Raw genomic sequence first — 114,188 nt, forward strand, 5'->3', positions numbered from 1 at the left:
AGTTGTGTTCGGCTACCAGGACCTGGCCATTGTCCAGGCCGAGCACGATCCGGCGATTGCCGGGGGTATCCTGGCCGACCGAGACGATCCGGCTACCGGTCGGCAGCGGCAATTCGACCGTGCGCAGCGATTGGCCGGTCGAGAGGCTGAAGAAACGGACCTGGCCGTCAGCATCCAGCCGCATCGCGACCTGGTTCTGCTCTTCCATCGCCAGCAGCAAAGGCTCGCCCGCTTCGGCCAGCCAGGCCGGCTGCTGTGCCTCACGCGCCTCCAGTTCGGCGCCCTGGAACATGGGCGCAACGACCTGGCCGAGATAGAAGAAGATCAAGGTGATCGCGCCCAGCACGGCGAGGCCACCGATGGAGACGTACCAGCGCGCCAGGTTGTCTTTCAGCGCGCGGATGCGGCGCTTGCGTTGCAGGGCCGGGGTATTGAAGTCCAGCCGTTGCACATCGGAATTCGCGCTCATGGTCTCTATATCGTTCATGCGAAGGTTCCTGGCCACTCAGGCCGTCAAAACTGCTGCGCCCTTCTGGCGCGAGTCGTTCCCTGGCTGCCGAGGGCCGGTCGGGCGCCTAATCTAATCGAGCTGTATGACAGAAAAATTACAGTCAGGTGACGCGACGACGCCCACCAGCGCGATGAGGCGTGGCGGGCGTCCTGCTGGGCTCGCGGCAGGCGCCGCGAGACCGGCATCGGGTCTTACAGACCGAGGTCCTTCAGCGTCTTGTCGACGACTTTCTTCGGCAGCGGGATGTAGCCGTCCTTGACCACGACTTCCTGACCCTGCTTGGAGAGCACCAGCTTGAGGAACTCGGCGTCGATCGGGCTCAGCGGCTTGTTCGGCGCCTTGTTGACGTACACGTAGAAGAAGCGAGCCAGCGGGAACTTGCCAGCCAGGGCGTTTTCTTCGTTGGCCTCGAAGGCTTCGCCACCCTTGGACAGCGGCACCGCGCGCACGCTGGAGGTCTTGTAGCCGATACCCGAGTAGCCAATGGCGTTCAGGGTGCTGGAAATCGACTGCACCACCGAAGCGGAGCCCGGCTGCTCGTTCACGTTAGGCTTGAAGTCGCCCTTGCACAGCGCTTCTTCCTTGAAGTAGCCGTAGGTGCCGGACACCGAGTTACGACCGAACAACTGAATCGGCTTGCTCGCCCACTCGCCGGTCAGGCCCAGGTCACCCCAGGTCTTGATGTCCTGCGCGCCGCCGCAAAGACGGGTGCTGGAGAAGATCGCGTCGACCTGTTCGATATCCAGGCTCTCGATCGGGTTGTCCTTGTGTACGAACACGGCCAGGGCATCGATGGCGACCGGGACTTCGGTCGGCTTGTAGCCATACTTCTCTTCGAAGGCCTGGATTTCGTTGTCCTTCATCGGACGGCTCATCGGGCCGAGGTTGGCGGTACCTTCGGTCAGCGCCGGCGGCGCGGTGGAGGAACCGGCGGCCTGAATCTGAATATTGACGTTAGGGTAGCTACGCTTGAAGTCTTCAGCCCACAGGGTCATCAGGTTGGCCAGTGAGTCGGAACCAACGCTGGACAGGTTGCCGGATACGCCGGACGTTTTCTCATAGGCCGGCAGCGCCGGGTCAACGGCCGCAACTGCGTTGGCAGCGCCAACGCCAGCGGCTACGAAAGTCAGGGCCGCCATCAAACGATTCAGTGTCATACCTTGCTCCTAGCAGGGGTGTGCTCGTGTGTGTTGGAACGGGGGCCATTGTCTGCAGGCCGTGTGAACACTCTATGAAGACAATGTGACAATCTGGTGACGACCCGGAACTTTGTTCGGTGGCGGTCGCTGCCGCTGGATACAGCCGCTATACTCGGCTCCGGCCCGCACTACCGCGGGTTTTCGCGCAAGAACTTCAATCGCGCCGCGAGTCCGACCCGATGAACGAATACGAACAGGAAGACCCAATCCCGCAGGGCGATCTGGCCCTGCAGCTGACAGCCCTGCCGCGCGAAACCAACGGCTTCGGCGACATCTTCGGTGGTTGGCTGGTCTCCCAGATGGACCTGGCCGGAACCGCCATGGCCAGCCGCGTCGCTGCCGGCCGGGTGGCAACGGTGTCGATCGACCGCATGGCCTTCATGGTGCCGGTGGCGGTGGGCGCTCAGTTGTCCTTCTATACCCAGACGCTGGAAGTCGGACGCAGCTCGATTCGCATGCTGGTCGAAGTCTGGAGCGACGACCCGCTGTCCAGCGAATGGCGCAAGGTCACCGAGGCGGTATTCGTCTTTGTCGCCATCGACGGCAGCGGCCGCACCCGTCCGGTCACGCCTCGACGCTGAGCGGCGCGGGGTTCACGCGGCTGGCGCGGGACTCAGCGCATAGCGGTTCTTGCCGGCCTGCTTGGCGCGATAGAGCGCCGCATCGGCGGCGTGATAGAGCTGGTCGGCGGTCTGGCCCGGCTGCCACATGACGATTCCGATGCTGGTCGTGACGTAACGGCCCTGGACCGGTGCCGGATGCGGCACGGCGCGCTCGGCGAGCGCCGAGAGGATTTGCCGGGCAATGGTTTGCGCGGCCTGTGCATCGCAGTCGAACAGCAGTAACGCAAACTCCTCGCCGCCCACCCGCGCCGCCAGGTCCATCGGCCGCCGCGAAAAACGCCCCAGCACCTCGCCGAAGACTCGGATCAGCGCATCGCCGGCCGGGTGCCCGAGGCTGTCGTTGTAAGCCTTGAAGTTGTCCAGATCGAGCAGCAGCAGCGTCAGCGGTTGACCGTCACGACGCGCCTGCAAAAGCGTCTGCTTCAACGCGGTGTCGAAACTGCGACGGTTGGCCAGGCCGGTCAGCGAATCATGCTGCGCGACCCAGCCAAGCAACTGGCGCACCAGGAACTGCTCACGCTGCGAATACTCATGAACGTACCGGCTGATCGCACCGATGATCAGCAGCAACAGGTAATAGCTGACCGAAATCCAGTGCACCTGCATTTCGCTGGGCGAGAGGATGATCGCGGCGATCAGGATATCGAACAGCACGATCGAGGCCGCACTGAGCAAGGCGCGCCAGAAGGTGATACCGAGAAAAAAGAACGAGCAGACGATCAACAGCCCGGCGCCATACCGGAACGCCAGGTCCGGTTGCGTCATTTCGTACTGGATGTCGATACGCGCGGCAACGGTGCCGACCATCACCAGCAGCAGCGGGAACAGTCGGTTGGAAATCATCCGCACCCGCTTGTGAAACACCGTCATGGCCAGAATGGCGATACCCGGCACCATCTGCAGCAGGCGCAACAACGTCAGTTCGTGCAGCCACTGGGGATCGGAATGGACGAACAGCCGTTGCTCTACATAGAAATAGCCACCCACCACCATCAACAGCAGACAGGCGCCCAGCGCTTGCGACAGACGTGCCTGGTATCCCAGATAGCGACGGAATTCACGCTCCAGCTCGGGCACGAACACCAGACCGCGGAAACCGCCGAGCAGTTGCTTGCCACAGGGCGTGTCCCGGAAATCCTCGGCGGACTGTAGTTCTAGGGTGTGCATTGGCATCGCTCATGTGCAGGCGCTCCAATGATATCACTTAGACATCACTCCACCCGTTTTCCCGATGAACGCGTGCCAGCACCGTTTCGTGGCGCTCGGATGCGCCGTCCGGGTTGCGAGGACCGGCGCAACGCTCCACTATCTGGGCACCTGGACTGTTGGATGTTCTCGCGTGACCACCCTCCTGCTCGCCCTCTGGCCATTGTTCGCCCTGATCGTTGCCGGCTATTTTTTGCGCTTGCGTGAGTTTCCCAGCGAGGCCTTCTGGCCGGGCGCGGAGCGGATCAACTATTTCGTGCTGTTTCCGGCGCTGCTGTTCAGCAGCCTGGCCACCGCGCCGTTGGGCAATCCCGCGCTGCCACGCCTGGCCGCTGCGGTCATGCTCGGGCTTGGCCTGGCGTGGGCAGGATTGCTGCTGGTCAAGCGTGTACGCGGCTGGCCGGCCGCTCGCTTCGGGGCGTTCGCCCAGGGCGCGCTGCGCTTCAATACCTACCTGGGACTCGCCGCGGTCGGCAGTCTGTTCGGCAAGGAAGGCCTGGCGCTGGCGGCGCTGATGCTGGCGCTTATGGTACCTGCGGTAAACGTGATGTCGGTCTGGGCGCTGACTGCCGAGCGCGGTGTCAGCGTACGTTCGCTGCTATTGCCGATCGTGAAGAACCCGCTGATTCTCGCCTGCCTGGCCGGCGCCCTGGTGAACCTCTCAGGCCTCGGTTTACCCGGCGGCACTGACCGCCTGCTGGGCCTGCTCGCCGCCGCGAGCCTGCCGCTGGGTTTGCTCTGTGTCGGGGCCGCGCTCAAGCCGCGGGAACTCGGCGGTGAGATTCCCGCGCTCGGCTGGAACAGCGCAATTCGCCTTCTGGTGGTGCCGTTGCTCGCCTTCGCAGTGGCTCGGGTCGTCGATCTGCCCGCCATGGAATCGACCATCCTGGTGCTGTTTTTCGCCCTGCCCACGGCGCCAACCGCCTACGTCCTGACCCGCCAGCTCGGTGGCGACAGCCATCTGATGGCCGGCATCATCACCCTGCAAACGCTGCTCGCCGCGGCCAGCCTGCCACTGGTACTGACCCTGATGAATGGCCAGGCCTAGCGAGCCACCTGGCTGCGCAGCAGGCGCAGCAGCACCAGTGCCACGCCGAGCCCGATCGCCAGCAGTGCCATCAGCGGACCGATGTAGCCGAGCAGCTCCTGCAGCCAGACCAGCAGCTTGAGGATGAACGAGTCGCCCAGGCCAACGGACGCATCGGGCCCGATCACATACGCGCCCCGCTCCCACACCTGGTAGGCGGATTTCAACGGAACAAGGGCCAACGGCAGCAGGATCAGGCATACCCAGTATCCGCAGCGCCGACGCGGTCCGAGCAAGCCCCATGGCTGAAAGGCGGCGCGAATCAATTCAAAGAAGCAGAATGCGTAATAGCCCACCAACAGCAGGAAGACACCGCTGGCAAGCGAAGGCGTCAGCCAGACGCTGTGGATTGCAGCGCCCGCCAGCAGCAAGCTGAACACACCCCAGGTAACGAAGAAGAGTTTTTTCATCGGTTGTCCCGATTGTCTTGTTTTTGGCAGAGGCGCATCGGAACAGATTTCAACCGCTCATACGCACAACCGCTTCACGGAAATGCGCAGTGCGTGTGGCTGACAACCGCAATCGAGCCATCAGAACAGGCTTAACTGATCACCTGGCGGCTCGGGGGATTTCGCAGGGCCCGGGGCTCGCTCGACCATCGCCGACACCCGATCCGTTACGGCCAGGCGCTCGGCCAGCCCCGCCGCCCGCTCGGCCCGGGTCGTCACCGCGTCGGCCAGACGCGCCGGCAGCGCCCAGATCTCGACCTTTCGCTTGGCACGGGTGATACCGGTATAGAACATCGCACGGGTCAACAACGGGCTCGGCTGCTCGGGCAATGCCAGCAACACTTCGGCGAACTCCGAGCCCTGGCTCTTGTGCACGGTCATGGCGAAGGCGCTGTCATGGCTCGGCAGACGCGCCGGAGCGAAGCCGCGATAGCCTTCGTCACCCTCGAAGAACACCCGCAGGCCCTGCGCGGTTTTCAGGCACAGTCCGATATCGCCATTGAACAGGCCCAATGCGTAGTCGTTCTGCCGCACCATCACCGCGCGACCGGGATACCAGCGCTCGCGGGCAGGCACGGCGAGGCGGCGCTTGAGACGTGCCTCCAGTGCTTCGTTGATGCCGGTGACGCCAAAGGCGCCTTCACGCTGAGCCGTCAGCGCACGGAACCCATTGAAGGCGCCAAACGCCGCTGCCGGGTCGGCCTGCCGCGCCGCCTGCAGATAGGCTGCATAACCGTGCTCCAGCCGTTCGATGAGCGCGGTCGGAGCGGGAGCCGCATTCCACGCCAGGTCGGCGCGACCTTCCTGAAGCAAGGTCACCGAACCCCGGGCGTCACCGCCATTGATCCGTCGCGCCAGCTCACCGATGCCACTGTCCCCCGCGAAGCGATGACTGTGAGTGAGCAGCACCACCGCATCGCCTAGTCGGGAACGCGGCGTTTGCGTCGCTACGCGCTGGCCGGTGATGCGCTGCAGATCGCTCGCGGCCTGCTCATCGAAACCCCGTCCCTCGCACAGCTCGGCAAAGACCGCGCCGGCTTCCACCGCCGCAAGCTGGTCCTTGTCGCCCAGCAGAATCAATCGCGCCTTGGGGGGCAATGCGGCGACCAGCTTGGCCATCAACGCCAGATCGACCATGGATGCCTCGTCCACGACCAGGACATCCAGAGGCAACGGATTGGCCGCATCGTGACGCACCCTCGGGCTGTCGCCGCGGCTGCCGAGCAGACGGTGCAACGTTCGCGCCTCGTCCGGCAGCGCATCCTTCACCGCCTCGCTGACCGGCAGGTCGGCCTTGGCGTTGCGGATCGCTTCAGCCATGCGCGCCGCGGCCTTGCCCGTAGGCGCGGCGAGGCCGATGGCGAGCCGCGCGCCCTCAGGCTGCTCAAGCAAGGCGGCGAGCAAGCGCACCACGGTGGTCGTCTTACCGGTACCGGGGCCGCCGGAAATCACTGCCAGGCGCCGTCGTACCGCCTGCGCCGCCGCCAGCCGCTGCCAGTCAGGACTCTGCTGATTGAAGGCGAACAGGCGCGTCAGGCTTTCGCTCAGCTGCGCCTCGTCGATTACCGGCACATCGGCGGCGCGCGCCAGCAGCTGTTCGGCCAATTGCTGCTCATACGCGTGATAGCGCGCCAGATAGAGGCGGTCGCCGTCGAGGATCAGCGGCGCATAGTCGCCCGGAACGCCGATCAGTGACGATGCCGCCAGTTGTGCGCGCCAGGTGTCGAGCGGCGGCAGGCTGAACGCGAGGTCCGGCCATGGACGCTTGCCAGCCAGGCGTGCCAGCGACAGGCAGACGTCGCCGCTGGCCAGCGCTTCGCAGCACAGGGCGCCGGCCAGCAGCACCGCCTCGGGCGCCTGCGGCTCGAGGCGGTGCAGGCTGGCGATAAAGGCGCGTTCGAGCGGACCGAGGGGCAGTTCCAGCAGGCTCATGAGCGGGTCCTTGTGCACGTCAGGGGCAGCTTGCCGGCAGTGCGTGGCGGCATGACGTAACGGCGCATCAGCGGCCCTCCTCGAACAGTCGGTCCAGCGCGTCGAGCAGGCTATCGTCGGGCCGGGCGAAATAGACGCCAGCCTCGGGCATGCCTCGCAGGAACAGGTAGAAGGCGCCGCCCAGCCGCTCATCGGTGAAATCGGCCAGGCGCTGGCGCAGGAAGCGTCGCAGGGCGACCAGATAGATCAGGTATTGCAGGTAGTAGTGTTCGCCGGCGAGCGCCTGCAACAGCCGTTCGCCGCCGTAGTAACTGGCGTCCGGGCCGAGCCAGTTGGACTTGTAATCGGCGATGTACCAGCGCCCCTCGTGCTCGAAGGTCAGGTCGATGAAGCCTTTGAGAAACCCCTTCAGGCTGTCGAATTCCAACCGCCCGGCAGCCTCGCGCAAGGGTGCGGCAAGGCCATTGGCCGGATCGCTCAGCAGCTTGCGCAGGGGCACGACATCGAGATCCTGTATCGGGAAAGTGAAGCCCAGTTCGGGCAAGCGCCTGCTCGATTGCAGGGCCGCAAGGGTCAGGCCGCCGCCATTCAGATCGGTGTCCAGCACCCGCTGCAAATGCTGGCCGGCGATTTCTGTCCACTCCAACGGCAGTCCATGCGCCTGCAACGCCGGCTCGACCAGCGCCGCCAGCGCGCCCTTGCCACGCGCCCAGTCTTCGAGGATGGCGTGCAGGCACGTACCGGCGCGCGCGCCACGCGGGAAGGCGAAGAATCCACTTCCCGGCTCGCCGGCGTCCGGCATCGCCAGGGCGTCGCGGTCCGGCGCTTCCATGTGCATACCCGCTGCCAGGCCGGAGAAACTGCCGATACGCCAGGCGCTGTGCAGGCTGCGGTTGAGCGACGACAACTGCTGCGGGGGCAACGCACGTCCCTGACCTTGCGCGCAGGCTTCACGCGGTTCGAGCGGCAGGCAGGCCATGCTGCCCGCGCTGTGTTCGACCAGACGCTCGATGGCCGTGCGCAGGCTGGCGCCATTCAGGTCGGCCAGATGATGGCCGAGTTCGGCAAGTGGCTCATCGCCGGGCAGCTCGCGTCCGTGCAGCAGCCAGGCGAGGGCACTGCTGTGCAGTCCCTCCTCCGGCAGACTGCCGTCTTTCTTGGCCTTGGGCAGATTGACCGGCCCCCAATGCAGCCAGATTCGATCACGTGCGCGAGTCAGCGCGACATAGGCCAGACGCAACTGTTCGGCGAACACTTCCTGCCGAGCACGTTCGAGGTTTTCCGCCAGTTCGGCACTGCCCAGGTCCAGCAGCGGTTGTCCGTTTTCATCGTGGCAGCGCGCGCTGTCGCGGTTCTTGCCCAGCAGCTTGCCGTCCCACAGAAAGGGACAGAACACTAGCGGGTATTCGAGTCCCTTGCTGGTGTGGATGGTAACGATCTGTACCCGCTCGGCGTCGCTTTCCAGGCGCAGCAACGCTTCCTCGCCCGCGCCTTCGCTGCCGCGCTGGGCGTTGAACCATGCGAGCAACGGCTCGAGCCCCGGACGCAGCAGGCTTTCCGCCTGCAACAGTTCGCCCAGGTGCAGCAGGTTGGTCAGCCGGCGCTCTCCATCGACCCGCGCCAGCAGCCGCTCGGCGATGCCCTGCTCATCGAGCCAGGCGCGAAATACCCGCATGAACCCCTGCTGTTGCCAGAGCTGGTGATAACGCTCGGCCGCCTCACGCTCGGCATCCCACTGCTGTTGATCGTCCTGGCAGCGGGCCAGATCGGCGGCGCTGCGGCCCAGCAACCGCGTGGCCAGGGCGTAACGCAACAACCCTTCGCGGCCAGGCTCGGCATAAGCGGCAAGTACCGCCGCCAGTTCGGTGGCCTCTTCGCTGCGCCAGACACTGTCGCGCCCCCGACGCACGCTGGGCACACCTCGGGCGGACAGCTCCTCGGCGATCATTCCTGCCTGTCGATGGTTAGCCACCAGCACGGCGATATCGCCGCCCTTGAGAGGCGTGAACTGGCCATTCATGTCGAATCCGGCACGGCCTTCGGCGGCAGCCGCCAGTTGCAGGGCAATACGCCGTGCAGTGTCGCTGGCGGCCACCTGTGCAGCTTCGCCCTTGCCCAGCGCCTCATCGTCGAGCCAGACCAGCGACAACGGCGCGGCCACCGTCTCCTCGACCAGGCGCAGGTTGGCCCGTGGTTTATCAGCCGCTCCCACGGGCGGGTATTGAAGGTCGTGCTGAGCGAATGGCTGCGGATGCGTGAACAGGCGATTCAGCGCGTCGATCAGCGCGGGCGTCGAGCGGTAGTTGGTCGGCAGATTGTAAGGCCGGTCGGCCTGCTGACGGGCCGTGATGTAGGTCGCCAGATCCGCGCCCCGGAAGGCATAGATCGCCTGTTTCGGATCGCCGACAAAGCACAGCGAGGCATCGCCGCCCTTGGTATAGATGCGGTCGAAAATGGCGTACTGGATCGGGTCGGTGTCCTGGAACTCGTCGATCAGCGCCAACGGGTAAGTGGTACGCAACGAGGCCGCCAGGTCGTCGCCAACCGGCCCCTGAAGCGCCTGAACGAGCTGATTGAGCAGGTCGTCGAAAGCCAGCAGTCGCTGCGCCGCCTTGCGCGCCGGTAGCTCGCGGTTGAGCCGTTCGAGCAGCGCGACCTGCAACGCAATCAACCGCTGCTTGCCCGCCGGCAGCGCCTCGGACACCCGCTCAGCCAGCGCATCGAGCGCGTGGGCCAACTCGCAGACCGGCGCGTCGAAGCCCTTCTTGCAAGCCTTGTGCAAGGCTCGCACGCCGAATTTCGTCACACCCTCCGGTAGATCGAACATGACCGCAGGATCGGCGAAGTAGGCATCGAGTTCGTTGTGCCAAACCTCGAACTTGATGCGCTTGTGCGTGCTCTGGTTGAGGCCTTCATGGGCAAACAACTCGGCGGTCCAGGCCGGGCCGGTCGCCTGCCACAGCGACGCGGCGTGCCGCCAGGCGGCCTCGGTCGCGGACAGATCCGTTGGCGCCGGCAACGCCTGCGGTTCTATGCGCAGATAGGGTTTGCCCAGATGGCTGCGCAACCGTTGGCGCAGCCACACCGGCGTGATGCGGCTCTTGGCGAGCAGGCGTGCCCAGGCCGGATCGGCGCTGGCCAGTTCGTTACGCCAGGCGTCGGCGAGCAGCGCGTCGATGATTTCGCGGTCATCGGCGGTCAGCTCGCTGTCGAAATCGCCACCGGCCTCGAACGCCGCATCCTGCAGCGCACGCTGGCAAAAGCCGTGGATCGTGAAGATCGCCGCCTCGTCGAAGCCATGCACGGCGAGCAGCAGGCGCCGCCGAGACGCCTCGTCCGGGAAGCGGGCATGAAGGCGGTTGAGAAACGCGTCATCACTCGGCGCGCCGTCGTAGACCGCCAGGAGATCCGCCAGCCGTGCGCGGATGCGTTCGCGCAGTTCCGCCGTGGCGGCGGTGGTGTAGGTAACCACGAGGATCTGCCCCACCGACAGTTGCCGCTCCAGCAATAGCCGGGCGTAGAGCGCCGTGAGTGTCCAGGTCTTGCCGGTGCCGGCACTGGCCTCGATCAGTGAACGACCGTCGAAGGGTGAATCGAGCAGGTCGAGCTTCATGCGTCTTGCTCCTCGTCATCCAGCGCATCCAGAGCCGGCCCCATGAGTTGTTCGGCCAGGGCTTCGAAACGTTCGTCCAGGGGATCGCGGTCGCGAAAGGCCAAGGCATTCCAGGGGTCTTCAGCCTCGGCGGCGATGGGGCTGAATTCAGCGCCGAGCCAGGCTTCGCGGGCGCGCTTGCGGGCGCAGTCGAGCGGCTCGCTGCCGCGCGCCGGTCGGCGGTAGCCCTTGGCGAAGGCATGACTGCTGCGAGGCAGCAACGGCAGCGGCTCACGGATCGCGCAACGATAGGCGGCGAGCCAGGGTTCGAGCAGTTGCGCAGCGTTCGCCAGCGGTCCCAACTGCCAGTCGCCCGCTGGCGAGAGCATCAGGCTGTTGCGCTCGATGCCCGCCGTGGCAGACAGGTTGAGCAGCAGGTGACGCAACCAGAACGGCGGCAGATCCCATTCGCCCAGGCGTCCCAGTTTCCAGCCGAACAGACCGCCCGACGTCACACCGTCGAGCCAGCCATGCACGCGCACACCCGCCAGGGTGATATCGACGGGCAAGGGCTGCGGCACCTCTTCCGGACGGTTCTCGAACAGTCGCGGCGCGAAGGCCCGCACCGGCCCGCGCAGCTTGCCCCATAACGCCTGGCCCAGCTCACCCGCTGGCAACCAGCCCGCCGCACAGGCCATGCGGCGTTCTTCATCGTCGCTCCAGCCGTGCTCCAGCGCTTGCAGCGAGAGCCGCCGCAGGCCGTTCCAGGCCGGCATTTCCAACTCGAAAGGCTCGTCGCCGGCGAGTGCCTCCTGAGCGTCGGCCAGGCGCAGGCCGAGGCGCTGCTCCAGCAGGAAACGCGCCGGATGACGGAAGCACTGCAACAGTTGCGACGGCTCCAGGGTCAGCCAGGCCTCATCGGGGTCGTCCAGCCGGCTGGCAAAGGGTCTCGGCGCCGGCTCCGGGGGCTGCGCCAGGCGCTGCGCGGCGCGAAACCAGGGCAGCGAGAAGCCGGCACAGGTCGCGCGGGCAAAATTACCCGGCGCGAACGGTTGCAGCGGATGAGCGATGAGAATGCGCTCGCTGGGCTTGCCGCTCGCATCCGTCAGCACAGCGGTCATGTCGACCGCTTCCAGCACCTCGCTGAGCAGCACCGAGGGTGGCAATACGGCGTTGTCGCGCGGGTCGCGCCCGACATAGGACAGGTACAGCGCGCCACGGGCGGACAGCAGCGTTTCAAGCAACAGGTAGCGATCGTCCAGCCGTCGCGCCCGGTCGCCGCGCCGTGGGTGGCGGCCAATCAGGTCGAAGCCGGACGGCGGCGTTCGACGTGGAAACGCACCGTCATCCAGGCCCAGCAGACAGACCACGCGAAAGGGCAGGCTGCGCATCGGCACCATGGTGCAGAAGGTCACCGCGCCGGTGAGAAACCCGGACGCACCGCTGCCCTGCTGCAACGTCGCACTGAGTTGCTGATGCACCAGCTCCAGCTCGATGGGGCGCGTCAGGCCAGACGCTTGCGCCTGCTCACGCAACGCGGCGCACGCCTGGGAGAGCAGCAGCAGCGTTTCGCCGGCCTCGCGCTCATCGAACAGGGTATCGATCAGCAGTTGCAGATCGTTTGCCCACTCGGTCAACGGACGAGGCCGCGCCAGCTGGTCGGCCAGATTACCGAGGCGTTCGACGAACTCCGCCAGCCGCCCCAGCAGCTGGCCGCGTGCGCCTTCCAGCGCATCCAACGGCCAATGCTCGCCCAGCAGGGGTGCGGCGTCGCCGGCCAGTTGCGGTGGCGCCGCAAAGCCCAGCAACAGGCGATCCAGCCCCTGTCGCCAGGTAAACGCCGATTCGTCAGGCAAGCCGAGGCGAGCGCGCTGGCTGCCATCGCGACCCCAGCGCACACCGGCTTCGCGCAGCCAGTCGCGCAGCAACGGCAGGTCTTCGTTCTCGATGCCGGCGCGACGGGCAATGGCGGGTTGTTCCAGCCAGGCGAGAATTTCTTCGGCAGCGAAGCGGCTCTGCGCCAGCATCAGCAGTTCGAGAAAGGCTTCGATCAGCGGCAGTTCGGCGCGCAGGCTGCGGTCGGCCAGGCTGTAGGGAATTCGCGGCACGCCTTCGCGGCTGGCAAATACGGCTTCGATGAAGGGTGCATAGCGCTCGATATCGGGCGTCAGGACCACGACCTGATCCGGCGTCAGCGTCGCGTCTGCGGCAAAGCGGGCAAGCAGTTGATCGTGAAGGATTTCTACCTCGCGCAGCGGCGAGTGAGCGATGTGCACTTCCAGCGAGCGGTCGTCTTCGGCCAGTTCCATGCGCTCCTCTGGCCGACGGGTGCGCAGCCGCAGGATGTCGTTCTGCAGCGCGTGCAGCAGGCTGTCGTCGCGCAGGTCGTCATCCTCGGAATACAGGCCGATTTCCTGGCTGCCTTCGTTCGAGGTGAGGCTGAACAGCGAATCGAAGAAGTCGCGGCCTTGTTTGCCCAGGCTCGCCAGCAGTGGATGACCGACGTCCAGATACCAATCGTCCGGGCCGGAAGACTGTCGCGCCAGCTCCCGGACGTCACGAATTTCACCCCAGGCTTCGCGGCTCGGGTTGAGCGCGCAGATCACCACCTCGGTGTGCCGCGCCAATCCCTCCAATACGCGCAGATGGTGTGGCGGCAGGCTGCTGATGCCGAACACCAGCAAGCGTTCGGGCAGCCCGGACAACGGCGCGTCGCCATAGAGCCGCTGCAGCAGATCGCCCAGCAGGCGTGCCCGGTGCGGATGGCCGTCTTTGGTCAATTCGCGCCAGAGCAGCGCCTGCCAGGGCTCGTCCGGCCCGAGGTCGAGCGTCTCGCCGCGCTCCCAGGCAGCCAGCCAGTCGTCGCGATACAGCAGATATTGGTCGAAGGTATCGGCGATCTTCGCGGCCAGCGAAAGCCTGCGGCGCTCGTCACCGCCGTCCAGGTATTGCGCCAGGCGCGGCGCTTGCGTCAGGTTGGCCGGCTCGCACAGCCAGCCGTAGAGGCGCCAGGTCAGGGTCGACGGCGAAAACGCCGACTGCTCCGGCAAGCTGCCCAGCACCGTACGACTCAGGTCCCAGACGAATTTCGCCGGCAACTGCATATCCAGTTGCATCGCGATGCCCTGCTTGCGCGCCAGTTCGAGCGTCAACCAGCGGCCCATGCCCTGACTCGGCACCACCACCTGCGCGGGCGCGAAAGGATCGCCGAGCGGCTGGGCGAGCAAGGTGGTCGCCAGTTCGCCAAGGGTTTCCAGGTCAGGTGCGTGGTAAAGGCTCAGCATGGGCAACCCGCGTTGAGTGAAGTGAAGCGACTAGGTTACAGGCCACCTGCACGACGGGCGAGCGGCACCGGCGAGTTTGCTACGACGGTGCGACCGCTTGTGTCGCGGCCTCAGATGACGTTTTCGTGAACGGGCCAACTGCCGCAGGGTCAACCGGATATCCGGCGCTGTCCACGCGCCGCTGCGCGTACTTTCTGTCTTTTCGTTCGCCGGAGAAACCGCCCGATGCTGACGTTGTTGCACCTGCTTTCTTCGATCGCCCTGCTGGTCTGGGGTACGCATATCGTGCGGACCGGGATCATGCGGGTCTACGGCTCGCATCTGCGACGGCTGCTCGGCCACAGCATGGCCAACGCGCCCATGGCCTTCGGCGCCGGGATCGGCGTCACCGCCCTGGTGCAGAGCAGCAATGCCACGGCTTTGCTGGCCATCTCCTTCGTCGCCCAAGGCCTGATGGCGCTGCCGACCGCGCTGGCAATCATGCTCGGCGCGGATGTCGGCACCGCGCTGATGGCGCGCGTACTGACCCTCGATCTGTCCTGGCTGTCGCCGCTGTTCACCCTGGTCGGGGTCTGCCTGTTCCTTTCACGCAAACAGACCCGTGCCGGTCAGTTCGGCCGCGTGCTGATCGGCCTCGGCCTGATCATCCTGGCGTTGCAGTTGATCGTTACCGCTGCCGCGCCGATCACCGAAGCACGCGGCATGCACGTGCTGTTTTCCTCGCTCGCCGGCGACACGCTGCTGGCCGTGGTGGTGGGCGCGCTGTTCGCCGTGCTGTCGTACTCCAGCCTGGCCGCAGTGCTGCTCACCGCGACGCTGGCCAGCGCCGGATTGATCAGCCTGCCGGTCGCGCTTGGAGTGATCATCGGCGCCAATGTCGGCAGCGGCGTGCTGGCCTGGCTGAATGCGACGCCGCAGCCGGTGCCGGCCCGAAGAGTGGCGCTGGGTAATCTGCTCTACAAGCTGGCCGGGCTTCCGGTGCTGCCGTTTCTGCCAGTGCTGGTGGAATGGATGTCGAGCTTCGGCTACAGCGCTCAGACCCAGGTCATTGCCTTCCATCTGGCCTATAACTCGTTGCGGTGCCTGCTCTTGCTCCCCACCGTGGGGCTGATGGCCAGGCTCTGCGAACGCCTGTTGCCCGAACGCGCCCTGGACAACGGCATTGCGCAGCCGCGCCACCTCGATCCCGCCGCTCTGGACACCCCAACGCTGGCGCTGGCCAACGCCACGCGCGAGACCTTGCGCATCGGCGATCTGGTGGAAACGATGCTGGCACGGTTGCTGGAAGTGCTGCTTGAGGACCGCCCGGAGCCGGGTGACGAGATTCGCCGTCTGGATGACGACGTCGATGCGCTCTACAGCGGCGTGAAACTCTATCTGGCGCGCATGCCGCGTGAAGACCTGGCCGAACAGGAAAGTCGTCGCTGGGCCGAGATCATCGAGCTGGCGATCAATCTGGAACAGGCCGGCGACATCATCGAGCACATGCTCGGCAAGGTGCAGAATCTCAAGATCTCCAAGCGGCGGTCGTTCTCCGACAGCGGCCTGGACGAACTCAGCCAGTTGCACGGCCTGCTCAGCGCCAACCTCGCCCTGGGCCTGTCCGTGTTTCTTTCCGGCGACGCGCACAGCGCTCGCCAGTTGTTGCAGCACAAGCGCCAGTTCCGCAAGCGCGAGCGCGAATTGGCTCACGCCCACGTGCACCGGCTGCATCAACAGGTGGTGGAAAGCATCGAAACCAGCGCCGCGCATCTGGAACTGATCGCCGACATGAAGCGCCTGAACTCGCTGTTCTGCAGCGCGGCCTATGCGGCCTTGGAAGGCCCTGGCGCTGGCAGGCATCGCATCGCCGGCGACGTCACGGCCCGCGAGGCCCCAATGCCCGAGCATCCACTGCCACACGGCAAGCCGGCCTGATGGCTGACGGACGCAGTCGTTGTCGGCGTGCGCTGAACCAAGCCAATAAAAACCCCGGCGATGCGTGGCACGGCCGGGGTCGGATCAGCTAGGGCAGCGGTCAGGCCCGCTGCCGCCGTCGTTGCAGCCACACCACCAGCCCGAACAGCATAAGCGCCGGTAGCCACATCCATTCCTTGGCCCAACGCTCGGTCGGCGCGCGCACCGCCAGGATCTCCTGGTCGAACTGCAACCCAAGCTCCGCGGCCGGACTGCCGAAGGTCACGCTGTCGATCAGCACCTTGCCGTCCTCTTCATAGGTCATCAAACCGAGCTTATCGAGCTTCTCTTCGCCCGTCTCGCCATCGGGAATGGCCACCAGCAGGCTGAACTCGCGCATATCGCCAACCGCATCTTCACCGCGTATACGCAAGCGCAACTGGCTGTCCTCCTCGACCGCACCCAGCGCCTGGACCAATTGGGTCGGCGGGATGTCACGGTAGGGATCGTGAAGGATGTCCATCCAGAACCCCGGACGGAACAAGGTGAAGGCGATCAGCAGCAGCAGGATACTTTCGTACCAGCGGCTGCGGACCAGGAAGTACCCCTGGGTGCCCGCCGCGAAGATCAGCATGGCCAGTGTCGCGATGATGAAGATCACCACCCCGTGCCAGAAATCCACACCGATCAGCAGCAGATCGGTGTTGAAGATGAACAGGAATGGCAGCGCGGCGGTTCGCAGGCTGTAGTAGAAGGCCACCACGCCGGTCTTGATCGGGTCGCCCTTGGACACGGCCGCGGCAGCGAAAGAAGCCAGTCCCACGGGGGGCGTGACATCGGCCATGATGCCGAAATAGAAGACGAACAGATGCACCGCGATCAGCGGCACGATCAACCCGCTCTGCTGTCCGAGCGCCACGACCACCGGTGCCAGCAGACTGGACACGACGATGTAGTTGGCCGTGGTCGGTAACCCCATGCCCAGTATCAAGCTGAGAAAGGCGGTGAGCAGCAGCATCAGCATCAGGTTGCCCATCGACAGCAGCTCGACCAGATCGGCCAGCACCAGCCCGACACCGGTCTGCGAAACCGCCCCGACGATGATGCCCGCCGCGGCGGTGGCAATGCCGATGCCGATCATGTTGCGCGCACCGGCGATCAGCCCTTCGCGCAGGTCCACCATGCCATCCATGAACGTGCCATCCCGGTGGGCGGCGTCGCGACGCATCCAACTGAGCAGCGGGCGCTGTGTCAGCAGGATGATGATCAGGATCACCGAACCCCAGAATGCCGACAGACCGGGCGACAGCCGCTCGACCATCAGGCACCACACCAGCACCACCACCGGCAACAGAAAGTGCAGCCCGGACAGCAACACCGGCCGCGTCTCCGGCAGTTTTTCAAGCGGCGCGTCCGGATCTTCCGGCGGCAGCGGCGGATTGCTGGCGGCGACTTTCAACAGCCCCAGGTAGACCACCACCAGCAATGCCCCGATAACCCAGATAGCAGCGTCGCCAAGGGCCGGTTTCAACCAGCCAAGGCCGTAATAGACAGCCAGCGAGAGGCCGGATATCAACGCAACGCCAAAGGCGAAACCGATCAGCCGCTGCATCCATGGTTTGGCCACGTTCGCCCGCGGCAGCGCGGTAAGGCCGAGCTTGAGCGACTCGAGGTGGACGATGTAGACCAGTGCGATGTAGGAAATCAGGGCCGGCAGAAAGGCATGCTTGATGACCTCCACGTAGGGGATGCCGACGTACTCGACCATCAGGAAGGCTGCGGCGCCCATGACCGGCGGCATGATCTGGCCGTTGACCGAAGAGGCGACTTCCACCGCACCCGCCTTTTCCGACGAGAACCCGGTGCGCTTCATCATCGGGATGGTGAAGGTGCCCGTGGTGACCACGTTGGCAATCGAGGAGCCCGAAATCAGGCCGGTCATGCCCGAGGCAACGACCGCCGCCTTTGCCGGGCCGCCGCGAAAGTGGCCGAGCATGCTGAAGGCAAGCTGGATGAAATAATGGCCGGCGCCGGCGCGCTCGAGCAGCGCACCGAACAGCACGAACAGGAAGACGAAACTGGTGGACACGCCGAGCGCGATACCGAACACGCCTTCGGTGGTGATCCACTGATGATTGGCCAGGGCGGTGAAACTGACGCCACGGTGCGCCAGCATCCCCGGCATGTACGGGCCTGCCAGGCTGTAAGCGAGGAAAACCAGCGCGATCACTGCCAGTGCCGGCCCCAGCGCGCGGCGCGTGGCCTCGAGCAGCAGCGGGATGCCGATACAGGCGGTGAGCAGGTCCATCGTGGTCAGGTTGCCGGGCCGCTGCGCCAGCTGTTCGTAGGCGACGAACAGGTATCCAGCGCTCGCGGCGGCAATCAGCCCGAGCGCGATATCGAGCAGCGGCACGCGATCTCTCGGCGACTTCTTGAACGCGGGGTACGCCAGAAAGGCCAGCAGCAGCGCGAACGCCAGGTGAATCGCCCGGGCTTCGGTGTTGTTGAATACACCGACGCGCAACATGAACGGCAGCGGCGAGGCGATCCACAGCTGGAACAGCGACCAGAGCAGGGCCAGGCCCGCGATCAGTTTCGCCATGGAGCCCTCGGGCATCCGCGCGCCGACTTCCTGGGCAATCAGCTCTTCTGTGGAAAGTTCTTTGTCTTGCATGAAGTGAGGCCTGTTTTCAGGTAACGGAAACCGCGAAAACCCGTGGCGTAGGCTCACGGGTTTTCAGGCGAAAGCCGCGGACGGCAGACTTGCCGCATCGATGCAGCAAGTCCATGGGCCGTTACATCCAGCCACGTTCCTTGTAGTAGCGCTCGGCACCTTCGTGCAGCGGCGCCGACAGGCCGACCTTGATCATGTCTTCCGGCTTGAGGTCCTTGAATGCCGGGTGCAGGCGCTGGAAGCGCTCGATGTTCTCGAACACCGACTTGACCAGCTTGTAGACCACGTCCGCATCGACCTTGGAGGTGGTCGACAGAACCGCCTTGCCGCCGATCGACTGGGTGGCGGTGTCGTTGCCCTTGTACATGCCACCGGGGATTTCAGCCTTGGTGTAGTAGCTCTTCTCGGACAGTAGCTTGTCGATTTCCGGACCGGTGATCGGCACCAGAACGGCATCGACGGTAGTAGTGGCTTCCTGGATCGCACCGTTGGGATGACCGACGAAGTAGGTCATGGCGTCGATGTTGTTGTCGCCCAGGGCACTGGCCTGCTCGGCCGGCTTGAGTTCTGCGGCCAGGCTGAAGACCGACTTGTCCCAGCCCTTCTCGGCCATGATCTCTTCGAGGGTGTCACGCTGACCGGAACCGGGGTTGCCGATGTTGACGCGCTTGCCCTTGAGATCGTCCAGCCCCTTGATGTTGGCATCACGGCGGGCCAGCACGGTGAAGACTTCGCTCTGCAGCGAGAAGACGGCGCGGATGTCGTCCATGGCGCCTTCGTTCTTGAACGGTTCCAGCCCTTCCATCGCCTTGTACTGATGGTCCGACTGCATGATGCCGAAGTTGAACTCGCCGCTGCGCAGGCCATTGACGTTGGCGACGCCGCCGCCACTGGCAGGCGCGTTGCACTTGAGGTCTTCGGCGTTACGGTTGACGAAGCGGCAGATCGACTGACCCGCCACGTAGTAGACGCCCGTCTGGCCACCGGTACCGATGGTCACGAATTGTTCTTGCGCTTGAGCCACTCCGCTCAGACCAGTGCCCGCCAAAGCGGCGGAAAATATCCATGCCAAGGATTTGCCTTTCATGGATTCACTCCTTTATTGGTTGTATTGGATTGTCTCGCACTGCCTCGTGAGCACAGCGAGAAGATGGAAGTCTAGCAGGCCAACGATTTCGCGAGTAACGCTACGCGGACAGTCACGAAAAGAACATAGGCCCGCACCGGACATTCTGACTCACCCGCCTCGCGTGCGTTCCGCCACCGAGCGCGCGTTGCGCGCGGCGATTCGTCCGATACCGAGGCGCAAGGCTGGCGTCGCGGCTGCATTGGCCGTATCTTTTTTGACGTCACAACCTCGACACCCAAAACAACAAGAAGCGCGGCGTCTCGGAGCGCGGACAACACCTTCGAAGGGAGCGCGAATGCGGCGTCATATACGGCTGGTAGTGGCCCTCTTCGTACTGTTGTACGGCGCCTGTGGCCCAGCTGCGGCAACGATCATCCCGGCAATGGACGCCCAGAGCGCCAGCGAGCTGAGGCTCGGTGGTATCGAGTACGCGACCGGACACAAAAGCGCCGATTTCGAAACCGCGCGCGTCGCTGCCTGGCAATGGCATGCGCTGCAACGGCCCAGCCTGCACAAGCAGAAGCAGGGCGTGTGGCTGCGCTTCACCCTGCACAACACCACCGCCAGGGCCGGCGTCTGGCATCTCAGCCTGAAATGGCCGGTGCTCGACGACGTGCGCGTGCAGCTGTTCTACCCCGCGCGCAACCAATGGGGCCCCTCGATGCGCGCCGGTGATACCGTGCCCATGCACGAGCGGCCCCGGGCCGACCACAATTTCGTCTACCCCCTGCAATTGCGTGCTGACGAAACGGCCGTGGCCTACCTCCACCTGCAATCGAACGAACTGATCGCGCTGCCGCTGTCGATCGCCAACGAGACGGGCTTCATCGCGGCAAAGATCGCCGACGTGGCGATGATCAGTCTGTTTTTTGGCGGGATGCTGGTGATTTTGCTCTACAACTGCAGCCTGTTCCTCTTCACCCGCGATGTCAGTTACCTGCTCTACGTCACCTATCTGCTCAGCGCACTGTTCTACGTATTGACCATCACCGGCTTCGGTCAGCTGTTTCTCTGGCCGGATGCACCCGCCATTTCCCACCGGTTCTACGGGCTTTCAGCGGCACTGAGTTTTTTCACCCCACTGCTTTTCGCCAGCCGCTTCCTTGGCATCAGGCGCCATGGCGGTTGGGTCTGGCTGGTCACGTTGCTGCTCATCGGCTACTGGGCCATGGTGCTGCTGGCGATACTCTTCGCCCCGGCGCTGACAGGCTACATGGCGATCGAAGCGATGGCGCTGATCCATTGCGGGCTGACCATGGCCGTGACCGTTACGCTGTGGATTCGTGGCAATGCCTCGGCCCGCCTGTTCACCATCGCCTGGTCGACGCTGCTGTTGTTCACTGTTGCGCATCTGCTGGCCCTCGAAGGATTGTTGCCGCTCAATGCACTGACCCTTCACGGTCAGCTGATCGGCATGTTCACCGAGTTCGTATTGCTGTCGATGGCGTTGGCCGAACGCATCAACCATGAACGTGAAAGCCGGATCGAAGCTCAGCGCATCGCGTTGCGAACGTCCGAGGCGCTCGCTCAGGAACGCGAATCACGCTTGCGTGCGCAGCAGCAGGCACTGGACGTGCAGATGCGCGCCAACGAGGCGCTGGAGGCCCGGGTGTCCGAACGAACCCGCGCCTTGGAAGAGGCCAAGCGCGGACTGGAACAGGTCAACGAGCAGTTGACCCGCATGAGTATCACCGACGCGCTGACGCAGTTGTCCAACCGTGGTCACTTCGACCTGATGATCGAGGAAGAAAGCCGCCGCGCGCAGCGAATCGAAAAACCGCTTTCGGTGATCCTGCTGGACATCGATCATTTCAAGCAGGTCAATGACACCTACGGTCACCCGTTTGGCGACGAATGCCTGCGCCTGGTCGCCGCAACGCTCAAACGACACGGCCAGCGCGCAGGGGATGTAGTGGCGCGCTACGGTGGCGAGGAGTTCGTCATGGCGCTGCCCGGCGTCGACAGCCTCCAGGCTGGCGAGCAGGCCGAGCGAATCCGTATGGCGGTCGCAGCGCTGCGACCGAGTTGCGGCGACACCCGCCTCGACCTGACGGTGAGCATCGGCGTGGCGACACTATGGCCGGCCATGGCCGGCTCCCCGGCGAAACTGCTCGCCGCCGCCGACGCCGCCCTCTATCGAGCCAAGCGCAACGGCCGCAACCGGGTGGTGATTGCGGAGCGGTACGAAATGGCACTCGATCGCGACTCGACGAAGCGTGCAACCTGATCCAGAGCACCAGCCACTGGCGCATTGGCATTGAGCACAGCGAGCGGTATCTGCGGGCCGCTTGAACGGTTACCGATCCTCGGTAGCAAGCCAAACACGCGAACTGTCCCATCGCCCTATTCTTTGCAGCACGCCCAGGAGAACTTACCGACCGGGCCATTTCTGGCTCGATCGGGCCAAAAATGGCTCGACGCGTATCCTTTGTTTTCAATTACTTACGAAGCACCGAGTCAAAAATGGCCCGACTTGCTTGAATTTCCCTGTGTTTTTTAGGGCTTTAGGCCCGACGGCTTGTCGTAAACGACATTCTACACTCACCTAACACATTGATTATAAAAGGCTTTTATCCATCTTTATGGATGTTGGCACGTCCTATGCTCTGTCGCTCTCGTCCCCATCACCGGGACGGACCCAAGGCCATCGTGGCCCCCGACGACATAAGGAATCTGTCATGTCCACACCCGCATACATTGCCATCACTGGCAGGACCCAGGGCAATATCACCCAAGGTGCTTTCACTTCCGATTCGGTCGGTAACGTTTATCAGGAAGGTCACGAAGATCAGATCCTGGTGCAGGAAATCAAGCACCGCGTGACCACGCCCACCGACCCGCAAAGCGGCCAGCCTTCCGGCCAGCGCGTGCACAAGCCGTTCGTGTTCACCTGTGCGCTGAACAAGGCCATCCCGCTGCTGTATCAAGCCCTGGCCACCGGCGAGACCCTGAACAAGGTCGAAACGCAGTGGTTCCGCACCTCGGTCGAGGGCAAGCAGGAGCATTTCTTCACCACCTTGCTTGAAGACGCCACCATCGTCGACATCAATACCGTGCTGCCGCACGCCCAGGACAGCAGTAAGTCCGGTTATACCCAGCTGATCGAGATCAGCCTGGCTTACCGCAAGATCACCTGGACCCATGCCGTGGCCGGCACCGAGGCCTCCGACGACTGGCGCAAGCCGATCGTCTGATGCGCCTACCGCCGCTGCCGCCCTGGGCGGTGGCGGCTTCTCTTGTCATGGACGCCGGTATCGCTTGCCGGCCGCAAGGAGCACGTCATGCCGCGCCAAGCCGATCTGCGTTTTACCGTCACCGCTGCGGCGGGCGATTTCGAGGTGGTGAGTTTTACCCTGGATGAGGCGCTTTCCGAGCCTTTTCGTCTGGAGCTGGAACTGGCCAGTTTCGATCCGGCCATCGATTTCGCTCAGGTGCTCGATCAGCCGCTGACCTTGAGCATCGAGCAGTACGGCGTTGCCGTGCGTCATGTGCACGGCCGCGTCAGTGCCTTCGAGCAGGCCGACAGCGGTTTTCGTCGCACCCGTTACCGGGCGCTGGTCGAACCTGCCCTGGCCCGCTTGGGCCTGTGTTCGGACTGGCGCATCTTTCAGGCTCTGTCCGTGCCACAGATTATCGAGCAGGTGCTTGCCCAGCACGGCCTCAGCGATTGCGAAGTGGTCTGCACCCGTGAACACCTGCCCCGTGAGTATTGTGTGCAGGCCGGCGAGACCGATCTGGCCTTCATTGAGCGGCTGGCCGCCGAGGAAGGTTTTTATTACGCCTTCGCGCACAGTGCCAACAGTCATCGCCTGCTGTTCAGCGATCATCTTCACAGCCACGGCGCCCTTGAGGGCGAGCCGTTGCTCTACAACCCCAGCGCCGGGGGCGATGCGCCCGTGCCCGCGCTGCACCGCTTCACCTATGCCGAGCAGGTGCGCACCGCGCGCCAGACCCAGCGCGACTACACCTTCAAGCACCCGCGCTACAACCAGCAGCACAGTGTCGAAAGCGCCGAACTCGACCACCAGCGCAGCGATTATCAGCGCTATGACTATCCCGGACGCTACAAGCAGGACGAAGCGGGTCAGCCATTCACCCGCACCCGCTTGCAAGCCCTGCGCGGCGATGCCCGGGTGGCGCGGGTCGAGGGGGATGATGCGCGGCTGCTGCCCGGCCCGGCCTTTACCCTGATCGGCCACCCGCGTGCGGACATGAATCGCGGCTGGCGCGCCCTGCGCCTGCATCACGCCGGCACCCAGAGCACCAGCCAGCAGGAGGAAGCCGCCGAGGCCGAACAGGGCACGCATTATCATCTTCGCGCCGAGCTGCTGCCCGACCACAGCGACTGGTGCGCGCCGCTGCCGCCGAAGCCGCGTATCGACGGCCCGCATATCGCCACGGTGGTCGGGCCTGCGCGCGAGGAAATCTATTGCGACGCCTTCGCCCGGATCAAGGTCGAGTTTCCCTGGGACCGCCGGGCGCAGGGCGACGAGCACAGCTCCTGCTGGATTCGGGTGGCGCAGAACTGGGCCGGTCCGGCGTGGGGGCATATCGCCCTGCCACGGGTCGGGCACGAGGTCATCGTCGATTTCCTCGACGGTGACTGCGATCAGCCGATCGTCACCGGACGGACCTACCCGGCGACTCACCCGACGCCCTACAAGCTGCCCGACTACAAGACCCTCAGCGCCATTCGCAGCAAGGAACATCAGGCCAACCGGGCCAACGAGCTGCGCATCGACGACACCCACGGGGAAATCAGCATCGCGCTGATGAGCGATCACGCGCACACCGCGCTGAACGAAGGCTTTCTGACCCATCCCAGGCCACAAGGCGGCGCGCCACGCGGCGAGGGTTTCGAGTTGCGCAGCGATGCCAGCGGCGCGTTGCGTGCGGCCAAGGGCCTGCTGCTGTCCACCGAGGCCCAGGCGCAAGCCAACGGCGGTCAGCTCGACCGCGCCGGGGCCGTCGCGCTGCTGGAAAGCGCGCTGGAACTGGCGCGCACCCTCGGCCAGATCGCCGCCGACAACCAGGGCATCGGCCACGATCCCGAGCCGCAGCAGACCCTGACCACCGCCGTGCGCGAACTCGACCACGGCGCCAACGACCACCCCGAAGGCAGCGGCGGCGGCCAGCCGCTGATCGCCGTCAGCGCCCCGGCGGGCGTGGCCATCGCCACCCCGCGCAGCATCGTCCTGAGCGCCAGCGAACACATCGACAGCGTGGCCCAACAGCACCAACACCTGAGCGCCGGGCAGAACATCGTGCTCAACGCCGGGCACGACGTGGGGCTGTTTGCACAAAGCGGCGACCTGCGCCACATCGCCCACCAGGGCGAAGTGCAAATCCAGGCGCAGCACAACGGCATCAAGGTGCAGGCCGAGCAAAGCGTGGAACTCAGTTCCTCTCAGCAACACATCACCATGGCCGCCAAGGAACACATCACCCTGCTCTGCGGCGGGGCCTATCTGCGCATGGCCGACGGCAACATCGAACTGGGCATGCCCGGTAGCTTCACCGTCAAGGCGGCAAGCCATGAGTTTCTTGGGCCGGTGTATGCATCAACCGAGTTCAATACTTGGCCGCAGAGCGAATTCGACGAACGTGTCCGACTGGTGCAGCGGGGAAAACCACTTCCCCATCATCTCTACGAAATCATACGTACCGATGGCGCTCGCCTAACGGGTGTCACCGATGCCGATGGCTGGGCCGAAGTCCAGCAGGGGGTGAGCATCGAGGCCTGTGAATTTCGCATAATCGGCCCTATGGAGAACAATCAATGAGCGAGCCCACACGTCCCGTTCCATGGGAGATTGGCCCCGATGGCCGTACTCAGGCCCGAATAACCTTGTCGAGAAAGGAAAATAAAGTCAGGGCCGAAATTGAAGTGCCGCCGCATCAAGCCATTCCAGTAGTTTTCGTGCCCGGCATCATGGGTAGCCCACTGCTGGCAACCGGTGAAAACGCTCAAGTGCTGGGAGATGACAATCGGTGGTCTTGGTTTCCTGACAGAACCATGTGGCTAATAGCACCCAAAAATGGTTACAGAAAGCTCTCTCCGGCTGAGCGCAAGACACTTCTCAACCCATTGGAAACCCGGCCCTTGACCAACCCCGCAGATGCTGACCGTGAAATCGTCACGGAACACAGCCGGGCACTGCATGCAGAGGAAGCACTGAATCGAGGCTGGGGGTCAGTGATGCTCAGCGCCTATGGCGATCTGCTCAACTTTCTGGAGATGCAGTTGCGCTACATCTGCACACCTCAGGGTGGCCCCTATCCGGGCATTCAGGGTGCCATGCCTGCCGATATAACCCGGTGGGGTGAAATGCAGGGCTATGAAGCACTGAGGCCAGAGACTCTGCGAGCCGCCGCTGAATTTCGCTACCCCGTGTATGCCGTTGGCTATAACTGGCTGCGATCCAACAGAGATGCGGCCGACTATCTGGCGGAGCGGATTCGCACCATCATCCAACGTTGCGAATCGCTTGGCATGCCCTGTCGGCATGGGGTGATTCTCGTCACTCATTCCATGGGGGGGCTGGTCGCACGTCTGTGCGCCAAGCGCTACCCAGCCCTGGTTCAAGGCATCGTGCATGGTGTGCAACCAGCCATTGGCGCGGCCACCGCCTATCGCCGAGTGCGAGCAGGCTGGGAAGATATGATCGGTGCCATTGGCCTGGGAGGCACTGGGCGCAAAATCATGCCGGTTTTCGCCAATGCCCCTGGCGCGTTAGAGCTTTTGCCCAATCAGCGCTACGGGGCCGGCTGGCTGCGCGTCGTCAGTGATGGCAAAGAGGTGCTCAGCCTGCCGACCGAGGCCTCTGGAGCAGACCCCTACTCGCAGATATACCTGCAAAAGGACGCCTGGTGGCGTCTGATGGACCCTGAATGGATTGATCCTGAGCCCTCTGACAATCCACGACCAAGCATTACCGATGCTTGGGGCAGCTACACAAATAACATCATGCTTGCCAAAAAATTCCACTTGGAACTTGGCGATTATTACCACCCCAACAGTTACGTGCACTACGGAGCTGATGAGTCCCAGCAAGCCTTCCATCGCATTACATGGAAGCTACAGATGGGTTCGATTCCCTCTCACCTGTCCGGTTGGCCGGGCACCCCGGCCCCGCCCTTGCCCCACGATCATATACAGACGCTGCGCCTGACTGATGATAATCACCAAGGTCGCGTGTGGATGCTCAACGAGCAGATCGACCAGCATGGTTCTGTCGTGACTTACGACATCATGAACGGACGTTGCTTTGCCGTCCTGGCCGGGCAGGATCAGGCAGGAGACGGCACGGTGCCCGCACATGCCGCCGAGGATGCCGCGCGCAACGCTGTCTTCAGCGCCCGCATGAGCGGCTACGACCATCAGGGTTCCTACGCTGATCGCAACGTCCAGAACCTGACGCTGTATTCCATCCTGCGCATCGGCGCCACGGCACAGCCGCCTGGGATCAAGCCAAGGGAGCAAACCTCATGAATCGTCGTCGCCTGCTGATCGGGCTGGTTGGCCTCGTTGTACTTATTGCCTGTTTTCAGGGCTGGCGTCGCTGGCAGCTAGCCCATCCTGACCGGAGTCATACCATGACCATCCTGACCCAAGACATGCGCACCCACTGCGTCGGACGACTGCTTATCGATCTGCCCCAACACACCACATGGAAATCTCGATCCAGCGGTGCTCGTATCGGTAACCTCAACCTGTCCGTGACCACGGGAGTCAGCCGTGAGCAGTTCGATCAAATGGTGAAAAAACGCTGGTTGGAGGTACAGGCCATAAAGGCGGACAGTTCTGGAACGCCTTACATGAAACAGTCCGAACGTATCGATCACTCGGAACATGGATTGATACTCGCCTATGCCTTTGAGCAAATACATGTTCCTGATATTAATGGGGTATGGAAAGATCAGGTTTTCCATAACGCCGAAGGCTACTTCTGGGACAGAGGCACACTGTTCGAGATAAAGCAAAAACTCAATGGCAAAGATGACATCGCAAAGCTTTTTCCCCGCCTGCGTGCCCGAGCCCCTGACGAGATTCCCAGCCAGCCGGGCCTTTGTCTCAATGGCGCATTCATCTCTGGCTTTTATGACATGCAAGAGCGCGAAAACCTCATATGGCCATTCCAGTTGCCACGCAACATGGGGCTGGTCGTCAAGCACAACAGGGTGGGTCGTCCACAACCCTCATTGCTGGAACGCGAACTTGAATCCCGAGGTGCAGCCACAGCCTGGCTGAACGCCATGCTGAAACCGGGTGACGTTTATGAAGAACATCTCTTTCGTCGAGCACAGCACCAAATTGGCGAACTTATAGGTGACGAACTCGTATCCGGAGAACTTGAGGGCAGGCAAGAGTACGGCTATGACACCAGTATCGGAGGTGTCTGGGAGTTTTCTGGACAAGGTGCTCCCTCACCTGTACCGCAGATTGAACTCAACTTGAATGCCCGAAACTTCGATACATCCTACATACCCTCACCAGCGGGTGGGTTCCCTAAGCCCGAGGATGCACCCAATGGCCCTACCGAAGCGGAGTTCTTCGAGGTATGGGATGCCGTGATCAATAGCGTGCGAATTCGTCCAAACGCCCTGACGCCTCCACCTAAATAGGCCAACTCCACCACAGCAACAAGAGCCAGGGGCAGTAAACAGCGCCCCTCGGCCATTATCGACTCCATCCGCCTGCGCCCCGCTGCCATTGGGCCGTGATGCCGTCTATTGAACAGGAAATTTAAAGCATGAACCGTCGTCGCCTGCTGATAGGGCTGCTTGGCCTCGTTGTACTTATTGCCTGTTCTCAGGGCTGGCGTCGCTGGCAGCTAGCCCATCCTGACCGGAGTCATACCATGACCGCCCTGACCCAAGACATGCGCACCTATTGCGTCGGACGCTTGCTTATCGATCTGCCTCAACACACCACCTCGAAATCTCGATCCAGCGGCGCTCGTATCGGTGACCTCAACCTGTCCGTGACTACGGGAGTCAGCCGTGAGCAGTTTGATCAAATGGTGGAAAAACGCTGGCTAGAGGTTCAAGGGCTCAAAGGAAGAGGAGTTCGATACCTGTCCATTCCAGCAGAGCACTTTGAGCCTATTCCCGGAAGCGCAATATTTGCTTATGGGTTCCGCAAAGCGGATGGCCCTGATGTTAATGGTGTGTGGGGAAGCAATATTTTTCATGACGCCGAAGGCTACTTCTGGGAACACGGCACACTGTTCGAGATAAAGCAAAACCTCAATGGCAAAGATGAAATAGCGAAGCTTCTTCCCCGCCTGCGTGCCCGAGCCCTTGACGAGATCCCCAGCCAGCCGGGGCTTTGCCTCAATGGCGCATTCATCTCTGGCTTTTATGACATGCAAGAGCGCGAAAACCTCTTATGGGCGTTCAAGCTGCCACGCAACATGGGCCTGGTCGTCAAGCACAACAGGGTGGGGCGCCCACAACCCTCATTGCTGGAGCGTAACAGCGAGGCAGAGCAGGAAATGGCGGCTTTTATCGCTCGCGTCTTAAGCCAGCCAGGAGTAGAAGCTGGTCGCGAGGTATACCGTGCAGCCGCTCGCTCTGTGCAAGGCCTGGATGGAGAGGAATACTCAATGGGCGGAGCAGAGAAAAAAAGTGCCAACTCATTCACTACGAATATAGCTGCTGAATGGGAATTTCCAGGCCAAGGACTTCCAATAGCCGTTCCCAACATATCCCTTAGTCTCGGAAGTACTTACCGAACATCCCAAAGACCAGCCTCTTTAGGAGCATTCCCTAACCACGAGGATGCACCCAACGGGCCTACCGAAGCGGAATTCTTCGAGGTATGGGATGCCGTGATCAATAGCGTGCGAATTCGTCCAAACGCACTGACGCCTCCGCCTAAATAGGCCAGCTCCACCACGGCAACAAGGGCCAGGGGGCAGTAAACAGCGCCCCTCGGCCATCATCGACTCCATCCGCCTGCGCCCCGGTGCCGTTGGGCCGTAACGCCTCTATGAACAGGACGTTCAAACACATGAAGCGCTTCGCGAGCTTATTGCTGATCGGCCTGCTGGGGCTGACCGGCTGCCATTCATCTTATTCACGGAGCGACAACCCCATGGACACCACCGGATGGATCACCCACTGTTATGGCCGTTTTCTCATCGACCTACCGCCTCAAGCCATCATCATCGGTGCGGGCTATGACGTGTGGGGTAAACAAATCGAACGCCTGGATGAAACCAACTCCATCCGCCTGCGCCCCGGTGCCCACGTACCGGTTACTGGTACACCCTAGCCCAGCGCGATGCACGCCGCCGCTTCGAGCAGGAGGCGTTTGCGCCCCTCACTCCAGGCTCGACGGGAAGCGCACCCTGACCAGCAGCCCGCCCAGCGCACCCTGGCCCAGTTCGATGGTGGCGCGATGGGCGCGACTGATCTCGCCGACGATGGCCAGCCCGAGGCCGGCGCCCTGCCCTTGCTGCTGCACGCGATAAAAGCGTGCGAACACCTTCTCGCGCTGTTCGGGCGCGATCCCCGGACCGTCGTCCTCGACCTCCAGCACGCCCTCATCGCGTACCCGCAGCACTACATTGCCACCGCCTGGCGTATGCGCAAGGGCGTTGTCCAGCAGGTTGCTCAGCAGCTCGCTGAGCAATGTCGGCTCGCCATGAATCCATACCGGCCGATCTGCTTCGAGGGCGATGGCAACGCCTCGCTTGTGCGCCAGCGCAGCCATCGCCAGCCCCAGCTCACGGGCCAACTGGCTCAGATCGAGCCGCTGGGCGCCGCCCTCGGCAATCGCCTGCGCGCCACTTTCGATACGCGCCAGCGAGAGCAACTGGTTGGCCAGATGGATGACGCGGTCGGTATGCGCTCCGGCTTCTTCCAGGGTCTGTTGCCAGCGCTGCGGCTGTTGCTCGCGCAGGCCCAGCTCGATCCTCGCCTTCAGTGCGGCCAGTGGCGTGCGCAGTTCGTGGGCCGCGTCGGCGATGAACTGGGCCTGGCGCTCGAACTGGCCGCGCAGCCGTTCGGTGAAATGGTTGAGCGCAGCCACCAGCGGCTTGAGTTCGCGCTGTACCGCCACCATCGGCAGCGGTCGCAGGTCATCGGGCTGACGCAGCTCCACCGCCTCGCTCAGCTTGCCCAGTGGCCGCAATGCCGCGCTGACCGCGAGCCACACCAGCAGCAACGCGGTGAGCACCAGCAATCCGACCCGCCACAGGGTATCGGTGAGCAGGCTGCGCGCCATCCGTTCGCGGGCGCCCAAGGTCTCCGCCACGCGGATTTCGGCGATGCCATTGAGCTCCGGCTCGCTGACGGGCTGTAGCAGACTGACCAGCCGTACGCCCTCTCCCTTGAACGCCCCGTCATAGAAGCGTGCCAGCGCGGGGTAGTCGTCGGTGCGCCGGATATCGGGGCCTGGGGCGGGAAGGTCTTCGTAGCCGCTGACCAGGCGGCCCTCGGTATCGAGCACCTGATAGTAAATGCGCCCGGCACTGTCGTAGGCAAAGGTGTCGAGCGCCACATAGGGAACATTAGCGCGCAGCTTGCCATCGTTGGCGACCAGCCCCTCGGCGATGGCACGGGCCGAGGCCAGCAGTGTCCGATCGTAGGCGGAGTCGGCAGCCGCACGGCCATTCCAGTACGCGCTCCAGCCGCTGAACAGCAGCAGCAGCGCCAGCAGCACCGCCAGCCGCCGCAGCAGGCCAGCACGCAAACTGCCGGCGCGCTGCGGTAGCGCTTCAGGGGGCATCCATGGCCTCCAGCAGGTAGCCCAGGCCCCGGAAGGTCACGATACGTACCGCGCGGCCCTCGAGCTTTTTGCGTAGACGATGGATGTAGATTTCGATGGCCTCGGCGCTGGCGTCCTCGTCGAGGCCGAAGACCTGTGCCGCCAACTGATCCTTGCTCATGACGCGCCCGGGGCGCGCGATCAGCGCCTCGAGCACCGCCTGCTCACGCGATGTCAGGCTCAGGGGCTGCCGATCGAGGCTGAAGCGCCGTGCATCCAGATCGTAAACCAGCGCGCCACAGCTCTGCTGACGCTCGCCACCGGCGACGCTGCGCCGCAGCAGGGCCTTGACGCGGGCTTCTAGCTCAGACAGTTCGAACGGTTTCGCCAGGTAGTCATCGGCGCCGAGATTGAGCCCATGTACGCGATCGGTGACCTCTCCGCGCGCGGTGAGCATGATCACCGGTAGCGTCTTGCCGCGCTCACGCAACCTCGCCAGCACCTGGAACCCGTCGAGTCGAGGCAACCCGACGTCGAGAATCGCCAGTGCGTAGTCCTCGGTAGCCAGCGCCAGGTCGGCGGCCACCCCGTCATCCAGCAGATCGAGCGTCCAGCCGGCCGCGCGCAGCGCCTGAGCGACACTTTCACCGAGTTGGGGATGGTCCTCGACCAGGAGAATCCGCATTTGCCTGTCCTCTGCCACACGCGCAATGGAGCGCAAGTGTAGCGACAAGGCGCACCGTACGCTGCTTTCGCCCTTGAAAGCCTGGCGAAAGTTTCGCCACCTAGGATCGCATCCAGGTGGCTCGAACCGCCTGCAACGGCACCACGCCGTCACAACAAAAACAACAGTGGAGAGACAGATGCTGACTGCCGTCAGAACGAAACCCGCATATGCCCGCTCCGGCCTTGCCGTCGCGGTCGCCTCGTTGTCGCCTCTGACCCTCGCCGCTTCAATCGATGACAGCAGCGCGTTTGGACAAGGTCATCGAACGCGCCTCGACCAATTCCCACAATCTGAAACTGAACACCAAGAACGGTCGTTTCGCGAGTGCCGCCGAGACCGAACGCCTGACGTTCGCAGAGGGGCGAGTATTACTTCAACGACCGATTCACCGGCACTTGCCATGCCGCGGAACTCGATGACATTTACCGCCAGCGTTTCTTTCAACCTGCAGCCGGTCCAGCCGCAGACGGCCGATCTGCGCCTGATGATGAAAACCACCTGATCGTCAGCTCCAGCCTGCCGATCGGGTAAAGCCGTCCACAATAAGAATCAAAGGAGACACCCATGAAAACTGCTATCCGCCGTATCGCCCTGCTCTCGTCCTGCCTGGTCCTGTCCAGCCAGTTGTTCGCCGAGCCCAAGCGCCCCGAATGCATCGCCCCGGCCAAACCCGGCGGCGGCTTCGACCTGACCTGCAAGCTGGCGCAGAGTGGCCTGAAGGACGGAGGCTTGCTCGAAGCGCCGATGCGCGTCACCTACATGCCGGGCGGTGTCGGCGCGGTGGCCTACAACGCAGTGATTGCCCAGCGCGCCGCCGACCCGGCGACCATTACCGCATTTTCCAGCGGCTCGCTGCTGAACCTGGCGCAAGGCAAATTCGGCCGCTATGACGAAACCAATGTGCGCTGGCTGGCCGGTATCGGCACCGATTACGGCGCCATTTCGGTACGCGCTGACGCGCCCTACCAGAACCTCGACGACCTGATCGCCGCCGTCAAGAAGGACCCCAGCAGCGTCGTCTTCGGTGCCGGCGCGACCATCGGCGGCCAGGACTGGATGCAGACCGCGCTGATCGCTCGCGCCGCCGGCGTCGATCCGAAGAAGCTGCGCTACGTCGCCTTCGAAGGCGGCGGCGAAACCCTGACGGCCATGCTCGGTGGCCATGTCCAGGTCACCAGCAGCGGTCTTGGCGAAGTCGCACCGCAGCTCGAAGCCGGCAAGATCCGCATCCTCGCGGTGCTGTCCGATGACCGTCTGCCGGGCAAGATGTCCGAGATTCCGACCGCCAAGGAACAGGGCTATGACATCAGCTGGCCGGTGATCCGCGGCTTCTACATGGGGCCGGAAGTCAGCGACGAGGATTTCGCCTGGTGGAAAACACAGTTCGACACCCTGCTCGCCGATGACGATTTCGCCAAGCTGCGCGAACAGCGTGACCTGTTCCCACTGTCGATGACAGGTGATGAACTCACTGCCTTCGTCAACAAGCAGGTCGCGGACTACAAGGCACTCGCCGCCGAGTTCGGCCTGGTCAAGTAACACCTGCGGACGGCGGCTCCGGACAGGCGCCGCCGCCTGCTTCTCTCGAGGTAACCCACCATGTACGTTCGTGTCTTCGCCGCGGCGTGGCTGCTCGCCTGCGCCGGCCTTGCGCTGCTCGCCTGGGGTTTCGAGGCGCCCTTCGCCTACGACCCGGTCGGCCCGCGCGCCTACCCCCTGTTGCTGCTGTTTCTGATGGGCTGCGGCGCGCTCTGGCTGCTATGCAAGCCGCACGGGGAACCGACGCCCCCGTTCGACTGGACGATCGCCCGACGCGCGCTGTTCTGCGTGCTGGTCCTGCTGGGCTATGCGCTGCTGTTCGAAAAGCTCGGCTTCGTCATCACCACCGCATTGGCCACCTTCGCCCTGGGCCTGCTGTTCAACGGCCGCCTGTTGCCCTGCCTGATCAGTGGCGTGCTGATGGGTGTGCTGCTCTACGGCCTGTTCGATCTGTTGCTTGATGTGCCGCTGCCGCTCGGTGTGCTGCGCCTGCTGGAGAGCTGAAAATGGAAACCTTGAATTTCTTGATGCAGGGCTTCGATGTCGCCACACGGCCGACGAACCTGCTGGTGGCGCTGTTCGGCGCCTTCGTCGGGACCATCGTCGGGCTCTTGCCGGGGCTTGGCCCGATCAACGGTGTGGCCCTGCTGCTGCCCCTGGCCTTTGCCCTGGGCCTGCCGCCGGAAACGGCATTGATCCTGCTCGCCGCGGTGTATCTGGGCTGCGAGTACGGCGGCCGTATTTCCGCCATTCTGCTCAACGTGCCGGGCGACGCTGCCGCAGTGATGACCACCCTCGACGGCTATCCGCTGGCGCGCCAGGGCAAGGCCGGCATCGCGCTGTCGCTCTCGGCGGTCAGCTCGTTCATGGGCAGTATCATCGCCACCTGCGGCGTGGTGCTGTTCGCCCCGCTACTGGCCAAGTGGGCGGTGGCCTTCGGTCCGGCGGAATACTTCGTGCTGATGATCTTCGCCATCGCCTGCCTGGGCGGCATGGTCGGTGACAAGCCGGTCAAGACCCTGATGGCCGCGCTGATCGGCCTGGGCCTGGCCACGGTTGGCGTGGACTCGACCACAGGGGTCTACCGATTCACCTTTGGCAGCGTCAGCCTGTCGGACGGCATCCAGTTCGTCATCGTGGTGATCGGTTTCTTCAGTGTCAGTGAAGTGCTGCTGATGCTGGAGAAGACTCACAGCGGGCAAAAGGCGGTCAAGGCCAGCGGGCGCCTGCTGTTCAACTTCAAGGAGTTCTGCCTGACGTTCTGGACGATGGTGCGCAGCGCCCTGGCGGGCTTCGTCATCGGCACGCTGCCAGGTGCCGGCGCCACCATTGCTAGCGCCATGACTTACATGAGCGAAAAGCGCATGGCCGGCGACAGCGGCAGGTTCGGCGAAGGCGACCTGCGAGGCCTGGCCGCCCCGGAAGCGGCCAACAACGCCTCGGCGTGCGGCTCGCTGATTCCGATGCTGACCCTGGGCGTGCCCGGTTCGGGCACCACGGCGGTGATGATCGGGGCGTTGACCCTGTATAACATCACTCCCGGCCCGCTGTTGTTCGAACAGCAGCCCGATGTGGTCTGGGGCCTGATCGCCTCGCTGTTCATCGGCAACGTCATCCTCCTGGTCATGAATATCCCGCTGGTCGGGCTGTTTTCCAAGATGCTCAGCGTGCCCAACTGGGTCTTGGTGCCGGCGATTACCGCCATCAGCGTGGTCGGCGTCTACTCGGTGCACAGCACCACCTTCGACCTGGTGCTGATGGTCGGTCTTGGCGTGTTCGGCTACCTGCTGCGCAAGCTGGAGTTCCCCTTGTCGGCGCTGATTCTCGGGTTCGTGCTTGGTGAAATGATGGAAGACAACCTGCGCCGTGCGCTGTCGATCTCGGCAGGCGATCTGGGCATCCTCTGGGGCAGTCCGATCACCCTGGTGCTGTGGGCGATGGCCGCGCTGATGCTGGCGATGCCCGGTCTGCGCTGGTGGCGCCAGCGCCGTCGCGCCAAGCTGAACGAGGCGCATGCCTGACATGCCGCAGCGCAGGCTTCCTGCCTGGTGGGCGACGCCTCTTGTCGGCGCCCTTGGCGGCTGGCTGGCAAGCCTGGCGAACTGGCCGCTGCCCTGGATGGTTGGATCGCTGCTGGCGGTGATCGCGGTGCGCTGCAGCGGCTGGCTGGTAACTGAAGTCCCACGTGGACGCCAGACGGGACAATGGCTGATCGCCAGCGCGATCGGCCTGCATTTCACCAGCGAGGTCATGCAACAGGTGCTCCAGCATTTCAGCGTGATTCTCGCTGGCGCGCTGGGCACTCTGCTGCTTAGCCTGATCGGCATCGCCATTCTGTTGCGCAGCGGCACGGACCGCGCGACCGCCTTTTTCGCCAGTATGCCGGGCGGTGCCAGCGAGATGGTCAACCTGGCCGGCCGGCACGCGGCGCATCCTGCAATGGTGGCCGCCGCCCATAGCCTGCGCTTGCTGCTGGTGGTGCTGATCATTCCCGCGCTGTTCACCTGGAGCCTGCCGCCAGTCGATGCCCCACCGCCGGCTCCGGTCAGCTGGCCGTGGCTGGCAGTGCTGCTGCCAGGCGGCGCGCTGCTGGCGGTGTTATGGAAGCGGTTAGGTCAACCCAATCCCTGGATGCTCGGCCCGCTGACGGTTTGTGCCGCAGCCAGCGTTATCTTCGATCTGCATCTGGGCCTGCCGGATGGCGTCGGCCAGTTCGGCCAATGGCTCATCGGCTGCTCATTGGGCTGCCACTTCGATCGACCGTTCTTTCGCAGCGCCCCTCGATTCCTCCTGCGCATCGTGCTGTTCACGCTGCTGGCGATGCTTGCCGCAGCAGGTCTGGCCGAGGCACTGGGCTGGGCGGCGACGCTGAACCGGACCTCGCTGATGCTGGGAATGATGCCCGGCGGCATTACCGAGCTGTGCCTGACCGCCGAGGCGCTGCAACTGTCGGTGGCGCTGGTGACCGCCTTGCAAGTGTTGCGACTGTTTCTGGTGATGTTCCTGGCCGAGCCGCTTTTCCGGCTGTGGCAGCGGAGCATGCCATAGCCGCTGCGGGCCTTCGGTCATCCGAAAAACCAGTAGCACACCAGGATCGCCGCAACGATGCCGGCGAAATCCGCGGCCAGCGCGCAGCCCACCGCATGCCGGGCGCGCTGGATGCCAACCGCGCCGAAATACACGGCCAGCACATAGAAAGTGGTTTCGGTGCTGCCTTGTACCGTTGCCGCGACCAAGGCTGGAAAGCTGTCGACGCCCTGGCTCTGCATGGTTTCGATCAGCATCGCGCGGGCGGCGCTGCCCGAGAAAGGTTTGACCAGCGCGGTGGGCAGCGCGTCGACGAAGCGGGTGTCCCAGCCCAGCACCTCGACCAGCCAGCGAATGCCATCGAGTCCGAAATCCAGCGCGCCGGAGGCCCGCAGCACGCCGATGGCGCACAGCATCGCGATCAGGTAGGGCAAAAGGCTCTTGGCCACATCGAAGCCCTCCTGCGCACCTTCGACGAAGCTTTCGTAGACCGGCACCTTGCGCAGGGCGCCAACGAGGATGAAGGTGACGATCAGGCCGAACAGGGTGAGATTGCCCAGCAGCGATGACAGCGAGGCCAGCGCGGTCGCCGAAAGCCCGGCGAGCAAGGCCATGAAGCCACCGAGCAAAAGGGCGCCCGGAATGAAATAAGCCAGCACCACCGGGTCCCAGAGGCGCAACCGCTGCACCAGCGCCACCGCCAGAAGACCCGCCAGGGAAGACGCGGTGGTGGCCAGCAGGATCGGCAGGAACACCAGCGTCGGGTCTTCCGCGCCCTGTTGCACGCGGTACATGAAGATGGAAACCGGGAGCAGCGTCAGCGACGAGGTGTTGAGCACCAGGAACAGGATCTGTGCGTTGCTCGCCACCGCCTTGCTGGGGTTGAGTTCCTGTAACGCACGCATGGCGCGCAGGCCGATGGGCGTCGCGGCGTTGTCCAGACCCAGGCCATTGGCGGCGAAATTGAGGGTGATCAGCCCTAGCGCGGGATGGCCAGGCGGCACTTCAGGCATCAGACGACGGAACAGCGGGCCCAGCAACCGCGCCAGAAGCTCGATCAGGCCGGCCTTCTCGGCAATGCGCAGAAAGCCGAGCCAGAGCGTCAGGGTGCCGAACAGCACGATCATGATTTCCACGGCCAGCTTGGCCATGGCGAACAGGCTCTCGACCAGTGCGGCAAACACCGTCGGATCGCCGCCGAGCAGCCAGCGTCCGAGCGCGGCCACCGCGGCAATCAGAAAAAAGCCCAGCCAGAGCCCGTTGAGCATGTGATTCTCCAGAAAATGACTGCCCGCGATGATAGCGGTGCGGCTGGAGAACAGCCATGTCACGCTTCGACGGCTGGTAAGCGGAAGGTCAGGGAAGGAGAGATGCGCTGCGCTGCCAGACCACAATCCGAATGGAAGGTCACGCGCTGCCGGTGCAGTGGACGCTGTAGAGATCGCAAGCCGAAGGTGGGGTCATCCACCTTCGGTTGCCTTTCGCTGAGCCTGGTCCTGGAAGGGAGTACTCCATGTACCCCTAGGTCGCTCCGTCCAACAGAGCGTCCCGACCCCTTGGCCTCCCCGCTTCGCGGGCTGACGGGTGTTCACAACGCGGATCACCCCAGTCTGGTGACGACCCTCGCAATCGCATGCGAAGGCGCTGAATTCTGGCATCCCGCCTGTACAGCCTCCGTAGGTGTTGCAGCCGCCCTTGCGGGCGGCGTCACTGCATCAGACACGGGGGCCGCGGCCTCGACCGAAAATCAGCGAAGCGACGAACAGCACCAGGAACACCACGAACAGGATCTTGGCGATACCCGTTGCGGTACCCGCGATACCACCGAAGCCCAGTACCGCAGCGATGATGGCGATGATCAGGAAAGTAATAGCCCAACTCAGCATGGTGTAACTCCTCTTCGGTTCAAGACATCTTCAGCGGGACCGATTCAGCAACAATCAGCTCGCGGATCTACGACTAGAAAACCCAGCGCTGCTCCGACCGCACCTGCAAGTAATCAACCGTCTTCGGGGCAGGGCCGGTTTGCACGATCCCTACTGGTTGAGCGTCGTACATACGAATTCGTTCCGCTGAGTCATGCTGTCCCTGGCTGAGCGGTTGTGACATCGGACGCTCGGCGCCAACGATCAGCGTGACTACGGCTGCGGTAAGGAAACCTTTGCCAACCAGTGAGAAGCGTGCTTGACGATTCATCCTCAACTCCTTCTAAGCATGCGGGGCATGTCTGTCTTAGTCGTTATGTTGCAGGGCTCATGCCAGTCTTCAATAAAGCGAATTTGTCTTATTTTTCAGTAACTTAGATATCGTAAACATTAGCTCGTCAATTTATATTGCACGATGCCAGCGGTCGGCACCGGGCGATTTGCACGACGACCTAATCCCACCGTCACTGGTCAATGTGCGGCACCATGATTGAGCGCGTGAATACGCTCATGGCAGGCGCGGATTTTCGGCAATTCGATCGCCAGCAACGCCCTTACGTCAGGCGTTGCCGTTTTCAGCGCGTCCTCGAACGCCGCGAGGATGCGCTCCTCCGTCTGGTCCAGTTGATCGATGTACACCGCGTCGCGATGCCCGAGTCGAGCCTTGGTGTCGGCATACACTTCCCGCAATTTGCCGGCCGTGGTGCCGCCTTGGGCCGGTTGCTCCTGGTTGGCTGCAACCTTTACCGACAGGGCCTGGATGATGTGGGTCTTGGCTTGAGCCATGTCCCGGAAAAGATGCTGTAGCTCGACATCCTCCACCACCTCGAGGGCATGCTGATAAAAATGCTGGCCGTCTCGGGTGATCTCGATCAGTTCGTTGAGCTGGGTCATGTTCTGGTTCATGGGTCCTCCGGATACCTGATGCGATGCGCCTGGCGGGCGCGCCCGTTCAGATGTCCGCAAGCCTCATGCCAGCGCAAAAGATTGTCTTGCCGCTTTATAATCAGGCACTTGCACAGCCGTTACGCTTGGCGATTAATTGCAGGGTGCAGGAAATGGCGCTCCGCACCGTGCAACTTGCAAGACTTTTCGTAGACTAAAAGCAGGCGCCAACCCATGCTCGGCGTCGCGAGAGCCGCGCACCGAACATTCCACCCGATTCGCCAGCACATACAGCCTTACCTGACTGGAGCATTCATGGACCAAACGACCGACGCCGGTGGCCGCATTCTCCTGGTAGATGACGAGGCCGCGATCCTGCGCACCTTCCGTTATTGCCTGGAGGATCGCGGCTATACGGTGGTAACGGCTGCCAGCGCCTCACAGGCCGAAGCGATCCTGCAACGCCAGGTGTTCGATCTGTGCTTTCTGGATCTGCGTCTCGGCGAAGACAACGGCCTCGACGTGCTGCAACAGATGCGCGTCCTCGCACCCTGGATGCGGGTGGTCATCGTCACCGCCCATTCGGCTGTCGACACCGCCGTGGATGCGATGCAGGCAGGCGCGGCGGACTACCTGGTCAAGCCATGCAGCCCTGAACAGCTGCGCCTGTCGGCCGCCAAGCAGCTGGAAGTTCGGCAGATGGCCGCGCGTCTGGAAGCACTTGAAGGCGAGGTACAGAAGCGCAGCGATGCGCTGGGCTCGCACAGCCCGGCCATGATGAGCGTGCTGGAAACGGCACGGCAGGTCGCCGATACCGACGCCAACATCCTGATCCTCGGGGAATCCGGCACGGGCAAAGGCGAACTGGCGCGGGCGATCCATAACTGGAGCCGACGCGCGAAAAAAGCCTTCATTACGATCAATTGCCCGTCGCTGTCGGCAGACCTGATGGAAAGCGAGCTGTTCGGACACAACCGCGGCGCCTTCACCGGGGCCACTGAAAGTACGCTGGGGCGCGTCAACCAGGCCGATGGCGGCACCCTGTTTCTCGATGAAATCGGCGATTTCCCCCTTGCGCTGCAGCCCAAACTGCTTCGATTCATCCAGGACAAGGAATACGAGCGCGTCGGCGATCCAGTGACGCGACGCGCAGACGTACGGATTCTCGCCGCGACCAACCTGAACCTCGAAGAAATGGTGCGTGAAGGTCGATTCCGCGAGGATCTGCTCTATCGCCTGAATGTCATCACATTGAACCTGCCGCCCATGCGTGAGCGGCCAGAAGATGTACTCACGCTCGCCGAGCGCTTCCTGGCCTATTTCGTCAAAAGCTATGGCCGACCGGCACGGGGCTTCAGCGACGGTGCCATTGCGGCATTGAAAGCCTACCGATGGCCCGGCAACGTGCGGGAGCTGCGCAACGTGGTCGAGCGCGCCAGCATCATCTGCCCCCAGGCAATGATCGAGGTCAGCCACCTCGGCCTGGCCGACCAAAGCGTCAACAATGCACCGCGCATTGGCGAACCACTCAGCCTGGAAGAACTGGAGAAAGCGCACATCTCGGGGGTGCTCAGCACCAGCGACACCCTTGAGCAAGCCGCCCGCGTACTGGGCATCGACGCCTCGACACTCTATCGAAAACGCAAGCAATACGGCCTATGAAGCTCCAGATGAAGCTGAGAACCCGGCTGTTCCTGGGCTCTCGGCCCTGATGACCGTCGCGCTGCTGGGCCTGCTGCTGGCGCTGGTCAGCGTGGTACAGATGGCCCAGAGCCAGGAAAAGCTCATCCGCGACAACTTCGGCGTCATCGAGATCAACCAGCAGTTGCGTCAGGCATTGAGCAACCACCTCCTGCTCCTGGTACGCGAGGAACGCGACAGCACTGCCTTCGCCGAATCGCGCGGCGTGTTCCAGACGGCGCTGTCACGAGGCCTGTCCCAGGCCGCGCGCCCCGCCGACCGGCAGGCTTATGAGGCGATCGGCAATGCGTATGCCCGCTTCCTCCATGAACTGGAGATGCCCTCGGAGCTGAACTGGTCGTTGCTCGAAGACAACGCGCTCAGCCAGTCCTTCAATCACGTCCGCGAACTGATGGTCGACATGCAGCAGGCCGCTTACGACCAGATCCGCGACACCGAGATCCGCAGTCGCGAACGGGCGCAATTGCTCGCCGGGTTGCTCGGCCTGACGGGCATTGCCGTGCTGCTGATCGGGTTCGTCACGGCGCACAGCTTCGCCCGCCGCTTCGGTGATCCGATCGAGCAACTGTCCAGCGTGGCCGATCAGATCGGCCGCGGTGATTTCAACATCAGCCTGCCCGCCTCTCCCATCGCCGAGCTGTCGTCGCTGATCCGCCGTTTTGGCTTGATGGCGCAGGCGCTGCACGACTTCAAACAGACCAATGTCGAAGCGCTGGTCGACGGCCAGCAGCGCTTGCAGGCTTTGCTGGACAGCATCGACGACGGCCTGTTGATCATCGACCGCCAGGGCCGGCTGGAACACGCCAACCCTGTCGCGCAACGGCAGTTGGCGTGGGAAAGCGAACACCTCGGATCGACCCTCGGACAGGCCCTCGGCTACCCGGAGCTGGACGAGGCCGCGCAGCAGGTTCTGGACGACAAGCCGTTGTCCGGCCCACCGGAAGATCTGGTCATCGAGGCCGATGGCGAGCGCAGGTTGCTGTCGTGGCGCATGAGCCCGGTCAACCATCACGACGGGCGCATCAGCGGCGCGGTAATGGTGCTCCATGATGTGACGGACCAGCGCACCTTCGAGCGCGTGCGCAACGAATTCGTCCTGCGCGCCTCGCACGAACTGCGCACCCCGGTGACTGGCATGCAGATGGCGTTCAGCCTGTTGCGCGAACGGACGCATTACCCTGACCACAGCCGAGAGGCCGACCTGTTCAGCACCGTGCACGAAGAGATGCAGCGCCTGGTCACGCTGATCAACGATCTGTTGAACTTCTCGCGCTACCAGAGCGGCCAACAGAAACTCGAACGGGTGCCCTGTGAGCCAGCCGAACTGCTGGAACAGGCTCGGCAGCGCTTCCAGGCACCCGCTGCGCAGAACGACATCACGATCAAGCTGGAACTGCAGTCGCCGCTGCCAAGCCTGCTGCTCGACCGGCAGCAGATGGAACGGATGCTCGACAACCTGCTGAGCAACGCACTGCGGCATACACCGGACGGCGGCGAGATCCGCCTGCTGGCGCGCCATCACGGCGAACGGGTGATTCTCAGCGTCGAAGACAACGGCGAGGGCATTCCGTACAGCCAACAGGCGAGAATCTTCGAACCGTTCGTGCAGATCGGTCGCCGCCGGGGAGGCGCCGGACTGGGCCTGGCCTTATGCAAGGAAATCGCCCAGCTGCATGGTGGTCGTATCGGCGTGCATTCACGGATCGGACACGGCACCATCTTCTACATCGCCCTGCCGATCTGAGCCAGCGGGGCCGGAACAATAACAAGGAAAGCCGATGCCCAGCCTCAACCCCAGCGCCGACCAACTGAAACGCTTCGCCGAGCAGATGCCGGTCGGCGAACCGATCCTCATGCTCAACCTGCTGCGCTTCAATCACGAGGCGGCCTACCCGGCCGATAGCGGGCAAACCGCATGCAGCGGCAAGGAAGCCTACGCGCGCTATAGCCGCACGGCGTTGCAAAAGGTGCGGGCAGCCGGCGGCGATGTGCAGGTGGCCGCCCTTGCGCACGTCGCGCTGATCGCGCCGGAGCAGGAGCACTGGGACGAGATGCTGCTGGTGCGATATCCCTCGCCGGAAGCCTTCCTTGCAATGCTGGCCGATGATCAATACAAAGCGGCAACTGTCCACCGCACCGCTGCGCTGGCCGACTCGCGGCTGATCGCCTGCTCCCCTCGTCGCTGACGCCCCTCAGGACGCCGTTGCAAGCGCGGCAAGAATTGCCGCGGTTTCGGCATCCGGCTCGCCGTCGAAACGTGTCGGCCGGTACTTCATCTGAAAGGCAGCGATCACGTTGCGGGTCTCCAAATCCAGGTGGCCGTGTTCTGGCACCTTATAGCCCTGCCTGACCAGTTGCGCCTGGAACCAGGCCACGTCCGGCAGTTGCAGCGCGAAAGCGCTGCGCTGGCGCGCCACCACGGCAGCGTCGGGCCAGGGCACCAGTCCGGCATCGGCCAGACGCTTCCATGGGAACAGCGGGCCGGGGTCGACCTTGCGCTGCGGCGCGATGTCGCTGTGTCCGACGATGGCGCCGGGCTTGAGCCCGTGGCGCTGCATGATGTCCTTGAGCAGTACGATCAGCGCGTCGATCTGCTGCTCGGAATACGGGTACCAGAGCCGCCCCCGCTCGCCTTCGATATAGCCGCGGTTCACCAGTTCGATACCGATGGAGCTGGAGTTGAGCCAGGTCCGGCCGTTCCACTGGCTCTCGCCGGCATGCCAGGCACGGCGATTCTCGTCCACCAGCCGGTAAATGGTCGCGGGCGCCTCGCCAATCAGGTAATGGCTGCTGACGCCGTCGCCCTTGAGGATCTCCAGCGAGCGCGACAGATCACTGGAGGTGTAGTGCAGGACGATGAACTGGGCCCGGCTGTCCTGCCCCAACGACGTATGGCGGGTATCGATACGCGGACCGCTGGCGCAGCCCACCAGCAACAGGGCACATACGGCGAGGATTACGGCTTTCATGGAGTACCTCTGGTCGACAGCGAAATGACGCAGATTGGGCAGTGGATCGGGCCTTCAGCGGCCCGCGGCACAGCACCACGAAGTGGGCGCCGAAACAGGAAAATGGGATTATACCGGAGCTGACCAAACGGCTCCCAGCGCGACTGGTCAGTCCGCTTCGATACGGTTGCGCCCCGCACCCTTGGCGCGATAAAGCGCCCGGTCGGCACGCTCGAACACCTGCTCGGCGCTGTCAGCCCCGGCGAAGCTGGCGAGCCCGCCCGACAACGTCACCTGAATCCGCGCGCCCTTGAAATGGAACGGGCAGTCCTGAATATCCGAGCGCAGACTATCGAGCAGCGTCAGGCCCGCCTCGACCGGTGTCTCGGGAAGCAGCAATGCGAATTCCTCGCCACCGAAACGGGCGATGAAATCAGTCTTGCGCAGGCGTTTTCGCAGCTCACCGGCAATGATCTTGAGGACCCGATCGCCGGCCAGATGCCCGAAACCGTCGTTGATGCGCTTGAAGTGGTCCACGTCGAGCACGGCCAGTAGCAACTGGCCGCCGTAACGCTGCTGGCGCGCCATCTCCTGTTCCAGACGCTCCTCCCAGCCCGCGCGATTGGGAAGCTCGGTCAATGGATCGCGCAAGGCTTTCTGTCGTTGTTCCTCCAGGTGCTCGCGCATGCCGGTTGCCGATTCTTCCAAGCTCGCAACCCGGCCAACCAGGGTGTTGAGCCGCTCACTGACCTGCTTCTCGTGAGCGCTACGCTGCTGCTCGTAGCTATCGACGGTATCGAGCAACCGATCGATTCGAGCCTGTACCACCGCTTTCAGGCTCGGCAAGTCTTGCGCGTCGAGCACGCTGCTCTGCAGCCCACCGACCTGTTGGCGCAGCGCCTCGTCCAGCGCTTGTGCCGTTTCCCTGCTCTGTGCATGCCCCTGGTGGGCGGAACTGAGGCCGTCGTGCATGGTTGCCAGGCGCTCGTTGAGGAGCTTCAGGTAACTCTCGAACTCACGCTGCCCCTGGTCGGCAGCCGCGACCATCAGCTGCGCCAGATCGTCCAGCAGGGGGACCAGCTCATACCAGTTCAAGCCCTGCTCGATGCGCTCGCGAATGGCCAATGCCTGCGGCTGTTGATGGGCAGGCAACTGCAGCCCATCGAGCAGGTGATACAGCGCCGCCTCCACTCGGTCGGCGATGGCGCTGTAGGCGTGCTCGGGCGAGACGGGAAGTATGTGCCCACCCTCTTGCTCGAGAGCGACCGGGTCGGATACGGCATCCGCCAGGTCAGGGATCGAGGCCGGCTCGGCGGTATCGACCACGACTGCCTCGGCGACAGGACGCTCGGCCGGTTCCGGCTGCATTGGCGGCGCTGTTTCGAGCGTTGCCGATACATCCATCGCGGCACCGGGCTCGCCCTCGGCACCGCGCTCTCGCGGGCCGAACAGCCTGCCCAGCAACCCGACCGGATGCACCGCGCTGCCCGTCTGAACGGACAATGCTCGATCCTGAAGCGTGACCAGTTCGGCCAGCAACCCAGGCAGTTCAAGCGGTCGCGCGGCCCGGCCGTCAAGCTCACGGGCGAATCGCTTCAAGGGCTTGCGGACTTCGCGCGGCAGCGGCAAGCCCTGCAACTGCGTCACCAGCGCCCGCAAGGCATGGGCCAGACGGTCAAGACGTTCCTTCTTGCTCCGCTCGGTATCCAGCACCGCGCGCTCGAGACGCGGTATCAGCGCCTCGAGACGATCCTCGGGAACCTCATCGTGCAGCATCTCCCGAAGCTCTCGCATGCATTGCTCGACCGCCGGGTCGGCATCGTCCACCGCGAAGCTGCTGCGCACGAGGCTTCGGCGCAACAGGTCCAGGCGCGCGCGCCAATGATCTTCCTGCCGCTCTTGCTGCTCCAGCGACTGAAGGTATTTTTCCTTCCAGCGCTGCGCATCGTCATTCATGTCGACGTACCGGCAGGTACCGGCCAAGCGTCGTGACACAACGCGTCAGGGAGCCGGATTTCCACGGCGATCGGCAGATGATCGGAGCTGGCCTGGGCCAGCACATCAACGCGTTCGAGCGTCAGGCTGGGACTCAGCAAGATGTGGTCGAGGCAGCGCTGTGGCCGCCAGCTGGGAAAGGTCGCATTGATCTGCGGCGCCTGCAGACCCAGGTCGCGCAGAGGCGAATGCTCCAGCAGGTCGGTGGCGTGCGTGTTCATATCGCCCATCAGAACCTGATGGCGATAACCGCCGATCAGCTCGCGGATATAGGCCAATTGCCGGGTCCGTGCGCTGCCGCCGAGGGCGAGGTGCATGACCACGACGACCAACGCATCCGCGCCTTCCCCGAACCGTAGCAGGATCGCACCGCGCCCGGATGGGCCTGGCAGCGGATGATCCTCCAGCACCTGCGGCTCGAGGCGGCTAAGCACCCCGTTGCTGTGCTGGGCGAAGCGGCCGAGATTTCGGTTCAGCTGCTGATACCAGTAGGGGAAGGTGCCGAGCTGGGCAAGATGTTCGACCTGATTGACATAGCCGGACCGAAGACTGCCCCCGTCGACTTCCTGCAAGGCCACCAGATCGTAGTTACCGAGCAGCTCGCCAATTCGCTGCAGGTTTCCGGCCCGCCCGGGATGCGGTAGCAGATGCTGCCAACTGCGCGTCAGATAATGATGGTAACGCTCGGTGCTGATCCCCACCTGGATATTGAAGCTGAGCAGACGCAGCCGGCCGTCCAGGGGCAGGCCGGTCGAATCCAGGCAGAGCGGGTTGACGCGCGCCTGTCCGGAGCGGGCCAGGCGCGGAGAACTCCAGCGGCGCAGCACGGAGAATTACCGGGCAGCGCGTTCTTTTTCGATCAGGAAATCGGCGACTTCCAATGCGCGCTGGGGGCCGCCCGCCGAGCCGATATCGAAACGGTACTTGCCGTTGACGATCATCACCGGTACGCCAGTGATCTGGTAGGCCATGGCCTGCTTTTTCGCCTGCTCGACACGGCTCTTCACACCGAACGAGTTGTAGGCCTTGAGAAAAGCTTGCGGATCGACGCCCTGGCCGGCGAGAAAGTCGGCCATTTTTTCTGGCGTTTCCAACTTGTTACCGTCGCGGTGATAGGCATTGAACACCGCGTCATGGACCTTCTGCTCGACGTTCATCGACTCCAGCGCCAGGAACATCTGGCCGTGAGCATTCCAGACGCCACCGAACATGGCAGGGATACGCTTGAAGTCCACATCGTCCGGCAGTTGCTCTACCCAGGGGTTGATGATCGGCTCGAACTGATAGCAGTGAGGGCAGCCGTACCAGAACAATTCGACGACTTCGACCTTGTCCGGCTCTGCCACGGGTACCGGAGTCTTGAGTTCGACATATTCCTTGCCTGCCTGGAACTCCGCCGCATGAGCGGACAAGCCGAACAGGCTGGCGGTGGCAAGTACGGCACTCAGAACAAGTTTACGCATGATGACTCCTTGGCGTTGAACGACGGACCGATATCGCGACAGGCTGCAGCAAATCATCTTCGCTCGCCAGCGCTTTTCGCCGCTTTTCAATATCTTGACAATGATTGTAGCGGTGCCAAAAACAAAAAAGGCGTCCAGGTTCGCGACCTGAACGCCCTTCCAACCGGCCGTGGCCGATGCTGTCAGTGCAGACCCTGGATGTAGCTGGACAGGGCTTCGATGTCCTTGTTGCTCAGCTTGGACGCAATGGTGCGCATGATCATCGCGTCGCCGTCGTTGGTACGGGCACCTTCGCGGAAATCGGTCAGTTGCTTGGCCGTATAGGCGGCATGCTGGCCACCCAACTGTGGGAAGCTCGCCAGGTCGTTACCGACACCGTTCGGTGCGTGGCACCCGGTACAGGCGGGCATGCCCAGTTCCAGCTTGCCGCCACGGAACAGTTTTTCGCCGTGCTCGACCAGCGCCGGATCTGCCATGCCAACCGTCATTTTCTGGCTGGCGAAATAGGCTGCGATATCGGCAAGGTCCTGCTCGTTGTACGGATCGAGCATGCCGGTCATTTCAAGCACCTTGCGCCCAACCCCTTCCGGAGCGCCCGGCGTGCTGCCGGCCTTGATGTCCTGAAGCTGCTTGAACAGATAGCGCTCGCCTTGACCTGCCAGTTTGGGGAAGTTCGGTGCGGCACTGTTGCCATCGGCACCGTGACAGGCACCACAAACTGCAACCTTCTCCTGACCGGCTTCGGCATTTCCAGCCGCGTGGGCGATACCGGTGATGCCAAGGGTCAACAGCAGACTCACGAGTACTTTGTTCATCAGCTCATCCAACTACGGCTAAGGGTTTAAAAATCTTATTCGGCATGCCCGTCCCAGGACCCTGGCAATGCTCGTTGAAGTGGCGCGGTGCCTGACGCCCGAACGCAGTTATCGACAGAGCCTGCCGGCAGCTGGAGAAACCGTTGTACGGGGCTTGTTCAGACCAAAGCGCACACAAAATCTGCGGCATTATATACTGGCGCTCCTGAAACGGAAACGAACCATTGCCGCACCCCGCGCACTCACCGGAAAGCCCATGCTCCTGAAAAACCCGATTCTCGGCCTCTGCCAGCAAGCCACCTTCATGACCAGCGCCGCCAAGGTCGATCAATGCCCGGCTGACGAGGGCCTCGAGGTTGCCTTCGCCGGCCGGTCGAACGCCGGGAAGTCCAGTGCGCTGAACACCCTCACCCATGCCAGCCTGGCTCGCACGTCGAAGACACCGGGGCGCACCCAGCTGCTCAACTTTTTCCGCCTCGATGACAACCATCGCCTGGTCGACCTTCCCGGTTATGGCTATGCGAAGGTGCCGATTCCACTGAAGCAGCACTGGCAGCGCCACCTGGAAGCCTATCTGAGCAGCCGCGAGAGCCTTGCAGGTGTATTCCTGATGATGGATATCCGCCACCCGCTGACCGAGTTCGACCGCATGATGCTCGACTGGTCCAGCGCCAGCGAAATGCCGCTGCACATTCTTCTGACCAAGTCGGACAAGCTCGCCTTCGGTGCGGCAAAGAACGCCTTGCTGGCGATTCAGCGCGATATCCGCAAGGGCTGGGGCGACGGGGTCAGCGTGCAACTGTTCTCGGCGCCCAAGCGTCAGGGCGTGGAAGAAGCGCAACTGAAGCTGGCGCAGTTGCTCGGAATGCTGGAAGAAGATTCCCAGGAAGAAAACTGACGCGGCAACGGTGCCGCACGGCAGATCGCGGTTTATCGATCCACCGTGCGGAACACAGCATCGCCCCTGCTCCGCTGCGTGTCAGTCGCGGTAATCCTCGACCGGCACGCAGGCGCAGAACAGGTTGCGATCACCGAATACGTTGTCGACACGGTTCACTGCCGGCCAGTACTTGTGCGCCTGGGTATGCGCGCTCGGCGTCACGCCCTCGGCGATGCTGTAGGGGCGATCCCAGGGATGGGTCACATCGGCCAGCGTATGCGGCGCGCGTACCAGCGGGTTGTCCTCTGCCGGCCAGGCACCGTCCTGCACCTTGGCGATCTCGGCGCGGATGCTCAACATCGCCTCGACGAAACGGTCCAGCTCCGCCTTCGATTCGCTCTCGGTAGGTTCGATCATCAGCGTCCCGGGGACCGGGAAGGACATGGTCGGGGCATGGAATCCATAATCGATGAGACGCTTGGCGACGTCTTCCTCGGTAATGCCGGTTTGCGCCTTGATTGGCCGCACATCGATGATGCACTCATGGGCCACGCGACCGTTGCGGCCACTGTAGAGCACCGGGAAAGCATCGCCCAGACGCATCGCCAGATAATTCGCACCGAGGATCGCGACCTCGGTGGCGTCACGCAGTTGCGGCCCCATCATGGCGATGTACATCCAACTGATCGGCAGAATGCTGGCGCTGCCCCAGGGCGCCGCGCTGACCGCGCCGTTTTCCGGATTCGGGCCTTCCAGCTCGATCACCGGATGATTGGAAACGAAGGGCGCCAGGTGCGCCTTGATGCCGATTGGCCCCATGCCGGGACCGCCACCGCCATGAGGAATACAGAAGGTCTTGTGCAGGTTCATGTGCGAAACATCGGCGCCGATATCCGCTGGGCGCGCCAGGCCGACCTGGGCGTTGAGGTTGGCGCCGTCCATATAGACCTGGCCGCCCTGGGCGTGAATCGCCTCGCAGATTTCACGCACGCCTTCTTCGTACACACCATGGGTCGAGGGGTAGGTGATCATCAGGCAGGACAGTTTGTCCCCGGCTTCGGCGGCCTTGCGCTTGAGGTCCTGCAGATCGACGTTACCGGCCTTGTCACACTCGACGATGACCACACGCATGCTGACCATCTGCGCCGAGGCCGGATTGGTGCCGTGCGCCGAGGACGGAATGAGGCAGATATCGCGCTGACCTTCGCCACGACTTTCGTGATATTTGCGGATGGCCACCAGGCCGGCGTATTCGCCCTGTGCACCGGAGTTCGGCTGCATCGAGATCGCATCGAACCCGGTGATCGCACACAGCCAGGCTTCCAGTTCGTCGATCATCAACTTGTAGCCCTGGGCCTGCTCCTGCGGCGCGAAGGGGTGCAAGTTGGCGAATTCCGGCCAGGTGATCGGGATCATCTCGCTGGTGGCGTTGAGCTTCATGGTGCAGGAGCCGAGCGGGATCATCGCCTGGTTCAACGCCAGGTCCTTGTTCTCGAGCTGCTTGAGGTAGCGCAACATCTCGGTTTCGCTGTGGTGGGTATTGAACACCGGATGCGTCAGATACGCGCTGCTGCGCTGCAGCTCCGACGGAATCCCGCTGGCGACGTCGCCTGCATCCAGCTGAGAAACCTCGAGCCCATGATCGGCCCCGAGAAAGATCGAAAGCAACTGCTCGACCGTCGCCTCGCTGCACGTCTCGTCGAGACTGACGCCAAGCTTTCCGCGCCCGAGGATGCGCAGGTTGATGCGCGCCGCCCGGGCGCTTTCGAGGATTGCCGCCTGAGCACCGCCGACCTCCAGCGTCAGGGTGTCGAAGAAGTACCGATTGACGCGCTGAATGCCATGCTGCTCCAGCGCGCTGGCGAGGATTGCCGTCAGCCGGTGGGTGCGCTGGGCGATGCGCTTGAGTCCTTCGGGGCCGTGATAGACAGCGTAGCAACTGGCAATGTTGGCCAGCAGCACCTGCGCCGTGCAGATGTTGGAGTTGGCCTTTTCCCGACGGATATGCTGCTCGCGCGTCTGTAGTGCCATGCGCAGCGCGGTATTACCGCGCGCGTCCTTGGAGACGCCAATGATGCGGCCGGGCATGGCCCGTTTGAACGCATCACGGGTGGCGAAATAGGCCGCGTGCGGGCCGCCGTACCCCATCGGCACGCCGAAACGCTGGGTCGAGCCGAGCACCACGTCAGCACCAAGCTCACCCGGAGGCGTGAGCAACAACAGGCTGAGCAGGTCGGCAGCGACGCACGCCAGCGCCTGCTGCGCATGCAATTGCTCGATGGCCGGGCGCAGATCGTGGATCTCGCCATGGGTGTCCGGATACTGCAGCAAGGCGCCGAAAACCTCCCGCGACGCGATATCGCCGATCGGGCCGACCACCAGTTCGAAGCCGAAGGCCTCGGCGCGAGTACGCACGACCGATAGCGTCTGCGGGTGACAGTTCTCGTCGACGAAGAAGCTGTTGCTCTTGCTCTTGGCCATGCGACGCGCCAGGGTCATGGCCTCGGCCGCGGCAGTCGCTTCATCGAGCAGCGAGGCGTTGGCCAGGTCCAACCCGGTGAGGTCGATGGTCAATTGCTGGAAATTCAGCAGTGCCTCCAGCCGCCCCTGGGCGATCTCCGGCTGGTAAGGCGTGTAGGCGGTATACCAGCCGGGATTTTCCAGCACATTACGCAGGATGACCGGCGGGGTGATCGTGCCGTGATAGCCCATGCCGATCAGGCTGGTCCAGAGCTGGTTCTGCTCGGCATAATTGCGCAGACGCGCCAATGCGCCCTGCTCGTCCAACGCGGGCGGTAGCGCCAGCTCGCCCTGAAGGCGGATCGCCGGCGGCACGGTCTGTTCGACCAGTTGCTCGCGGCTGGCCAGCCCGAGCGCATCGAGCATGGCCTGCTGCTCGGCCGCATCGGGGCCAAGATGACGACGCAGGAACGCGTCAGGTTGCTGGAGCTGGGAAAGGCGCGGCACGTGGGACATCACTGCTCTCTCGAAAAGGAAAGCCCCGCCATGCAGCCCTTTGTGAAACCGCTACGCTCGGTTTCACATACCCGCATCGCAAGGCTTCTGGATAGGGAACGCTTAGGCTTCGGCGTCGCAGGAGGCCTTGTACCCCTCTGCGTCGAGCAGCTTGTCCAGCTCCGAGGCATCGCTCGGCTGTAGCCGGAAGAACCAGCTGCCATAGGGCTCGCTGTTGACCATTTCGGGCGAGTCAGTGAGCTGTTCGTTGATGGCGATCACGTCCCCGGAAATCGGTGCGTAGATGTCCGAAGCGGCCTTAACCGACTCCACGACGCCCGCCTGCTGGCCGGCGACAACTTGCTGGCCTACTTCCGGCAACTCCACATAGACCACGTCGCCCAGCGCTTCCTGGGCGTGATCGGAAATGCCGACGGTTACGCTGCCGTCCGCTTCGAGACGGGCCCATTCGTGGCTGGCGGCGTAACGCAGATCGCTGGGAATGTCGCTCATTCGTATGTCCTCAAAAAAACTGTCGGTTTGGGGGCACGAAGCAGGCTTGGCCACCCGCTGCAAAGAAGCCGTTGGCCGAATTTACACCAGTACTTTGCCATGACGCACGAAAGTCGGCTGCACCACGCGGACCGGATACCATTTACCGCGAATTTCCACTTCGGCCCGATCTCCTGCGCCGGCCGGAACACGCGCCAGTGCGATGGCTTTGCCAAGCGTAGGCGAAAAACTGCCGCTGGTGATCTCGCCTTCGCCCACACCGTTGACCCGCACAGTCTGGTGGGCACGCAGCACGCCACGCTCTTCGAGCACCAGGCCCACCAGCTTCGGCAGATCAGCCTGCTGTTTCTCGGCCTGCAGAGCCGCTCGACCGATAAAGTCGCGCTCGGCTGGCTCCCACGCCACGGTCCAGGCCATGTTGGCTTGCAGCGGCGAGACATCTTCGGTCATGTCCTGGCCGTAGAGATTCAGCCCAGCCTCCAAGCGCAGCGTGTCGCGCGCGCCCAGCCCGATCGGCGAAATGCCGGCCCCGACCAGTTCACTGAGGAAATCCGGCGCCTGTTCGGCCGGCAGGATGATTTCCAGGCCGTCCTCGCCGGTATAGCCCGTACGCCCGATGAACCAGTCGCCAGCGGCCTGACCGTGAAACGGCTTCAGTTCCTGGATCAGCGTGGCTCGCGGCTGGCTGACCAGCTCGGCAGTCTTTGTGCGCGCTTGTGGCCCCTGAATCGCCAGCATCGCCAGCTCGGGACGCTCGTTCACGTCGACGGAAAAACCCTCGGCCTGCGCCTGCATCCAGGCCAGATCCTTGTCACGCGTGCTGGCATTGACGACCAGGCGATAGCCCCAGTCGGTGAGATAGACGATCAGGTCGTCGACGACGCCGCCGCGCTCATTGAGCATCGCCGTATACAGCGCCTTGCCTACCTGCGCGAGGCGGCCCACATCGTTGGCCAACAGGCGTTGGAGATAGGCTTTGGCGTCGGGCCCCGCAACGTCGACGACGGTCATGTGGGAGACGTCGAACACCCCGCAATCACGTCGCACCTGGTGATGCTCCTCCACCTGGGAGCCATAATGCAGCGGCATGTCCCAGCCGCCGAAATCGACCATCTTGGCGCCAAGCGCGAGGTGCTGATCGTAGAGGGGAGTACGCTGACCCATGGGTTTCTCCTTCCGGGCAGGTCGCCGAAGCGGCGTGGGTAAAGCTTATTAGAGTCGAGCCGCCAAGCCCGACGTTTTTTGGATGGCGCGCATTGTAGCCCCAAGGTCGTGACAGGTCACGGCGAGGCGATGGAGCGAGCGCTCAGCCGATCCGCCGAGCCGAACGGCGGATCAGCAGGATGACCGGCAGCAGACCGACGACAACCAGCGTCAACGCTGGCAGGGCGGCCCGCGCCCACTCACCCTCGCTGGTCATTTCAAAAATCCTCACCGACAGCGTATCCCACCCGAACGGCCGCATCAGCAGCGTGGCCGGCATCTCCTTCAATACGTCGACGAACACCAGCAACGCGGCGCTGAGCGTGCCGGGCAACAACAGCGGCAGGTAGACCCTGAAGAACAGTGCCGGCCCACCGACACCGAGACTGCGCGATGCCTGCGGCAGCGACGGCCGAATTCGCGCCAGCGCGCTTTCCAGCGGGCCGAACGCCACCGCCATGAAACGAATCAGATAAGCCAGCAACAAAGCCCCGAGGCTACCGAGCAGGATCGGCCTGCCGGCACCGCCGAGCCATGCCGACAGCGGGATCACCAGCTCGCGATCCAGATAACTGAAGGCGAGCATGATCGACACCGCGAGCACCGACCCGGGCAGCGCATATCCCAGATTCGCCAATCCGACCGCCGTCTTGACGGTTCGCACCGGCGCCTGACGCCGGGCGAAGGCGAGCAGCAGCGCCACGGCCACCGTGATGAAAGCTGCCAGCGCGCCCAGGTAAAGCGTATGCAGGATCAGCCCGGTATAACGTTCATCAAGATCGAAGCGCCCGCGCTGCCAGAGCCAGACCAGCAATTGCAGTACAGGAATGACGAACGCACAGACAAATACCAGACCGCACCAACTGCTGGCAGCGAAAGCCTTGAAGCCACGCAGACGATAAAGCACCGCCGAACGAGCCCGGTCGTTTGCCGGCCGGGCCGCACCGCGCGCGCGCCGCTCGCCGTAGAGCACCAGCATCACCGCCAGGAGCAGCAGGCTGGCCAACTGAGTCGCGCTGGTGAGACTGAAAAAGCCATACCAGGTCTTGTAGATGGCGGTGGTGAAGGTGTCGAAATTGAATACTGCGACCGCACCGAAATCGGCCAGCGTCTCCATCAACGCCAGAGCCAGCCCGGCACCGATCGCCGGTCGCGCCATCGGTAACGCCACGCTCCAGAATGCGCGCCAGGGGGACTGGCCGAGGACGCGTGCCGCTTCCATCAAACCCTTGCCCTGGGCGATGAACGCCGAGCGCGCCAGCAAATAGACGTAGGGGTAGAACACCAGCACCAGCACGATGATCACCCCACCGGTGGAGCGGACTCGGGGAAAGCGCACCCCGCTACCGAACCACTCGCGCGCCAGCGTCTGCACCGGTCCGGAGAAATCCAGCAGGCCAATGAAGACGAATGCCAGTACATAGGCAGGAATCGCAAAGGGCAGCATCAGCGCCCAATCCAACCAGCGGCGTCCCGGAAACTCGCACAGGGAGGTCAGCCACGCGAGGCTGACACCCAGCACGGTGACGCCGATCCCGACGCCCAGGACCAACGTCAGCGTATTGCTCAGCAGCCGCGGCATCTGGGTTTGCCAGAGATGGGACCAGATGCCGGTATCGATGTCGCCCCAACTGAACGCCAGGACGCTCAACGGCAACAGCACCAGCGCGGCTACCGCAAGGGAGATGGGGTACCAACGGTGCTCGACAGGGTGGGACACGCAGGCCTCGGATGCAAAAAAGACGACGCCCCCGGCATGCAGGGGGCGTCGAGTATACCGGCAGCGCAGGCTACGGCGAATCGGTACGACGCCTCTGCGCGAGGCGTTGCGCCCCGCCAGCCGGCGCCCGTTACCTGCCGCGCCTCAATTCCAGCCGGCGCGATCCATCAGCATGATGGCTTCGGCCTGCCGCTTGCCGGCGACCTCGACCGGGATGGTGTCAGCCTTGAAATCGCCCCACGCGGCCACTTCAGCAGAGGCCTTCACGGCGGGGTTGGCCGGGAACTCCATGTTGACATCGGCAAAGATGCTCTGTGCTTCGGGGGTGGTCATCCACTCGACGAGTTTGCGCGCGGCCTCTGGATGCGGGGCGTGCTTGGTCAGGCCGATGCCGGACAGGTTGACGTGAACGCCGCGGTCCTGCTGGTTCGGCCAGAACAGCTTGGCTTTCAGATCGGGGTTCTGCGCATGCAGACGGCCGAAATAATAGGTATTGACGATACCCACGTCGCACTGACCGGCGTCGATCGCCTGGATCAGGGCCGTGTCGTCAGCGAATACGTCGGTGGCGAGGTTGTTCACCCAACCCTTGATGATCGCTTCGGTTTTCTCGGCACCGTGGGTCTCGATCATGGTAGCGGTCAACGACTGGTTGTAGACCTTCTTGCTGGTGCGCAGGCACAGGCGGCCTTCCCAGTTTGCGTCGGCGAGCGCTTCATAGGTGGTCAACTCGCCCTGCTTGACCCGCTCGGGCGAGTAGACGATCGTCCGGGCACGCAGCGACAGGCCGGTCCAGGCATCGGCGGAGGAGCGGTACTGCGCGGGAATGTTGTCCTTGACGATTTCGGAATCGAGCGGCTGAAGGATGCCCATCTGCTCGGCCTGCCAGAGGTTACCGCCATCGACCGTCAGCAGCAGATCGGCCGGCGTATTTTCACCTTCGGCCTTGATGCGAGCCATCAGTGGCGCTTCCTTGTCGGTGATGAACTTGATGTTGACGCCCGTCTTGGCTGTATAGGCGTCGAACACCGGCTTGATCAGCTCGTCGATCCGCGAGGAATAAACCACCACTTCATCGGCAGCCTGTACAGCGCTCGACAGCGCCGTGAGCGCCAGAGCGGCGAGTAAACCTTTGCTTGCCTGCATGGATCAGCCTCTTACTCAATTGAAGAACGAGGCTGAATAGTAGTGAATGTCATTTACTTTCTCAACGCGACAATTCGCGCGGCCACAGTCCTCGCCTCTAGACCCGTGCAAGAACAGGCAGGTCGCCGCTCAGGCCCAAGGCCTGGCGTACGAACAAGGCCTTGGCTTCGGGCATTGCCTGCATCGCTTTCAAGCCCGTGTTGCGCAACCAGCGCAGCGGGAGCGGGTCAGCCTGGAATAAACGCTCGAAACCCTCCATCGCGGCCATCATAGCCAGGTTATGCGGCATCCGGCGTCGCTCGAAGCGCGTCAGTACACGCATGTCCCCCAGCCTGGCGTCGCGTGCAAAGGCGGCCAGCAGGACCTCTGCAAGCACCGCGGCATCGAGCAAACCGAGGTTGACGCCCTGGCCCGCCAGTGGATGGATGGTGTGGGCCGCATCGCCGATCAGCGCCAGCCCGGGCTGTACATAGCGCTTGGCATGGCGCTGTCGCAAGGGAATGCACAGACGCGGATCGGCTTCCAGCACATCGCCCAAACGGTACTCGAACGCGCGCCCGAGTGCCTGACAGAAAGCTTGATCGTCGAGCGCCATCAGTCGCTGCGCCTCGGCCTCGGTCGCCGACCAGACGATGGAGCACCAATGCGTGTCTTCGTCGCGTTGCAGCGGCAGGAACGCCAGCGGGCCATCATCGGTGAAGCGCTGCCAGGCGGTCTGCTGGTTCGGCTCGGCACACCGCACGCTGGTGACGATGGCGTGGTGCATATAGTCCCATTCGCGGGTTGCACAGCCCGCCAGGCGACGGACTGCCGAATTGGCGCCGTCGGCCGCCACCACCAGGTCGGCGCCCAACTGTTGCCCGTCAGCGAGGGTCAGGCTCCAGCCGTGCTCGGTCTGTTGCAGCCGCTCCAGACGCGCATTGGGCAGCAGATCGATGGAGCCACTGGCTTTCAGGGCATCCAGCAGGCCGTCCTGCACGACGCGGTTCTCGACAATGTGACCGAGCACCTCGGCATGCACCGATGCGGCGGAAAAATGTATTTGCCCGGTACCGGAGCCATCCCACACTTGCATATCGGTGTAGGGGCTGATGCGCCGGCCGGCAATGCCCGGCCAGGCGCCGACGCGCTCGAGAATCCGTTGGCTGGCCGCGGACAGCGCGCTGACACGCGGCTCGAAAGGGTCGGTCAGCGCAAAGGGCTGGACGTCCAACGGACCGGCGTCGATCAGCTTGATGCTCAGCCCGGCGCCCTGCAGCGCCAAGGCCAGGGTACTGCCGACCATTCCGGCGCCGACAATGATGAGGTCCGCGTGCATTGCTGCTCTCCTATGCGCCGAGCCAGAGGCTTGCGGCATGTCTGGCGAGGATCGCCCCGCCCCGAACGCTCCGATTAACGAACAACCTCGCGTGCGCACGCGATCAACGCGCACGCACACCGAGCCCCATGGCCTGTCTCGCAAACCAGGTCTTGGCAGGCGGCAGCAGGTCCAACCCCAGCAGCCCCAGGTTGCGCCCCGCGATGGACAGACGAGCCGATCCACCGAACAGTTGGGTCAGTTGATCGGAAAAGCCGACGGTAAGCCGCTGATCCGAACGCTGCTGCCGGTAATAAGCCTGCAGCACGGCCAGATCGCCCAGGCGGGCCGAACTGCTCAACAGCGCAACCGCAAGTGCCTCGGTATCTCGCAGCGACAGGTTGTACCCTTGCCCGGCAATAGGGTGCAAGCTGTGGGCGGCGTTGCCCAGTACGACCAGACCGGCACGAATCTGTTCCTGGGCCTCGATGAGCATCAGCGGATAGAGATGCCTTGCGCCGACCTGCTGAAAGCCGCCCAGGCGATAGCCGAATGCCTGCTGCAGTTCGCTCAGGAATTGCGCTTCGGGCACCGCAGCCAGACGCGCGGCGTCCTGTTCCGAGCGGGTCCAGACCAGCGCGCAGCGATTGTCCTGCAAGGGCAGCAGCGCCATCGGCCCGTAATCGGTGAAACGCTCGAACGCGCGCCCACCGTGCGGCTTGCCCGGCGTCACGTTGGCGATCAGGGCCGACTGGTCATAGGGGGTGCACTTGATCTCGATGCCGAGCTGCTCGCGCAACGCGGACCGGCCGCCGTCGGCAAGAACCGCCAGGTCGCAATCGAGCCCCTGGCCGTCGGTCAACGTCAGCCGATACCCGCCAGGCAAGGGCTGCATGCGCTCGACTTCAGCCGGGCAGCGGCGAACCACGACCCGGTCATCGAGCGCTTGCCACAGGCAATGGCCAATCCAGGCGTTTTCCACCACATAGCCCAGCGCCGGTACCTGCTCGGTGCCTGCATCGAGACGGGCAGCACCTGCGCGGCCACGATCGGAGACATGGATACAGGTGATCGGCTCGGCACGCTCGGCAATCCGCTCCCAGACACCCAGCCGCTGATAGATCAGCCGGGTACCGTAGGAAAGCGCTGTCGAACGCGCATCATAGCTGGGCTGATACTCGTTGCCCGGCTCGAACGGCTCGATCAGCTCGATCGTCCAGCCGCGTGACCTGGCACCTTTCTGCAGCGCCAACGCCAGGCTGGCGCCAACCAGCCCGCCGCCCACGATGGCGATCGAACCCATGGCTAGGCGACCTCGACCGCGTTCGCCATCAAGGCCTCGATTTGCTCGACCGTCTTGGGCACACCGCCGGTCAGGATCTCGCAGCCGGTTCGGGTTACCACCACATCATCTTCGATGCGCACGCCGATACCCCGCCACTTCTTCGCCACATCCTGATTGTCCGGGGCGACATAGATACCAGGCTCCACCGTCATCGCCATGCCAGGTTCGAGCACACGCCATTCCCCGCCGACCTTGTAGTCGCCCACGTCATGCACGTCCATGCCCAGCCAGTGGCCGGCGCGGTGCATATAAAAAGGTTTGTAGGCTTCCGTGGCAATCAGCGTCTGGATGTCGCCGCGCAGCAGACCCAGTTCGACCAGTCCGGCCGTGATGACCTGGACGGTCGCCTCGTGCGCCTCGTTCCAGTGCTTGCCAGGGGCAATATGCTTGAACGCCTCTTCGTTGGCGGCCAGCACCACCTCGTAGATGGCTTTCTGCTCGGGCGAGAAGCGGCCGTTGACCGGGAACGTACGGGTGATGTCGCTGGCGTAGCAATCGAGCTCGCAACCGGCGTCGATCAGCACCAGGTCACCGTCCTTGAGCAGGGCATCGTTCTCACGATAATGCAGGATACAGGCGTTCTTGCCGGCCGCGACGATAGAGCCATACGCCGGCATCTTCGCCCCGCCCTTGCGGAATTCGTAATCCAGCTCCGCTTCCAGATGGTACTCGTATAGCCCCGGACGGCTGGCCTGCATGGCGCGGACATGGGCACCAGCGGATACCTGCGCCGCGCTGCGCATGACCTTGATCTCATTTGCCGATTTGTACAGGCGCAGGTCGTGCAACAGATGATCGAGGGCGACGAACTCGTTCGGCGGCTGCGCGCCTTGACGGGCCTTGGAACGGATGGTGTTGATCCACTCCATCAACCGATGATCGAACTCCTGATTGCTGCCGATGGCGTAGTACACGCGCGAACGTCCTTCGATCAGGCCCGGCAGGATGTCGTCGATATCGCCGATGGGAAAGGCGTCATCGGCGCCGTATTCGGAGATGGCACCGTCCTGGCCTGCCCGCAGACCGTCCCACAGTTCACGTGCCGGATCGCGCTCACGACAGAACAGCACGTATTCGCCATGCTCGCGGCCAGGGATCAGCGCGATTACCGCCTCCGGCTCGGGGAATCCCGACAGGTACTGAAAGTCACTGTCCTGACGATAGATATGCTCGACGTCGCGGTTGCGGATGTACATCGGCGCCGCCGGCAGGATGGCGATGCTGTTGGGTTCCATCTCGGCCATCAGCGCCTTGCGCCGACGGGCGTATTCCGATTTCGGGATGCGGATCATGGGCAGACGGGTCCTCAATGCAGGGAGGGCTTGGGTGTCGCCGCTACCGGCTTCGCGCATTCGGTAAACAGCAGCAATGGCGCCACGCGCAGGTACTCCATGACTTCCATGTAATCGCTCTCGCCGTCTTCGGACTCGTCCAGCGAATCCTGGATCTGTGCGATCGCCGCCATGTCCTGCAACACTTCCATGGCCTCGCCGCTCAGTGCGCGGTCACCGGCGATCAAACCGAAGCCGGCCAGGAAGCTCTGGCACCACTGGCCCAGCGCGAGTGCACGCTCGGCAAGCGGCGCATCGTCGGAGGGCAGCAGCAGGACGATGGCGATGTCGTCACCGGCGAGTTCGCCCTTGACCATCTCTTGCAGGCCGATAAGCGCCTGGCGCACCGACTCCTCGGGCTCGGCACCGAGCAGCTCGGCGGCGTCGTTCAGCCAGGTATCGACATCGAAACCGGCACCGGCGCAGCTGCGTCCAAGCAACAGCCCGTGCAGCTCGGCGGGTGTGACGGGTTGGGCACTGCTGGCCAGCAATGTGGCGAAAGCAGCATACGGCGAGTTCTGAATGGGCATTGGCAGCTAGGCGCACAGCGGCGCTAATGTCTAGAATGAGGCCTTGTATCCTAGCATCGGCATACGAGCCAAGACCATCGAAGCCGGACCGCCTACCGCTCGCGCCACCTACCGGGAATCCCCATGGAAGACGCCGACCTGCAATTGCTGACCGCCAAGCTGGAGCAGCTGATTCAGCGCATCGAGCAACTCAAGGCGCAGAATCGCCTGTTGCTCCATAGCGAGAAGGCCTGGCGCGAGGAGCGCGCTCATCTGATCGAAAAGAACGAAATGGCACGAGTGAAGGTCGAATCAATGATTTCGCGCCTGAAAGCCCTGGAGCAGGACTCATGACCCAGCCGAACACCGTTACCGTGCACATCATGGACAAGGAATATTGCATTTCCTGCCCGCCCGAAGAACGCAGCAACCTCGAAGGCGCCGCCCATTACCTGGATCGCAAGATGCGGGAAATCCGCAGCAGCGGAAAAGTCATCGGCGCTGACCGCGTCGCCGTGATGGCCGCGCTCAACATCACCCATGAGCTGCTGCACAAGCATGACCGCCTGGACGCCGAAGCCAACAGCGCCCGCGAGCATGTGCGTACGCTGCTGGAACGGGTCGACAGCGCACTGGCCGCCGATCCAAACCCGTCCGGCAACTGATGAACGGCAGTCAGATTGCGTTATAATCCCGCCCACTCCCTGGCATGTTCGCCAGTCGGCGATGACCCTCTCCCGATAAGCAACACCATGGAGGCTACACGTAGTGCCGGTGTGCATGTCCGCCTGACGGAAAGCCTTAAGGTACTCTGTAGTCGCCACCTTGAACTCTCGGGTTCAAGGGCCTACGCGGGCAGCGGCATGCTGGGGAGCCTCATTCCATGATCGTAGCCGAAGGCCTTTCGCGCCCGGCCTTGCGACGTCAACTGCGACAAGCTCGTCGCCGGCTCTCGGCCGTTCAACAACGCCAGGCCGCCAGATCGCTCTATCGGCAACTGTCCCAGCACCCATTGTTTCGCCGCGCGCGACACATCGCCCTGTACCTGCCCAATGACGGGGAAATAGACCCCCGCCCCTTGCTGCGTGAAGCGCAGCGGCGCGGCAAGGCAACCTATTTGCCCGTGCTCAACGCCTGGCCGCGCACACGCATGGTATTTCAGCGGATCGAGCCGAACGAGCGCCTGAAACCGAATCGCTTCGGCATTGCCGAGCCTGCATTCTGCCGAGCCCGACAGCGCCGCATCTGGGCACTCGATCTGGTGCTGATGCCCTTGGTCGGGTTCGATGAGCACGGCGGTCGGTTGGGGATGGGGGGTGGCTTCTATGATCGCAGCCTGGCCTACCGCACCAGGCGCAAAAAAGGTCACAAACCGACGCTTTTGGGTCTTGCGCATGAAAGCCAGAAGGTCGACCGGCTGCCATTGGCCAGCTGGGATGTCAGCTTACAGGCTACGGTGACGGACCGGGGCTGGTATGCAAAACCCGGCGGAACGCACTGAATCGGCGTAATGGACCGCATCCATGCGGCGTGCTCGTTCAGCGCTGCAGCTGTTGCGAGTGGCTGATCGGAATCATCGAAGAGGCGTCATCCGGTCGATCCCACAGCCCCTGGGTATAACCGGTCGTTACGACGCCGAGCCCAAAAATCAGCACCAAGACCCAAAGAATATCTGGCTTGCGTTTCATAGATTTCGCCTCCCCCTGCAAGGCGACAGTGTTGCGTCGAGTCAGTATCGTTTTGGTTTTCCAGACTCGACAATGCCAACCTCAAGCGCGGCATTCTCCGTCATGCCTCGGTACAGCGCAAACCCGCGTTGCGACCGATTGTCGGGGATGTTGCGTTTGAGAACCCTTGAACTATCAATAGGTGAGCAAAGACCATGCCGTACTGGCTGATGAAGTCCGAACCGGACGAGTTTTCCATCCAGAACCTGGAGCGGCTCGGCACCAGTCGCTGGGATGGCGTGCGTAACTACCAGGCCCGCAACTTTCTGCGCCAGATGCTCGAAGGCGACCGGTTCTTCTTCTATCACTCGAGCTGCGCGACGCCCGGCATCGCCGGAATCGGCAGCATCCAGCGCACCGCCTACCCGGACCCGACGGCGCTCGACCCCGACAGCCCCTACCGGGACGCCAGGGCCACCGAAGCGAAAAACCCGTGGAGCGCGGTCGACGTCGCCTTTGTCGAACGCTTCGACTCAACGCTGACGCTGGCTCGACTGAAGGCGGAGCCGGCCCTCGCGCAAATGCCCCTGGTGCACAAAGGCAACAGGCTTTCCGTAATGCCGGTCAGCGAGAGCGAGTGGCGCGCCATCCTGGCCATGCGCTGAATAGCCGCACTTTGTCCAATACTGTCGTTATTGGACGATCAGGTTGTTGAACAACAGGTCGTCGACCAGCGGCTCGCCCTCTTCCTGATCGAGCACGGCCTGAACCTGCTTGAGTGCCTCCTGGCGCAACGCTTCCTTGGCCTCGACCGTTCCGAGGCTCGCATCGGTCTGCTGCGAAAACAGCATCACCAATTGATTGCGAATCAACGGCTCGTGGTGTTTGACCTTCGCCTCCGCCTCCGTGCCGCTGACCCGCAGGGCGATGTCGGCCTTGTAGTACTTCAGCCTGCCATCGGAACCGTAATTACCGACCAGCGCCGGGACCAGCGCGTAATAGATGGTTTTGGTCGCAGCCGCATCGGCTTCGGATGGTTCGGCCAGTGCCGGCAGCGCGACGCAAAGAGCGAAGAAGGCAACAAGGATTCGCTTCACGGGACAACTCCAAGGGATACGACCATCAGCATAACCAGTGACAGGCGTCGACCCAAGCCCGGCCTTATGGACTGCCATCAGGACAGGCCATGCTCGTTGCGCGCCGCGAGCAGGCTTCTAGACTGATCGGATCGAACGGCCATGGCCTCATCTCTCACGATAATAAGGAAACCCGATGAAAGCTGTCCTGTGCAAAGAATTCGGCCCGGCCGAAAATCTCGTCATCGAAGAAACCGATAGCCCCCAGATCAAAAAGGGCGAGGTGCTGCTAGACGTGCACGCTGCCAGCGTCAACTTTCCGGACACGCTGATCATCGAAGGGAAGTACCAGTTCAAGCCGCCCTTTCCCTTTTCACCGGGTGGCGAGGCCGCCGGAGTGGTTGCCGCTGTCGGTGAAAAGGTCACCCATTTGAAGGTCGGGGACCGGGTAATGGGCCTGACCGGCTGGGGCAGCTTCGCCGAGCAGGTGGCCGCGCCCGCGGATAACGTGCTGCCGATCCCCGCGCAGATGGATTTCGAAACGGCCGCCGCGTTCAGCATGACCTACGGCACGTCCATGCATGCGCTCAAGCAACGCGCCAACCTGCAACCGGGCGAAACCCTGCTGGTACTGGGCGCATCGGGAGGCGTCGGCCTGGCTGCCGTAGAGATCGGCAAGGCGATGGGCGCCCGAGTCATCGCTGCCGCCTCGACGGCCGAAAAACTGGAGGTGGCAAAAAACGCAGGCGCGGACGAGCTGATCAACTACACCGAAGGCAGCCTCAAGGAGCGTCTGAAGGAGCTCACCGAGGGCCAAGGGGTGGATGTGATCTACGATCCGGTAGGCGGCAGCCTGTTCGAAGAGGCATTTCGCAGCATCGCCTGGAATGGCCGGATGCTGGTGGTCGGATTCGCCGCAGGCGACATCCCTTCGCTGCCCGCCAACCTGCCGTTGCTCAAGGGCGCTTCGTTGATCGGCGTATTCTGGGGCAGTTTCGCCCGGCGTCAGCCGCAGGACAACGCAGCCAACTTCAAGCAGCTGTTCGCCTGGCACGCTGAAGGCAAGCTCAAGCCACTGGTGTCGCAGACCTTCGCACTCGAACAGACTGCGACAGCGATCAACACGCTGGCCCAGCGCAAGGCTGTCGGCAAACTGGTCGTGAAGGTGCGTTGAGTGATCGAACCGCAGGGCGCCAGGCGCCCTGCGGTGAGGTGAAACGAGGCGGGATCAGTGAGCAGTGGCGGGCGCCGCACCGCCGCCCTGCTGCATGCGCGCCATTTCCTGGGCGTAAAGCGCATCGAAGTTCACCGGAGCCAGCATGAGCGCCGGGAACGAGCCGCGAGTGACCAGGCTGTCGAGCGTTTCGCGGGCATAGGGGAACAGGATGTTCGGGCAGAATGCGCCAAGTGTGTGGCTCATCGCCTGGGCCTCGAGCCCCTTGATGAGGAAGATGCCGGCCTGCTGAACCTCGGCGATAAACGCAACGTCCTCACCCGTCTTGACCGTCACGGAGAGCGTCAGCACCACTTCATGGAAGTCGTTCTCGAGCGTCTTCTGCTTGGTATTCAGATCCAGCGCAACGCTCGGATTCCACTCCTGACGGAAGATTTCCGGGCTCTTGGGGGCCTCGAAAGAAAGGTCGCGGACATAGATCCGCTGCAGGGAAAACTGTGCGCCCTGCTCTTCCTGACCCGCAGCCGCGCCGTTGTTCGCTTGTTCAGTCATGTGAAACCTTCTGGTTGTGCATGTCGTATTGGGAACCGCCCCGCCAACGTCGACACGGGTCGAGCACCGGGCAGGCGGTTGATCGAATCATGCCTGCAGCAGCGGATCCAGCCGACCCGACCGCTCCAGCGCATGTAGCTCGTCGCAGCCACCGACGTGTTCGTCACCGATCCATATCTGCGGAACCGATGTGCGCCCGGCCTTGGAGGCCATCTCCGAGCGCAGGGTGGGCTTGCCATCCACGGCGATTTCCTCGTAGCTGACACCCTTGCGATCGAGCAGGCTTTTGGCCCGGATACAATACGGGCACCAGGCGGTGGTGTAGATGACGACTTTAGGCATATTTACTTGACCACTGGCAGGTTTTCGCCGCGCCAGCTGGAAATCCCTCCGGCCAGCTTGGCGGCGTTGAAGCCTGCCTTTTGCAGCTCACGGCAGGCCGTTCCAGCGTGCTGGCCCATGGCATCGACCACGACGATCGTCTTGCCCTTGTGCTTTTCCAGCTCGCCCAATCGGCTGACCAGTTTGTCGTAGGGAATGTTCAATGCATCCACGATGTGACCGGCGTCGAACTCCTTCTTCGCGCGCACGTCCAACACCACGCCTTCGTCGCGATTGACCAGACCGGTGAGCTCGCGATTGCTCAGGCTCTTGCCGCCCTTGCGCGCCTCGGTGATGGCGAGAAGAACCAGCAGCACCAGAAAGATGCTGACCAGGACATAGTGGTTAGAGACAAATTCAATCAGGTTAGCGACCATCAATAGGGTACCCGGGGGATAAAATGCGGGCCAGTATACACAGCCCCTCAACCGGGCTGAACCCTGGGAGTCGTGACGCCAAACCGGCCAGCCAGTAGACTGGCCGCCATTTTTCGCGCCCTCGTGCAAGGAGCCAGATTACATGCCTGCCGCGCCCAAACCCCTGGTATTGATGATTCTCGACGGCTTCGGACACAGCGACAGCCCTGAATACAATGCCATCCATGCCGCCAACAAGCCGGTCTATGACCGCCTGCTCGCCACCCAGCCGCATGGCCTGATCTCCGGCAGCGGGATGGATGTCGGCTTGCCGGACGGACAGATGGGCAATTCCGAGGTGGGGCACATGAACCTGGGCGCAGGCCGGGTGGTGTACCAGGATTTCACCCGCGTGACGAAATCCATCCGCGACGGCGACTTCTTCGAGAATCCGGCCATCTGTGCCGCGGTGGACAAAGCCGTCAGTGCGGGCAAGGCCGTGCATATCCTTGGCCTGCTATCGGACGGCGGCGTGCATAGCCACCAGGACCACCTGGTCGCCATGGCCGAACTGGCTGCCAAACGCGGCGCTGAGAAGATCTACCTGCACGCTTTTCTCGATGGGCGTGATACGCCACCCAAAAGCGCCCAGCATTCGATCGAACTGATGCAGGCGACCTTCACCCGTCTGGGCAAGGGCCGCGTCGCCAGCCTGATCGGCCGTTACTTCGCCATGGACCGCGACAACCGCTGGGATCGCGTCGAGCAGGCCTATCATCTGATCGTCGATGGCAAGGCCGAGTATCGCTCCGACTATGCGGTAGACGGCCTGATCGCCGCCTATGAACGTGGCGAAAGCGACGAGTTCGTCAAGGCGACCGCCATCGGCGAGCCAGTGACGGTCGAAGACGGCGACGCCGTGGTATTCATGAACTTCCGCGCCGACCGCGCGCGCGAGCTGACCCGCTGCTTCGTCGAACCCGATTTCAAAGAATTTCCCAGGGCCCGGGTACCGAACCTGGCGGGCTTCGTCATGCTGACCCAGTACGCCGCCAGCATTTGCGCACCCAGCGCCTTCGCGCCGGAAGGACTCACCAACGTCCTGGGCGAATACCTGGCCAACAACGGCAAGACTCAGCTGCGCATCGCCGAGACCGAAAAATACGCCCACGTCACCTTCTTTTTCTCCGGCGGCCGTGAAGAGCCATTCCCCGGCGAGGAGCGCATTCTCATCCCCTCCCCCCAGGTGGCCACCTACGACATGCAGCCGGAAATGAGCGCTCCGGAAGTGACCGACCGCATCGTCGAGGCCATCGAGCAACAACGCTACGACGTCATCATCGTCAACTATGCGAACGGCGACATGGTCGGCCATACCGGCGTGTTCGAGGCCGCGGTTAAGGCGGTGGAATGCCTGGACGCTTGCATCGGACGCATTGTCGATGCGCTGGACAAGGTCGGTGGCGAAGCCTTGATCACCGCTGACCATGGCAACGTCGAACAAATGGAAGACGTCATGACGGGCCAGGCCCACACCGCGCATACCTGCGAGCCGGTGCCGTTCATCTATTACGGCAAACGCAACCTGACGGTGCGCGAAGGCGGCGTGCTGGCCGATGTGGCCCCGACCATGTTGACCCTGCTCGGGCTGCCGACCCCACCGGAGATGACCGGCCGCTCGATCATCGAACTGCAAAGCTGAAGAGGGAAGCGGGATGCCGGGCCTTCGCTTCGCGCTGAGGGCTCAAGCTTCCAGCTGCTTTTTTAGGCATACTACGGCGACCCCAAACCTTCCGGCTTGTCCCTCACATGCCTCGTATTCTTTTCGCATTCGCGCTCTTCTGCCTGCTTGGCTCGGCCATGGCGGACGAGCGCGCCGACGCACGCAGACAGATCGAAACGGCGCGCAAGGACGTCGCCGAACTGCAGAAGCTGCTCAAGCAGATCGAGCAGGAGAAATCCGCCGTTCAGAAGCAGTTGCAGACCACCGAAAGCGAGATGGGCCAGCTCGAAAAGCAGGTCGATGCTTTACAGCAGGAAATCGATCGCAGCGAGGCGGAACTCGAGCGCCTCAATGACGAGAAGACTACCCTTGAAGGCGCTCGTATCGAGCAACAGCGGCTGATCGGCATCCAGGCGCGTGCGGCCTACCAGAGCGGCCGCCAGGAGTACCTCAAACTCCTGCTCAACCAGCAGAACCCTGAAAAATTCAGCCGCACCCTGACCTATTACGATTACCTCAGCAAAGCCCGTTTCGAGCAGGTCGCAAGCTTCAACGAAACGCTTGCCCAACTCGCCAGGGTCGAAGCCGGTATCGAGGCGCAACAGACGACACTGGCTGAACAGCAGGACGGGCTGCAAGAGCGTCGTGCCCAGCTCGCCGACGTGCGAAAGGAACGCCAGCTGGCGCTGGCCAAGCTTGACCGGGACTATTCCAGCCGCGACCAGAAGCTCAAGGCCCGCAGGCAGGAACAGGCACAGCTCGAGCGCGTCCTCAAGACAATCGAGCAGACGCTGGCTCGCCAGGCACGTGAAGCCGAGCAGGCGCGCCAGCGCGCCCAGGCATTGGCGCGTGAGGAACAGTCGCGTCAGCAACGCGCCGGCAGCGCCAGCTCGGCAGCGCCCGGCCCGCAGGTTTCAAGCGCGGGCGGTGCGTTTGGCGGCCCGTTCGCCAGCGCCAAAGGCAAGCTGCCCTGGCCCGTGGACGGACGCTTGGTCGCCCGCTACGGCACTCCGCGCGGCGGCGATGCTCGAACCAAGTGGGACGGTGTGCTCATTGGCGCCGCGGTGGGGACGCAGGTTCGCGCCGTGCATGGCGGCCGGGTGGTGTTCGCCGACTGGCTGCGCGGGGCCGGCCTGCTGGTGATCCTCGACCATGGCAATGGCTATCTGAGCCTGTACGGGCACAACCAGAGCCTGTTGCGCGACGCCGGGGAAATCGTCAAGGCAGGCGACCCGATCGCCACCGTAGGAACCAGTGGCGGGCAGGAGTCTGCCGCACTGTATTTCGCCATTCGCCAACAGGGTCGCCCAAGCGATCCGGCACAATGGTGTCGCGCGCAAGGATAGGCCGCTTCGGCTGCTAGCGCCCCTCATAACTGGAGTCAGACATGCTTCACCTGCGCCGTTTTGCCCAACCCACTACCCTGGCCCTGGCCGTCATACTGGGGATGCACGGTAGCGCCTGGGCCCAGCAACCACCCGCAGAGCTGGCGCCAGAGCCGATCACCCTGGACAGCTCCGCCAACAGGGCGCCGCTGCCGCTGGACGAGCTGCGCACGTTCGCCGAGGTGCTGGACCGGATCAAGGCGGCGTATGTGGAGCCGGTCGATGACAAGACCCTGCTGGAAAATGCCATCAAGGGCATGCTCAGCAACCTCGATCCGCACTCCGCCTACCTCGAACCCGAAGCTTTCGCCGAACTGCAGGAAAGCACCAGCGGAGAGTTCGGCGGCCTCGGCATCGAAGTCGGCATCGAGGACGGCTTCATCAAGGTGGTCTCGCCGATCGACGACACACCGGCATCCAAGGCCGGCATCGAGGCAGGCGACCTGATCGTCAGGATCGATGGCAAGCCGACCAAGGGCATGTCGATGATGGACGCGGTCGGCATGATGCGCGGCAAGCCGGGCAGCGACATTTCGCTGTCGTTGGTACGCGAGGGCGGCAAGCCCTTCAACGTCAAGCTCACGCGCGCGGTGATCAAGGTCAACAGCGTGAAGAGCCAGATGCTCGAGCCCGGCTACGGTTACTTGCGCGTCACCCAGTTTCAGATCAATACCGGCGAGGAAGTCGGCAAGGCGCTTGCTCGCCTGCGCAAGGAAAACGGCAAGAAGCTCAACGGACTGGTGCTCGACCTGCGTAACAACCCGGGCGGCGTGCTGCAGGCGGCGGTCGAAGTGTCCGATCACTTCCTGACGGACGGCCTGATCGTCTACACCAAGGGTCGCATCGCCAATTCGGAGCTGCGTTTCAGCGCCGATCCGGCCGACGCCAGCGAAGGCGTCTCGCTGGTCGTGCTGATCAACGGCGGAAGCGCTTCCGCATCGGAAATCGTCGCCGGAGCCCTGCAGGACCAGAAGCGCGGCGTGGTGATGGGCACCGACAGCTTCGGCAAGGGCTCGGTACAGACCGTGCTGCCGCTGAACAACGACCGCGCCTTGAAACTCACCACCGCGCTGTACTACACCCCTAACGGGCGCTCCATTCAGGCCCAGGGCATCGAGCCGGATATTCAGGTGACCCGCGCCAAGCTCACCCGCGAGCAGGCTATCGAGGGCGTGCGCGAAGCGGATCTTGCCGGGCACCTCGGTAACGGCAACGGCGGCCCGGAACGCCCCAGCGGCGCGCAGGTCACCAGCGATTCGCCGCGCCCCCAGGATGAGGATTTCCAACTCGGCCAGGCCCTGAACCTGCTCAAGGGATTGAACCTCACCCGCGGCCAGTAACGGATGCCACGGGTCGTACGCCTGTTGCTGGAAATTCTGGCCCCGCTACTGATGATCGCCACGCCGGCTATCGCGGCCGGCGAAACAGACGAAGCACAGCGCCTGGAAGCCGTCTCGCAGAGGCCGAAACTGGCGCTGGTGATCGACGACCTTGGGCAGAATACCGTCAGGGATCGTCGGGTCCTGGCCTTGCCGGGCCCGGTGGCCTTGGCAATTCTCCCCGACAGCCGCCACGCCACGACACTCGCAGAGCGAGCCAGGGCGGCAGGCAAGACCGTGATGCTGCATCTCCCCATGGCCCCCGCTGGCGGCCCCTACGCCTGGCAGCCGCAGCTACCGCAGGCGGAGCTGGAACGCCGGCTGGACAATGCGCTGGCGAAGGTGCCGCATGCCAACGGCGTGAATAATCACATGGGCAGCCAGATGACCATTCACCCGCAGCCGATGGACGCATTGATGCGTGGGCTGCAACAACGGCATCTTTTCTTTCTCGACAGCCGTACCAACACCGGCACGATCGCCGCTGCCGCCGCGCAGCGAATCGGATTGGCCAGCCTTTCACGCGATATCTTTCTCGATGACGATCCCAGCCCCGAGGCCGTTGCGGCGCAGTTTCGCGCCGCAGTACGGCTGGCGCACAAGCAGGGTTCGGTGGTCATCATCGGGCATCCGCACCCGGCCACGCTGGCATTGCTGGAACAGGAGCTGCCACGCTTGCCGACGCACGGCATCGACTGGGTGGATATCGGTCAGATGATCGCGACCCGCGGTAACCGAGCGATGGCCGCCCATGGGGCGCATGGCATCTATCGCTGAAGCTCCGTGACCGCCGCGCATGAGCGGTGCGGTGCAAGCAGTCGCTGCGCTCACACTCAGCGGCCATGGCAGATCAGGCGGAGCCACCCATCGACGGCCACAGCCTTGGGCGTGTGGGTTCAGCGCCCTGGCAGGGGCATGCTCAACGCATCACGATGCCGCAACTTGCCATGTAGGCTTTGGCTTCCGGCACCGTGTACTCGCCAAAGTGGAAGATGCTGGCCGCCAGTACTGCGTCAGCCTTGCCTTCGATGATGCCATCGGCCAGGTGTTGCAGATTGCCGACGCCGCCGGATGCGATCACCGGAATATGCACCGCCTCACTGATCGCACGGGTGACACCCAGGTCATAGCCGCTCTTGACGCCATCCTGGTCCATGCTGGTCAGGAGAATTTCACCGGCGCCCAGCGCTTCCATCTTCTGCGCCCAGAGCACGGCATCGAGCCCGGTAGGTTTGCGCCCGCCATGGGTGAAGATTTCCCAGCGTGGCGCCTCGCCCGGCCCGGAGACCTTCTTCGCGTCGATGGCAACCACGATGCACTGCGAGCCAAAGCGCTCAGCGGCTTCGCCCACGAACTCCGGCGTGAAGACAGCGGCCGTGTTGATCGAGACCTTGTCGGCGCCGGCATTGAGCAGGTTGCGGATGTCCTGCACGGTACGCACGCCACCGCCGACGGTCAGCGGAATGAAGACCTGGCTGGCCATGCGCTCGACGGTATGCAACGTGGTGTCACGGTTGTCGACACTGGCGGTGATGTCGAGGAAGGTGATCTCGTCGGCCCCCTGCTCATCGTAGCGGCGCGCGATCTCCACCGGGTCGCCGGCGTCGCGGATGTTCTCGAACTGGACGCCCTTGACCACGCGGCCATTGTCCACGTCGAGGCAGGGGATGATGCGTTTGGCCAATGCCATGGGCTTTTCTCCGGAGCAGCGACCGCTGCAAGCAAACCGATCAGCGCGTGTTGCGGTGGATCGCGCTTCGCCGATCCACCGTGTGGAACCCTGAAGGATGGCCTGCCATCCGTCGGGCTTCGCAAATCACTCGTCCTTGAATTTCAAGTCGCAGAGCGCCTGGGCTTCGGCCACATCTAGGGTGCCCTCGTAAATGGCGCGGCCCGTGATGGCGCCGATGATGCCGGGCGTGTTGGTGTCGAGCAGCTTCTGGATATCGCCGATATTATGGATACCGCCCGAGGCGATCACCGGGATACGGCTGGCATTGGCCAGGGCCACCGTTGCCTCGACGTTACAGCCCTGCATCATGCCGTCCTTGGCGATGTCGGTGTAGACGATGGCCGACACCCCATCGGCTTCGAAGCGGCGCGCCAGATCCACAGCCTGCACGCTGCTGACCTCGGCCCAGCCATCGGTCGCGACGAACCCGTCCTTGGCATCCAGACCCACGATGACCTTGCCCGGAAATGCGCGGCAGGCTTCACCGACAAACTCCGGCTGCTTGACCGCCTTGGTGCCGATGATCACGTAGCTGACGCCTGCACGGACGTAGTGCTCGATGGTTTCCAGCGACCGGATACCCCCGCCGATCTGGATCGGCAGGTTCGGATAGCGCCGGGCGATCGCGGTGACCACTTCGCCGTTGACCGGCTGGCCTTCGAATGCGCCGTTGAGGTCCACCAGGTGCAGACGGCGGCAACCGGCCTCGACCCACTTGGCGGCCATGGCTACCGGGTCATCGGAAAATACCGTCGCATCATCCATCAGGCCCTGGCGCAAACGTACGCAAGCGCCGTCCTTGAGATCGATCGCGGGAATAATCAGCATGGCTCAAACCTGTTCAAGTCGGTGTTGGGTAAGGGTCAGCTCTTTTCGAGCGCCCACAGGTCGCTTTCGATGCTTTCAAACCTTTCCTTAAGGTGTGCCTGCACGTCGAAAATCGCCTTGTTGTAGTAGAGCGGAGCAATCTTGCGGGCAAACAGATCGAGCACTTCCTGCGCCTCGAAGGAGCCCATCTCCAGCTCGAAACGGTCTTCCAGAAAGCGCTTGATGATCTGCTGCGCCGCCTGCTCCTGAGCGGAATCCAGCGTCAGGACCGGCGCCTTGAGCTTTGCCCGGCTCATTACCAACGGCCGTCCCAGGCGGCAAAATTCTGCAGCAGCTGCAGGCCGTGGGTGTGGCTCTTTTCAGGATGGAACTGCACGGCGAAGCGCGAACCGTCGGCCAGTGCAGCAGCGAAATCCTTGCCGTAATGACCGCGACCGACCACCTGCCTTGGGTTGCCCGCTTCGATGTAATAGCTGTGCACGAAATAGAAACGGCCATCGGCTGGGATGTTGTGCCAGAGCGGATGCGCAATCCCCTGTTCTACCTCGTTCCAGCCCATATGCGGGACTTTCAGCCGCTCGCCGGCTTCTTCGAGATCCTTGCCAAAGAAGCGCACCTGGCCGGGAAACAGGCCGATGCAATCGACGCCACTGTTTTCCTCGCTGCGCTCCATCAGCGCCTGCATACCGACGCAGATGCCGAGGAAAGGACGATCGACGCTCACTTCGCGGACCAGCTCGTCGAACCCCAGCCGTCGGATCTCAGCCATGCAGTCACGGATCGCGCCGACGCCCGGGAACACCACGCGATCCGCCTCGCGGATCACATGGGCATCGCTGGTGACCAGCACCCGGCCGGCCCCCACATGCTCGAGCGCCTTGGCGACCGAGTGCAGGTTGCCCATGCCGTAATCGATGACAGCGACCGTCTGCATTACAGGCAACCCTTGGTCGACGGCATCTGGCCAGCCATGCGCTCGTCCAGGGTCACCGCCATGCGCAGCGCGCGACCGAAGGCCTTGAACACCGTTTCGATCTGGTGATGGGTGTTGTGCCCACGCAGATTATCGATATGCAGCGTAACCAGCGCGTGATTGACGAAACCCTGGAAAAACTCCTGGAACAGATCGACATCGAAGCCGCCGACCGTGGCGCGGGTATAAGGGACGTGCATCTGCAACCCCGGACGCCCGGAAAAATCGATCACCACGCGCGACAGTGCTTCATCCAGCGGCACATAGGAATGCCCGTAGCGGGTCATGCCCTTCTTGTCGCCGACGGCCTTGGCAAAAGCCTGACCGAGCGTGATACCGACGTCTTCCACGGTGTGGTGGTCATCGATATGCAGATCGCCCTGGCACTCGATATCCAGATCGATCAGCCCGTGACGGGCGATCTGGTCGAGCATGTGTTCGAGAAAGGGCACGCCGATCGCAAAACGGGACTTGCCGCTGCCATCGAGATTAATGGTGGCCTTGACCTGGGTTTCCAGGGTATTGCGCTCTACGCATGCCGTACGTTCGGACATCGACAGCTCCGCTGATCGTGGGGCTAAAAAAGAGCGGCATTATAGGCGCAAACCCGCGTGCGGGGCTACGCGCCCCGCGCGCGCATCCGCTGCGAGCAGGTCAGTTCGGGCGGGCGTGAACCCAACTTGCCGCAGCCTTCGTCGGGCACCGCCGCGCCAGTGTTCGCGATCCGCCTGAGGATGCAGCTCATCGGGCCGCGACGCAGGGTCATCGTGCGCTGGCAGGCCGGCTTGGTTATGCTTGCCGGCATCACTACTGAGCGCGCCAGGTCAGCATGCCCGTACTCGTCGAAACCGTCACCGAGCCCAGCCAGCAGGATCGCATCGATCTGGCGAAAATCTTTGCCGATGCCCCGGTCTGGCTGCTGGCGCCCTACGCGAATGCCGCAACCCTGATCGAGGCCGCGCTGGCCGACCGCAGCCTGATCGCCGGTCGTTTCAACGATCGCCTGCTTGGCGCGGCCATTCTGCGGCGCGGCGCGGCGCATTGGCAGCTGTCGCACCTGTGCGTTCGCAAGATCACGCGGGGCCGCGGTGTCGGAAAAAGGCTCATCGAGCAAAGCCGGAACCAGGCTGCGGAGGCCGGGAAAGCCCTGCATCTGACAGCGCCAGCCGAACAACTCGAGGCGCAGGCACTGGCCGCACGGATGCACCTGCCGCTGGACCCGATCTAGCGCGCCCACAGCGTATTCGCCCATTGCGGGCTACCCAGGAACCCAGGCGCGTGCAGCCACTCCAACGCCAGCGGCGACGAAAGCCATGGCGTGCGGCGCTATACTCGCTGCTTTTGAATGCCAAACACAAAGGACCTGTCCATGAAAGCGCTCGGCAAGATCCTGGGCCTGGTAATCCTCGGGTTGCTGCTGCTCATCGTCGCATTGGGCTTCGCCCTTACCCACTTGTTCGACCCCAACGATTACAAGGACGAGATTCGCGCGCTTGCCCGTGACAAGGCCGGACTCGAGCTGAATATCGCCGGTGACATCGGCTGGAGCCTGTTCCCCTGGCTCGGGCTACAACTGCACGACACCACATTGGCCAGCGTACGCACACCGGAACAACCCTTCGCCGACCTGCGCATGCTCGGGCTATCGGTTCGGGTGCTTCCACTGTTGAGCCGTGAAGTACAGATGAGCGACATTGCGCTCAACGGCCTGAACCTGACCCTCGCCCGTGACGAGAGCGGCAAGGGCAACTGGGAAGGCGTAGGCCAACCCCCAGCCAGCGAAACACAGCCCGGCTCCAGCCCCGCCGAGGAGCCAACCGAGACCCCGGCCGATGGGTCGCAGGACGATGACGCCAGGCGCCCCTTGCAGCTCGACATCGACAGCCTGACCATCAGCGATGCGCGGGTCTCCTACCACGACGCACAAAGTGGCCAGCAATACAGCGCCGAAGGCATCGAGCTGACCACGGGTGCGATCCGTGAAGCCACCTCCATCCCGGTCAAGCTCAACGCCTTCTTCGGCAGCAACCAGCCCGTGATGCGCGCGCGCACCGAGCTGCAAGGTGCGCTGCGCTTCGATACCAGGCTGCAACGCTATCAGTTCGAAGACCTGCGCCTGAGCGGCGAGGCATCCGGCGAGCCGCTGCAGGGCAAGACCCTCTCCTTCACCGCCCAGGGACAGTTGCTGGCTGATTTCGCGGCCGATATCGCCGAGTGGACCAGCCTCAAGTTCACTGCCAACCAGCTACGTGGCCTTGCCGAGCTGAAGGCGCGCGACGTGCAGGAGCAGCCGAAAATAACCGGCACCCTGTCCATCGCCGAGTTCAACCTGCGCGAGTTTCTCGACAGCATCGGCCAACAGATTCCCGCGACGGCCGACAACGCCGCCCTGAGCAAAGCCGAGCTGGTGACGCGCCTGAATGCAAGCTCGAACAGCCTGGCCTTCGAAGAGCTCGACCTGAAACTGGACGGCAGCACCTTTACCGGCCAGATCGGTATCAGCGATTTCGCCAAGCAGGCGCTGCGCGTCGACCTCAAGGGCGACCAACTGAATCTTGACCGTTACCTGCCGCCGCCCGGCAAGCAGGATTCGGCCGGTTCGGCGCGGAAGAGCGAAGTCGCAGCGACCGAAGCCGCGGTGATCGGCAGTGGCACCACACCGCTGCCAGACAAACCGACCCAGCAGGCCTGGAGCGAGGCCTCGGTCCTTCCAATAGGCACCCTGCGCGGCCTGGATACGCGGATCAACCTCACCATCGCCAGCCTCACCGCAATGAAACTGCCGCTTGACGACTTCGCCCTGAAGGCGCGCAGCGCCGGCGGCTTGCTCACCCTGGAAGACCTGCGCAGCAACCTCTACAACGGTCGCATCGAAGCCACCGCCAGCCTTGACGTGCGGCCGGACGTACCGCTGATAACCGCCCAGACCCGCTTGGCCCGCATCCCCGTAGAGCGTCTGCTGCAAAGCCAGGACGAGAACGTGACGATCAAAGGCCTGCTCAATCTGGACGGCGACATTCGCAGCCAGGGCAACAGCCAGAAGGCGTGGATCGACAATCTCAACGGCAAGATCGGTTTCCTCGTCGACAATGGCGTCCTCGTCGACGCCAACCTCGAGCAGCAGCTCTGTCGCGCCATCGCAACGCTCAACCGCAAACCCCTCACCAGCGAACCGCGCAGCAAGGACACGCCGTTCCGCCAGCTGAAGGGCAACCTCACGCTGCGCAACGGTGTCGCAACCAACCCCGACCTCAAGGCCAGCATTCCCGGCCTGACCGTCAACGGCAACGGCGATGTCGACCTGCGTGTATTGGGCATGGACTACCGCGTCGGCATCATCATCGAGGGCGACAAGGGCACCATGCCCGATCCGGCCTGCGCGGTAAATGAACGTTACGTCGGCATCGAATGGCCTCTGCGCTGCCGCGGTCCGCTGGAGCTGGGTGCCAAGGCCTGCCGCTTCGATAACGACGGACTCGGCAAGATCGCCGCCAGGCTTGCCGGCGAAAAGCTCAACGAGAAGATCGAAGAAAAGCTCGGCGACAAGGTCAGCCCTGAATTGAAAGACGCCCTGAAAGGCCTGTTCAACCGATGAACCCGCAGCCTATGAGCCCTGAGCAATTCAGCGCCGCGGTGCTCGCCTGGTACGACCGCCACGGGCGCAAGGATCTACCTTGGCAACAGGCAATCACGCCATACCGGGTATGGGTGTCGGAGATCATGTTGCAGCAGACCCAGGTCAGCACCGTGCTCGGCTACTTCGATCGTTTCATGGACGCACTGCCCACGGTGCAGGCCCTGGCCAGCGCGGATGAGGATGAAGTGCTGCACCTGTGGACCGGGCTCGGCTACTACAGCCGAGCCCGCAACCTGCACAAGACCGCGAAGCTGATCGTGGCCGAGCATGGCGGCCAATTCCCACAGTGCGTCGACCAACTTGCCGCACTGCCCGGCATCGGGCGTTCCACGGCAGGCGCGATCGCCAGCCTGAGCATGGGGCTGCGCGCACCGATACTCGACGGTAACGTCAAGCGGGTCCTGGCCCGCTACGTCGCGCAGGATGGCTATCCCGGCGAGCCGAAAGTCGCCCGGCAACTCTGGGACGTGGCCGAACGCCTGACGCCGCAAACCCGAGTCAACCATTACACCCAGGCAATGATGGACCTGGGCGCGACACTCTGCACGCGCAGCAAACCCAGTTGCCTGCTCTGTCCCTTGAAGGCCGGCTGCCGTGCGCACCTGCTCGGTCGCGAAACGCAGTACCCGGTGCCCAAGCCGCGCAAGACGCTGCCCCACAAGCGCACTTTGATGCCCCTGCTGGCAAACCCTGAGGGCGCAATCCTGCTCTACCGTCGCCCGCCCACCGGGCTGTGGGGCGGACTCTGGAGCCTGCCGGAACTGGACAACCTGACCGACCTCGACCCCCTGGCGGCACGTCATTCGTTGCAACTGCAGCAGCGCCGCGCGCTGCCGGGCCTGACCCATACATTCAGCCATTTCCAGCTGGCCATCGAGCCCTGGCTGATCACAGTCAAGGGCGAGACCAACGCCGTGGCCGAGCCAGACTGGCTCTGGTATAACCTCGCCGCCCCGCCGCGACTGGGGCTCGCCGCCCCGGTGAAGACGCTGCTCAAGCGCGCCGCCGCCGAATTGAACGCAGGAGAGATGTCATGACCCGCACCGTGAACTGCCGCAAGTACAAAGAAGAACTGCCCGGCCTCGATCGCCCGCCCTACCCGGGCCCGAAAGGCGAGGATATCTACAACAATGTTTCCCGGAAGGCCTGGGACGACTGGCAAAAGCATCAGACCATGCTGATCAATGAACGCCGGCTGAACATGATGAACGCCGAGGACCGCAAGTTTCTCCAGGCCGAGATGGACAAATTCTTCTCTGGCGAAGACTACGCACAAGCCGAAGGCTACGTACCGCCGAGCGCGTAATCGGCCGCATCCGGAGCGAGCGGCCCCGCGCCTTGCTCGCTCTGCCGGCTGTGGGGGCCACAGCCACAAGCATCCCCCATCGTCACCTCGCAGCGCTAAACGCCCGTCCTGGCTAAATTTTTTCTCAGCCGCGCTTGACAGGCAAAAGCCAAATCCGTCTAATAGCGCCCCGTTGCCCAGGTAGCTCAGTCGGTAGAGCAGGGGATTGAAAATCCCCGTGTCGGCGGTTCGATTCCGTCCCTGGGCACCACTGATCCGAACGAAAAGGCTCACCCCTGTGGTGGGCCTTTTTGCTTTCTGCTGTTCGTTCGGCCCATCGGGCAATCGCCGCTGTTGCCGGTCGGCGCCCGCGACAGCGCATCATCGGTTCGCTTCGCACCTCATCCTGCTGGCAGCGACGGTTAGGACGGTGGCTCTGTTCTGGACCGGTTCCAGGCGCGCCAGGCATGAACGTCAACGGCGAATCCGCACGCAGTTGGTAGAGGCGTCGAGCGTGACCGCCAGCACCGGGCTGATCGCTTCTGCTCATCGTTCAGGGCCACGGATTCGGCGCGATTCTCTGGCTGCTGCTGGCCAGCGCGGCGGCCTTCAGCCTGTCGCTGACCCTGAGCTGGAAACCCACCTGCCTGCGTTTGTTCCTCGCCCCCTGAAAGACGACTCGTTAAGTCTTGAGCCGTTTTGGCCGCTTTCACTTGATTGTCGACTAGGCTGAACCCCAGCGTGACGGGGTTAAGCCTCGCCGGGCTGCATCGAGCCGCTAAGGAAAGCCGAACACAACGCAAGGAGCCAGGCGTGCAAACGGTTCTCTCAATTCTGGTGATCTGGACCCTGTTGACCGCCGCCCAGGCCAGCGCGGCGCAATGGCGATTCGTCACCGAGGATTTTCCGCCCTTTACCTACCCGGCCGACGGCCCGGCCCGCACGGACCGCGGCATCAGTGCGGGCGGCCCGCTGGTGGAAGTCCTGCAGGCGGTCTGCGCACGCTTGCAGCGCGACTGCACGATCACCCTTTATCCCTGGCGACGGGCTCTGCGGCTCGCCGAGCAGGGCCAGGTAGACGGCATCTTCACCCTGGTGCGCTCGCCCCAGCGTGACGAGCTGTTTCACATCAGCCGAATGTTGGTAACGTCTCGCTACAGCGTCTTTGCCCGTGACGACAGCGCCTTCGTCTTCAATCGACCGAGCGACCTGGCAGGCCGGCTGGTCGGGGTGTACGGCCCCTCCGGAACCTCTTACATACTGTCCGAACGGCTCAAGGCGGTGCCGGACGTGCAGTTGCACCTGACCCCCGACAACCGACGGCTGTTGCGCATGTTGCAATCCGGACGCTTCGGCAGCGAAGGCCTGGCGGTGCTCAACCAGGATGTGGCCTGGCACCTGATCGAAGACGAGCATCTCGAAGGCCTGCGCGAAGCGGGGGGCATGGGGCCGATCAGCTACGGCATCGGGCTGTCGCGCAAGACGGTGAGCGAGACCCAGTTCGAGGCATTCGAGGACGCGCTCGGCGCGGCGATAGCCGATGGTACGGTGCCGGCCATCCTGCGCCGCCACCAGCTCGAACCGGCCTATTGAAACCCTTCTCACCGCAACGCCGGTATCCGGCCGAACGGGCACCGGGGTCCTATTGCAGACAGGGCAGCGACAATATGTGAATTTTCCTGTCAGTTATACATAGCTAGTATTTTCCTGGCGAAGGACCGTTTGACCCTCCACCGACAATTCACCTCCGGAGCGAAGCGCGTTTTCCGTCAAGGTCGCCAAGTAGAGGAAAAAACGACATATGGAAGCAGAAAAGAAGCTGCCCAGAGCCATCATCCTGTTCCCCGTATTCATACCCGCAGTGGTGGTCATGCTGTTGCTGGTGGTCGGTACGATCAGTAACCCGGATCTGGCCGGCAAAGTGTTCAGCTCCGCGCTGGCCTTCATCACCACCAATTTCGGCTGGTTCTACATGCTGTCGGTGGCCTTCTTCCTGGTGTTCATCGTCGGCATCGCGATGACTCCCTGGGGGAACATCAAACTGGGGCCTGACCATGCGGAGCCGCAATACAGCTTTCCCGCCTGGTTCGCCATGCTGTTTTCCGCCGGTTACGGCATCGCCCTGTTGTTCTTCGGCGTGGCCGAACCGGTACTGCACTACGCGTCGCCGCCAGCCGGTGCCGCGGAAACCGTCGACTCGGCCAAGCAGGCGATGCAGATCGCATTCTTTCACTGGGGTTTCCACATCTGGGCCATCTATGGCCTGACCGGCCTGGTGCTGGCCTACTTCTCGTTCCGTCACGGTTTGCCGTTGTCGATGCGATCGGCGCTCTATCCGCTTATCGGCGAACGCATTCACGGGCCGATCGGCCATGTGGTGGACGTCTTCGCGATCCTCGGCACGCTGTTCGGCATCGCAACTACGCTGGGCCTGTCCGTTACCCAGATCAATGCCGGGCTCAACTACCTGTGGCCGGACATTCCGGTCAGCATCGGCGTACAGATCATTGCCATCGCGATCATCACCGCCATGGCGATCTGCTCGGTGGTGGCGGGGCTCGACAAGGGCGTCAAGAACCTCTCGCTACTGAACATGGTGCTCGCCATCGCCCTGATGCTTTTCGTGTTTGTGGCTGGCCCGACCATCTTCATCCTCGAAACCTTTCTACAGAACACCGGCAGCTACCTGAACAACATCATCGAGCGCACCTTCAACCTGCAGGCCTATTCGCGCAGCGACTGGATCGGCAACTGGACACTGTTCATCTTCGGCTGGACCATCGCCTGGTCGCCTTTTGTCGGCCTGTTCATCGCCAAGATCAGCCGCGGCCGGACGATCCGGCAATTCGTCTTTGGCGTGATGTTCGTCCCGACGATGTTTACCTTCCTCTGGTTCTCGGTGTTCGGCGATACCGCGCTGCACCTGATCATGGTCGAGGGCTACACCTCGCTGATCGCCGACGTGCAGGCCGATAACGCCATCGCGCTGTTCAAGCTGTTCGAACTGCTGCCGATGACGGCCATCACCTCGTTCCTGGCCGTCCTGCTGATTGTCACCTTCTTCGTCACATCGTCGGACTCCGGCTCGCTGGTCATCGACTCCCTGGCCGCCGGCGGCGCCATACATACACCCGTCTGGCAGCGGGTCTTCTGGGCCAGCACCGAAGGGCTTGTGGCGGCTGCGCTGTTGCTCGCCGGTGGCCTCAGTGCGTTGCAGACCATGACCATCGCCAGCGCGTTGCCGTTCGCCGTCATCATGCTGATATCGGCTCTGGGCATGTGGCGCGCGCTGGTGATCGAAGGCCACCACGAAACCAGCCTGCAAAACCATATGCAGAGCAGCCGCCTGGCCAGCAATGCGGGGCCTGGGCTGTGGAAGAAGCGCCTGGCCGGCATGGTCAGCTTCCCGGACCGCGAACACGTCGAGGGCTTCATCAACACCACTGTGCTCAAGGCCATGCGCCGCGTGCAGCGTGAACTCAGCGGCCAGGAGTGGAACGCCGAGGTACAGATCGACGAAGCCCACTCGCGGGTCTATCTGGAGGTGCTCAAGGAAGATCAGGTGGACTTCATCTACGAGATCCGCATGGTCGGCTACGCCATGCCTGCCTTCGCGCTTTCCGAGGGGCCGGATACCGACGAGCAGTATTACCGCGCGGAAGTCTTCCTGCGGCGCGGGGGCCAGCATTACGACATCTACGGCTACGACCAGCAGGACATCATCAGCGACATCCTCGACCAATTCGAGAAGTACCTGCACTTCCTGCACATTTCTCCGGGCAGCCTGCCGTGGAAAATGGAAGAGCACGACGAAATGCTGGCCAGCGAGACAGACCTGCCCAAGACCGATCAATCGTAGACCCGGAGGCCGATGGAAGGCTCGTCGAAAGCCTTCCACGCGCCGCATCGCGTTGAGGCTTTGCGGTGATGACGTATAAATTCATCTATACATAGAGAACGAACGATCAAGACCAGCCGCCGGTGACCAACCAGTCATTAAGCTTGGCGTGGCGCCGTGCTTGGCGCATGCCCCGGCCCATGCTAGGTTTGCGCCTCGCCAGGACGGCGAGCAGTCGGCCGGAGCGCAATTTACACAGAGAAGGACCACGCCACGCCCTGGTCCGACAAGAGGAAGCTCAATGGCTGAGGCCATCCCAGCACTGGAAATCCGCAACCTGCACAAGCGCTACGGCGATCTGGAAGTACTCAAAGGCATCTCGCTGACCGCGCGCGACGGCGATGTAATTTCCATCCTCGGCTCGTCCGGCTCCGGAAAATCGACTTTCCTGCGCTGCATCAACCTGCTGGAAAATCCAAACGAAGGCGAGATTCTTGTCGCCGGTGAGTCGCTGCGCCTCAAGCGCGCCAAAGACGGCGATCTGGTGGCGGCGGACGCCAAGCAGATCAACCTGATGCGCAGCAAGCTTGGCTTCGTGTTCCAGAACTTCAACCTCTGGCCGCACATGAGTGTGCTGGACAACATCATCGAGGCACCGCGCCGCGTGCTCGGCCTGAGCAAGGCCGAAGCCACCGAAAGCGCCGAAGCCCTGCTGGCCAAGGTGGGCATTGCCGACAAGCGCCATGTCTATCCCAACCAGCTGTCCGGTGGCCAGCAGCAGCGCGCTGCCATCGCGCGCACCCTGGCGATGCAGCCGAAGGTGATCCTGTTCGATGAACCGACCTCGGCGCTGGACCCGGAAATGGTACAAGAAGTGCTAGCAGTGATCCGGTCACTGGCCGATGAAGGTCGGACCATGCTGCTCGTCACCCATGAAATGAACTTCGCGAAACAGGTCTCCAGTGAAGTGGTTTTTCTTCATCAGGGCCTGGTTGAAGAGCAGGGAACGCCCGAGCAGGTGTTCGACAACCCCCAATCGGCACGCTGTAAACAATTCATGTCCAGCCATCGCTAATGGAGCAACACCGCATGAAAAGCTATAAGAAAATTCTGCTGACCGCCGCCGCCACCCTGATGCTGGGGGCCAACGCCTTCGCAGCCGACAAGCTGCGCATCGGCACCGAAGGCGCCTACCCACCCTTCAACCTGATCGACGCGAGCGGCCAGGTGGTCGGCTTCGACCTGGACATCGCCCACGCGCTGTGCGCCAAGATGGAAGTGGAATGCGAAGTGGTCACGTCGGACTGGGACGGCATCATCCCGGCACTGTACGCCGGCAAGTTCGACTTCCTGGCCGCCTCCATGTCGGTCACCGAGGAGCGTAAGAACGCCGTCGATTTCACCGACCACTACTACACCAACAAACTGCAGTTCGTTGCGCCCAAGTCCGTCGACTTCAAGACCGACGAGGGTTACCTGCAAGGCAAGGTGATCGGTGCTCAACGTGCGACCATCGCCGGTACATGGCTGGAAGACAACATGGACGGCGTGGTCGACATCAAGCTCTACGACACCCAGGAAAACGCTTATCTCGACCTGGCCTCCGGCCGCGTCGACGGCATCCTGGCCGATTCCTTCGTGCAGTGGGAATGGCTCAAGAGCGATGCCGGCAAAGACTTCGAGTTCAAAGGCGAACCGGTATTCGACGACGACAAGATCGCCATTGCCGTGCGCAAGGGCAATGACGAGTTGCGCGAGAAGCTGAACGAGGCACTGGCAGCGATCATCGCTGACGGCACCTACGAGAAGATCAACGCCAAGTACTTCCCTTTCAATATTTACTGATCCGTCTGAACCGAAGCCCGACCGCCAGCACTGGCAGGTCGGGCTTCGGTGTTTGAGCCCCTATGATTCCCGACCTTCATGGATTCGGTCCGGCGCTGATCGCCGGCACCTGGATGACCGTCCAACTGGCCCTTGCATCCCTGGCCCTCGGCCTGGTGCTCGGGCTGCTCGGCGCACTGGCCAAGACATCGCCCTACGTCGCCCTGCGCTGGGTAGGCGGCACTTACTCGACCATCGTTCGCGGCGTGCCCGAACTGCTCTGGGTGCTGCTGATATATTTCGGCACCATCGGCCTGGTGCGCGGCATCGGCGAGATATTCGGCATCGAGAATCTGGCGCTTAGCCCCTTCGTCGCCGGCACCATCGCCCTGGGCCTTTGTTTCGGCGCTTACGCCACCGAGGTCTTCCGTGGCGCACTGCTGGCCATCCCGAAAGGCCACCGGGAGGCTGGCCTGGCGCTCGGCCTGGGCAAGCGGCGGATCTTTCTGCGGCTTATCCTGCCGCAGATGTGGCGCCTGGCCCTGCCCGGCCTGGGCAATCTGTTCATGATCCTGATGAAGGACACGGCGCTGGTCTCGGTCATTGGCCTGGAAGAAATCATGCGCAGCTCGCAAATCGCCGTGACGGCGAGCAAGGAGCCGTTCACCTTCTTCGTCGTCGCCGCCTTTATCTACCTGGGTCTGACAGTCATCGCCATGACCGGTATGTATTTCCTCGAAAAACGCGCCGGACGCGGCTTTGTCAGGAGCGCCGCATGAGCTGGGAACTGTTCATCAAGTGGCTGCCGAGCTTCATCGAAGGTGCCTGGCTGACCCTGCAGCTGGTCGGCGTCTCGGTCGTGGCCGGGTTGATACTTGCGCTGCCGTTGGGCATAGCCCGGTCATCGCGCCTGCTCGCGGTGCGCGCGCTGCCCTACGGATACATCTTCTTCTTCCGCGGCACGCCCTTGCTGGTGCAGCTGTTCCTCGTCTATTACGGCATGGCGCAGTTCGAAGCCGTTCGCCAAAGCGCCTTGTGGCCGTATCTGCGCGATCCCTACTGGTGCGCGATCATCACCATGACCCTGCACACCGCCGCCTATATTGCCGAGATCCTGCGGGGCGCGATCCAGAACGTCCCGCCGGGTGAGATCGAAGCCGCCCGCGCGTTGGGTATGTCTCGCAGCCAGGCGTTGTGGCACATCATCCTGCCGCGCGCCACGCGTATCGGCCTGCCGGCCTACAGCAACGAAGTGATTCTGATGCTCAAGGCCAGCGCGCTGGCCAGCACCATCACCCTGCTCGAGTTGACAGGCATGGCGCGCAAGATTGCGGCGCGCACCTACATGCACGAAGAAATGTTCCTCACCGCCGGCCTGATCTACCTGCTCATCGCCTTCGTACTGATGCAGGGCTTCAAGCTGCTGGAGCGCTGGTTGCGGGTGGACGCCTGCCAGGGGCGCTGAGCCGCGAGGTGGGCGACCGGATTCGTGGCGCTGTCGCGCCGCGGCCAGGCCAGGCCGGGCCATTCGTAGCCTGCCAGCCATCGGCTGCAGCCAACACCTTGCACGCGCGTCTGGGGAATAACTGGACGCCGCCAGGGTCAGAGAACACCGGCCCATTACCTACGAGACAACCATGCCCGTCGATATCCAGCGCATCGAAAAGGACCTGCTCGCCTGCTGGCGCATCCGCCACGGCAGCGCCGAAGTGATCGTTGCCGAACAAGGCGCACAGGTACTGAGCTATCGTCAGGACGATGAAACGCCCGTTATCTGGCTCAGCGAGCAAGCGGCCTTCGAGCGCGGTCAGCCGGTACGCGGGGGCGTCCCGGTGTGCTGGCCCTGGTTCGGCGATCTGTCGCGCAACCCGCAACCGATACAAGACGCTTATCAAGGCAACCAGCCCGCGCCGGCGCACGGGCTGGTGCGTCATATCGATTGGCGGGTCGAAGATGCGCGCAGCGATGCCGATAGCGCCACCCTGGAGTTCGTGTGCAACGCTGGCGATGGCCTGCCCGGTTGGCCGCACGCCGTCGAACTGCGCCTGCGGGTTCGACTCGATCAACGCCTGCATCTGGCGCTCACCAGCCGCAACCAGGGCACCGCTCCCGTCACGCTGTCCCAGGCACTGCACAGCTACTTCGCGATCAGCGATATCCGGCAGGTCGCGGTCGAAGGATTGGATGGCCTTCCCTATATCGAGACCCTCGAGGCCTGGCAGCAACGCCGGCAGCAGGGCGACCTCAGCTTCCAGGGCGAAACCGACCGCATTTACCTGGACGTGCCGCCGACCCTGTGCCTGCGTGATCCGGGGCTTGCACGCCGCATCACCCTCGAAACCCGTGGTTCTCGCTCGGCCGTGCTGTGGAATCCCTGGATCGCCAAGGCGCAGCGCCTGTCGCAGTTCGCCGACGATGCCTGGCAGCGAATGCTCTGCATCGAAACCGCTAACGTACTGGATGACCGCGTCCAACTGGAACCGGGCGACAGCCACACCCTGAGCGTCTCGATCGGCGTCGAGGCGCTGCAACCCTAGCCCGTCCGACTGCTCGTCAGGATTCAGGCGCCCTGGCGCATTGAATCTATACTGCAACGAGCATCCCTGTGCCGCCTGGGCCGTTGTCGGGCGGTAGACCGATGCAGCCTGCCGGCCAGTTGCAATGCCCTGGAGGACCACTGTCATGGATGCCACGCTGCTACAGACGGACCCTACCCAACCCGCACCGCATTCGCATCAGCCATGCCCTGATGCGCCATGAGCACTGACTACGACCTGTTGCTGGCCGGCGCGGGTCATAGCCACCTCGGCGTGCTGCGCCACTGGGCCAGTCGCGAGCGGCCGATGGGGCGGATCGGCCTGGTCTCGGCCGAACCGAACGCCTGGTACTCGGGCATGATGCCGGGCCTGATCGCCGAGCATTACCAGACCCGCCAGTGCCGCATCGCGCTACCCAAGCTCTGTGCGGCGGCCGATGTCGAGTTCATCCAGGGCACCATGGTGGCGCTGCTTCCCGAGACGCCGGAACTGCTCCTGGCGACCGGAGAGACATTGCGCAGCACCTGGCTATCGCTCAACTTGGGGTCGCTGCCCTGGCTGCCGGAACAGTCGGGCGATGGAATGGAATTGCTCTCGGTGAAACCCTTCGCTGACTTCATTCGGCGCTGGCAGCAATGGCTGGAAACCCCCGAGCCAGTGGCTGTTCTCGGCGGCGGCGCGGCAGGCGTCGAGCTGGCTCTGGCCATGGCCGGTCGGATGCCGACCATCCACTTGTTCTCTGAAGGCGAACTGCTGGCAGGCCATCCACCCCGGTTGCGTCGCCTCGCGCTGCGACATTTGCAGCGCGCCAAGGTACAGGTCCATGAACAGGTCTCGATCCAGGCGGTGCACGGCAACACCCTGATCGGCGACGGGCAGATCCGCTGGCGCGGTCGCCGTCTGGTCGTCGCGACCGGGCCCAACCCCCTGGAATGGCTTCGCGAATCGGGCCTGCGGCTGGACGCACGCGGCTTCATCGAAGTATCTCCGGCGCTGCAGAGCCGCTCGCATCCACACGTGTTTGCCAGCGGCGATTGTGCCAGCCTTCCCGGCGCCGCACGCAACGGCGTCCAGGCGGTGCGCCAGTCGACCGTACTCGCCACCAACCTTGGCCGCGCGGCCATTGGCCAGCCCCTGCGCCACTATCACCCGCCCGCGCACAGCCTCGCCCTGCTGGCCGACGGACACCGCGGCGCACTGCTGAGCTGGGCGAGTGTCGCGGCCGGTGGCCGGCTGCTGGGTCGCTGGAAGGCGTACATCGATCGCAGCTTCATGCGTCATCATGGCACCGAAGACTGATGCGCTCAGTCGAGCAGTTGCTGCAGCCGCGTTTCCAGCAAGACGGGAAAACGCTCGAACCAGATACGGTTGCGCGGTGAAGGATGCGGCAGCGGATACAGGCGGAACGTCCTCGCGGCACCCTGTTCCGTGGCAAGTTCGACGTCGACATACGCCGTGAAACGGTCTTCGCGCGCCCAGAATGCCTCGAGTCGCTGACGCACCTCGCGCGCCTGCTCGATGCCGAACCACAGAAAGGCCTCGCGACCGAGCGTGACGATGGAGCGTCCGTGCCAGTGGTCGATCAGCAGACGCCGCATGTGCCGATGGAACCGGCGCTTGACCGCCATCGACCAGGCGCGATTACCCACTGGCTTGTAAGGCACCGTGTTGATCCAGAAGAACGCCTTGCCAACAGCGCGCCCGGCCTCGAAATCCGGCATGTCCGTACCGTGCAGATGCTGATAGAGCCCCCGCCGCACCAGTTGCCCGCCGCCGCCGATGAATGGCTCGCCATGACGAACTTCCTCCCGGCCCGGATCGCGACCGAAGAAGGCGATCGGCGCATCCGCATGCCCGAGCCCCAGGATCGGCTCCAGCGGATCCTTGTCGAACGCCTCATACACCGTCACATCGATGCCTTCGGTTCCGGCTGCGAGCGCGCGAAACGCCTCGCGCTCTGCCTTGTCGAGCGGATTGTGGCCCCGTCCGGGACTAGAGGTCGCTCTCATCGACCAGGGTCACTTCGGTCGCTGACATCACGTACGCCGCATCCGCCAGATCGTTGCTGACCGGTTCGATCCGCAGCGTGCCGTCTACCCAGAGCGGCGCATAGATATCGTCCAGGGTAATGCCGCTCGGATAGCGGACCATCACGATCTGGTTCGGTGGAGGGGGCGGCACATGGATACAGGCGCCAGGATAGGGCACCAGGAAGAACTCGGTGCTGCGACCCCGGCTGTCAGTCTCCAGCGGGACCGGATAACCACCCAGGCGGATGTGCTGGCCGTTCAACGACGGTACGGTCTTGGCTGAATACATCACATCGGGCAGGCCAGCGCTCTGCTTGAGCCCGCCCTGATCGCTGAATCCACCGGCTTCCGGAGAGTCATGCCCGATCTCGGGCATCTCTTCGAGCGCCCGGCGATCTTCGGCGGGCATCAGCTCGAGCCAGTCGAGTTCTGCCGGAGCGGCATGGACAAAGGACATCCAACAGAACAGCAGGGCAAGGGTTATCTGGCGCATGGCAACCGAAGGGTGATGAGCGGGGCCGCAGGACTACGGCCCCGTGCGGATCAGTGCTTACGACTGGTGACCATGCCGTAAATCACCAGCAGAATGATCGCACCGACCACGGCGCCGATAAAGCCTGCGCCCTCTCCGGCCTGATAAAGCCCGAGCGCTTGGCCGCCGTAGGTGGCCAGCAGCGAGCCACCGATACCCAGCAATATGGTCATGATCCAACCCATGCTGTCGTTGCCGGGTTTCAGGAAGCGTGCGATGAGGCCTACGATCAGGCCGATGATGATGGTTCCGATGATGCCCATTGGCAATCTCCTCCAGGTCCGAAAACAAGCGTTACGTATTGTCGGACCTGTGCGGAGCCAGCCAGTTCGCCAATCGATACGCCAAGCTAGACGGCCTCGACGTTCAATCGCGATCGATGAGCGACTCCACGGCGGTGATCTGCCGATCCAGCGTGGCGCGATCCGGGCAGCGCAAAGTGGCATGGCCGACCTTGCGACCGGTCTTGAACGCCTTGCCGTAGTGATGCAGATGGCAATCCTCGACGGCGATGACCTTGGCAACCGGCGGCACCTCGCCGATGAAGTTGAGCATGGCGCTCTCACCCAGTTTCGCGGTCGAGCCCAGCGGCAAGCCGGTCACCGCGCGCAAATGGTTCTCGAACTGGCTGCACTCGGCGCCTTCGATGGTCCAATGACCGGAGTTGTGTACCCGCGGCGCGATTTCGTTGGCCTTGAGCCCACCGTCGACCTCGAAGAACTCGAACGCCAGCACGCCGACATAGTCCAGCTTCGCCAGCACACGTCCGGCGTAATCCTCAGCGAGCGCTTGCAGCGGATGGTTGCTGCTGGCGACTGACAACCGCAGGATGCCCTCCTCGTGCGTGTTGTGGACCAACGGATAGAAACAGGTCTGAGCGTCGCGACCGCGCACCGCGATCAACGACACCTCCCCCGAAAACGGCACGAAGCCTTCGAGGATGCAGGGCACGCTGCCCAGCTCGGCGAACGCATGGGTGACATCGGCGGGCCTGCGCAGCACCTTCTGGCCCTTGCCGTCGTAGCCCAGTGTGCGTGTCTTGAGCACTGCGGGCAGCCCGATGCTGGCTGCCGCCGCGTCGAGATCGACCTGGGACTGGATGTCGGCGAACATCGGCGTCGGAATGCCGAGTTCCTTGAACATGGACTTTTCGAACCAGCGATCGCGAGCGATGCGCAGCGCATCGGCGCTTGGGTAGACCGGCACGAACTGCGAAAGGAACGCGACGGTTTCTGCCGGCACGCTCTCGAATTCGAAGGTCACCAGGTCCACTTCATCAGCGAGTTGACGCAGGTGATCCTGATCGCCGTAGTCGGCGCGCAAATGCTCGCCCAGCGCCGCGGCACACGCATCTGGCGCCGGGTCGAGGAACGCGAAGTTCATGCCAAGCGGGGTGCCCGCCAGGGCAAGCATGCGGCCCAGCTGGCCGCCACCGATCACGCCGATTTTCATTTATGCATTCCTTGGGTCCGGATTGTCGAGCACGGTTCGAGTCTGCTCATCGCGGAAACGCTTCAGCGCAGCGTGGTATTCCGGAAATTCATGACCGACGATGCTGGCCGCCAGCAACGCGGCATTGACGGCACCCGCCTTGCCGATGGCCAGCGTGGCGACCGGCACGCCAGCCGGCATCTGCACGATCGACAGCAAGGAATCCACGCCGGACAGCATCGAAGATTGCACCGGCACGCCAAGGACTGGCAGATGGGTCTTGGCCGCGCACATGCCCGGCAGATGGGCCGCACCGCCCGCGCCAGCGATGATCACACGCAGCCCGCGCTGTTCGGCCTGTTCGGCATACTGAAACAGCAGATCGGGAGTGCGGTGCGCGGACACCACGGTGACTTCATGCGCAATGCCGAGCTTTTCCAGCATGTCCGCGGTGTGGCTCAAGGTGGACCAATCGGACTTGGAGCCCATGATCACGCCTACCAGTGCTGTCATCGTTGTGCCTCTCTTCGGCGCCTGCGGCGCATCAGGAACAACGGCCGCGCTGAGGACAGCGCGGCCGTGCAGGTACGTGGCCGGAACCGGTCCGACCGAAGGCCGCGCAGTATAGCGCAAGCCCCTCGCCAGCGGCACCGTCTGGCGACGTCCGCGACAGGCTTCGGCGTTGCAGGAACTGCGGGGTGCGCTGGTTCGCCAGCCAGGCGTTCAGCCTTGCGCCGGCAGGTCTGGGGCCTGCCCCGCCCCACTTTCGAGCTTGCGCCAGAGCAAGCGCACGGGTGCCTTGCGCAACAGCGCGCAGCGGTACAGGCGAATCTCCAGCGGCACCCGCCAATGCTCGCTACCGCAGATGACCAGTTCCCCTCGCTCCAGTTCTGCCGTCACGCTCAAGCGCGGCACCCAGGCAAGGCCCAATCGCTGCATGGCCATGCTTTTAAGGCTGTCCGCCATGGCCGTTTCGTACACTGTGGACGACCGCAGGCCACGCTGGCGCAGCAGCAGATTGACCGAGCGGCCCAGCGATGCGCCAGCGCTGTATGCCAATAGCGGCACGGTCTGGCCACTGTCCGGATCGAACAGCGGCCTGCCTGCATCGTCAACAGCGCAGACCGGCACGATTTCGGTGCGGCCCAGGGCCAGCGACGGAAACAGCTCGGGGTCCATCTGCAACGCAGCGTCAGGGTCGTAGTAGGCGAGGATCAGGTCGCAGCCCCCTTCGCGCAATGAATGCACCGCTTCACCCACGTTGGTCGCCACCAGCCGACTGTTGACCGGCACGCCATCGAGACGCAATCGGGCCAGCCATCCCGGAAAGAACCCGAGCGCCAGCGAGTGCGCAGCGGCGATCTGCAGCACCTCGCCGCGCTGGCCCTCGAGGTTGTGCAGATACTGCACGACCTCGCCAAGCTGCTCGACCATGTTACGCGCCGTGACCAGGAACAATTGCCCCGCTTCGGTCAGCTCAACCGGGGTGCGCGAGCGGTTGACCAGGGTGAGGCCCAGCGTGTTCTCAAGGCTGCGAATGCGCCGACTGAAAGCCGGCTGAGTGACGAAGCGGCGCTCTGCAGCCTGGGAAAAACTTCGTGTGGCCGCCAGGGCGACGAGGTCTTCAAGCCATTTTGTCTCGATGTTCATGCCGGCTCCTTGCAAGCCTGGTTCGCGATGGCGCGCTGCAATAACGCTTCCCGATGACGCAACGTCACACCGCCGTCATGCCGATCATGCATGACCCAGCGAATTACGGCATTGGCCCAAAATGCCTGTCAGCCCCTATGGTAGCGGCCTTCGCGGCAAATGCCGCCTTTCTCTCGGATGAGAACTCTCATGTCCTGCGCTGCATCCTACCGCCTCGAAAAAGACCTGCTCGGTGCGCTCGAAGTGCCCGCTGACGCCTACTACGGTATCCAGACGCTACGGGCCGTGAACAACTTCCGGCTGTCCGGCGTCCCGTTGGCCCACTACCCGAAACTGGTGGTGGCGCTGGCCATGGTCAAGCAGGCGGCGGCCGACGCGAACCGAGCGCTGGGGCACCTCAGCGAGACCAAGCACACCGCCATCAGCCAGGCCTGCGCGCATCTGATTCGCGGCGACTACCACGATCAGTTCGTCGTCGACATGATCCAGGGTGGCGCCGGCACCTCCACCAACATGAACGCCAATGAAGTGATCGCCAACCTGGCGCTGGAATACATGGGCCACGCCAAGGGCGACTATCGCCACTTGCACCCGAACAACGATGTGAACATGGCGCAGTCGACCAACGACGCCTACCCAACCGCCATCCGCCTCGGGCTGCTGCTGGGCCATGACACCCTGCTCGCCAGCCTCGACAGCCTGGTGCAGGCCTTCGCCGGCAAGTCTGTCGAATTCGCGCACATTCTGAAAATGGGCCGCACCCAGTTGCAGGATGCCGTGCCAATGACGCTCGGCCAGGAGTTCCGCGCCTTTGCCACCACCCTAGGGGAGGACCTTGAGCACTTGCGCCTGATCGCACCGCAGCTACTGGTCGAAGTGAACCTGGGCGGCACAGCCATCGGAACCGGCATCAACGCCGACCCGAATTATCAGGCATTGGCCGTGCAACGCCTGGCCACCATCAGCGGCCACCCGCTCAAGCCCGCCGCGGACCTGATCGAAGCCACCTCCGACATGGGCGCGTTCGTGACCTTCTCGAGCATGCTCAAGCGTCTGGCAGTGAAACTGTCGAAGATCTGCAACGACCTCCGGCTGCTCTCCAGCGGCCCTCGCACTGGCATCAACGAGATCAATCTGCCGCCTCGCCAGCCGGGCAGCTCGATCATGCCGGGCAAGGTCAATCCGGTGATTCCCGAAGCGGTCAATCAGGTTGCCTTCGAGGTGATCGGCAACGACCTGGCACTGACCATGGCCGCCGAAGCCGGACAGTTGCAGCTCAACGTCATGGAACCGCTGATCGCCTTCAAGCTGTTCGATTCGATCCGTCTGTTGCAGCGGGCCATGGACATGCTGCGCGAACACTGCATTGTCGGCATCACCGCCAACGAGGACCACTGCCGCCGCCTGATGGAAAACTCCATCGGCCTGATCACCGCGCTGAACCCCTATATAGGTTACGAGAACGCCACCCGCATCGCCGGCCAGGCGCTGCTCAGCGGGCGCGGCGTGCTTGAACTGGTGCGCGAGGAACGGTTGCTCGACGACGCCACCCTTGATGACATCCTGCGTCCGGAAAACATGATAGCGCCGCGCCTGGTGCCGCTGAAGGCCTGATCCGGGGGCTTGCAGGAACGGCCCGGCCTGGCAACAGGCCGCGCCGTTCCTCACTCGATTTCGAACAACCCGTTGCGCAGGTGTGCCGAGGCGAGCCGTTCGCGGATCTGCGGGTCGATCCGCGGATCGTCGGGACCATAAAGCATGACCTGACGGTAGGCATTGACCCGGTTGATTTCGCTGCCCAGGTATTCCCACACCACCCGGGTGCAGGCAGGCGTGCGTCGGTCTCCGCTGGAGACGCCAGTCTTGAGCCCATTGAGGCGGTTGATACGGCTCTTGAAGCTTGGAATCAGGATCGTCTGGCTCATTTCGTTGCCGGTGAGCGACTCGTAGTCGATGAGAAACAGTCGATCCTGCAAGTAAAAGGCGGCACCCAGGTAGCGGCAGCGCACCACCCAGTCTTCCCGTCCGGGATTATCGGCGCGCGACTGCTCCTGTCGCTCCTGTCGCTCGAACACGAAACTGCCTCTGTCCTCGCGCACCTGCACCAGCGACAGCAGAATCTGCCCCGGCACCGACAGGCAATTGGCGTACTCGAAGTAGTAACCGCAATAGCGCGACAGGCTGCTGGCATTGTCACGCAGCGGTTCGAAGAGCTCCAGGAGCGGATCGCCGGCAGCGATCCGCTCCTGATCGTGACGTCGCAGGCCGACCAGTTGGGTGAACTGCTCGCTCGGCAAACCCAGTTCGTAGCCCTCGACACCGAAGAAATCGCAGATACGCTTGAGGTTGTGCGCGGTCGGCCGGCTTTGGCCATTGAGGTATTTGTTGAACTGCGCCCGGTTGATACCGAGCTTGCGGCACACCTCGGCAATCGAGCGGTAATGACTGCAGAGCAGTTTCAAGTTGGCGCCGAGATGGTCGTACATGCGTATTCCAGTGATGCGAGCGACGCGAGTCTAGCATCAACTCGCGCTAGTTCGCCGCGATCCGCGCAATTGCATGACCGGGGCGTCTGGCCAACCATTCCGCCCTGCGTTTTTTTTACCGGTAAAACAACAAGAGAGACCTCTCTGCCATGCTCGATCTTCTTAACGATCTCATCTGGAGCAAGCTGCTCATCGTGATGCTGATAGGCCTTGGCCTGTTCTTCACCCTTGCCTCGCGATTCGTCCAGTTCCGCTACTTCGGCAGCATGTTCCGCATCTTCGGCGAGGCCTTCAAACGCCAGCCGGGCCAGCTCAGTTCATTCCAGGCGCTGATGCTCAGCGTCGCCGGGCGCGTCGGAGCCGGCAACATCGCCGGTGTCTCGGTCGCCATCATGCTCGGCGGGCCGGGCGCGATCTTCTGGATGTGGGTCGTGGCGCTGGTCGGCATGGCCACCAGCTACTTCGAATGCTCGCTGGCACAGCTGTACAAGCGTCGCGAAGCCGACGGCGGCTATCGCGGCGGCCCGGCGTTCTACATCGAACACGGCCTCGGCCAGCGCTGGTTGGGTATCCTGGTTTCGCTGCTGCTGCTGGTGACCTTCGGCTTCGGCTTCAACGCCGTGCAGTCCTACACGGTCGCCAGTTCCCTGAACGATACGTTCGGCGTGCCGACCTTCGTCAGCGGCATCGTGCTGATGGTGGTGATCGGCCTGATCATTTTTGGTGGCATCAAGCGTATCGCCAAGTTGGCCGACATATTGGTCCCGGTGATGGCCTTCTCCTACATCGCCATGGCCATCTTCGTCATCGGCAGCAACGCCGGCGCCATCCCGGACGCCTTCGCCACGATCTTGCGCAGCGCCTTCGGACTGGAGCCCGCATTCGCTGGCGGTATTGGCGCGGCGATCATCATGGGCGTCAAGCGCGGCCTGTTCTCCAACGAGGCCGGCCTGGGCAGTGCGCCCAACGTGGCCGCGGTAGCGGAGGTCCGGCACCCGGTGGCGCAGGGCATCGTGCAGTCGTTGAGCGTGTTCATCGACACCATCGTGCTGTGCAGCTGCACCGCGCTGATCATCATCCTGTCGGGCGTGTTCGAGCCGGGCAGCGACATGGGCGGCGTGGTGTTGACTCAGACCGCCGTCGCCGCGGTCGTCGGCGAGTGGGGCCGGGTATTCATCAGCGTGGCGCTGCTGCTCTTCGTGTTCACCACGCTGATTTACAACTACTACCTTGGCGAAAACGCACTGGGCTTCTTCACGGACAAGCGCTGGCCGGTGCAGCTCTACCGGGTCCTGGTGATCGGTCTGGTGATGTGGGGATCGGTCCAGGATCTGGGCACCGTGTTCGGATTCGCCGACGTGACCATGGGCCTGCTGGCGATCTGCAACCTGATCGCCCTGGCGCTGCTGTTCAAGGTCGGCCTGCGCCTGATGCGTGACTACGACAGCCAGCGCGAAGCGGGCGTGGAATCGCCGGTGTTCGACCCGAAGAACTTCGCCGACCTGGACCTGGACCCAAGCGTCTGGCCCGTGCGGGACGCCGGTGAAGCGCCTGCCATCGGTACGCAGACGAGCGCCCAGGCGCCCCAGCACTAGCCCCGCAAGCGCTGTATGAACAGGGAGCCAGGCGCCCTGTTCATACGCAGGAGATCCCTATGCTGGCTTCCAGAAACATCCTGGTGCTGTACACCGGCGGCACCATCGGCATGCAACAGAGCGCCGATGGCCTGATGCCCGCCTCCGGTTTCGCCAGCAGGCTGCGCGCGCAACAGCACCAGCAACCCCAGCTTGAACTGCCCGACTGGACATTGCGCGAGCTGCTGCCGCCGATCGACAGCGCCAACATGAACCCGGCCAACTGGCTGGCCATGGTCGAGGCCATTCGAGAAGGCGTCGAGCAAAACGGCTGCGATGGCGTGCTGTTGCTTCATGGCACCGATACGCTGGCCTACAGTGCGGGGGCGCTGAGCTTCCTGCTGCTCGGGCTCGAGGTGCCGGTTCTGCTCACCGGCTCCATGCTACCGGCCGGCGCACCGGGCAGCGACGCCTGGGATAACCTGTTCGGCGCGCTGCAAGCGCTTAACGCGGGCATCCAGCCGGGCGTGTACCTGTACTTCAACGGCAAGCTGATGCCCGGCGTACGGGCCAGCAAGCTGGGCACGGCGACCCTTGATGCCTTCGGTGTCTCGCCTCGTCTGCGCGAGAGCGAACGTGCAGCGAGCATCCCGCCCTCGCTCGACTATCGTAAGCCGCGCCAGCCGGTAGGCGTCGCGGTGCTGCCGTTGTATCCGGGCATCGGTGCACCGCAGCTACGCGCCGTGCTCGACAGCGGCGTGCGGGGCGTGCTGCTCGAATGCTACGGCAGCGGCACGGGCCCGGCTGACGATACCGAGTGGCTGGCGGTCTTGAAGGACGCACACGAGCGCGGCGTGGTCCTGGCGGCCATCAGCCAGTGCCCGCAAGGTCACGTCGAGTTCGGCCTCTACGCCGCCGGCAGCAAGCTGGCCGCCAGTGGATTGGTGTCGGGCGGCGGCATGACGCGCGAAGCGGCCTTGGGCAAGTTGTTCGCCCTGCTTGGCGCGGGCTTGTCGCAGGCTGAGACCGAACATTGGTTCGCCCTCGACCTTTGCGGCGAACGGGCCGACTAGCCGTCAAGGTCAGGTCGGAGCGAATTCGACACCGGCCAGACAGGCGTGGGCCTGCCGACGCAATTCGTCGAGGTCCAGTGGCTTGACCAGCCGAGCCTGGCAGGCGATGCCTGCAGCCGCCTCGCTGGCCGCGCTCAGCACGATGACCGGCAACGCCCTGGTGGCAGGGGCCTGTCGCAACAACGCCAACAGCGCCTCGCCGTTCAGTTCGGGCAGGTTGAGGTCCAGCAGCAGCAAGTGCGGCGGATCGGCAAGCACCCGTTCCAAGGCGGTCCGGCCGTTGTCGATCACCTCCACTTCTCCGAGATGGGCCAACGCCTTGCGCACCAGCAACTGGCTCGCCGGGTCGTCTTCCACATAGACGATCCGCGGTCGTCGACGGGTGGGCGGCACAGGCTGAGGTTCCGCAACCGGTAGCGCGATCCAGAAAACACTGCCCGCGCCCAGTGCGCTTTTCACGCCCATGCTGCCGCCCATCAGTTTGGCGTACTCCAGGCTCAGCGACAGGCCGATGCCGGCACCTTGAATATTCGAGTTTTCACGCCCCAACCGCTGGAAGGGCTCGAACAGCCGGGTCTGCGACGCCTCGTCGATGCCGATCCCGCTGTCTTCAACCAGCAGCCGCACCTGCCCGGCCACCGTTTCGATGGCCAAGCGTATCCGCCCGCCTGGAATGTTGTACTTGATCGCGTTGGACAGCAGGTTGAGCAGCACCTGGCGCAGTCGACGCGGCTCGGCCAGCACCTCGAGGGGGGCCGGCGGCAGCTCGAACGCCAATTGCAGGTCATGGCGCTGGACGTCGAGCGCGACCAGTTCGGTGCATTCGCGCATCAGCGCGGTGACTTCGACCCGTTCGAGTTTCAGCCGGGGCCGCTCGGCCTGCAGGCTCGACCAGTCGAGAATGTCGCCCAGCAGCTGATTCAGGTGACGGCTGGCCAGCAGGATTTCATCAAGGTAGTCAGCCGCCTCCGGATCGGCCTCGGGGGAGCAGTCCATTCGCATGAGCTGGGCGAATCCGAGGATGGCGTTCAGCGGCGTCCGCAGCTCGTGGCTGATGCTGGAGATCAGGTGAGTCTTGGCCTCGTTGGCCGCCTGGGCCTGCCGGGTGGCGTGACGAAGATCATCTTCGACCCGTTTGATCGTATCGATATCGACGTGGGTGCCAGCCAGCAGCGTGGCCTCGCCGGTTTTCCGATCACGCTCGAGTATGCGACCGCGACTCAACAACCAGTGGTACTGCCCAAGCGCGTCGGCGAAGCGATACTCGCACTCGTAGCGGGTCGCATCGCCGGACTGCACACGCGCCAGTTCGGCATGCACGCGGGGCAGGTCACGCGGATGGATGCGTTGCAGGAACTGTGCTTTGCCGACTCGCGCCGAAGGCAATCCGAAGCGTTCGGGCAGGCGTCCACGCAGGTGCAGCGTGGCGCTGCGCATGTCGTGTTCCCAGAGGCTTTCGGTCGAACTCTCGAGCACCAGTTCGAGGCGTTTCTGTGCCTGCGTCCGCTGCGCCTCGCTGCGTTCCAGCTGCGCCCCGATGGCTCGGGTGTGCTGCGCCAGATCATCCAGTTCGCGAATCCGCGACGAGGCCGACCGGGGTCGCCACCGGCCCTGGCCGATCTGCCCCATCATCCGCGAAATGCTCGCAATGGGGGCGAGCAGCGACTGGCTGAGTTGCCGTGCGCGCAGCCACATGTAGGCAAAGAACAGCAGATAGAACAGCACCAGGCCTGCGATCAGCAAATAGCCGATCTGCCGGTAGTGGCTGGCAAGCGTTGTGGTCTGGCTGAACACCTCGGCTTCGTCCACCACCGCAAGCAGACGCCAGCCGGTCTGCTCGACCGTGGCCCAGGCCACCAACTGACGCTGACCATCAAGGCTCACGCTCTTTACCCCTTCGGCCTGCGCAGCGATAGCGCTGGCCAACCGGCTGGTTTGCACGCGGCGTCCGAGCTGGAAGTCCTCAGGTTTGAAAATCTCACGCCCAATCGCTTCGGCGTAGGAATGATCGGTCAGTTCGGCAAGCCCGAACTGACGCTCGCCGGCCTTGGGCAGCGCCATGATGTTGAGGTCGCGACTGATCAGCATGGCATACCCTTTCCAGGGCACCCGCAAGCTGGCGATCCGTTGCAGGATGCCACTGACGGTGACGTCGATGCCGCAGACGCCCTCCAGGAAATCGCCGCGATACACCGGCGCGATGGCGGACATCATCCAGCCGTTCCCCGCGGGATCGAGATAGACATCGGTCCAGACGACCCGGCGCGCCGGGTTTTGCCAGGAGCTGGCCAGGTAGTAGAAATTGAAGCTGGGGATGTCCACGTCCGGCGGGTACTGCGCCGCCGTGTCGAACCACGGGTAGATGTGGTTGTAGCTGTCCCAGCTGTTGAAATAGAGGCTGGCGATCAGCGGGTTGCCCGCATGCAGGTCCATCATCAGCGGATCGAGACGGCGCAAGCGCGCCACCTTTTGCAGGTCCTGCTGCTCGGGCGCGGTGGCCGCGGAATAGAAGCTCGCCGCGCCGCCCTCATCGAGCGGGCTGTAGCGCACCCCATCCTCGCGCAGCATCAGCTCGACAGGCGGCTCGGGACGGTCATCCTTCAACGCACGAGCGGTAAAATTGCGAAACAGGGTCGTGGCGCTCGCCACCTGTTCCAACTGCTGGCTGATGATTCGAGACTCGCGGTCGACCCCGGCTTGCAGTTCGGAAAGCGCCGTCTCGCGCAGATGCTCGATCTGCGCGTCGCGAATGGCATTGTTGGTCAACAGATAAGCCGCGATCAGCACGACCTCGACCAGCACCAGCGGTATCAGCGCGCTGCGGACGAAGGCGCGCCAGATCCATTGGCGTATCCCGGTAGGGTTTTTCGATGACACTACGCTGCTCCAGCGATCCGACTCGCGCGCCTGCCCGGCCAAGGCGGCCGTGGCATCATCGCCACCGGTTCGCCTTCCCTGTGATAACCGATAGCGATACCGAAGCGGCTCAGCGGTTCGCCAGTTCGATCAGCCCGTCACGCCACGCCACACCCTGCGGTAATGCCAGGAAGGACGGGTTGAGATAGTGTTCCCGCGCCTCGTAGGTCAGCGTGGCACCGCCGGTATCCAGCACTTCGCCGCCCGCGCCCTCGAGCACGCCCTGGGCGGCAGCGGTGTCCCACTGCGAAGTCGGCGCCAGCCGCGGGTAGCAGTCGGCGGCGCCCTCGGCCAGCAGACAGAATTTCAGCGAGCTGCCGACGCTGGCCAGGTCCAACCCGCCGAAGCGCTGGTGCAAGCCTTCGAGCAGACGTTCCTGCGCCGGGCTCGAATGGCGGCGACTGGCGACCACCGTGAACGCCTCGGCCGGTTCGCGGCGCACCTGCAACGGTTGCGCCGCGCCATCGGCTTCGGCGCGCCAGGCCCCGAAGCCGGCGCCGCCGTAATAGCAGCGACCATTGGCCGGTATGCCGACCACACCGAACAGCACCCGCCCTTGCTCGATCAGCGCGACATTGACGGTGAACTCTTCGCTGCCGGCAATGAACTCCTGGGTGCCGTCCAGCGGGTCGACCAGCCACCAGCGCGTCCAGCCCGCGCGTTCGGCCAGGCTCAGGTTGCAATCTTCCTCCGACAGCACCGGGATATCCGGGTCCAGCGCGCGCAAGCCGTCGGCAAGCAGATGATGGGCGGCCATGTCAGCGGCAGTCACCGGCGAGGCGTCCGCCTTCTCATGCACCTGCACATCGTTGCGCCAATACGGCAGGATCGCCTGGCCGGCGTCGCGGACCAGGTCGATGACCCTGGCCAAATAAGGATGGCTCATCGGTCGAACTCCCCTCGCTCGCTCAGCAGGTCCCGGGCCAGGTAAAGCGCCGCCAAGGCGCGTCCTTCGGTGAATTGCGGATTCTGGATCAGGCTCGACAGCTCGCGCAGATCGATCCGGTCGACGCGCATCGGCTCCGGCTCGTCGCCAGGTAACTGTTCGGCGAAGAGGTCGCGGGCCAGCACGACCTGGATCTTCTGGCTCATGTAACCGGGCGAGAGGGACAGTTCGGTGAGCAACTCCAGGCGACGCGCGCCGAAGCCGGCCTCTTCTTTCAGCTCACGGTTGGCGGCATCGAGTACATCTTCACCCGGTTCGATCAAGCCCTTGGGCAACGACAGCTCATAGGTATCGGTGCCACCGCAGTACTCCTCGACCAGCAGCGCCCGCCCGTCGGCATCCAGCGCGACGATCATCACCGCGCCATAGCCGGTGCCTTGCCCCACCAACCGTTCGTAGGTGCGTTCGACACCGTTGGAAAACCGCAGCTGCAGCTGCTCGACACGGAACAGACGGCTGGTGGCAACGATCTCACGGGCAAGCACGGTAGGTTTCTGGCGCATGGGGATATCCTTGAAACGCGAGTCGCAATCATAACCCGCCTTTTCGCCATCGCCGTGAACGCTTTGCATCGAACCGACCGCTGTCGCACCATTGCGCCCATTGCACACGAAGAGCCCGTCATGATCGATTCATTGCCCTGGTCCGAGATCGAAACCGTCCTGCTGGACATGGACGGTACCCTGCTGGATCTGCACTTCGACAACCATTTCTGGCTCGAACTCCTGCCCCAGCGTTACGCCGCACTGCACGGCATCAGCCGGGCCATGGCCGAACTGGAGCTGGCCCCGCTGTTCAATGAACACGAAGGCCGGCTCACCTGGTACTGCCTGGATTTCTGGACGCGGGAGCTGAGCCTGCCGATCCGTGAAATGAAGCGTGAAGTGGCTGACCTGATCGCCCTGCGCCCGGCGGCGGACGAGTTCCTCGCGGCGCTGCGTGACGCCGGCAAGCGAGTGGTCCTGATCACCAACGCCCATCGCGATTCGTTGTCGTTGAAGCTTGAGCGCGTCGAGCTGGCGCCTTGGTTCGATCGTCTGATCAGCTCGCATGACTACGGCTTTCCCAAGGAGCAGCCGCAGTTCTGGCATGCGCTCAAAGCGGATCTGGATTTCAACCCGGCCCGCTCGCTGTTCATCGACGACAGCCTGCCGGTATTGCGTAGCGCCCGGGATTACGGCATTGCGCATCTGCTGGCGATCAGCGAACCGGACAGCCGTCGAGGACAAAAAAATACTGAAGAATTCGCTGCCGTCGGCGATTACCTGGAGCTGATTCGCAGCCTGCAGGGCTATCCCGCCTGATGCCGAGACCACGCCGGATTTAACACGAGGGTCAGCGGTCCCTATAGGCAGGAGCCAGGCAACACGGCTTCGAGCGACAAGACTAACCTGGCCCAGCCCTGCTGCGCCGGTCCAGGCAAACGGTGCCGCACACGCGATGATTGCCCAACGGCCCATCGCGCTTCGATGGATGATTTATGGCAATAGAGACTGGGCCCTGGGCGGCCGGTACCCATGAAATGAGCAGGCGCATCCGCAGCCATGATTGGAGCGCAACGCCACTGGGCCCGTTCGAGCAGTGGCCCGCGGCGCTGCGAATCCTGCTCGGCACGCTGCTCGAGGTACCGCTGCCCATGTGCATTCTCTGGAGCAAGGCCGGCTTTCAGCTCTATAACGACGCCCATGCGGCGTTGATCGGCCGTCGCCACCCTGCCGCCCTGGGTGCGCCGGTCGCCGACACCTGGGGCGATGTCTGGCCCGAGCTGATCGCCGCGCGCGAGAGCGGTGAGCGCGACCAGTCCTGCCTGCTGCGCAACCACCGCCTCAGCGAAGATGGGACCTCCGACGGGCCGGCCGCCTGGTTTGACCTGGCCCTCAGTCCGATCCGCGACGGCGAAGTGATTGGCGGGCAGCTGTTGTGCCTGCGCCACAGCGAGGAAGAAGCGCTACGCCGCAGTGAAGCGGAGATCCGCATGATCACCGACGCCCTGCCTGTGCTCATTGGCTACGTCGACCGTGAGGAGCGGTATCGCTTCAACAACCGTCACTATGAAACCTGGTTCGGCCAGACGCCCGACGTCCTGTTTGGCAAGCATTTGCGGGAGGTGCTCGGCGAATCCGCCTACAACGAGCGCCGCGCGCAGATCGACGCCGCCCTGGCCGGCCAGGAAGCGATCTTCGAAGCCTCCATGCCTCATCGGGACGGCACGTTGCGCCACGCCTGGATGCATTACCTGCCGCGTCGCGACGCCGATGGTCAAGTACAGGGCTTCTTTGTCCTGGCCCAGGACGTCACCGAGCGCTGGCGCGCCGAACAGGCGCTGCGCGAACTCAACGAGACGCTGGAAAGCCGCGTGCAGGAGCGCACCGAGGCACTGGCCGAAGTCTATGAGCGGCTGGTCACGGAAATGGCCAGCCGTGAGCAGGCACAGGAAGCCCTGCGTCAGGCGCAAAAGATGGAAGCGGTCGGCCAGCTCACGGGCGGCATCGCCCACGATTTCAACAACATGCTCACCGGCATCATCGGCGGCCTCGACCTGGTCCAGCGTTACAATCAGTCTGGTCGCCATCACGAAACCCAGCGCTTCATCGACGCCGCAACGAGTTCGGCCAACCGAGCCGCCGCACTGACCCATCGGTTGCTGGCCTTCGCCCGCCGCCAGCCACTGAATCTCAAGCGGGTCGACCTCAATGCCCTGGTGGAATCGATGCGCGACCTGATGGTGCGAACCCTGGGCAGCCATATCCTGATTGACGCCGTGCTGGCACCCGACCTGTGGGCGGCCAACAGCGACGAAAACCAGCTGGAAAGCGCCTTGCTCAACCTGGTGATCAACGCACGCGATGCCATGCCAGACGGCGGCAGCCTGTACATCGCCACCGCCAATGTGCAATTGCAGCGCCACGCCGAGGTCGGCGAGCTGCCGCCAGGGCGTTACGTCAGCCTCAGCGTAATCGACAGCGGCTGCGGCATGACGCCCAAGGTGCTCGCCGCCGCCTTCGAGCCCTTCTTCACCACCAAGCCCATCGGCCAGGGCACCGGTCTCGGCCTATCGATGATCTACGGTTTTGCCCGCCAGGCCGGGGGCCACGTACAGATCCGCAGCGAACCCGGCAATGGCACCGAGGTCACGCTCTACCTGCCCGCGTATCACGGGCCGGCATCGCCTGCGGCACGCTTCGAACCGTCGGAACAGGCGCCGCAGGCGGTACAGGGCGAAACCGTGCTGGTGGTCGAGGATGATCCCGCCGTGCGGCTACTGGTGCTGGACGTGCTGGGGATGCTTGGCTATCGCGCCCTGGACGCCGCCGAGGGCAATGCGGCCGTGCAGATTCTCGAAAGCGGCGAGCGCATCGACCTGCTCATTTCAGACGTGGGTCTGCCCGGCATGAACGGTCGCCAGCTGGCCGATATCGCTCGCCAGCAGCGTCCCGGACTGAGCGTGCTGTTCATGACCGGTTACGCCGAACAAGCCGCCAGCAGCGGCTTTCTGGATGCCGGGATGGACATGATCAGCAAGCCGTTCTCGATCGACGACCTGGCCACACGGGTGCGCGATATGCTGGCACGCGAGCCGTAGCAAAGGGGAGGACAGGTGGACGCAACGCACATTGAAAAAACATCCGCGACCGTTCACAGTCGGACGACCGGCAGGCAATCTGCTCGAACGGTCCACTATCGAGTTCGCCCATGAAGGCTCCACATCGTCCCAGCGCGGTCTCGGACCACAGCGTACCGGCCGGGGCCAGTCAACGCTATGCGTTCCATGTCCTCGGCGATTCCCTGAGCGAGCCAGTCGAGCTGGCAGAAGAGTGCGCGCTGGCGATCGCCTATAACGGCATCAGCCAGGCAGTGATGATGGTATCGCCGTCCGACCTCGAGGATTTCGTCGTGGGTTTCAGCCTGGGCAGCGGCATTGTCGATGACGCCAGCGAAATCTACGACATCCGTATCAGCGGCTCCGGCAGCGGACGCCAAGCCGAAGTCGACATTGCCAGCCGTGCCTTCTGGGCGCTCAAGCAGCAGCGCCGGCAGCTGCCCGGTAATGCCAGCTGCGGGCTGTGCGGCGTCGAAGCGCTGGAACAGGCGCTACCGCAACTGCCGGTGATGCCTGGCGCGCCCCTGCCGCCGGCGCACTGGCTGCAAGACTTGCGTCAGCGGATCGCTGAATTCCAGCCGCTCGGCCAGACATGCGGAGCGGTCCATGCCGCCTTGTTCATCGATTCACAAGGCCAGATTTGCCTCGGTCGCGAAGATATTGGCCGGCACAACGCCCTGGACAAGCTGATCGGAGCCCTCAGCCGCAGCCGCCAGGACGTCGCCGGCGGCGTTGCCGTCGTCACCAGCCGCTGCAGCCTGGAACTGATCCACAAGGTGCAGCGCGCCGGCATTGCGACATTGGTCAGCTTCTCCTCTCCCACTGGACTGGCGGCGAGTTGGGCGCAACGTCACAACCTCAACCTGATCCACATCCCACAGCGCAGCCCGCCGCGTGTGTTCAGCCCCACCGTCGGCTCAGCCGAGGCGCAAGCATGAGTCTGCAACCGGAAAAGCCTCGCTTTCGCCCTTATACCGGCGCCGCCGCAGGCTGGGGCGCGCTGCGCAGCGTCACCCGTTTCTGGCTGGACAGCAAACAGCCCTTGAAGAACCTGCGCGCGTTGCTCAAGACCAACCAGAATGGCGGCTTCGACTGCCCCGGGTGTGCCTGGGGCGATTCTCCCCAGGACGGTACGGTGAAGTTCTGCGAGAACGGCGCCAAGGCGGTGAACTGGGAAGCCACCACGCGTCGAGTCGATGCCGCTTTCTTCGCCCGATACAGCGTCAGCCAGCTGCGTGAGCAGAGCGACTACTGGCTCGAATACCAGGGCCGCCTGACCGAGCCGATGCGCTACGACCCGGCAAGCGACCATTACCAGCCCATCAGCTGGAACGCCGCTTTCGCCTTGATCGCCGAACATCTGCATGCGCTCGACAGCCCCGACCAGGCCGAGTTCTATACCTCAGGGCGCGCCAGCAACGAGGCAGCGTTCCTTTATCAGCTGTTCGTGCGCGCGTACGGCAGCAACAATTTTCCCGATTGCTCCAACATGTGCCACGAGGCCAGCGGCGTCGCCCTCGGCCAGAGTATCGGCGTCGGCAAAGGCAGCGTCACCTTCGAGGATTTCGCCCTGGCCGATGCGATCTTCGTCCTCGGCCAGAACCCCGGCACCAACCATCCGCGCATGCTCGAACCGCTGCGCGAGGCCGTCGCCCGCGGCGCTCAAGTGGTTTGCTTCAACCCGCTGAAGGAGCGCGGACTGGAGCGCTTCCAGCATCCTCAACACCCGATGGAAATGCTCATCAACGGCTCGGCACCGCTGAACACGGCGTTTTTCAGACCTGCACTGGGCGGCGATATGGCGGCCATACGCGGTATCGCCAAATTTCTGCTGTTCTGGGAGCGCGAAGCCCAGGCCCAGGGCGAGTCGCCTGTGTTCGACCATGCGTTCATCGAACAGCACACCCATGGCATCGACGCCTATCTGGCCACGCTGGATGCCACCAACTGGGAGGACATAGAGCAGCAATCGGACCTCGATCTGGCCGAGTTGGAACAGGCGGCACGCCTCTACCGCAACGCCGAGCGCGTCATTGTCTGCTGGGCCATGGGCATCACCCAGCACCGCCACTCGGTCGCGACCATCCAGGAGATCACCAACCTGCAATTGCTGCGCGGCAACCTGGGCAAGCCCGGCGCCGGGCTGTGTCCGGTGCGTGGCCACAGCAACGTACAGGGTGATCGCACCATGGGCATCAACGAACGCCCGCCAGCGGCACTGCTCGACGCTCTGCAAGAGCGCTTCGGCTTCGCCGTACCGCGTCAGCCCGGGCATAACGTGGTCGAAGCGATCGAGGCGATGCTGACGGGACGCTCCAAGGTATTCGTCGCCCTGGGCGGCAACTTCGCACAGGCCACACCCGATAGCACCCGTACCCATCGCGCGCTTGAGCAGTGCAGCCTGACCGTGCAGATCAGCACCAAGCTCAACCGCAGCCACCTCACAGTCGGCCACGATGCGCTGATCCTGCCGTGCCTGGGCCGCACCGACATCGACCGTCAGGCCAGTGGTCCCCAGGCGATCACCGTGGAAGACTCGTTCAGCATGATTCACGCCTCCCACGGCCAATTGGAACCCCTGTCGCCGAGGATGCGCTCGGAGCCGTCGATCATCGCCGGCATCGCCCAGGCCACACTGGGCCGGCAGCCCGTGGATTGGGCGGCGCTGATCGAAGATTATTCGCGGATTCGGCAGCTGATTGCCGAGACCATTCCCGGCTTCGACGATTTCAACGAGCGCCTGCAGGCCCCGGGCGGCTTTCACCTGGACAACCCGGCCGCGGCCCGATGCTGGAATACCGCCAGCGAGCGCGCCAATTTCATCGTCAATCCATTGCCCGACAGCGTGTTCGATCAAGCGGTACGCAACAGCGGCGAACTGCCTGAACTGATCCTGCAAACACTGCGCTCGCACGACCAGTACAACACGACCATCTATGGCCTCGACGACCGCTACCGTGGGGTCAGAGGGCAGCGGCGCGTCATCTTCGTCAACGCCGCCGATATCCGCCGGCTGGGCTTCGAGGCGGGGCAGAAAGTCGATATCCGATCGTTATGGAATGACGGCATCGAGCGCAAGGTCGAAGGATTTACCCTGCTCGCCTTCGATATTCCACCTGGGCAGGCAGCGGCCTATTACCCGGAAACCAACCCATTGGTCCCGCTGGCGAGCCATGGCCTGGGCAGCTATACGCCGACCTCCAAATCCATCGCGATTCGCCTGCAGGCCGCACGGACCGACACGCTGATTCGCTGATCGCCGCACGCGCGGCTCAAGCTGGTGAAGACCGTTCCGCTAGTTAAAAGTTCCCGATTAAAATCAAATACTTATAAAACGCGAACTCGGTCATGCCTTTCGTCGGGATGAGTTGCGAACGCCCGCTCGTCGCGTAAGGATCGCAGCGCCATTCATCCAGAGGTTTCGTCATGAAGTATTCCTCGATTGTGCTGTTGTCCGCGAGCCTGCTCAGCGCCACCGCATTTGCCGGAAGCAACACCGAAGCCGCCGTGGGCGGTGCCTTGGGCGGCGCCCTCGGCTCGGTGGTCGGTGAACACCTGGGCGGATCGACTGGCGCAACCATCGGTGCCGGTGTTGGCGGTGCAGCCGGCGGCATGGTTGGCGCTGACAAGCGCAGTCGCACCGAAGCGGCCATCGGCGGTGGCCTGGGTGCTGCAGGCGGTAATGTCGTCGGCCAGCGGGTCGGCGGTAGCACTGGCGGTCTGATCGGCGCAGCCGTGGGCGGGGGTGCGGGCGGCGCGATCGGTAACGAATATGGCGATGACGATGACTACCGTCGCGACGGCTACCGGCGGGATGATCGTTATCGGGGCGACCATCGCCACGGCCATCCGGGGAAGGGAAAGGGCCATTACAAACACAAGCACAAACATCATCACTGAGCCGCCTACCCAGTGATCGCCGCGCTCCCGGCATAAAGCCGGGAACAGGCTTCAGCGCCGCACCAGCCCAGCCGCACCGACGGCAGCCAAACCTTCCAGCCAGCGGCGATGTTCGAAACGCCGCGGCTTCGTTGCGCTATTCGGCCCGTAGCGCTCCCAGCGCCTCGCGCACGCGATCAGGGATCGGCGTCGAGCGGTTCCGTGCGCGGTCGACGAACACATGCACCACCCTGCCCGCCGCGCAGGCTTGCTCTTCGCCCTGCCTGAACACCGCCAGCTCGTACTCAACCGAGCTTTTGCCCAGCTTGCCGACGCGCAGGCCGACTTCTATGGCCTCCGGGAAGGCAATCGGCGCGAAATAGTCGCACGATGAGCTGACCACGAAGCCCACCACCTCGCCGTTATGGATATCCAGCCCACCTTGCTGGATCAGGTAGGTATTCATCGCACTGTCGAAATAGCTGTAGTAAGTGACGTTGTTGACGTGACCATAAACGTCGTTGTCATGCCAGCGCGTACTGATCGAGTGAAAATAGCGATAGTCGTCACGCAGGTGTCTGGGTTGCTCGGGCATCGAGGCCTCTCTTTGTATGTATTGGTCGTGAAGACGCTCAGTAAGCCGCCTGGTAAATCGCCAGGGCATCGGCCTCGGTAACTTCGCGCGGATTGTTTACCAGCAGGCGCTGCTGAAGCATGGCCTCCTTGGCCAACTGCGGCAGCATATGTTCGGGCACACCCGCGTCACGAAGGCAGTTGGGCAACCCCATGCGCGCGCAAAGCTGGCTTAGTTCCTCGATCAACTGGTCGGCGTAGGTGGAGCAATCCTCGCTGCGCAACCGCTCGCCCAGCACGAGCGGCGCCAGCTCGGCGTAGTGGGTGGTCGCGGCACTGACGTTGAAACGCAGCACATGCGGCAGGACCAGCGCGTTGGAGAGCCCGTGGGGGATGTGGAAGTTACCGCCAAGCGGATAGGCCAGGGCATGCACTGCCGCTACCGGCGCGTTGGCGAACGCCTGGCCGGCAAGGCATGCACCGAGCAGCATCGCCTGACGGGCCTCGCGATTGCTGCCGTTGTGCACCGCCTCGTGCAGGTTGGCCGAGAGCAACCGCAGCGCTTCGCGGGCCAGCAGGTCGGACAGCGGATTCTTCTTCAGCGCACTGGTGTAGGCCTCGATGGCGTGCACCATGGCATCGATACCCGTCGCCGCGGTCACGGCTGGCGGCAGGCCTAGGGTCAGGTCGGCATCGAGCAGCGCCAGGTCGGGTAACAGCATGGGCGAAACCACGCCCATCTTGGTGGTCTCGCCCGTGGTAATGATCGCGATCTGGGTGACTTCCGATCCCGTACCGGCGGTGGTCGGAACCTGAATCAGCGGCAGCCGCTGGCCCCTGGCATTGCCTACGCCATAGATGTCCTGCAGCGATTGCGCACAGGCCGGATGTGCCAGCAGCGCGACCAGTTTGGCGACGTCCATCGAGCTGCCGCCGCCGAAACCGACGATCAGGTCCGCCTCGAGCGACCTCGCCTGCTCCACGGCGGCCAGGACGATGTGCTCCGGCGGATCGGCGATGACCTGATCGTAGACGGCCACGTTCAGTCCCTCCACGCCGAAGCCCGGCAATACCTCACCGAGCAGTCCGAAACGGGTGATGCCCGGGTCCGTGACAATCAGCACCGAGCGCGCGCCGCGCTCCTTGCAAAGGCTGGCCAGACGGCGCGACGCGCCAGGCTCGCATATCAATTGAGCGGTAGTGGCAAAGCTGAACGGATGCATCGGTGCCTCCTGATTTTTTGTGTTTCGGCTTCGGAGAGAGCCGCTCGACGCGCTCTCACCCCAGCCCTTTCCCGGAAGGAAAGGGGGTACGACTTGTAACGCCAGTCCGCCGTCTGCCAGACGAGCCCGTTCAGAACGCGAAATCCGTCTCCGGCAAGGCCATGAGACAGCCTGCGCCGCCTAGAATGGCCTCTCGATGGGCGCTGGCACGCGGCAATACGCGCCGCAGGTAGAAATCCGCGCTGGCCAGCTTGGCCTGATAGAACGCCGCTTCGCCGCTCTCCCGTTCCAGTGCGTCCTGCGCTCGCGCCGCTGCCTGCAACCAGAGCCCGGCCAACAACACATAGGCCGAGTACTGCAGAAAATCCACCGACACCGCGCCAATTTCCTGCGGATCGCGTCCGGTCGCGGCAATGATGTCGGCGGTCAGCTCGCGCCATTCGCCAATGCGACCCTGCACGGTGCTCGCAAACGCCCGCAACGCTGGCCGCTCGGCCTGGCGATCACAGACCTCGCTGAATTCAGCCTGCAATGCCGACAGCTCCGCACCGCCATCACCAAGCAGCTTGCGGCGGATGTAGTCCAGCGCCTGGATGCCATTGGTCCCCTCGTAGAGCTGAGTGATACGGCTGTCGCGCATCAACTGCTCCATGCCCCATTCACGGATATAGCCGTGGCCGCCGTAGATTTGCACGCCGAGGCTCGCGACCTCCTGCCCCATGTCGGTGAAGAATGCCTTGACGATCGGAATCAGCAACGCCGCGCGCTTGCTCGCGGCGCTGCGGTCGTTCGGCTCGCGGTGGCCGTGTTCCAGGTCCAGCTGCCGGGCGCAATAGGCCGCCAGCATGCGGCTGCCTTCGACCAGCGTCTTCTGGGTCAACAGCATGCGCCGCACGTCCGGATGCACGATGATCGGATCGGCCACCTTGTCCGGATGCTGGATGCCAGCCAATCCACGTGACTGCAAGCGCTCTCGGGCATAGGCGAGCGAGCCCTGATAAGCCTGCTCGGCGATGCCAAGGCCTTGCAACCCGACCTGAAAACGCGCGTCGTTCATCATGGTGAACATGCAGGCCAGCCCCTGGTTCGGCTCGCCGACGATCCAACCCGTGGCCCCATCGAAATTCATCACGCAGGTCGCCGCGCCCTTGATGCCCATCTTGTGCTCAATGGCTCCGCAGCTCAGCGCGTTGCGCTCGCCTGGCGTGCCATCGGCGTTGGCGATGAATTTAGGGACCAGCAGCAGGCTGATGCCCTTCACCCCCGCCGGCGCATCCGGCAGGCGCGCCAGCACCAGATGCACGATGTTTTCACTCATGTCGTGCTCGCCGCCGGAAATGAAGATTTTGCTGCCGCTGACCCGGTAGCTGCCATCTGCCTGGGGTTCGGCACGGGTCCGCAGCAGCGCCAGGTCGGTTCCGGCCTGTGGTTCGGTCAGGCACATGGTGCCGCTCCAGCTGCCGCTGACCAATTTCTCCAGATAGGCGTCCTTCAGCGCGGCGCTGCCGTGTTTGTACAGCGCCAGCACCGCACCTTCGGTAAGACCGGAGTAGATGCGGAACGACAGCGAAGCGGCCATCAGCATTTCATGAAAATTGCACGCCACCATCTGCGGGAAGCCCTGGCCGCCATATTCGGTCGGGCCGGTCATGCTTGCCCAACCGTTGTCGACGTACTGTTTGTAGGCTTCGACGAAACCCTGTGGCGTTTTCACCTCGCCGTTTTCCAGCGTCACGCCCTGTTCATCGCTGTTGCGATTGAGCGGAGCGATTTCGCCACCGGTATAGCGCGCCGCCTCCTCCAGCACGCCGTCGATAAGCTCGCGGTCCAGGCCGTTACCGAGCAACTGGCAGTGGGCGCTGGCGTCGAACAGCTCGTGCAGCACAAACCGCATGTCCCGCAGGGGGGCCTTGTACTCCATGCTCAAGCCTCCTTCTTCTTGAAATCGACGAACCGGCCACCGACCGTCGCCAGGCTTTCGATCAGCTCGGCAGGCTTCCAGTGCTCGCCATGGCGTTCGGCCAGCGCCCGCAAGCGGTCGTGGATGGCCGGCAGGCCTTGGCGGTCAGCCCAGGTCATCGGTCCGCCAACCTCCGCCGGGAAGCCATAGCCGTTGAGGTAGACGGTGTCGATATCGGTGCTGGACTCGGCCATGCCTTCCTGGAGGATCTTCGCGCCTTCGTTGACCAGCGCCAGCAGGCAACGCTCGAGTATTTCCTCCGTGCCGATGTCGCGACGTTGGTAACCAAGCCGCTCGGACTCGCGCTGCACCAGCGCATCGACTTGCGGGTCGTGCTCGGCCTGGCGGCTGCCCTCGGCGTAGCGGTAATACCCCTGGCGGGACTTCTGGCCGAAACGACCCAGTTCGCAGAGGCGATTGTCGATCTGCACGTAGGGATCGTCCTGGCCCTCTCCGGCCAGCTCACGGGCGCGCCACTCCAGGTCGATACCGACCACGTCATACATCCGGAACGGGCCCATCGCAAAACCGAAGCCCTGCAGCGCGGCATCCACCTGGTAGGGATAGGCGCCTTCAAGCAGCATCGCGCGCGCCTCACGCACGTAGGTGGCCAGCATGCGATTGCCGATGAAGCCCTGGCAGTTGCCGGCGATTACGCTGACCTTGCCCATACGCTTGCCCAATGCTGTGGAAGCCTCCAGCACCGCAGCGGATGTTTTCGCGCCGCGCACGATCTCCAACAGCT

General features: G+C 63.5%; 101 protein-coding genes, 1 tRNA gene, 1 other RNA gene and 1 pseudogene (2 of these 104 cut by a window edge). 51 read left to right on the top strand and 53 right to left on the bottom strand.

What is annotated here, in order from left to right; all coding sequences use genetic code 11:
• Together GQA94_RS01795 and GQA94_RS01800 are read right to left on the bottom strand one after the other, a co-directional pair.
• A protein-coding gene (locus tag GQA94_RS01795; RefSeq protein WP_158186455.1) for an ABC transporter permease subunit crosses the window boundary here: on the bottom strand, positions 1–487 show its start. 1,790 nt of this gene lie to the left of the window's left edge; the window shows 487 of its 2,277 coding nt (coding positions 1–487); it begins with the start codon at positions 485–487; its stop codon lies off the left edge, out of view.
• Between the two features lie 215 nt (positions 488–702).
• Entirely contained in the window at positions 703–1,668 is a 966-nt protein-coding gene (locus GQA94_RS01800) for a PstS family phosphate ABC transporter substrate-binding protein (protein WP_158186456.1), read from the bottom strand.
• A 221-nt stretch (positions 1,669–1,889) separates the two neighbouring features.
• Between GQA94_RS01800 and GQA94_RS01805 the strand changes: the two genes are divergently transcribed.
• Positions 1,890–2,291 carry an acyl-CoA thioesterase gene (locus GQA94_RS01805; RefSeq protein ID WP_158186457.1) on the top strand — a complete coding sequence of 134 codons (402 nt, stop codon included), beginning with the start codon at positions 1,890–1,892 and terminating at the stop codon, positions 2,289–2,291.
• A 12-nt stretch (positions 2,292–2,303) separates the two neighbouring features.
• Here the strand turns inward: GQA94_RS01805 and GQA94_RS01810 are convergent, their stop codons facing one another.
• A complete protein-coding gene (locus tag GQA94_RS01810) occupies positions 2,304–3,500 on the bottom strand; it encodes a GGDEF domain-containing protein (RefSeq protein WP_158186458.1) in 1,197 nt (398 codons plus the stop codon).
• A gap of 172 nt (positions 3,501–3,672) precedes the next feature.
• Between GQA94_RS01810 and GQA94_RS01815 the strand changes: the two genes are divergently transcribed.
• Positions 3,673–4,587: an AEC family transporter gene (locus GQA94_RS01815; protein WP_158186459.1), complete on the top strand. Its 915-nt coding sequence runs from the start codon at positions 3,673–3,675 to the stop codon at positions 4,585–4,587.
• Here GQA94_RS01815 and GQA94_RS01820 read toward each other — a convergent pair.
• The 4 genes from GQA94_RS01820 to recC all read right to left on the bottom strand — a co-directional run bounded on the left by GQA94_RS01820 (position 4,584) and on the right by recC (position 13,883).
• Entirely contained in the window at positions 4,584–5,036 is a 453-nt protein-coding gene (locus GQA94_RS01820) for a hypothetical protein (RefSeq protein ID WP_158186460.1), read from the bottom strand. The two genes, GQA94_RS01815 and GQA94_RS01820, sit on opposite strands and share 4 nt — an antisense overlap.
• Before the next feature lie 120 nt (positions 5,037–5,156).
• Positions 5,157–7,007: an exodeoxyribonuclease V subunit alpha gene (gene recD, locus GQA94_RS01825; RefSeq protein ID WP_158186461.1), complete on the bottom strand. Its 1,851-nt coding sequence runs from the start codon at positions 7,005–7,007 to the stop codon at positions 5,157–5,159.
• Positions 7,008–7,074: 67 nt separating this feature from the next.
• Positions 7,075–10,620 (bottom strand): exodeoxyribonuclease V subunit beta, encoded by a 3,546-nt coding sequence (recB, locus tag GQA94_RS01830; protein WP_158186462.1) that lies wholly within the window; start codon positions 10,618–10,620, stop codon positions 7,075–7,077.
• A complete protein-coding gene (recC, locus tag GQA94_RS01835) occupies positions 10,617–13,883 on the bottom strand; it encodes an exodeoxyribonuclease V subunit gamma (RefSeq protein ID WP_158186463.1) in 3,267 nt (1,088 codons plus the stop codon). Before recC ends, recB begins: the two co-directional genes overlap by 4 nt.
• A gap of 225 nt (positions 13,884–14,108) precedes the next feature.
• Between recC and GQA94_RS01840 the strand changes: the two genes are divergently transcribed.
• A complete protein-coding gene (locus tag GQA94_RS01840) occupies positions 14,109–15,800 on the top strand; it encodes a Na/Pi cotransporter family protein (protein WP_158186464.1) in 1,692 nt (563 codons plus the stop codon).
• 100 nt (positions 15,801–15,900) lie between these two features.
• Here the strand turns inward: GQA94_RS01840 and GQA94_RS01845 are convergent, their stop codons facing one another.
• Both GQA94_RS01845 and GQA94_RS01850 read right to left on the bottom strand, forming a co-directional pair.
• Complete coding sequence (locus GQA94_RS01845) at positions 15,901–18,453, bottom strand: TRAP transporter permease (protein WP_158186465.1); 2,553 nt, start codon at positions 18,451–18,453, stop codon at positions 15,901–15,903.
• Positions 18,454–18,574: 121 nt separating this feature from the next.
• A complete protein-coding gene (locus GQA94_RS01850) occupies positions 18,575–19,540 on the bottom strand; it encodes a TAXI family TRAP transporter solute-binding subunit (RefSeq protein WP_158186466.1) in 966 nt (321 codons plus the stop codon).
• Positions 19,541–19,877: 337 nt separating this feature from the next.
• On the opposite strand from GQA94_RS01850, the gene GQA94_RS01855 reads away from it, so the two are divergent.
• The 7 genes from GQA94_RS01855 (at position 19,878) to GQA94_RS01885 (ending at position 29,861) form a co-directional block, all read left to right on the top strand.
• Positions 19,878–21,809 (top strand): sensor domain-containing diguanylate cyclase, encoded by a 1,932-nt coding sequence (locus tag GQA94_RS01855; RefSeq protein WP_158186467.1) that lies wholly within the window; start codon positions 19,878–19,880, stop codon positions 21,807–21,809.
• Positions 21,810–22,260: 451 nt separating this feature from the next.
• Positions 22,261–22,776, top strand: coding sequence for an Hcp family type VI secretion system effector (locus tag GQA94_RS01860; protein WP_158186468.1), 516 nt, complete (start codon positions 22,261–22,263; stop codon positions 22,774–22,776).
• 87 nt (positions 22,777–22,863) lie between these two features.
• Positions 22,864–25,365 carry a type VI secretion system Vgr family protein gene (locus GQA94_RS01865; protein WP_158186469.1) on the top strand — a complete coding sequence of 834 codons (2,502 nt, stop codon included), beginning with the start codon at positions 22,864–22,866 and terminating at the stop codon, positions 25,363–25,365.
• Entirely contained in the window at positions 25,362–27,074 is a 1,713-nt protein-coding gene (locus GQA94_RS01870) for an alpha/beta fold hydrolase (RefSeq protein WP_158186470.1), read from the top strand. The genes GQA94_RS01865 and GQA94_RS01870 overlap by 4 nt, the downstream gene beginning before the upstream one ends.
• A complete protein-coding gene (locus GQA94_RS01875) occupies positions 27,071–28,207 on the top strand; it encodes a T6SS immunity protein Tli4 family protein (RefSeq protein WP_158186471.1) in 1,137 nt (378 codons plus the stop codon). The genes GQA94_RS01870 and GQA94_RS01875 overlap by 4 nt, the downstream gene beginning before the upstream one ends.
• Positions 28,208–28,335: 128 nt before the next feature.
• The gene (locus GQA94_RS01880; protein ID WP_158186472.1) at positions 28,336–29,469 is read left to right on the top strand and encodes a T6SS immunity protein Tli4 family protein; all 1,134 of its coding nucleotides are present in this window, start codon (positions 28,336–28,338) and stop codon (positions 29,467–29,469) included.
• Positions 29,470–29,597: 128 nt separating this feature from the next.
• Positions 29,598–29,861 carry a hypothetical protein gene (locus GQA94_RS01885; protein ID WP_158186473.1) on the top strand — a complete coding sequence of 88 codons (264 nt, stop codon included), beginning with the start codon at positions 29,598–29,600 and terminating at the stop codon, positions 29,859–29,861.
• Positions 29,862–29,909: 48 nt separating this feature from the next.
• Here the strand turns inward: GQA94_RS01885 and GQA94_RS01890 are convergent, their stop codons facing one another.
• Together GQA94_RS01890 and GQA94_RS01895 are read right to left on the bottom strand one after the other, a co-directional pair.
• Positions 29,910–31,319: a sensor histidine kinase gene (locus tag GQA94_RS01890; protein ID WP_158186474.1), complete on the bottom strand. Its 1,410-nt coding sequence runs from the start codon at positions 31,317–31,319 to the stop codon at positions 29,910–29,912.
• On the bottom strand, positions 31,309–31,983 hold the full coding sequence (locus tag GQA94_RS01895) for a response regulator (RefSeq protein WP_158186475.1): 675 nt from the start codon (positions 31,981–31,983) through the stop codon (positions 31,309–31,311). Before GQA94_RS01895 ends, GQA94_RS01890 begins: the two co-directional genes overlap by 11 nt.
• Before the next feature lie 178 nt (positions 31,984–32,161).
• On the opposite strand from GQA94_RS01895, the gene GQA94_RS01900 reads away from it, so the two are divergent.
• From GQA94_RS01900 to GQA94_RS01920, 5 genes are all read left to right on the top strand, one after another.
• Positions 32,162–32,527 (top strand): hypothetical protein, encoded by a 366-nt coding sequence (locus GQA94_RS01900; protein ID WP_158186476.1) that lies wholly within the window; start codon positions 32,162–32,164, stop codon positions 32,525–32,527.
• 62 nt (positions 32,528–32,589) lie between these two features.
• A complete protein-coding gene (locus GQA94_RS01905; RefSeq protein ID WP_158186477.1) occupies positions 32,590–33,564 on the top strand; it encodes a Bug family tripartite tricarboxylate transporter substrate binding protein in 975 nt (324 codons plus the stop codon).
• Positions 33,565–33,624: 60 nt separating this feature from the next.
• Positions 33,625–34,068, top strand: a complete 444-nt coding sequence (locus GQA94_RS01910) for a tripartite tricarboxylate transporter TctB family protein (protein ID WP_158186478.1) — start codon at positions 33,625–33,627, stop codon at positions 34,066–34,068.
• A 2-nt stretch (positions 34,069–34,070) separates the two neighbouring features.
• A complete protein-coding gene (locus tag GQA94_RS01915; RefSeq protein ID WP_158186479.1) occupies positions 34,071–35,585 on the top strand; it encodes a tripartite tricarboxylate transporter permease in 1,515 nt (504 codons plus the stop codon).
• Complete coding sequence (locus tag GQA94_RS01920) at positions 35,578–36,612, top strand: AbrB family transcriptional regulator (protein ID WP_158186480.1); 1,035 nt, start codon at positions 35,578–35,580, stop codon at positions 36,610–36,612. The genes GQA94_RS01915 and GQA94_RS01920 overlap by 8 nt, the downstream gene beginning before the upstream one ends.
• Positions 36,613–36,629: 17 nt before the next feature.
• Here the strand turns inward: GQA94_RS01920 and GQA94_RS01925 are convergent, their stop codons facing one another.
• From GQA94_RS01925 to GQA94_RS01940, 4 genes are all read right to left on the bottom strand, one after another.
• Positions 36,630–37,859: a nucleoside recognition domain-containing protein gene (locus tag GQA94_RS01925; RefSeq protein ID WP_158186481.1), complete on the bottom strand. Its 1,230-nt coding sequence runs from the start codon at positions 37,857–37,859 to the stop codon at positions 36,630–36,632.
• Between the two features lie 447 nt (positions 37,860–38,306).
• Entirely contained in the window at positions 38,307–38,477 is a 171-nt protein-coding gene (locus GQA94_RS01930) for a DUF1328 domain-containing protein (RefSeq protein ID WP_003282841.1), read from the bottom strand.
• Positions 38,478–38,550: 73 nt separating this feature from the next.
• Entirely contained in the window at positions 38,551–38,787 is a 237-nt protein-coding gene (locus GQA94_RS01935) for a hypothetical protein (RefSeq protein WP_158186482.1), read from the bottom strand.
• Between the two features lie 200 nt (positions 38,788–38,987).
• On the bottom strand, positions 38,988–39,422 hold the full coding sequence (locus tag GQA94_RS01940) for a ferritin-like domain-containing protein (protein ID WP_158186483.1): 435 nt from the start codon (positions 39,420–39,422) through the stop codon (positions 38,988–38,990).
• A 294-nt stretch (positions 39,423–39,716) separates the two neighbouring features.
• On the opposite strand from GQA94_RS01940, the gene algB reads away from it, so the two are divergent.
• The 3 genes and pseudogenes from algB (at position 39,717) to GQA94_RS01955 (ending at position 43,288) form a co-directional block, all read left to right on the top strand.
• A complete protein-coding gene (gene algB, locus GQA94_RS01945) occupies positions 39,717–41,063 on the top strand; it encodes a sigma-54-dependent response regulator transcription factor AlgB (RefSeq protein WP_158186484.1) in 1,347 nt (448 codons plus the stop codon).
• Positions 41,060–42,846 (top strand): annotated as a pseudogene (locus GQA94_RS01950) (KinB sensor domain-containing domain). The gene algB and the pseudogene GQA94_RS01950 overlap by 4 nt, the downstream one beginning before the upstream one ends.
• 34 nt (positions 42,847–42,880) lie before the next feature.
• Positions 42,881–43,288 carry a DUF1330 domain-containing protein gene (locus GQA94_RS01955; RefSeq protein ID WP_158186485.1) on the top strand — a complete coding sequence of 136 codons (408 nt, stop codon included), beginning with the start codon at positions 42,881–42,883 and terminating at the stop codon, positions 43,286–43,288.
• Between the two features lie 6 nt (positions 43,289–43,294).
• Here the strand turns inward: GQA94_RS01955 and GQA94_RS01960 are convergent, their stop codons facing one another.
• From GQA94_RS01960 to GQA94_RS01980, 5 genes are all read right to left on the bottom strand, one after another.
• Positions 43,295–44,071: an N-acetylmuramoyl-L-alanine amidase gene (locus GQA94_RS01960; RefSeq protein WP_158186486.1), complete on the bottom strand. Its 777-nt coding sequence runs from the start codon at positions 44,069–44,071 to the stop codon at positions 43,295–43,297.
• 147 nt (positions 44,072–44,218) lie between these two features.
• Positions 44,219–46,006 (bottom strand): diguanylate cyclase, encoded by a 1,788-nt coding sequence (locus GQA94_RS01965; protein WP_158186487.1) that lies wholly within the window; start codon positions 46,004–46,006, stop codon positions 44,219–44,221.
• Positions 46,003–46,872, bottom strand: coding sequence for an endonuclease/exonuclease/phosphatase family protein (locus GQA94_RS01970; RefSeq protein ID WP_158186488.1), 870 nt, complete (start codon positions 46,870–46,872; stop codon positions 46,003–46,005). Before GQA94_RS01970 ends, GQA94_RS01965 begins: the two co-directional genes overlap by 4 nt.
• 6 nt (positions 46,873–46,878) lie before the next feature.
• Positions 46,879–47,508, bottom strand: a complete 630-nt coding sequence (locus tag GQA94_RS01975) for a thiol:disulfide interchange protein DsbA/DsbL (RefSeq protein ID WP_158186489.1) — start codon at positions 47,506–47,508, stop codon at positions 46,879–46,881.
• Positions 47,509–47,690: 182 nt separating this feature from the next.
• Entirely contained in the window at positions 47,691–48,323 is a 633-nt protein-coding gene (locus GQA94_RS01980) for a c-type cytochrome (protein ID WP_158186490.1), read from the bottom strand.
• 256 nt (positions 48,324–48,579) lie between these two features.
• Between GQA94_RS01980 and yihA the strand changes: the two genes are divergently transcribed.
• On the top strand, positions 48,580–49,221 hold the full coding sequence (gene yihA, locus GQA94_RS01985) for a ribosome biogenesis GTP-binding protein YihA/YsxC (protein ID WP_158186491.1): 642 nt from the start codon (positions 48,580–48,582) through the stop codon (positions 49,219–49,221).
• Between the two features lie 81 nt (positions 49,222–49,302).
• Here the strand turns inward: yihA and gcvP are convergent, their stop codons facing one another.
• The 9 genes from gcvP to GQA94_RS02030 all read right to left on the bottom strand — a co-directional run bounded on the left by gcvP (position 49,303) and on the right by GQA94_RS02030 (position 61,243).
• On the bottom strand, positions 49,303–52,179 hold the full coding sequence (gene gcvP, locus GQA94_RS01990; RefSeq protein WP_158186492.1) for an aminomethyl-transferring glycine dehydrogenase: 2,877 nt from the start codon (positions 52,177–52,179) through the stop codon (positions 49,303–49,305).
• 102 nt (positions 52,180–52,281) lie between these two features.
• Positions 52,282–52,671, bottom strand: coding sequence for a glycine cleavage system protein GcvH (gene gcvH / locus GQA94_RS01995; RefSeq protein ID WP_158186493.1), 390 nt, complete (start codon positions 52,669–52,671; stop codon positions 52,282–52,284).
• Positions 52,672–52,752: 81 nt separating this feature from the next.
• Positions 52,753–53,835 (bottom strand): glycine cleavage system aminomethyltransferase GcvT, encoded by a 1,083-nt coding sequence (gene gcvT / locus GQA94_RS02000; RefSeq protein WP_158186494.1) that lies wholly within the window; start codon positions 53,833–53,835, stop codon positions 52,753–52,755.
• Between the two features lie 142 nt (positions 53,836–53,977).
• The gene (locus GQA94_RS02005; RefSeq protein ID WP_158186495.1) at positions 53,978–55,594 is read right to left on the bottom strand and encodes an ABC transporter permease; all 1,617 of its coding nucleotides are present in this window, start codon (positions 55,592–55,594) and stop codon (positions 53,978–53,980) included.
• Between the two features lie 144 nt (positions 55,595–55,738).
• Positions 55,739–56,740, bottom strand: a complete 1,002-nt coding sequence (locus GQA94_RS02010) for an extracellular solute-binding protein (protein ID WP_158186496.1) — start codon at positions 56,738–56,740, stop codon at positions 55,739–55,741.
• Positions 56,741–56,837: 97 nt separating this feature from the next.
• Positions 56,838–58,058 carry a 2-octaprenyl-3-methyl-6-methoxy-1,4-benzoquinol hydroxylase gene (locus tag GQA94_RS02015; RefSeq protein WP_158186497.1) on the bottom strand — a complete coding sequence of 407 codons (1,221 nt, stop codon included), beginning with the start codon at positions 58,056–58,058 and terminating at the stop codon, positions 56,838–56,840.
• A 103-nt stretch (positions 58,059–58,161) separates the two neighbouring features.
• Positions 58,162–59,340, bottom strand: a complete 1,179-nt coding sequence (gene ubiH, locus GQA94_RS02020; protein ID WP_158186498.1) for a 2-octaprenyl-6-methoxyphenyl hydroxylase — start codon at positions 59,338–59,340, stop codon at positions 58,162–58,164.
• 2 nt (positions 59,341–59,342) lie between these two features.
• Entirely contained in the window at positions 59,343–60,674 is a 1,332-nt protein-coding gene (gene pepP / locus GQA94_RS02025; RefSeq protein WP_158186499.1) for a Xaa-Pro aminopeptidase, read from the bottom strand.
• Positions 60,675–60,688: 14 nt separating this feature from the next.
• Positions 60,689–61,243: a YecA family protein gene (locus tag GQA94_RS02030; protein ID WP_158186500.1), complete on the bottom strand. Its 555-nt coding sequence runs from the start codon at positions 61,241–61,243 to the stop codon at positions 60,689–60,691.
• A gap of 123 nt (positions 61,244–61,366) precedes the next feature.
• On the opposite strand from GQA94_RS02030, the gene GQA94_RS02035 reads away from it, so the two are divergent.
• From GQA94_RS02035 to GQA94_RS02050, 4 genes are all read left to right on the top strand, one after another.
• Entirely contained in the window at positions 61,367–61,576 is a 210-nt protein-coding gene (locus GQA94_RS02035) for a TIGR02449 family protein (RefSeq protein ID WP_158186501.1), read from the top strand.
• On the top strand, positions 61,573–61,887 hold the full coding sequence (locus tag GQA94_RS02040) for a cell division protein ZapA (RefSeq protein ID WP_158186502.1): 315 nt from the start codon (positions 61,573–61,575) through the stop codon (positions 61,885–61,887). Before GQA94_RS02035 ends, GQA94_RS02040 begins: the two co-directional genes overlap by 4 nt.
• A 33-nt stretch (positions 61,888–61,920) precedes the next feature.
• Positions 61,921–62,099, top strand: a non-coding RNA gene (gene ssrS / locus GQA94_RS02045) — 6S RNA.
• 6 nt (positions 62,100–62,105) lie between these two features.
• Entirely contained in the window at positions 62,106–62,723 is a 618-nt protein-coding gene (locus tag GQA94_RS02050; RefSeq protein WP_158186503.1) for a 5-formyltetrahydrofolate cyclo-ligase, read from the top strand.
• A gap of 37 nt (positions 62,724–62,760) precedes the next feature.
• On the opposite strand, the gene GQA94_RS23205 is transcribed toward GQA94_RS02050, so the two are convergent.
• Complete coding sequence (locus GQA94_RS23205; RefSeq protein ID WP_199270086.1) at positions 62,761–62,910, bottom strand: hypothetical protein; 150 nt, start codon at positions 62,908–62,910, stop codon at positions 62,761–62,763.
• A gap of 194 nt (positions 62,911–63,104) precedes the next feature.
• Between GQA94_RS23205 and GQA94_RS02055 the strand changes: the two genes are divergently transcribed.
• Positions 63,105–63,554 carry an EVE domain-containing protein gene (locus GQA94_RS02055; protein ID WP_158186504.1) on the top strand — a complete coding sequence of 150 codons (450 nt, stop codon included), beginning with the start codon at positions 63,105–63,107 and terminating at the stop codon, positions 63,552–63,554.
• A 27-nt stretch (positions 63,555–63,581) separates the two neighbouring features.
• Here the strand turns inward: GQA94_RS02055 and GQA94_RS02060 are convergent, their stop codons facing one another.
• Complete coding sequence (locus GQA94_RS02060) at positions 63,582–63,986, bottom strand: flagellar basal body-associated protein FliL (RefSeq protein WP_158186505.1); 405 nt, start codon at positions 63,984–63,986, stop codon at positions 63,582–63,584.
• Between the two features lie 175 nt (positions 63,987–64,161).
• Between GQA94_RS02060 and GQA94_RS02065 the strand changes: the two genes are divergently transcribed.
• On the top strand, positions 64,162–65,139 hold the full coding sequence (locus GQA94_RS02065; RefSeq protein WP_158186506.1) for an NADPH:quinone oxidoreductase family protein: 978 nt from the start codon (positions 64,162–64,164) through the stop codon (positions 65,137–65,139).
• Positions 65,140–65,193: 54 nt separating this feature from the next.
• On the opposite strand, the gene secB is transcribed toward GQA94_RS02065, so the two are convergent.
• The 3 genes from secB to GQA94_RS02080 form a co-directional block, all read right to left on the bottom strand.
• On the bottom strand, positions 65,194–65,691 hold the full coding sequence (secB, locus tag GQA94_RS02070; RefSeq protein ID WP_158186507.1) for a protein-export chaperone SecB: 498 nt from the start codon (positions 65,689–65,691) through the stop codon (positions 65,194–65,196).
• 87 nt (positions 65,692–65,778) lie between these two features.
• Complete coding sequence (grxC, locus tag GQA94_RS02075; RefSeq protein ID WP_158186508.1) at positions 65,779–66,033, bottom strand: glutaredoxin 3; 255 nt, start codon at positions 66,031–66,033, stop codon at positions 65,779–65,781.
• Positions 66,034–66,035: 2 nt separating this feature from the next.
• A complete protein-coding gene (locus GQA94_RS02080) occupies positions 66,036–66,449 on the bottom strand; it encodes a rhodanese-like domain-containing protein (protein WP_158186509.1) in 414 nt (137 codons plus the stop codon).
• 142 nt (positions 66,450–66,591) lie between these two features.
• Here GQA94_RS02080 and gpmI point away from each other — a divergent pair, with 142 nt between their 5' ends.
• The 4 genes from gpmI to GQA94_RS02100 all read left to right on the top strand — a co-directional run bounded on the left by gpmI (position 66,592) and on the right by GQA94_RS02100 (position 71,692).
• The gene (gene gpmI, locus GQA94_RS02085; RefSeq protein WP_158186510.1) at positions 66,592–68,130 is read left to right on the top strand and encodes a 2,3-bisphosphoglycerate-independent phosphoglycerate mutase; all 1,539 of its coding nucleotides are present in this window, start codon (positions 66,592–66,594) and stop codon (positions 68,128–68,130) included.
• A 107-nt stretch (positions 68,131–68,237) separates the two neighbouring features.
• Positions 68,238–69,497 (top strand): murein hydrolase activator EnvC family protein, encoded by a 1,260-nt coding sequence (locus GQA94_RS02090; RefSeq protein ID WP_158186511.1) that lies wholly within the window; start codon positions 68,238–68,240, stop codon positions 69,495–69,497.
• Between the two features lie 41 nt (positions 69,498–69,538).
• The gene (locus GQA94_RS02095; protein ID WP_158186512.1) at positions 69,539–70,876 is read left to right on the top strand and encodes a S41 family peptidase; all 1,338 of its coding nucleotides are present in this window, start codon (positions 69,539–69,541) and stop codon (positions 70,874–70,876) included.
• Positions 70,877–70,879: 3 nt separating this feature from the next.
• Positions 70,880–71,692: a divergent polysaccharide deacetylase family protein gene (locus GQA94_RS02100; RefSeq protein WP_423835360.1), complete on the top strand. Its 813-nt coding sequence runs from the start codon at positions 70,880–70,882 to the stop codon at positions 71,690–71,692.
• A gap of 142 nt (positions 71,693–71,834) precedes the next feature.
• On the opposite strand, the gene hisF is transcribed toward GQA94_RS02100, so the two are convergent.
• The 5 genes from hisF to hisB all read right to left on the bottom strand — a co-directional run bounded on the left by hisF (position 71,835) and on the right by hisB (position 75,002).
• A complete protein-coding gene (hisF, locus tag GQA94_RS02105; protein ID WP_158186513.1) occupies positions 71,835–72,605 on the bottom strand; it encodes an imidazole glycerol phosphate synthase subunit HisF in 771 nt (256 codons plus the stop codon).
• 126 nt (positions 72,606–72,731) lie between these two features.
• On the bottom strand, positions 72,732–73,475 hold the full coding sequence (gene hisA / locus GQA94_RS02110) for a 1-(5-phosphoribosyl)-5-[(5-phosphoribosylamino)methylideneamino]imidazole-4-carboxamide isomerase (RefSeq protein ID WP_158186514.1): 744 nt from the start codon (positions 73,473–73,475) through the stop codon (positions 72,732–72,734).
• A 35-nt stretch (positions 73,476–73,510) separates the two neighbouring features.
• Positions 73,511–73,771 (bottom strand): DUF2164 domain-containing protein, encoded by a 261-nt coding sequence (locus GQA94_RS02115; protein WP_158186515.1) that lies wholly within the window; start codon positions 73,769–73,771, stop codon positions 73,511–73,513.
• Positions 73,771–74,409 (bottom strand): imidazole glycerol phosphate synthase subunit HisH, encoded by a 639-nt coding sequence (gene hisH, locus GQA94_RS02120; protein ID WP_158186516.1) that lies wholly within the window; start codon positions 74,407–74,409, stop codon positions 73,771–73,773. The genes GQA94_RS02115 and hisH overlap by 1 nt, the downstream gene beginning before the upstream one ends.
• The gene (gene hisB / locus GQA94_RS02125) at positions 74,409–75,002 is read right to left on the bottom strand and encodes an imidazoleglycerol-phosphate dehydratase HisB (protein ID WP_158186517.1); all 594 of its coding nucleotides are present in this window, start codon (positions 75,000–75,002) and stop codon (positions 74,409–74,411) included. The genes hisH and hisB overlap by 1 nt, the downstream gene beginning before the upstream one ends.
• Before the next feature lie 275 nt (positions 75,003–75,277).
• Between hisB and panM the strand changes: the two genes are divergently transcribed.
• The 14 genes from panM (at position 75,278) to GQA94_RS02190 (ending at position 88,868) form a co-directional block, all read left to right on the top strand.
• Positions 75,278–75,676, top strand: coding sequence for an aspartate 1-decarboxylase autocleavage activator PanM (gene panM, locus GQA94_RS02130; protein ID WP_158186518.1), 399 nt, complete (start codon positions 75,278–75,280; stop codon positions 75,674–75,676).
• 141 nt (positions 75,677–75,817) lie between these two features.
• Positions 75,818–78,043: an AsmA family protein gene (locus GQA94_RS02135; RefSeq protein WP_158186519.1), complete on the top strand. Its 2,226-nt coding sequence runs from the start codon at positions 75,818–75,820 to the stop codon at positions 78,041–78,043.
• A gap of 11 nt (positions 78,044–78,054) precedes the next feature.
• Positions 78,055–79,122 (top strand): A/G-specific adenine glycosylase, encoded by a 1,068-nt coding sequence (gene mutY / locus GQA94_RS02140; protein ID WP_158186520.1) that lies wholly within the window; start codon positions 78,055–78,057, stop codon positions 79,120–79,122.
• A complete protein-coding gene (locus GQA94_RS02145) occupies positions 79,119–79,391 on the top strand; it encodes an oxidative damage protection protein (protein WP_158186521.1) in 273 nt (90 codons plus the stop codon). Before mutY ends, GQA94_RS02145 begins: the two co-directional genes overlap by 4 nt.
• Positions 79,392–79,565: 174 nt before the next feature.
• Positions 79,566–79,641 (top strand) — tRNA-Phe (locus tag GQA94_RS02150).
• Between the two features lie 319 nt (positions 79,642–79,960).
• Positions 79,961–80,041: a hypothetical protein gene (locus GQA94_RS23345; protein ID WP_233270241.1), complete on the top strand. Its 81-nt coding sequence runs from the start codon at positions 79,961–79,963 to the stop codon at positions 80,039–80,041.
• 142 nt (positions 80,042–80,183) lie between these two features.
• A complete protein-coding gene (locus GQA94_RS02155) occupies positions 80,184–80,963 on the top strand; it encodes a substrate-binding periplasmic protein (protein ID WP_158186522.1) in 780 nt (259 codons plus the stop codon).
• Between the two features lie 208 nt (positions 80,964–81,171).
• Positions 81,172–83,229 (top strand): BCCT family transporter, encoded by a 2,058-nt coding sequence (locus GQA94_RS02160; protein WP_158186523.1) that lies wholly within the window; start codon positions 81,172–81,174, stop codon positions 83,227–83,229.
• Positions 83,230–83,509: 280 nt separating this feature from the next.
• Positions 83,510–84,283, top strand: a complete 774-nt coding sequence (locus GQA94_RS02165; protein WP_158186524.1) for an ABC transporter ATP-binding protein — start codon at positions 83,510–83,512, stop codon at positions 84,281–84,283.
• A 14-nt stretch (positions 84,284–84,297) separates the two neighbouring features.
• Positions 84,298–85,053 carry an ABC transporter substrate-binding protein gene (locus GQA94_RS02170; protein WP_158186525.1) on the top strand — a complete coding sequence of 252 codons (756 nt, stop codon included), beginning with the start codon at positions 84,298–84,300 and terminating at the stop codon, positions 85,051–85,053.
• A 62-nt stretch (positions 85,054–85,115) separates the two neighbouring features.
• Entirely contained in the window at positions 85,116–85,811 is a 696-nt protein-coding gene (locus tag GQA94_RS02175) for an ABC transporter permease (protein ID WP_158186526.1), read from the top strand.
• Positions 85,808–86,497, top strand: a complete 690-nt coding sequence (locus GQA94_RS02180) for an ABC transporter permease (RefSeq protein ID WP_158186527.1) — start codon at positions 85,808–85,810, stop codon at positions 86,495–86,497. Before GQA94_RS02175 ends, GQA94_RS02180 begins: the two co-directional genes overlap by 4 nt.
• Positions 86,498–86,669: 172 nt before the next feature.
• Positions 86,670–87,569 carry a D-hexose-6-phosphate mutarotase gene (locus GQA94_RS02185; protein WP_158186528.1) on the top strand — a complete coding sequence of 300 codons (900 nt, stop codon included), beginning with the start codon at positions 86,670–86,672 and terminating at the stop codon, positions 87,567–87,569.
• Between the two features lie 219 nt (positions 87,570–87,788).
• Positions 87,789–88,868 (top strand): FAD-dependent oxidoreductase, encoded by a 1,080-nt coding sequence (locus GQA94_RS02190; protein WP_158186529.1) that lies wholly within the window; start codon positions 87,789–87,791, stop codon positions 88,866–88,868.
• 5 nt (positions 88,869–88,873) lie between these two features.
• Here GQA94_RS02190 and GQA94_RS02195 read toward each other — a convergent pair whose 3' ends face one another.
• From GQA94_RS02195 to GQA94_RS02220, 6 genes are all read right to left on the bottom strand, one after another.
• The gene (locus GQA94_RS02195; RefSeq protein WP_158186530.1) at positions 88,874–89,578 is read right to left on the bottom strand and encodes a uracil-DNA glycosylase family protein; all 705 of its coding nucleotides are present in this window, start codon (positions 89,576–89,578) and stop codon (positions 88,874–88,876) included.
• Complete coding sequence (locus GQA94_RS02200; RefSeq protein WP_158186531.1) at positions 89,562–90,092, bottom strand: DUF3299 domain-containing protein; 531 nt, start codon at positions 90,090–90,092, stop codon at positions 89,562–89,564. The genes GQA94_RS02195 and GQA94_RS02200 overlap by 17 nt, the downstream gene beginning before the upstream one ends.
• 50 nt (positions 90,093–90,142) lie before the next feature.
• Positions 90,143–90,394: a GlsB/YeaQ/YmgE family stress response membrane protein gene (locus GQA94_RS02205; protein WP_138406381.1), complete on the bottom strand. Its 252-nt coding sequence runs from the start codon at positions 90,392–90,394 to the stop codon at positions 90,143–90,145.
• Positions 90,395–90,497: 103 nt separating this feature from the next.
• A complete protein-coding gene (locus GQA94_RS02210; RefSeq protein WP_158186532.1) occupies positions 90,498–91,583 on the bottom strand; it encodes a 5-(carboxyamino)imidazole ribonucleotide synthase in 1,086 nt (361 codons plus the stop codon).
• Positions 91,584–92,075, bottom strand: coding sequence for a 5-(carboxyamino)imidazole ribonucleotide mutase (gene purE, locus GQA94_RS02215; RefSeq protein ID WP_158186533.1), 492 nt, complete (start codon positions 92,073–92,075; stop codon positions 91,584–91,586). It abuts the gene before it with no gap.
• 210 nt (positions 92,076–92,285) lie between these two features.
• Complete coding sequence (locus GQA94_RS02220) at positions 92,286–93,212, bottom strand: LysR substrate-binding domain-containing protein (RefSeq protein WP_158186534.1); 927 nt, start codon at positions 93,210–93,212, stop codon at positions 92,286–92,288.
• A gap of 189 nt (positions 93,213–93,401) precedes the next feature.
• On the opposite strand from GQA94_RS02220, the gene GQA94_RS02225 reads away from it, so the two are divergent.
• Positions 93,402–94,826, top strand: a complete 1,425-nt coding sequence (locus tag GQA94_RS02225) for an aspartate ammonia-lyase (RefSeq protein WP_158186535.1) — start codon at positions 93,402–93,404, stop codon at positions 94,824–94,826.
• A gap of 50 nt (positions 94,827–94,876) precedes the next feature.
• Here the strand turns inward: GQA94_RS02225 and GQA94_RS02230 are convergent, their stop codons facing one another.
• Positions 94,877–95,698 carry a helix-turn-helix domain-containing protein gene (locus GQA94_RS02230; RefSeq protein WP_158186536.1) on the bottom strand — a complete coding sequence of 274 codons (822 nt, stop codon included), beginning with the start codon at positions 95,696–95,698 and terminating at the stop codon, positions 94,877–94,879.
• 149 nt (positions 95,699–95,847) lie between these two features.
• Between GQA94_RS02230 and GQA94_RS02235 the strand changes: the two genes are divergently transcribed.
• Both GQA94_RS02235 and GQA94_RS02240 read left to right on the top strand, forming a co-directional pair.
• A complete protein-coding gene (locus tag GQA94_RS02235; RefSeq protein ID WP_158186537.1) occupies positions 95,848–97,293 on the top strand; it encodes an alanine/glycine:cation symporter family protein in 1,446 nt (481 codons plus the stop codon).
• A 59-nt stretch (positions 97,294–97,352) separates the two neighbouring features.
• Positions 97,353–98,345, top strand: coding sequence for an asparaginase (locus GQA94_RS02240; RefSeq protein WP_158186538.1), 993 nt, complete (start codon positions 97,353–97,355; stop codon positions 98,343–98,345).
• 9 nt (positions 98,346–98,354) lie between these two features.
• Here GQA94_RS02240 and GQA94_RS02245 read toward each other — a convergent pair whose 3' ends face one another.
• The 3 genes from GQA94_RS02245 to nudE form a co-directional block, all read right to left on the bottom strand.
• On the bottom strand, positions 98,355–101,222 hold the full coding sequence (locus GQA94_RS02245) for an ATP-binding protein (RefSeq protein ID WP_158186539.1): 2,868 nt from the start codon (positions 101,220–101,222) through the stop codon (positions 98,355–98,357).
• A 109-nt stretch (positions 101,223–101,331) separates the two neighbouring features.
• Positions 101,332–102,147 carry a 3'(2'),5'-bisphosphate nucleotidase CysQ gene (cysQ, locus tag GQA94_RS02250; RefSeq protein ID WP_158186540.1) on the bottom strand — a complete coding sequence of 272 codons (816 nt, stop codon included), beginning with the start codon at positions 102,145–102,147 and terminating at the stop codon, positions 101,332–101,334.
• Complete coding sequence (gene nudE / locus GQA94_RS02255) at positions 102,144–102,710, bottom strand: ADP compounds hydrolase NudE (protein ID WP_158186541.1); 567 nt, start codon at positions 102,708–102,710, stop codon at positions 102,144–102,146. The genes cysQ and nudE overlap by 4 nt, the downstream gene beginning before the upstream one ends.
• Positions 102,711–102,830: 120 nt before the next feature.
• Between nudE and yrfG the strand changes: the two genes are divergently transcribed.
• The 5 genes from yrfG (at position 102,831) to GQA94_RS02280 (ending at position 109,708) form a co-directional block, all read left to right on the top strand.
• Entirely contained in the window at positions 102,831–103,511 is a 681-nt protein-coding gene (yrfG, locus tag GQA94_RS02260; RefSeq protein ID WP_158186542.1) for a GMP/IMP nucleotidase, read from the top strand.
• Between the two features lie 176 nt (positions 103,512–103,687).
• Positions 103,688–105,790, top strand: a complete 2,103-nt coding sequence (locus GQA94_RS02265; RefSeq protein ID WP_158186543.1) for a PAS domain-containing protein — start codon at positions 103,688–103,690, stop codon at positions 105,788–105,790.
• Between the two features lie 110 nt (positions 105,791–105,900).
• Entirely contained in the window at positions 105,901–106,746 is an 846-nt protein-coding gene (gene fdhD, locus GQA94_RS02270) for a formate dehydrogenase accessory sulfurtransferase FdhD (protein WP_158186544.1), read from the top strand.
• A complete protein-coding gene (locus GQA94_RS02275) occupies positions 106,743–109,064 on the top strand; it encodes an FdhF/YdeP family oxidoreductase (protein ID WP_158186545.1) in 2,322 nt (773 codons plus the stop codon). Before fdhD ends, GQA94_RS02275 begins: the two co-directional genes overlap by 4 nt.
• Before the next feature lie 170 nt (positions 109,065–109,234).
• Positions 109,235–109,708 (top strand): YMGG-like glycine zipper-containing protein, encoded by a 474-nt coding sequence (locus GQA94_RS02280; protein ID WP_158186546.1) that lies wholly within the window; start codon positions 109,235–109,237, stop codon positions 109,706–109,708.
• 136 nt (positions 109,709–109,844) lie between these two features.
• On the opposite strand, the gene GQA94_RS02285 is transcribed toward GQA94_RS02280, so the two are convergent.
• The 4 genes from GQA94_RS02285 to GQA94_RS02300 all read right to left on the bottom strand — a co-directional run.
• Positions 109,845–110,282, bottom strand: a complete 438-nt coding sequence (locus tag GQA94_RS02285) for an acyl-CoA thioesterase (protein WP_233270208.1) — start codon at positions 110,280–110,282, stop codon at positions 109,845–109,847.
• Positions 110,283–110,319: 37 nt separating this feature from the next.
• Complete coding sequence (locus GQA94_RS02290; RefSeq protein ID WP_158186548.1) at positions 110,320–111,483, bottom strand: iron-containing alcohol dehydrogenase; 1,164 nt, start codon at positions 111,481–111,483, stop codon at positions 110,320–110,322.
• Between the two features lie 130 nt (positions 111,484–111,613).
• Complete coding sequence (locus tag GQA94_RS02295; RefSeq protein WP_158186549.1) at positions 111,614–113,404, bottom strand: acyl-CoA dehydrogenase C-terminal domain-containing protein; 1,791 nt, start codon at positions 113,402–113,404, stop codon at positions 111,614–111,616.
• A gap of 2 nt (positions 113,405–113,406) precedes the next feature.
• Positions 113,407–114,188, bottom strand: the 3' portion of a protein-coding gene (locus GQA94_RS02300) for a 3-hydroxyacyl-CoA dehydrogenase (RefSeq protein WP_158186550.1). It continues 460 nt past the right edge of the window; 782 of the gene's 1,242 nt are visible here — the last part of the coding sequence; its start codon lies beyond the right edge, outside the window; its stop codon occupies positions 113,407–113,409.

The organism is Stutzerimonas stutzeri (genome assembly GCF_009789555.1).
Classification (GTDB): domain Bacteria; phylum Pseudomonadota; class Gammaproteobacteria; order Pseudomonadales; family Pseudomonadaceae; genus Stutzerimonas; species Stutzerimonas stutzeri_R.

Bases quoted from the DNA above. Each gene is read 5' to 3' on its own strand.
- GQA94_RS01800 (WP_158186456.1), bottom strand. From the start codon at position 1,668: ATGACACTGAATCGTTTGATGGCGGCCCTGACTTTCGTAGCCGCTGGC.
- GQA94_RS01805 (WP_158186457.1), top strand. From the start codon at position 1,890: ATGAACGAATACGAACAGGAAGACCCAATCCCGCAGGGCGATCTGGCC.
- GQA94_RS01810 (WP_158186458.1), bottom strand. From the start codon at position 3,500: ATGCACACCCTAGAACTACAGTCCGCCGAGGATTTCCGGGACACGCCC.
- GQA94_RS01820 (WP_158186460.1), bottom strand. From the start codon at position 5,036: ATGAAAAAACTCTTCTTCGTTACCTGGGGTGTGTTCAGCTTGCTGCTG.
- recD (WP_158186461.1), bottom strand. From the start codon at position 7,007: ATGAGCCTGCTGGAACTGCCCCTCGGTCCGCTCGAACGCGCCTTTATC.
- recB (WP_158186462.1), bottom strand. From the start codon at position 10,620: ATGAAGCTCGACCTGCTCGATTCACCCTTCGACGGTCGTTCACTGATC.
- recC (WP_158186463.1), bottom strand. From the start codon at position 13,883: ATGCTGAGCCTTTACCACGCACCTGACCTGGAAACCCTTGGCGAACTG.
- GQA94_RS01840 (WP_158186464.1), top strand. From the start codon at position 14,109: ATGCTGACGTTGTTGCACCTGCTTTCTTCGATCGCCCTGCTGGTCTGG.
- GQA94_RS01845 (WP_158186465.1), bottom strand. From the start codon at position 18,453: ATGCAAGACAAAGAACTTTCCACAGAAGAGCTGATTGCCCAGGAAGTC.
- GQA94_RS01850 (WP_158186466.1), bottom strand. From the start codon at position 19,540: ATGAAAGGCAAATCCTTGGCATGGATATTTTCCGCCGCTTTGGCGGGC.
- GQA94_RS01855 (WP_158186467.1), top strand. From the start codon at position 19,878: ATGCGGCGTCATATACGGCTGGTAGTGGCCCTCTTCGTACTGTTGTAC.
- GQA94_RS01860 (WP_158186468.1), top strand. From the start codon at position 22,261: ATGTCCACACCCGCATACATTGCCATCACTGGCAGGACCCAGGGCAAT.
- GQA94_RS01865 (WP_158186469.1), top strand. From the start codon at position 22,864: ATGCCGCGCCAAGCCGATCTGCGTTTTACCGTCACCGCTGCGGCGGGC.
- GQA94_RS01870 (WP_158186470.1), top strand. From the start codon at position 25,362: ATGAGCGAGCCCACACGTCCCGTTCCATGGGAGATTGGCCCCGATGGC.
- GQA94_RS01875 (WP_158186471.1), top strand. From the start codon at position 27,071: ATGAATCGTCGTCGCCTGCTGATCGGGCTGGTTGGCCTCGTTGTACTT.
- GQA94_RS01880 (WP_158186472.1), top strand. From the start codon at position 28,336: ATGAACCGTCGTCGCCTGCTGATAGGGCTGCTTGGCCTCGTTGTACTT.
- GQA94_RS01885 (WP_158186473.1), top strand. From the start codon at position 29,598: ATGAAGCGCTTCGCGAGCTTATTGCTGATCGGCCTGCTGGGGCTGACC.
- GQA94_RS01890 (WP_158186474.1), bottom strand. From the start codon at position 31,319: ATGCCCCCTGAAGCGCTACCGCAGCGCGCCGGCAGTTTGCGTGCTGGC.
- GQA94_RS01895 (WP_158186475.1), bottom strand. From the start codon at position 31,983: ATGCGGATTCTCCTGGTCGAGGACCATCCCCAACTCGGTGAAAGTGTC.
- GQA94_RS01900 (WP_158186476.1), top strand. From the start codon at position 32,162: ATGCTGACTGCCGTCAGAACGAAACCCGCATATGCCCGCTCCGGCCTT.
- GQA94_RS01905 (WP_158186477.1), top strand. From the start codon at position 32,590: ATGAAAACTGCTATCCGCCGTATCGCCCTGCTCTCGTCCTGCCTGGTC.
- GQA94_RS01910 (WP_158186478.1), top strand. From the start codon at position 33,625: ATGTACGTTCGTGTCTTCGCCGCGGCGTGGCTGCTCGCCTGCGCCGGC.
- GQA94_RS01915 (WP_158186479.1), top strand. From the start codon at position 34,071: ATGGAAACCTTGAATTTCTTGATGCAGGGCTTCGATGTCGCCACACGG.
- GQA94_RS01920 (WP_158186480.1), top strand. From the start codon at position 35,578: ATGCCTGACATGCCGCAGCGCAGGCTTCCTGCCTGGTGGGCGACGCCT.
- GQA94_RS01925 (WP_158186481.1), bottom strand. From the start codon at position 37,859: ATGCTCAACGGGCTCTGGCTGGGCTTTTTTCTGATTGCCGCGGTGGCC.
- GQA94_RS01930 (WP_003282841.1), bottom strand. From the start codon at position 38,477: ATGCTGAGTTGGGCTATTACTTTCCTGATCATCGCCATCATCGCTGCG.
- GQA94_RS01935 (WP_158186482.1), bottom strand. From the start codon at position 38,787: ATGAATCGTCAAGCACGCTTCTCACTGGTTGGCAAAGGTTTCCTTACC.
- GQA94_RS01940 (WP_158186483.1), bottom strand. From the start codon at position 39,422: ATGAACCAGAACATGACCCAGCTCAACGAACTGATCGAGATCACCCGA.
- algB (WP_158186484.1), top strand. From the start codon at position 39,717: ATGGACCAAACGACCGACGCCGGTGGCCGCATTCTCCTGGTAGATGAC.
- GQA94_RS01955 (WP_158186485.1), top strand. From the start codon at position 42,881: ATGCCCAGCCTCAACCCCAGCGCCGACCAACTGAAACGCTTCGCCGAG.
- GQA94_RS01960 (WP_158186486.1), bottom strand. From the start codon at position 44,071: ATGAAAGCCGTAATCCTCGCCGTATGTGCCCTGTTGCTGGTGGGCTGC.
- GQA94_RS01965 (WP_158186487.1), bottom strand. From the start codon at position 46,006: ATGAATGACGATGCGCAGCGCTGGAAGGAAAAATACCTTCAGTCGCTG.
- GQA94_RS01975 (WP_158186489.1), bottom strand. From the start codon at position 47,508: ATGCGTAAACTTGTTCTGAGTGCCGTACTTGCCACCGCCAGCCTGTTC.
- GQA94_RS01980 (WP_158186490.1), bottom strand. From the start codon at position 48,323: ATGAACAAAGTACTCGTGAGTCTGCTGTTGACCCTTGGCATCACCGGT.
- yihA (WP_158186491.1), top strand. From the start codon at position 48,580: ATGCTCCTGAAAAACCCGATTCTCGGCCTCTGCCAGCAAGCCACCTTC.
- gcvP (WP_158186492.1), bottom strand. From the start codon at position 52,179: ATGTCCCACGTGCCGCGCCTTTCCCAGCTCCAGCAACCTGACGCGTTC.
- gcvH (WP_158186493.1), bottom strand. From the start codon at position 52,671: ATGAGCGACATTCCCAGCGATCTGCGTTACGCCGCCAGCCACGAATGG.
- gcvT (WP_158186494.1), bottom strand. From the start codon at position 53,835: ATGGGTCAGCGTACTCCCCTCTACGATCAGCACCTCGCGCTTGGCGCC.
- GQA94_RS02010 (WP_158186496.1), bottom strand. From the start codon at position 56,740: ATGCAGGCAAGCAAAGGTTTACTCGCCGCTCTGGCGCTCACGGCGCTG.
- GQA94_RS02015 (WP_158186497.1), bottom strand. From the start codon at position 58,058: ATGCACGCGGACCTCATCATTGTCGGCGCCGGAATGGTCGGCAGTACC.
- ubiH (WP_158186498.1), bottom strand. From the start codon at position 59,340: ATGGGTTCGATCGCCATCGTGGGCGGCGGGCTGGTTGGCGCCAGCCTG.
- pepP (WP_158186499.1), bottom strand. From the start codon at position 60,674: ATGATCCGCATCCCGAAATCGGAATACGCCCGTCGGCGCAAGGCGCTG.
- GQA94_RS02030 (WP_158186500.1), bottom strand. From the start codon at position 61,243: ATGCCCATTCAGAACTCGCCGTATGCTGCTTTCGCCACATTGCTGGCC.
- GQA94_RS02035 (WP_158186501.1), top strand. From the start codon at position 61,367: ATGGAAGACGCCGACCTGCAATTGCTGACCGCCAAGCTGGAGCAGCTG.
- GQA94_RS02040 (WP_158186502.1), top strand. From the start codon at position 61,573: ATGACCCAGCCGAACACCGTTACCGTGCACATCATGGACAAGGAATAT.
- GQA94_RS02050 (WP_158186503.1), top strand. From the start codon at position 62,106: ATGATCGTAGCCGAAGGCCTTTCGCGCCCGGCCTTGCGACGTCAACTG.
- GQA94_RS23205 (WP_199270086.1), bottom strand. From the start codon at position 62,910: ATGAAACGCAAGCCAGATATTCTTTGGGTCTTGGTGCTGATTTTTGGG.
- GQA94_RS02055 (WP_158186504.1), top strand. From the start codon at position 63,105: ATGCCGTACTGGCTGATGAAGTCCGAACCGGACGAGTTTTCCATCCAG.
- GQA94_RS02065 (WP_158186506.1), top strand. From the start codon at position 64,162: ATGAAAGCTGTCCTGTGCAAAGAATTCGGCCCGGCCGAAAATCTCGTC.
- secB (WP_158186507.1), bottom strand. From the start codon at position 65,691: ATGACTGAACAAGCGAACAACGGCGCGGCTGCGGGTCAGGAAGAGCAG.
- grxC (WP_158186508.1), bottom strand. From the start codon at position 66,033: ATGCCTAAAGTCGTCATCTACACCACCGCCTGGTGCCCGTATTGTATC.
- GQA94_RS02080 (WP_158186509.1), bottom strand. From the start codon at position 66,449: ATGGTCGCTAACCTGATTGAATTTGTCTCTAACCACTATGTCCTGGTC.
- gpmI (WP_158186510.1), top strand. From the start codon at position 66,592: ATGCCTGCCGCGCCCAAACCCCTGGTATTGATGATTCTCGACGGCTTC.
- GQA94_RS02090 (WP_158186511.1), top strand. From the start codon at position 68,238: ATGCCTCGTATTCTTTTCGCATTCGCGCTCTTCTGCCTGCTTGGCTCG.
- GQA94_RS02095 (WP_158186512.1), top strand. From the start codon at position 69,539: ATGCTTCACCTGCGCCGTTTTGCCCAACCCACTACCCTGGCCCTGGCC.
- GQA94_RS02100 (WP_423835360.1), top strand. From the start codon at position 70,880: ATGCCACGGGTCGTACGCCTGTTGCTGGAAATTCTGGCCCCGCTACTG.
- hisF (WP_158186513.1), bottom strand. From the start codon at position 72,605: ATGGCATTGGCCAAACGCATCATCCCCTGCCTCGACGTGGACAATGGC.
- hisA (WP_158186514.1), bottom strand. From the start codon at position 73,475: ATGCTGATTATTCCCGCGATCGATCTCAAGGACGGCGCTTGCGTACGT.
- GQA94_RS02115 (WP_158186515.1), bottom strand. From the start codon at position 73,771: ATGAGCCGGGCAAAGCTCAAGGCGCCGGTCCTGACGCTGGATTCCGCT.
- hisH (WP_158186516.1), bottom strand. From the start codon at position 74,409: ATGCAGACGGTCGCTGTCATCGATTACGGCATGGGCAACCTGCACTCG.
- hisB (WP_158186517.1), bottom strand. From the start codon at position 75,002: ATGTCCGAACGTACGGCATGCGTAGAGCGCAATACCCTGGAAACCCAG.
- panM (WP_158186518.1), top strand. From the start codon at position 75,278: ATGCCCGTACTCGTCGAAACCGTCACCGAGCCCAGCCAGCAGGATCGC.
- GQA94_RS02135 (WP_158186519.1), top strand. From the start codon at position 75,818: ATGAAAGCGCTCGGCAAGATCCTGGGCCTGGTAATCCTCGGGTTGCTG.
- mutY (WP_158186520.1), top strand. From the start codon at position 78,055: ATGAGCCCTGAGCAATTCAGCGCCGCGGTGCTCGCCTGGTACGACCGC.
- GQA94_RS02145 (WP_158186521.1), top strand. From the start codon at position 79,119: ATGACCCGCACCGTGAACTGCCGCAAGTACAAAGAAGAACTGCCCGGC.
- GQA94_RS02160 (WP_158186523.1), top strand. From the start codon at position 81,172: ATGGAAGCAGAAAAGAAGCTGCCCAGAGCCATCATCCTGTTCCCCGTA.
- GQA94_RS02165 (WP_158186524.1), top strand. From the start codon at position 83,510: ATGGCTGAGGCCATCCCAGCACTGGAAATCCGCAACCTGCACAAGCGC.
- GQA94_RS02170 (WP_158186525.1), top strand. From the start codon at position 84,298: ATGAAAAGCTATAAGAAAATTCTGCTGACCGCCGCCGCCACCCTGATG.
- GQA94_RS02175 (WP_158186526.1), top strand. From the start codon at position 85,116: ATGATTCCCGACCTTCATGGATTCGGTCCGGCGCTGATCGCCGGCACC.
- GQA94_RS02180 (WP_158186527.1), top strand. From the start codon at position 85,808: ATGAGCTGGGAACTGTTCATCAAGTGGCTGCCGAGCTTCATCGAAGGT.
- GQA94_RS02185 (WP_158186528.1), top strand. From the start codon at position 86,670: ATGCCCGTCGATATCCAGCGCATCGAAAAGGACCTGCTCGCCTGCTGG.
- GQA94_RS02190 (WP_158186529.1), top strand. From the start codon at position 87,789: ATGAGCACTGACTACGACCTGTTGCTGGCCGGCGCGGGTCATAGCCAC.
- GQA94_RS02195 (WP_158186530.1), bottom strand. From the start codon at position 89,578: ATGAGAGCGACCTCTAGTCCCGGACGGGGCCACAATCCGCTCGACAAG.
- GQA94_RS02200 (WP_158186531.1), bottom strand. From the start codon at position 90,092: ATGCGCCAGATAACCCTTGCCCTGCTGTTCTGTTGGATGTCCTTTGTC.
- GQA94_RS02205 (WP_138406381.1), bottom strand. From the start codon at position 90,394: ATGGGCATCATCGGAACCATCATCATCGGCCTGATCGTAGGCCTCATC.
- GQA94_RS02210 (WP_158186532.1), bottom strand. From the start codon at position 91,583: ATGAAAATCGGCGTGATCGGTGGCGGCCAGCTGGGCCGCATGCTTGCC.
- purE (WP_158186533.1), bottom strand. From the start codon at position 92,075: ATGACAGCACTGGTAGGCGTGATCATGGGCTCCAAGTCCGATTGGTCC.
- GQA94_RS02220 (WP_158186534.1), bottom strand. From the start codon at position 93,212: ATGAACATCGAGACAAAATGGCTTGAAGACCTCGTCGCCCTGGCGGCC.
- GQA94_RS02225 (WP_158186535.1), top strand. From the start codon at position 93,402: ATGTCCTGCGCTGCATCCTACCGCCTCGAAAAAGACCTGCTCGGTGCG.
- GQA94_RS02230 (WP_158186536.1), bottom strand. From the start codon at position 95,698: ATGTACGACCATCTCGGCGCCAACTTGAAACTGCTCTGCAGTCATTAC.
- GQA94_RS02235 (WP_158186537.1), top strand. From the start codon at position 95,848: ATGCTCGATCTTCTTAACGATCTCATCTGGAGCAAGCTGCTCATCGTG.
- GQA94_RS02240 (WP_158186538.1), top strand. From the start codon at position 97,353: ATGCTGGCTTCCAGAAACATCCTGGTGCTGTACACCGGCGGCACCATC.
- cysQ (WP_158186540.1), bottom strand. From the start codon at position 102,147: ATGAGCCATCCTTATTTGGCCAGGGTCATCGACCTGGTCCGCGACGCC.
- nudE (WP_158186541.1), bottom strand. From the start codon at position 102,710: ATGCGCCAGAAACCTACCGTGCTTGCCCGTGAGATCGTTGCCACCAGC.
- yrfG (WP_158186542.1), top strand. From the start codon at position 102,831: ATGATCGATTCATTGCCCTGGTCCGAGATCGAAACCGTCCTGCTGGAC.
- GQA94_RS02265 (WP_158186543.1), top strand. From the start codon at position 103,688: ATGGCAATAGAGACTGGGCCCTGGGCGGCCGGTACCCATGAAATGAGC.
- fdhD (WP_158186544.1), top strand. From the start codon at position 105,901: ATGAAGGCTCCACATCGTCCCAGCGCGGTCTCGGACCACAGCGTACCG.
- GQA94_RS02275 (WP_158186545.1), top strand. From the start codon at position 106,743: ATGAGTCTGCAACCGGAAAAGCCTCGCTTTCGCCCTTATACCGGCGCC.
- GQA94_RS02280 (WP_158186546.1), top strand. From the start codon at position 109,235: ATGAAGTATTCCTCGATTGTGCTGTTGTCCGCGAGCCTGCTCAGCGCC.
- GQA94_RS02285 (WP_233270208.1), bottom strand. From the start codon at position 110,282: ATGCCCGAGCAACCCAGACACCTGCGTGACGACTATCGCTATTTTCAC.
- GQA94_RS02290 (WP_158186548.1), bottom strand. From the start codon at position 111,483: ATGCATCCGTTCAGCTTTGCCACTACCGCTCAATTGATATGCGAGCCT.
- GQA94_RS02295 (WP_158186549.1), bottom strand. From the start codon at position 113,404: ATGGAGTACAAGGCCCCCCTGCGGGACATGCGGTTTGTGCTGCACGAG.